This is a genomic window from Bradyrhizobium sp. USDA 4011 (assembly GCF_054063415.1).
In genome coordinates this window covers 5,319,965-5,433,341 of the sequence record NZ_JBSSGG010000001.1, presented here as the reverse complement: position 1 = coordinate 5,433,341, position 113,377 = coordinate 5,319,965, and the positions used below count along the sequence as shown (strand labels likewise).

The 113,377-nt window shown below is 63.0% G+C and carries 107 protein-coding genes, 1 tRNA gene, 1 other RNA gene and 4 pseudogenes (2 of these 113 cut by a window edge); 48 read left to right on the top strand and 65 right to left on the bottom strand.

The window, feature by feature from the left end; all coding sequences use genetic code 11:
* From ACVW1C_RS25465 to ACVW1C_RS25455, 3 genes are all read right to left on the bottom strand, one after another.
* Window positions 1-1,151, bottom strand: partial view of an RNA polymerase sigma factor gene (locus ACVW1C_RS25465; protein ID WP_456760748.1) — the 5' portion only. It extends 127 nt beyond the left edge of the window; 1,151 of the gene's 1,278 nt are visible here — the first part of the coding sequence; it begins with the start codon at window positions 1,149-1,151; its stop codon lies beyond the left edge, outside the window.
* Window positions 1,148-1,516, bottom strand: coding sequence for a YciI family protein (locus ACVW1C_RS25460; protein WP_456760747.1), 369 nt, complete (start codon window positions 1,514-1,516; stop codon window positions 1,148-1,150). Before ACVW1C_RS25460 ends, ACVW1C_RS25465 begins: the two co-directional genes overlap by 4 nt.
* Before the next feature lie 187 nt (window positions 1,517-1,703).
* On the bottom strand, window positions 1,704-1,991 hold the full coding sequence (locus ACVW1C_RS25455; RefSeq protein WP_456760746.1) for a hypothetical protein: 288 nt from the start codon (window positions 1,989-1,991) through the stop codon (window positions 1,704-1,706).
* Window positions 1,992-2,080: 89 nt separating this feature from the next.
* Between ACVW1C_RS25455 and ACVW1C_RS25450 the strand changes: the two genes are divergently transcribed.
* Window positions 2,081-3,046, top strand: a complete 966-nt coding sequence (locus ACVW1C_RS25450; RefSeq protein ID WP_456760745.1) for a 2-hydroxyacid dehydrogenase — start codon at window positions 2,081-2,083, stop codon at window positions 3,044-3,046.
* A 174-nt stretch (window positions 3,047-3,220) separates the two neighbouring features.
* Here the strand turns inward: ACVW1C_RS25450 and ACVW1C_RS25445 are convergent, their stop codons facing one another.
* The 4 genes from ACVW1C_RS25445 to ACVW1C_RS25430 all read right to left on the bottom strand — a co-directional run bounded on the left by ACVW1C_RS25445 (window position 3,221) and on the right by ACVW1C_RS25430 (window position 5,600).
* Entirely contained in the window at window positions 3,221-3,712 is a 492-nt protein-coding gene (locus ACVW1C_RS25445) for an SRPBCC domain-containing protein (RefSeq protein WP_456760744.1), read from the bottom strand.
* The gene (locus ACVW1C_RS25440) at window positions 3,693-4,097 is read right to left on the bottom strand and encodes an ArsR/SmtB family transcription factor (RefSeq protein ID WP_456760743.1); all 405 of its coding nucleotides are present in this window, start codon (window positions 4,095-4,097) and stop codon (window positions 3,693-3,695) included. Before ACVW1C_RS25440 ends, ACVW1C_RS25445 begins: the two co-directional genes overlap by 20 nt.
* Window positions 4,098-4,198: 101 nt before the next feature.
* Window positions 4,199-4,849: a dihydrofolate reductase family protein gene (locus ACVW1C_RS25435; RefSeq protein ID WP_456760742.1), complete on the bottom strand. Its 651-nt coding sequence runs from the start codon at window positions 4,847-4,849 to the stop codon at window positions 4,199-4,201.
* A gap of 91 nt (window positions 4,850-4,940) precedes the next feature.
* Window positions 4,941-5,600 (bottom strand): TetR/AcrR family transcriptional regulator, encoded by a 660-nt coding sequence (locus ACVW1C_RS25430; protein WP_456760741.1) that lies wholly within the window; start codon window positions 5,598-5,600, stop codon window positions 4,941-4,943.
* Window positions 5,601-5,698: 98 nt separating this feature from the next.
* Here ACVW1C_RS25430 and ACVW1C_RS25425 point away from each other — a divergent pair, with 98 nt between their 5' ends.
* Window positions 5,699-6,340 (top strand): glutathione binding-like protein, encoded by a 642-nt coding sequence (locus ACVW1C_RS25425; RefSeq protein ID WP_456760740.1) that lies wholly within the window; start codon window positions 5,699-5,701, stop codon window positions 6,338-6,340.
* A gap of 217 nt (window positions 6,341-6,557) precedes the next feature.
* Here the strand turns inward: ACVW1C_RS25425 and ACVW1C_RS25420 are convergent, their stop codons facing one another.
* The 8 genes from ACVW1C_RS25420 to ACVW1C_RS25385 form a co-directional block, all read right to left on the bottom strand.
* Entirely contained in the window at window positions 6,558-7,643 is a 1,086-nt protein-coding gene (locus ACVW1C_RS25420; protein WP_456756841.1) for an IS4 family transposase, read from the bottom strand.
* Between the two features lie 308 nt (window positions 7,644-7,951).
* Entirely contained in the window at window positions 7,952-8,419 is a 468-nt protein-coding gene (locus ACVW1C_RS25415; RefSeq protein WP_456760739.1) for a nuclear transport factor 2 family protein, read from the bottom strand.
* 86 nt (window positions 8,420-8,505) lie between these two features.
* The gene (ybgC, locus tag ACVW1C_RS25410) at window positions 8,506-8,955 is read right to left on the bottom strand and encodes a tol-pal system-associated acyl-CoA thioesterase (protein ID WP_021076499.1); all 450 of its coding nucleotides are present in this window, start codon (window positions 8,953-8,955) and stop codon (window positions 8,506-8,508) included.
* A 68-nt stretch (window positions 8,956-9,023) separates the two neighbouring features.
* The gene (locus ACVW1C_RS25405; protein WP_456760738.1) at window positions 9,024-9,941 is read right to left on the bottom strand and encodes a metallophosphoesterase; all 918 of its coding nucleotides are present in this window, start codon (window positions 9,939-9,941) and stop codon (window positions 9,024-9,026) included.
* Between the two features lie 191 nt (window positions 9,942-10,132).
* On the bottom strand, window positions 10,133-11,182 hold the full coding sequence (gene ruvB, locus ACVW1C_RS25400) for a Holliday junction branch migration DNA helicase RuvB (RefSeq protein ID WP_456760737.1): 1,050 nt from the start codon (window positions 11,180-11,182) through the stop codon (window positions 10,133-10,135).
* Entirely contained in the window at window positions 11,179-11,796 is a 618-nt protein-coding gene (ruvA, locus tag ACVW1C_RS25395; protein WP_456760736.1) for a Holliday junction branch migration protein RuvA, read from the bottom strand. Before ruvA ends, ruvB begins: the two co-directional genes overlap by 4 nt.
* A 301-nt stretch (window positions 11,797-12,097) precedes the next feature.
* Window positions 12,098-12,625, bottom strand: a complete 528-nt coding sequence (gene ruvC, locus ACVW1C_RS25390) for a crossover junction endodeoxyribonuclease RuvC (protein ID WP_456760735.1) — start codon at window positions 12,623-12,625, stop codon at window positions 12,098-12,100.
* Window positions 12,626-12,837: 212 nt separating this feature from the next.
* Window positions 12,838-13,584 (bottom strand): YebC/PmpR family DNA-binding transcriptional regulator, encoded by a 747-nt coding sequence (locus ACVW1C_RS25385; RefSeq protein WP_456760734.1) that lies wholly within the window; start codon window positions 13,582-13,584, stop codon window positions 12,838-12,840.
* A gap of 208 nt (window positions 13,585-13,792) precedes the next feature.
* Between ACVW1C_RS25385 and ACVW1C_RS25380 the strand changes: the two genes are divergently transcribed.
* Together ACVW1C_RS25380 and ACVW1C_RS25375 are read left to right on the top strand one after the other, a co-directional pair.
* The gene (locus ACVW1C_RS25380; RefSeq protein WP_456760733.1) at window positions 13,793-15,547 is read left to right on the top strand and encodes a methyl-accepting chemotaxis protein; all 1,755 of its coding nucleotides are present in this window, start codon (window positions 13,793-13,795) and stop codon (window positions 15,545-15,547) included.
* A 110-nt stretch (window positions 15,548-15,657) separates the two neighbouring features.
* Window positions 15,658-17,082 carry a methyl-accepting chemotaxis protein gene (locus ACVW1C_RS25375; RefSeq protein ID WP_456760732.1) on the top strand — a complete coding sequence of 475 codons (1,425 nt, stop codon included), beginning with the start codon at window positions 15,658-15,660 and terminating at the stop codon, window positions 17,080-17,082.
* Window positions 17,083-17,145: 63 nt separating this feature from the next.
* On the opposite strand, the gene ACVW1C_RS25370 is transcribed toward ACVW1C_RS25375, so the two are convergent.
* From ACVW1C_RS25370 to ACVW1C_RS25340, 7 genes are all read right to left on the bottom strand, one after another.
* Window positions 17,146-17,361: a hypothetical protein gene (locus ACVW1C_RS25370; protein WP_456760731.1), complete on the bottom strand. Its 216-nt coding sequence runs from the start codon at window positions 17,359-17,361 to the stop codon at window positions 17,146-17,148.
* 30 nt (window positions 17,362-17,391) lie between these two features.
* Window positions 17,392-18,918 carry an adenylate/guanylate cyclase domain-containing protein gene (locus ACVW1C_RS25365; protein WP_456760730.1) on the bottom strand — a complete coding sequence of 509 codons (1,527 nt, stop codon included), beginning with the start codon at window positions 18,916-18,918 and terminating at the stop codon, window positions 17,392-17,394.
* 90 nt (window positions 18,919-19,008) lie between these two features.
* The gene (locus tag ACVW1C_RS25360; protein ID WP_456760729.1) at window positions 19,009-19,836 is read right to left on the bottom strand and encodes a TIGR00282 family metallophosphoesterase; all 828 of its coding nucleotides are present in this window, start codon (window positions 19,834-19,836) and stop codon (window positions 19,009-19,011) included.
* Between the two features lie 2 nt (window positions 19,837-19,838).
* A complete protein-coding gene (locus ACVW1C_RS25355; protein WP_456760728.1) occupies window positions 19,839-20,417 on the bottom strand; it encodes a 5-formyltetrahydrofolate cyclo-ligase in 579 nt (192 codons plus the stop codon).
* A 203-nt stretch (window positions 20,418-20,620) separates the two neighbouring features.
* Window positions 20,621-20,781, bottom strand: a non-coding RNA gene (gene ssrS / locus ACVW1C_RS25350) — 6S RNA.
* A 290-nt stretch (window positions 20,782-21,071) separates the two neighbouring features.
* Complete coding sequence (locus tag ACVW1C_RS25345) at window positions 21,072-21,455, bottom strand: cell division protein ZapA (RefSeq protein WP_342724566.1); 384 nt, start codon at window positions 21,453-21,455, stop codon at window positions 21,072-21,074.
* On the bottom strand, window positions 21,452-21,772 hold the full coding sequence (locus ACVW1C_RS25340) for a DUF4164 domain-containing protein (RefSeq protein WP_456760727.1): 321 nt from the start codon (window positions 21,770-21,772) through the stop codon (window positions 21,452-21,454). Before ACVW1C_RS25340 ends, ACVW1C_RS25345 begins: the two co-directional genes overlap by 4 nt.
* Window positions 21,773-22,109: 337 nt before the next feature.
* Here ACVW1C_RS25340 and tkt point away from each other — a divergent pair, with 337 nt between their 5' ends.
* The 8 genes from tkt (at window position 22,110) to ACVW1C_RS25300 (ending at window position 31,879) form a co-directional block, all read left to right on the top strand.
* Window positions 22,110-24,101, top strand: coding sequence for a transketolase (gene tkt / locus ACVW1C_RS25335; protein WP_456760726.1), 1,992 nt, complete (start codon window positions 22,110-22,112; stop codon window positions 24,099-24,101).
* Window positions 24,102-24,252: 151 nt separating this feature from the next.
* Window positions 24,253-25,260, top strand: coding sequence for a type I glyceraldehyde-3-phosphate dehydrogenase (gene gap / locus ACVW1C_RS25330; RefSeq protein WP_456657823.1), 1,008 nt, complete (start codon window positions 24,253-24,255; stop codon window positions 25,258-25,260).
* A gap of 142 nt (window positions 25,261-25,402) precedes the next feature.
* Window positions 25,403-26,599, top strand: coding sequence for a phosphoglycerate kinase (locus ACVW1C_RS25325; protein WP_456760725.1), 1,197 nt, complete (start codon window positions 25,403-25,405; stop codon window positions 26,597-26,599).
* Window positions 26,600-26,737: 138 nt separating this feature from the next.
* A complete protein-coding gene (gene fba / locus ACVW1C_RS25320) occupies window positions 26,738-27,805 on the top strand; it encodes a class II fructose-bisphosphate aldolase (RefSeq protein WP_097673655.1) in 1,068 nt (355 codons plus the stop codon).
* A gap of 263 nt (window positions 27,806-28,068) precedes the next feature.
* Window positions 28,069-29,109: a class I fructose-bisphosphate aldolase gene (locus ACVW1C_RS25315; protein ID WP_456760724.1), complete on the top strand. Its 1,041-nt coding sequence runs from the start codon at window positions 28,069-28,071 to the stop codon at window positions 29,107-29,109.
* On the top strand, window positions 29,110-29,787 hold the full coding sequence (locus ACVW1C_RS25310; protein WP_456760723.1) for a thiamine phosphate synthase: 678 nt from the start codon (window positions 29,110-29,112) through the stop codon (window positions 29,785-29,787).
* A 7-nt stretch (window positions 29,788-29,794) separates the two neighbouring features.
* Window positions 29,795-30,865 (top strand): tetratricopeptide repeat protein, encoded by a 1,071-nt coding sequence (locus tag ACVW1C_RS25305; protein WP_456760722.1) that lies wholly within the window; start codon window positions 29,795-29,797, stop codon window positions 30,863-30,865.
* A 219-nt stretch (window positions 30,866-31,084) separates the two neighbouring features.
* On the top strand, window positions 31,085-31,879 hold the full coding sequence (locus ACVW1C_RS25300; protein WP_173638789.1) for an inositol monophosphatase family protein: 795 nt from the start codon (window positions 31,085-31,087) through the stop codon (window positions 31,877-31,879).
* Between the two features lie 14 nt (window positions 31,880-31,893).
* Here ACVW1C_RS25300 and ACVW1C_RS25295 read toward each other — a convergent pair whose 3' ends face one another.
* The 3 genes and pseudogenes from ACVW1C_RS25295 to ACVW1C_RS25285 all read right to left on the bottom strand — a co-directional run bounded on the left by ACVW1C_RS25295 (window position 31,894) and on the right by ACVW1C_RS25285 (window position 37,509).
* A complete protein-coding gene (locus tag ACVW1C_RS25295) occupies window positions 31,894-33,027 on the bottom strand; it encodes an AAA family ATPase (RefSeq protein ID WP_456760721.1) in 1,134 nt (377 codons plus the stop codon).
* 116 nt (window positions 33,028-33,143) lie between these two features.
* A pseudogene (locus ACVW1C_RS25290) lies at window positions 33,144-36,300 on the bottom strand (multidrug efflux RND transporter permease subunit).
* Between the two features lie 6 nt (window positions 36,301-36,306).
* Window positions 36,307-37,509 (bottom strand): efflux RND transporter periplasmic adaptor subunit, encoded by a 1,203-nt coding sequence (locus tag ACVW1C_RS25285; protein ID WP_456760720.1) that lies wholly within the window; start codon window positions 37,507-37,509, stop codon window positions 36,307-36,309.
* Window positions 37,510-38,052: 543 nt separating this feature from the next.
* Between ACVW1C_RS25285 and ACVW1C_RS25280 the strand changes: the two genes are divergently transcribed.
* The 3 genes from ACVW1C_RS25280 to ACVW1C_RS25270 are packed head-to-tail and all read left to right on the top strand — an operon-like array spanning window position 38,053 to window position 40,488.
* Window positions 38,053-39,048, top strand: coding sequence for a flagellar motor protein MotA (locus ACVW1C_RS25280; protein ID WP_456760719.1), 996 nt, complete (start codon window positions 38,053-38,055; stop codon window positions 39,046-39,048).
* Between the two features lie 15 nt (window positions 39,049-39,063).
* Window positions 39,064-39,435 carry a VOC family protein gene (locus tag ACVW1C_RS25275; RefSeq protein ID WP_456760718.1) on the top strand — a complete coding sequence of 124 codons (372 nt, stop codon included), beginning with the start codon at window positions 39,064-39,066 and terminating at the stop codon, window positions 39,433-39,435.
* 24 nt (window positions 39,436-39,459) lie between these two features.
* Window positions 39,460-40,488 (top strand): peptidoglycan -binding protein, encoded by a 1,029-nt coding sequence (locus tag ACVW1C_RS25270; protein WP_456760717.1) that lies wholly within the window; start codon window positions 39,460-39,462, stop codon window positions 40,486-40,488.
* Between the two features lie 363 nt (window positions 40,489-40,851).
* Here the strand turns inward: ACVW1C_RS25270 and ACVW1C_RS25265 are convergent, their stop codons facing one another.
* Window positions 40,852-41,937, bottom strand: a complete 1,086-nt coding sequence (locus tag ACVW1C_RS25265; RefSeq protein ID WP_456757913.1) for an IS4 family transposase — start codon at window positions 41,935-41,937, stop codon at window positions 40,852-40,854.
* Between the two features lie 449 nt (window positions 41,938-42,386).
* Here ACVW1C_RS25265 and ACVW1C_RS25260 point away from each other — a divergent pair, with 449 nt between their 5' ends.
* The gene (locus ACVW1C_RS25260; protein WP_456759367.1) at window positions 42,387-43,427 is read left to right on the top strand and encodes an IS110 family RNA-guided transposase; all 1,041 of its coding nucleotides are present in this window, start codon (window positions 42,387-42,389) and stop codon (window positions 43,425-43,427) included.
* Window positions 43,428-44,103: 676 nt separating this feature from the next.
* Entirely contained in the window at window positions 44,104-44,373 is a 270-nt protein-coding gene (locus ACVW1C_RS25255; RefSeq protein ID WP_456760716.1) for a hypothetical protein, read from the top strand.
* Between the two features lie 9 nt (window positions 44,374-44,382).
* Here the strand turns inward: ACVW1C_RS25255 and ACVW1C_RS25250 are convergent, their stop codons facing one another.
* On the bottom strand, window positions 44,383-44,703 hold the full coding sequence (locus ACVW1C_RS25250) for a PilZ domain-containing protein (RefSeq protein WP_092123608.1): 321 nt from the start codon (window positions 44,701-44,703) through the stop codon (window positions 44,383-44,385).
* Window positions 44,704-45,026: 323 nt separating this feature from the next.
* Here ACVW1C_RS25250 and ACVW1C_RS25245 point away from each other — a divergent pair, with 323 nt between their 5' ends.
* The 3 genes from ACVW1C_RS25245 (at window position 45,027) to ACVW1C_RS25235 (ending at window position 48,751) form a co-directional block, all read left to right on the top strand.
* Window positions 45,027-46,544: an AMP-binding protein gene (locus tag ACVW1C_RS25245; protein ID WP_456760715.1), complete on the top strand. Its 1,518-nt coding sequence runs from the start codon at window positions 45,027-45,029 to the stop codon at window positions 46,542-46,544.
* A 144-nt stretch (window positions 46,545-46,688) separates the two neighbouring features.
* Entirely contained in the window at window positions 46,689-47,660 is a 972-nt protein-coding gene (locus tag ACVW1C_RS25240; RefSeq protein WP_456760714.1) for a S1C family serine protease, read from the top strand.
* A 23-nt stretch (window positions 47,661-47,683) separates the two neighbouring features.
* Window positions 47,684-48,751, top strand: coding sequence for a carboxylesterase family protein (locus ACVW1C_RS25235; RefSeq protein WP_456760713.1), 1,068 nt, complete (start codon window positions 47,684-47,686; stop codon window positions 48,749-48,751).
* Between the two features lie 126 nt (window positions 48,752-48,877).
* Here ACVW1C_RS25235 and ACVW1C_RS25230 read toward each other — a convergent pair.
* Window positions 48,878-49,236, bottom strand: a pseudogene (locus ACVW1C_RS25230) (oxidoreductase); the annotation flags it as partial.
* Window positions 49,237-49,321: 85 nt separating this feature from the next.
* Between ACVW1C_RS25230 and ACVW1C_RS25225 the strand changes: the two are divergent.
* A complete protein-coding gene (locus ACVW1C_RS25225) occupies window positions 49,322-49,528 on the top strand; it encodes a hypothetical protein (protein ID WP_173638800.1) in 207 nt (68 codons plus the stop codon).
* 9 nt (window positions 49,529-49,537) lie between these two features.
* Here the strand turns inward: ACVW1C_RS25225 and ACVW1C_RS25220 are convergent, their stop codons facing one another.
* Window positions 49,538-49,840, bottom strand: a complete 303-nt coding sequence (locus ACVW1C_RS25220; protein WP_456760712.1) for an AzlD domain-containing protein — start codon at window positions 49,838-49,840, stop codon at window positions 49,538-49,540.
* Complete coding sequence (locus ACVW1C_RS25215) at window positions 49,833-50,510, bottom strand: AzlC family ABC transporter permease (RefSeq protein ID WP_173638802.1); 678 nt, start codon at window positions 50,508-50,510, stop codon at window positions 49,833-49,835. The genes ACVW1C_RS25220 and ACVW1C_RS25215 overlap by 8 nt, the downstream gene beginning before the upstream one ends.
* A gap of 74 nt (window positions 50,511-50,584) precedes the next feature.
* On the opposite strand from ACVW1C_RS25215, the gene ACVW1C_RS25210 reads away from it, so the two are divergent.
* Window positions 50,585-51,187: a CGNR zinc finger domain-containing protein gene (locus ACVW1C_RS25210; protein ID WP_456760711.1), complete on the top strand. Its 603-nt coding sequence runs from the start codon at window positions 50,585-50,587 to the stop codon at window positions 51,185-51,187.
* A 16-nt stretch (window positions 51,188-51,203) separates the two neighbouring features.
* Here ACVW1C_RS25210 and ACVW1C_RS25205 read toward each other — a convergent pair whose 3' ends face one another.
* The 6 genes from ACVW1C_RS25205 to ACVW1C_RS25180 form a co-directional block, all read right to left on the bottom strand.
* A complete protein-coding gene (locus ACVW1C_RS25205) occupies window positions 51,204-51,881 on the bottom strand; it encodes a DsbA family protein (RefSeq protein ID WP_456760710.1) in 678 nt (225 codons plus the stop codon).
* Between the two features lie 36 nt (window positions 51,882-51,917).
* Window positions 51,918-52,655, bottom strand: coding sequence for a sulfite exporter TauE/SafE family protein (locus tag ACVW1C_RS25200; RefSeq protein ID WP_229168957.1), 738 nt, complete (start codon window positions 52,653-52,655; stop codon window positions 51,918-51,920).
* A 136-nt stretch (window positions 52,656-52,791) separates the two neighbouring features.
* On the bottom strand, window positions 52,792-53,514 hold the full coding sequence (locus ACVW1C_RS25195) for an LrgB family protein (RefSeq protein ID WP_456760709.1): 723 nt from the start codon (window positions 53,512-53,514) through the stop codon (window positions 52,792-52,794).
* On the bottom strand, window positions 53,511-53,897 hold the full coding sequence (locus tag ACVW1C_RS25190) for a CidA/LrgA family protein (protein WP_456760708.1): 387 nt from the start codon (window positions 53,895-53,897) through the stop codon (window positions 53,511-53,513). Before ACVW1C_RS25190 ends, ACVW1C_RS25195 begins: the two co-directional genes overlap by 4 nt.
* A gap of 273 nt (window positions 53,898-54,170) precedes the next feature.
* Window positions 54,171-54,617 carry a PaaI family thioesterase gene (locus ACVW1C_RS25185; RefSeq protein WP_456760707.1) on the bottom strand — a complete coding sequence of 149 codons (447 nt, stop codon included), beginning with the start codon at window positions 54,615-54,617 and terminating at the stop codon, window positions 54,171-54,173.
* 5 nt (window positions 54,618-54,622) lie between these two features.
* Complete coding sequence (locus ACVW1C_RS25180) at window positions 54,623-55,057, bottom strand: acyl-CoA thioesterase (RefSeq protein ID WP_456760706.1); 435 nt, start codon at window positions 55,055-55,057, stop codon at window positions 54,623-54,625.
* Window positions 55,058-55,150: 93 nt separating this feature from the next.
* On the opposite strand from ACVW1C_RS25180, the gene ACVW1C_RS25175 reads away from it, so the two are divergent.
* Window positions 55,151-55,708, top strand: a complete 558-nt coding sequence (locus ACVW1C_RS25175) for a TetR/AcrR family transcriptional regulator (protein WP_456760705.1) — start codon at window positions 55,151-55,153, stop codon at window positions 55,706-55,708.
* A gap of 64 nt (window positions 55,709-55,772) precedes the next feature.
* Here ACVW1C_RS25175 and ACVW1C_RS25170 read toward each other — a convergent pair whose 3' ends face one another.
* Window positions 55,773-56,264, bottom strand: a complete 492-nt coding sequence (locus ACVW1C_RS25170) for a hypothetical protein (RefSeq protein WP_456760704.1) — start codon at window positions 56,262-56,264, stop codon at window positions 55,773-55,775.
* A 223-nt stretch (window positions 56,265-56,487) separates the two neighbouring features.
* Between ACVW1C_RS25170 and ACVW1C_RS25165 the strand changes: the two genes are divergently transcribed.
* Together ACVW1C_RS25165 and ACVW1C_RS25160 are read left to right on the top strand one after the other, a co-directional pair.
* Window positions 56,488-56,763, top strand: a complete 276-nt coding sequence (locus ACVW1C_RS25165) for a PsiF family protein (protein ID WP_456760703.1) — start codon at window positions 56,488-56,490, stop codon at window positions 56,761-56,763.
* Between the two features lie 135 nt (window positions 56,764-56,898).
* Window positions 56,899-57,984 carry an AbrB family transcriptional regulator gene (locus tag ACVW1C_RS25160; RefSeq protein WP_456760702.1) on the top strand — a complete coding sequence of 362 codons (1,086 nt, stop codon included), beginning with the start codon at window positions 56,899-56,901 and terminating at the stop codon, window positions 57,982-57,984.
* 16 nt (window positions 57,985-58,000) lie between these two features.
* Here ACVW1C_RS25160 and ACVW1C_RS25155 read toward each other — a convergent pair whose 3' ends face one another.
* The 4 genes from ACVW1C_RS25155 to ACVW1C_RS25140 form a co-directional block, all read right to left on the bottom strand.
* The gene (locus tag ACVW1C_RS25155) at window positions 58,001-58,381 is read right to left on the bottom strand and encodes a hypothetical protein (RefSeq protein WP_456760701.1); all 381 of its coding nucleotides are present in this window, start codon (window positions 58,379-58,381) and stop codon (window positions 58,001-58,003) included.
* Between the two features lie 99 nt (window positions 58,382-58,480).
* Window positions 58,481-58,765, bottom strand: a complete 285-nt coding sequence (locus tag ACVW1C_RS25150) for a DUF1488 family protein (protein ID WP_092123564.1) — start codon at window positions 58,763-58,765, stop codon at window positions 58,481-58,483.
* Window positions 58,766-58,802: 37 nt separating this feature from the next.
* The gene (locus tag ACVW1C_RS25145) at window positions 58,803-59,099 is read right to left on the bottom strand and encodes a hypothetical protein (protein WP_456760700.1); all 297 of its coding nucleotides are present in this window, start codon (window positions 59,097-59,099) and stop codon (window positions 58,803-58,805) included.
* Window positions 59,092-59,376, bottom strand: coding sequence for a hypothetical protein (locus ACVW1C_RS25140; protein WP_456760699.1), 285 nt, complete (start codon window positions 59,374-59,376; stop codon window positions 59,092-59,094). Before ACVW1C_RS25140 ends, ACVW1C_RS25145 begins: the two co-directional genes overlap by 8 nt.
* Here ACVW1C_RS25140 and ACVW1C_RS25135 point away from each other — a divergent pair.
* On the top strand, window positions 59,375-59,836 hold the full coding sequence (locus ACVW1C_RS25135; protein WP_456760698.1) for a hypothetical protein: 462 nt from the start codon (window positions 59,375-59,377) through the stop codon (window positions 59,834-59,836). The two genes, ACVW1C_RS25140 and ACVW1C_RS25135, sit on opposite strands and share 2 nt — an antisense overlap.
* 37 nt (window positions 59,837-59,873) lie before the next feature.
* On the opposite strand, the gene ACVW1C_RS25130 is transcribed toward ACVW1C_RS25135, so the two are convergent.
* Complete coding sequence (locus ACVW1C_RS25130; protein ID WP_456760697.1) at window positions 59,874-60,446, bottom strand: disulfide bond formation protein B; 573 nt, start codon at window positions 60,444-60,446, stop codon at window positions 59,874-59,876.
* A 159-nt stretch (window positions 60,447-60,605) separates the two neighbouring features.
* Between ACVW1C_RS25130 and ACVW1C_RS25125 the strand changes: the two genes are divergently transcribed.
* From ACVW1C_RS25125 to ACVW1C_RS25110, 4 genes are all read left to right on the top strand, one after another.
* A tRNA-Leu gene (locus ACVW1C_RS25125) sits at window positions 60,606-60,690 on the top strand.
* A gap of 211 nt (window positions 60,691-60,901) precedes the next feature.
* Entirely contained in the window at window positions 60,902-62,263 is a 1,362-nt protein-coding gene (locus ACVW1C_RS25120; RefSeq protein ID WP_456760696.1) for a tyrosine-type recombinase/integrase, read from the top strand.
* A 76-nt stretch (window positions 62,264-62,339) separates the two neighbouring features.
* Window positions 62,340-62,651: a hypothetical protein gene (locus ACVW1C_RS25115; protein ID WP_456760695.1), complete on the top strand. Its 312-nt coding sequence runs from the start codon at window positions 62,340-62,342 to the stop codon at window positions 62,649-62,651.
* Complete coding sequence (locus ACVW1C_RS25110; protein WP_456763170.1) at window positions 62,543-62,869, top strand: hypothetical protein; 327 nt, start codon at window positions 62,543-62,545, stop codon at window positions 62,867-62,869. Before ACVW1C_RS25115 ends, ACVW1C_RS25110 begins: the two co-directional genes overlap by 109 nt.
* Before the next feature lie 552 nt (window positions 62,870-63,421).
* Here ACVW1C_RS25110 and ACVW1C_RS25105 read toward each other — a convergent pair.
* Window positions 63,422-63,810 (bottom strand): annotated as a pseudogene (locus ACVW1C_RS25105) (FAD-dependent oxidoreductase); the annotation flags it as partial.
* Between ACVW1C_RS25105 and nhaA the strand changes: the two are divergent.
* A pseudogene (gene nhaA, locus ACVW1C_RS25100) lies at window positions 63,786-65,084 on the top strand (Na+/H+ antiporter NhaA). The pseudogenes ACVW1C_RS25105 and nhaA overlap by 25 nt on opposite strands.
* Before the next feature lie 705 nt (window positions 65,085-65,789).
* On the opposite strand, the gene ACVW1C_RS25095 reads toward nhaA, so the two are convergent.
* Entirely contained in the window at window positions 65,790-66,875 is a 1,086-nt protein-coding gene (locus tag ACVW1C_RS25095) for an IS5 family transposase (protein ID WP_456756887.1), read from the bottom strand.
* Window positions 66,876-67,667: 792 nt separating this feature from the next.
* On the opposite strand from ACVW1C_RS25095, the gene ACVW1C_RS25090 reads away from it, so the two are divergent.
* Window positions 67,668-67,907: an SDR family oxidoreductase gene (locus ACVW1C_RS25090; RefSeq protein ID WP_456763169.1), complete on the top strand. Its 240-nt coding sequence runs from the start codon at window positions 67,668-67,670 to the stop codon at window positions 67,905-67,907.
* A gap of 286 nt (window positions 67,908-68,193) precedes the next feature.
* Here ACVW1C_RS25090 and ACVW1C_RS25085 read toward each other — a convergent pair whose 3' ends face one another.
* The 4 genes from ACVW1C_RS25085 to ACVW1C_RS25070 all read right to left on the bottom strand — a co-directional run bounded on the left by ACVW1C_RS25085 (window position 68,194) and on the right by ACVW1C_RS25070 (window position 70,060).
* The gene (locus tag ACVW1C_RS25085) at window positions 68,194-68,352 is read right to left on the bottom strand and encodes an aldehyde dehydrogenase family protein (protein WP_456763168.1); all 159 of its coding nucleotides are present in this window, start codon (window positions 68,350-68,352) and stop codon (window positions 68,194-68,196) included.
* Between the two features lie 30 nt (window positions 68,353-68,382).
* A complete protein-coding gene (locus ACVW1C_RS25080) occupies window positions 68,383-68,592 on the bottom strand; it encodes a hypothetical protein (RefSeq protein WP_456760694.1) in 210 nt (69 codons plus the stop codon).
* Between the two features lie 138 nt (window positions 68,593-68,730).
* Window positions 68,731-68,946, bottom strand: a complete 216-nt coding sequence (locus ACVW1C_RS25075) for a (2Fe-2S)-binding protein (RefSeq protein WP_456763167.1) — start codon at window positions 68,944-68,946, stop codon at window positions 68,731-68,733.
* Window positions 68,947-69,166: 220 nt separating this feature from the next.
* Window positions 69,167-70,060 (bottom strand): sterol desaturase family protein, encoded by an 894-nt coding sequence (locus ACVW1C_RS25070; protein ID WP_456760693.1) that lies wholly within the window; start codon window positions 70,058-70,060, stop codon window positions 69,167-69,169.
* A 111-nt stretch (window positions 70,061-70,171) separates the two neighbouring features.
* On the opposite strand from ACVW1C_RS25070, the gene ACVW1C_RS25065 reads away from it, so the two are divergent.
* Window positions 70,172-71,077 carry a LysR family transcriptional regulator gene (locus tag ACVW1C_RS25065; protein ID WP_456760692.1) on the top strand — a complete coding sequence of 302 codons (906 nt, stop codon included), beginning with the start codon at window positions 70,172-70,174 and terminating at the stop codon, window positions 71,075-71,077.
* Between the two features lie 418 nt (window positions 71,078-71,495).
* Here ACVW1C_RS25065 and ACVW1C_RS25060 read toward each other — a convergent pair whose 3' ends face one another.
* Window positions 71,496-72,215, bottom strand: coding sequence for a bestrophin-like domain (locus ACVW1C_RS25060; protein WP_456760691.1), 720 nt, complete (start codon window positions 72,213-72,215; stop codon window positions 71,496-71,498).
* 587 nt (window positions 72,216-72,802) lie between these two features.
* On the opposite strand from ACVW1C_RS25060, the gene ACVW1C_RS25055 reads away from it, so the two are divergent.
* Entirely contained in the window at window positions 72,803-73,489 is a 687-nt protein-coding gene (locus tag ACVW1C_RS25055) for a hypothetical protein (protein ID WP_456760690.1), read from the top strand.
* Between the two features lie 83 nt (window positions 73,490-73,572).
* On the opposite strand, the gene ACVW1C_RS25050 is transcribed toward ACVW1C_RS25055, so the two are convergent.
* On the bottom strand, window positions 73,573-74,406 hold the full coding sequence (locus tag ACVW1C_RS25050) for a DUF1194 domain-containing protein (protein WP_456760689.1): 834 nt from the start codon (window positions 74,404-74,406) through the stop codon (window positions 73,573-73,575).
* Between the two features lie 897 nt (window positions 74,407-75,303).
* On the opposite strand from ACVW1C_RS25050, the gene ACVW1C_RS25045 reads away from it, so the two are divergent.
* Window positions 75,304-77,148, top strand: coding sequence for a caspase family protein (locus ACVW1C_RS25045; protein WP_456760688.1), 1,845 nt, complete (start codon window positions 75,304-75,306; stop codon window positions 77,146-77,148).
* Window positions 77,149-77,289: 141 nt separating this feature from the next.
* Here ACVW1C_RS25045 and ACVW1C_RS25040 read toward each other — a convergent pair whose 3' ends face one another.
* From ACVW1C_RS25040 to ACVW1C_RS25030, 3 genes are all read right to left on the bottom strand, one after another.
* Window positions 77,290-77,934, bottom strand: a complete 645-nt coding sequence (locus ACVW1C_RS25040; RefSeq protein WP_456760687.1) for a DUF4384 domain-containing protein — start codon at window positions 77,932-77,934, stop codon at window positions 77,290-77,292.
* Between the two features lie 13 nt (window positions 77,935-77,947).
* Entirely contained in the window at window positions 77,948-79,726 is a 1,779-nt protein-coding gene (locus tag ACVW1C_RS25035; protein ID WP_456760686.1) for a caspase family protein, read from the bottom strand.
* A 138-nt stretch (window positions 79,727-79,864) separates the two neighbouring features.
* Complete coding sequence (locus ACVW1C_RS25030; RefSeq protein ID WP_456760685.1) at window positions 79,865-81,586, bottom strand: hypothetical protein; 1,722 nt, start codon at window positions 81,584-81,586, stop codon at window positions 79,865-79,867.
* A 155-nt stretch (window positions 81,587-81,741) separates the two neighbouring features.
* Between ACVW1C_RS25030 and ACVW1C_RS25025 the strand changes: the two genes are divergently transcribed.
* Window positions 81,742-82,023, top strand: coding sequence for a hypothetical protein (locus ACVW1C_RS25025; RefSeq protein WP_456760684.1), 282 nt, complete (start codon window positions 81,742-81,744; stop codon window positions 82,021-82,023).
* 31 nt (window positions 82,024-82,054) lie between these two features.
* The gene (locus tag ACVW1C_RS25020; protein WP_456760683.1) at window positions 82,055-83,083 is read left to right on the top strand and encodes a DUF4424 domain-containing protein; all 1,029 of its coding nucleotides are present in this window, start codon (window positions 82,055-82,057) and stop codon (window positions 83,081-83,083) included.
* 8 nt (window positions 83,084-83,091) lie between these two features.
* Here ACVW1C_RS25020 and ACVW1C_RS25015 read toward each other — a convergent pair whose 3' ends face one another.
* The 9 genes from ACVW1C_RS25015 to ACVW1C_RS24975 form a co-directional block, all read right to left on the bottom strand.
* Window positions 83,092-84,900, bottom strand: a complete 1,809-nt coding sequence (locus ACVW1C_RS25015) for a protein kinase domain-containing protein (protein ID WP_456760682.1) — start codon at window positions 84,898-84,900, stop codon at window positions 83,092-83,094.
* Complete coding sequence (locus ACVW1C_RS25010) at window positions 84,900-85,673, bottom strand: PP2C family protein-serine/threonine phosphatase (protein ID WP_456760681.1); 774 nt, start codon at window positions 85,671-85,673, stop codon at window positions 84,900-84,902. The genes ACVW1C_RS25015 and ACVW1C_RS25010 overlap by 1 nt, the downstream gene beginning before the upstream one ends.
* A gap of 6 nt (window positions 85,674-85,679) precedes the next feature.
* The gene (gene tagF, locus ACVW1C_RS25005) at window positions 85,680-86,372 is read right to left on the bottom strand and encodes a type VI secretion system-associated protein TagF (protein ID WP_456763166.1); all 693 of its coding nucleotides are present in this window, start codon (window positions 86,370-86,372) and stop codon (window positions 85,680-85,682) included.
* Entirely contained in the window at window positions 86,369-89,905 is a 3,537-nt protein-coding gene (tssM, locus tag ACVW1C_RS25000; protein ID WP_456763165.1) for a type VI secretion system membrane subunit TssM, read from the bottom strand. Before tssM ends, tagF begins: the two co-directional genes overlap by 4 nt.
* Window positions 89,906-89,949: 44 nt before the next feature.
* Window positions 89,950-91,164, bottom strand: coding sequence for a type VI secretion system protein TssL, long form (tssL, locus tag ACVW1C_RS24995; protein ID WP_456760680.1), 1,215 nt, complete (start codon window positions 91,162-91,164; stop codon window positions 89,950-89,952).
* A 305-nt stretch (window positions 91,165-91,469) separates the two neighbouring features.
* On the bottom strand, window positions 91,470-92,807 hold the full coding sequence (tssK, locus tag ACVW1C_RS24990) for a type VI secretion system baseplate subunit TssK (protein WP_456760679.1): 1,338 nt from the start codon (window positions 92,805-92,807) through the stop codon (window positions 91,470-91,472).
* 48 nt (window positions 92,808-92,855) lie between these two features.
* Window positions 92,856-94,226 (bottom strand): type VI secretion system-associated FHA domain protein TagH, encoded by a 1,371-nt coding sequence (gene tagH / locus ACVW1C_RS24985; RefSeq protein ID WP_456760678.1) that lies wholly within the window; start codon window positions 94,224-94,226, stop codon window positions 92,856-92,858.
* 12 nt (window positions 94,227-94,238) lie between these two features.
* Window positions 94,239-94,802 (bottom strand): DUF6931 family protein, encoded by a 564-nt coding sequence (locus ACVW1C_RS24980; RefSeq protein WP_456760677.1) that lies wholly within the window; start codon window positions 94,800-94,802, stop codon window positions 94,239-94,241.
* A 4-nt stretch (window positions 94,803-94,806) separates the two neighbouring features.
* Entirely contained in the window at window positions 94,807-96,675 is a 1,869-nt protein-coding gene (locus ACVW1C_RS24975; RefSeq protein WP_456760676.1) for a type VI secretion system Vgr family protein, read from the bottom strand.
* Window positions 96,676-97,029: 354 nt separating this feature from the next.
* Here ACVW1C_RS24975 and ACVW1C_RS24970 point away from each other — a divergent pair, with 354 nt between their 5' ends.
* From ACVW1C_RS24970 to ACVW1C_RS24930, 9 genes are all read left to right on the top strand, one after another.
* A complete protein-coding gene (locus ACVW1C_RS24970) occupies window positions 97,030-98,343 on the top strand; it encodes a type VI secretion system protein TssA (RefSeq protein WP_456760675.1) in 1,314 nt (437 codons plus the stop codon).
* Window positions 98,344-98,469: 126 nt separating this feature from the next.
* A complete protein-coding gene (tssB, locus tag ACVW1C_RS24965; protein WP_456760674.1) occupies window positions 98,470-98,997 on the top strand; it encodes a type VI secretion system contractile sheath small subunit in 528 nt (175 codons plus the stop codon).
* Between the two features lie 17 nt (window positions 98,998-99,014).
* Window positions 99,015-100,517: a type VI secretion system contractile sheath large subunit gene (tssC, locus tag ACVW1C_RS24960; protein ID WP_456760673.1), complete on the top strand. Its 1,503-nt coding sequence runs from the start codon at window positions 99,015-99,017 to the stop codon at window positions 100,515-100,517.
* A gap of 52 nt (window positions 100,518-100,569) precedes the next feature.
* A complete protein-coding gene (locus ACVW1C_RS24955) occupies window positions 100,570-101,055 on the top strand; it encodes an Hcp family type VI secretion system effector (protein WP_163153143.1) in 486 nt (161 codons plus the stop codon).
* Window positions 101,056-101,122: 67 nt separating this feature from the next.
* Window positions 101,123-101,671 carry a type VI secretion system baseplate subunit TssE gene (gene tssE, locus ACVW1C_RS24950; protein ID WP_456760672.1) on the top strand — a complete coding sequence of 183 codons (549 nt, stop codon included), beginning with the start codon at window positions 101,123-101,125 and terminating at the stop codon, window positions 101,669-101,671.
* Window position 101,672: 1 nt separating this feature from the next.
* Window positions 101,673-103,640: a type VI secretion system baseplate subunit TssF gene (tssF, locus tag ACVW1C_RS24945; RefSeq protein ID WP_456760671.1), complete on the top strand. Its 1,968-nt coding sequence runs from the start codon at window positions 101,673-101,675 to the stop codon at window positions 103,638-103,640.
* Window positions 103,604-104,668: a type VI secretion system baseplate subunit TssG gene (tssG, locus tag ACVW1C_RS24940; RefSeq protein ID WP_456763164.1), complete on the top strand. Its 1,065-nt coding sequence runs from the start codon at window positions 103,604-103,606 to the stop codon at window positions 104,666-104,668. The genes tssF and tssG overlap by 37 nt, the downstream gene beginning before the upstream one ends.
* 99 nt (window positions 104,669-104,767) lie before the next feature.
* Window positions 104,768-107,404 carry a type VI secretion system ATPase TssH gene (gene tssH / locus ACVW1C_RS24935; RefSeq protein ID WP_456760670.1) on the top strand — a complete coding sequence of 879 codons (2,637 nt, stop codon included), beginning with the start codon at window positions 104,768-104,770 and terminating at the stop codon, window positions 107,402-107,404.
* A 5-nt stretch (window positions 107,405-107,409) separates the two neighbouring features.
* Window positions 107,410-108,996, top strand: coding sequence for a methyltransferase regulatory domain-containing protein (locus tag ACVW1C_RS24930; protein ID WP_456760669.1), 1,587 nt, complete (start codon window positions 107,410-107,412; stop codon window positions 108,994-108,996).
* 83 nt (window positions 108,997-109,079) lie between these two features.
* Here the strand turns inward: ACVW1C_RS24930 and ACVW1C_RS24925 are convergent, their stop codons facing one another.
* Entirely contained in the window at window positions 109,080-109,682 is a 603-nt protein-coding gene (locus ACVW1C_RS24925; protein WP_456760668.1) for a hypothetical protein, read from the bottom strand.
* 150 nt (window positions 109,683-109,832) lie between these two features.
* On the opposite strand from ACVW1C_RS24925, the gene ACVW1C_RS24920 reads away from it, so the two are divergent.
* Both ACVW1C_RS24920 and ACVW1C_RS24915 read left to right on the top strand, forming a co-directional pair.
* Entirely contained in the window at window positions 109,833-110,711 is an 879-nt protein-coding gene (locus ACVW1C_RS24920; protein WP_456760667.1) for a hypothetical protein, read from the top strand.
* A 39-nt stretch (window positions 110,712-110,750) separates the two neighbouring features.
* Window positions 110,751-112,133, top strand: coding sequence for a hypothetical protein (locus ACVW1C_RS24915; protein WP_456760666.1), 1,383 nt, complete (start codon window positions 110,751-110,753; stop codon window positions 112,131-112,133).
* 259 nt (window positions 112,134-112,392) lie between these two features.
* Here ACVW1C_RS24915 and ACVW1C_RS24910 read toward each other — a convergent pair whose 3' ends face one another.
* Together ACVW1C_RS24910 and ACVW1C_RS24905 are read right to left on the bottom strand one after the other, a co-directional pair.
* Window positions 112,393-113,328, bottom strand: coding sequence for a M91 family zinc metallopeptidase (locus tag ACVW1C_RS24910; protein WP_456760665.1), 936 nt, complete (start codon window positions 113,326-113,328; stop codon window positions 112,393-112,395).
* Window positions 113,329-113,332: 4 nt separating this feature from the next.
* Window positions 113,333-113,377: the end of a hypothetical protein gene (locus ACVW1C_RS24905; protein WP_456760664.1), read on the bottom strand. It continues 105 nt past the right edge of the window; 45 of the gene's 150 nt are visible here — the last part of the coding sequence; the start codon falls outside the window, past its right edge; it ends in the stop codon at window positions 113,333-113,335.

Here is a 113,377-nt window from a genome sequence, read left to right as displayed (position 1 = left end):
TCGTTGCGGCCGAGCTGCATCAGGAAGGCGCCGCGCACGCCGAAATAATGGAAGTAATTGGAAAGCCGCGGGGCCAACGGCTCGATCATCTCGAGCGCGGCTTCCGGCCCCTTCACCTTGGAGACCGCAACGGCGCGGTTGAGCGTGATCACCGGCGACGGCTGCATGATCTCGAGCGCGCCGTAGAGCAGGTCGATCTGGGTCCAGTCGGTATCCTCGGGCTTTTCCGCGCGGGCATGGAGCGCGGCGATCGCGGCCTGCACCTGATAGGGCCCGCTGCGGCGATGGCGCATCGCCTTGTCGATCAGCGCCAGCCCCTCGGCGATCAGCTTCTGGTTCCACAGGCTGCGGTCCTGGTCGTCGAGCAGGATCACCTGGCCGTCGGCGTCGAACCGCGCGGCGGCGCGGGCATGCTGCAACAGCAGCAGCGCGGTCAGCCCCATGATCTCCGGCTCGCTCTGGAACAGCCGCAGCAGCAGGCGGGCGAGCCTGATCGCCTCCTCGCACAGCGGCGAGCGGATTTGAGCGGTGTCGCCGCTCGCCGAATAGCCCTCGTTGAAGATCAAATAGATCATCGCGGCGACCGAGACGAGCCGCTCGCTCCGCTCGACCGCGCCCGGCGTCTCGAACGGCACATTGGCGTCGGCGACGCGCGTCTTGGCCCGCGTGATGCGCTGCTCCATCGCGGCTTCCGAGACCAGGAAGGCGCGCGCGATCTGCTTCACCGACAGGCCGGAGACGATGCGCAGCGCGAGCGCGATCTGCTGCGTCGCCGGCAGATCCTTGTGGCAACAGATGAACAAGAGCCGCAGGATATCGTCGCGGTAATGCGAGCCGTCGAGCCGCTCGGCGAGCTCCTCCTCGGCGTCGCCGAGGTCGGAGATCGCCTGGTCGTCGTCGGGCAACGCCTCCTGCTTCTTGCTGCGCCTGATGTCGTCGATGGCGACATTGCGGCCGACCATGATCAGCCACGCCGCGGGATCGCGCGGCGGGCCGTTCTGCGGCCAGCTCTTCAGCGCCCGCAGGCAGGCGTTCTGGAAAGCTTCCTCGGCGGTATCGAGATTGCGGAAGTAGCGCAGCAGTGCGCCAACCGCCTGGGGACGCGCCGACGTCAGCGCGGCATCGATCCAGGCGGTGTCGGTCATGCTCACGCCTTTGTGCTCCCCGGATTGAAGTAGCCGACCGGGCGGATCTCATAGGTGCCGCCGGGATTGGCCTCGCCGAGGTCGCGCGCGATGTCGAGCACTTCGTCGAGGTTCTTGCCTTCGACCAGATAGAAGCCGAGCAGCTGCTCCTTTGTTTCGGCGAACGGGCCGTCGAGCACCAGCGGCGGGTTTTCCTTGCGCAGCGTGGTCGCCGCGGTGGTCGGCAGCAGCCGCGCCACCGGGCCGAGCCGGCCCTGCTTGGCGAGCTTGTCCTGCACGACCGACAATTTCTGCATGACCGAGGCGTCGTGTTCCTTGCTCCAGGAACCGACCATGTCTTCGTCATGATAGCAGAGGATGGCGTACAGCATCGAAAAGGCATCTCCGTTCATTGCAAGAACGAATGATTATGCCTGCTGCCGACAGGCGGAGCGAAAGAAATTTAAGTTCCGGATGTCGGCGATGGATTTGGTCGACGCTTCATGGCGCGCCGCGACCGACTGCGTCTTGGGCCGTGGCGATGGCGTGTCACGCCGTCACCACGACGTTCATTTGCGACTACCAATAGACGCCGTAGCGGGCTGCGATCCGGCGCGCCTTGGCCTCATCGCTCTCCCGGCGGTTGGCGTGGCTCCTGTTCGTTGGCCGGGAGGCTTGCTGCCTCGGAGGCTCCGCCGGCTGCGCCTGCGACGGGGCCTGCTGGGCTTCGGCCGGAGCGGGCGCAACAGCCGGTTGCGCCTGAGCGGGCGTATCGGCGTTTGCGAGCACGAGGCCGCGGCTCTGGCCGGCATGGGCGGTGGTGGCTGCGGCTGCGATGAAAGCCGCGATCAGGATCAGCTTGCGCATGGAAGTTCTCCCCGGTTGATGGCAGGAGACTAGGGAGCGGGCCGGACCCGCTCTGTGATACATATCACATTGAAATTGGAGGTATCCGGATGGGTAAGGGCGCACTGGCGCTGCTGATCAATGGCGGCTCGGAAAACTGGTCGTCGGCGCGCTGGAAGGCGCGGTTCGACACCGTCTGCCCGGACCGCAGCGTGGTGCTGCTGCCGGACGGCGCGCTCGATCCCGCCGAGGTACATTATGCCGCGGTGTGGAAGCCGAAGCCGGGCGAGCTTGCGGCCTTCAAGAACCTGCGCGTCATCTTCAACCTCGGCGCCGGCGTCGACGCGCTGATGGCCGACCGCTCGCTGCCCGACGTGCCGCTGGTGCGGGTCGCGGTCGGCGATCTCACCGACCGCATGACCGAATATGTCGTGCTGCATGTGTTGATGCATCACCGCCAGGAGCTCTATCTGCGGGAGTCGCAACGATTGAGGCGCTGGGCGCCGAAATATCAGTGGGCGGCGGGCGCGATCACGGTCGGCATCATGGGACTCGGCACGCTCGGCGCGGCCTCAGCACACGCGCTGCGCGCGCTCGGCTTCCGCGTCGTCGGCTGGAGCCGCAGCGCGAAGCGGATCGACGGCATCGCCTGCCACCATGGCACTGAGGGGCTGGACGCGTTCCTGCGCGAGACCAACATCCTGGTCTGCCTGCTGCCGCTGACGCCCGACACGCGGCACGTGCTGAACCGCGACGTGTTTGCGAAACTGAACCGTAACAGCCCGCTCGGCGCACCCGTCATCATCAATGCCGGCCGTGGCGGCTTGCAGAACGAGGAAGACATCCTGCGCGCGCTCGACGACGGCACGCTGGGCGCCGCCTCGCTCGACGTCTACGAGACCGAGCCGCTGCCTCCCGCGAGCCCGTTCTGGAGCCATCCGAAGGTGGTGCTGACGCCGCACAACGCCGCCGATACCGACGCCGACGAGATCTCGAAATACGTCGCGCAGCAGATCGCGCGCTTCGAGCAAGGCGGCGCGCTGGAGAACCTGGTCGATCGCACGCGGGGGTATTGAGGCAGTGTCGTTCCTGCGAAAGCAGGGACCCACCGATGCATATTGAGGCGCGATAGTGGAACGACGAGTCTGTTTCACTACACCGGCCGCGGGGTATGGGTCCCTGCTTTCGCAGGGACGACCACGTTGATGGAGCAGCGCTTCGCTGGCGAAGCGCAACTCTCGGCGAGGGCTTCACCCCATCTCGGCGACCACCTCCGCGAGCCGGTCGTAGGCCGGCTCGACGACCTTCTCGATGCCGGAATTGAGGTGGCCATCGCGGGCCTCCTTCGTCGGATGCTTGATCGTGGTGGTCAGCGTGGTGGTGCCGCCTTCCTCGACGAAGGTCGAGGTGACGAGATATTCGTCGCTGGTGAAGCCCGGCATCGCAAAGGTCTCGCCGAATGTCAGCCGCTCCGGGCGCACCACTTCGCGATAGGTGCCGGTGAGGATGTGCTCGATGCCGTCGGACGACCGGAACACGAACCGATAGGCGCCACCGACGCGCAGGTCGATCTCGCACACCGGCATTGTGAGCTGCTCGCAGCCGAGCCAACGCACCAGATATTCCGGCTTGGTCATCGCATCGAACACGAAACGCCGCGGCGCATCGAATTGCCGCGTCATCGCGATCTCGAAATCCGACGGGGTCGTGACTTTCAGTTTCCTATCTGCGCGTGCGTCCACGTGGCTTCTCCTTGGTTACTCTCACTTTGCCATTGGTACGCGGCGGGGCCTTCGCGGCCTCCTCCGCCTTCATCTCCTCGAGCAGGCCGTCGAGGCGGTTGAAGCTCTCGTCCCAGAAGCGGCGGAAATTCCCGAGCCAGCCGTCGACTTGCTTGAACGAGGCGGGCGCGATGCGGCACGGCCGCCACTGCGCCTCGCGCCCGCGCGAGATCAATCCGGCATGCTCCAGCACCTTCAGGTGCTTGGAGATCGCCGGCAGGCTCATGTCGAACGGCTTTGCCAACTCCATCACCGAGGTCTCGCCCAGTGTGAGCCGCGCCAGGATGGCGCGCCGGGTCGGATCGGCCAGCGCCGCGAAGGTCGAACTGAGGGGATCGAGCGGCATGTACTTAGCTCATCGGTTAAATAACCTATGGGTTAAATACGACCAAACGGCGCTCGCGTCAACGGCCAAATTTTCTGGCCGCTGACGCAGGCGGGAGTCGTTCAGGATGTCTTCCGGGCGAAGGTGACGTGCGTCGCGTTCGGGCTCGCGACATGCGAGACGACGGCATAGCCGAGCGCAGGCAGATCGAGGCCCGCGAACAGGTTCTCGCCCGAGCCGAGCAGCACAGGCGACAACGCCAATTGCAGTTCGTCGAGCAAACGCGCTTGCAGGAACTGGCGCACCAGCGAAACGCCGCCGCCGACCCTGATGTCCTTGCCCTGCGCGACGTCGCGCGCGCGTTCGAGCGCTTCGGCAATACCTGATGTCACGAAGTGAAACGTCGTGCCGCCTTCCATCTCGATGTCGGGCCGCGCGTGATGGGTCAGCACGAACACCGGCGTGTGATACGGCGGATTGTCGCCCCACCAGCCTTTCCAGGCGTGATCCGGCCACGGCCCGCGGATCGGGCCGAACATGTTACGGCCCAGAATCCAGGCGCCGATATTTTCCATCGACTTGCGCGCGATCTCGTCATCGAGACCGGTGCTGCCGCCATCCTGGCCGAAGGTCTGGCGAAACGTCCGCGTCCCGAGGAACCAGGCAGGCAGCACCATGCCGCCTTCGCCGAAGGGATTTTCGAGGCTCTGACGCGGCGCGGCGCCAAATCCGTCGATCGAGACCGAGAATGCTGAAGTCCTGACTTTTCCCATGATATTCCGCTTCCGTGAGTTGAGGGACCTTACGGAAGACGGGCGGGAAAAACAGCGCCCGACATTTGATGCAGAAGAAATTTCGCCGCTTCTATTTGGCCGCGCACAGCACGTCGAGGGCGCCTTTCACGATCGCCTCGAGTTCCCCGCGCGGCACGCGGGCGCGGGCACGGATCGCGATGGTGTGGATGGTCGCTGAGGCGAGATGCGCCAGCGACGCCGGATCGGCGCCCTCAGGCAGCTCGCCGCGCTCCTTGGCATGGCGGAAGCAGATGCCGAACGCCTTGTCGAGCTCGGTCAGGCCCTCCACCACCATGGTGCGGATGCCCGGATCCGACACCGCCTCGGACGCAGCCGTCATCACCGTGAAGCAGCCGCGCGGGCCGGACTCGCCGGAGAGATAGATGTCGAGCGCGATCCGGTAGATGCGCTCAAGCCGCTCGCGCAGCGGCGCATCGGCGCGGAAGATGTCGACCATCGCCGCGCGCGCGTCATCGCGGTAGCGCTGGTAGCTCTTGATGTAGAGCTCGCGCTTGTCGCCGAACGCGCCATAGAGGCTCGGCCGGTTCATGCCGGTCGCAGCGCTGAGATCATCGAGCGAGGTCGCGGCAAAGCCGTCGCGGCGGAACAGATCGAGCGCTTTGCCGAGCGCGACCTCGGGCTCATAGGCGCGCGGCCGTCCGCGCCGCTTCGGCGCGACAGGGGCCTCGATTTTGGCAGCAGATGGCGGCTTCTTACTTTTTTGTACCATTTCGCACTTAAATCCTTGACCGCATCAATATTATCCAGGACAGTACAAAAATCAACAAGGCCGGGACATCCGCGCCAGACCGCCCCAAGGAGGCACCAATGGACCTTTATTTCTCGCCGCTCGCCTGCTCGATGGCGACCCGTGTCGCGCTCTATGAAGCCGGCCAGCCGGCGAACTATCTCGAGGTCGATCCGAAGACCAAGCAGGTGCGCAACGACGGCTCCGACTTCAACAAGGTCAACCCGCTCGGCCTGGTGCCGACGCTGCGCACCGACGACGGCGTGGTGCTGACAGAGAACGCGGCGATCCTGCAATATGTCGCCGACCAGTTCCCGCGTGCCGGCCTCGGCACCGCGTCGAACGCCGAGCGCTCAAAGCTGCATCAATGGCTGTGCTTCATCGGCACCGAGCTGCACAAGGGCCTGTTCCTGCCGCTGCTCGACAAGAAGGCGCCGCCGGACGCCAAGACCTACGCGCTGGAGAAATACGTCTCGCGGCTCGACTATGTCGAGGATCACCTCAAGGGCCGCGAATATTTGCTCGATCATTTCAGCGTCGCCGACGCCTATCTCGTCACGGTCATCAACTGGACCATGGCAACGCCGCCGATCGAGCTGGCGAAATGGCCGGCGCTGAAGGCCTATTACGAGCGCCTGCGAACCCGGCCGTCGGTCGCGAAAGCGGTCGCGGAAGAGTTCGAGCTCTACAAGGCCGAGATCGCGCGCCACAAGGCGGCGTAAGGCGGTTTCTTACCATGCGTCGTCCCGGCCTTCGCCCATAGGCGCTAAGATAGTTTGATCATTGCCTGATAGCGGCGCTTGCGTCTGGGGGGCTCGCGCAGATGTCGCCGGAGAGCACGGCTTGCTCTGCGCAGACAAGCGATCGTGGGTTGGGGAATGACGGCTTGGAGCAATGAGGCGATGAGCTGACGTAGCAGGCGCCATGCGGAAGGTCCGGTCAGGCGGCTTCGTCCAAGCGGGGAGAGTCCTCGAGTTCGTCGACCAGCGGCTCGAGCAGTAGAGTGATCAGCAGGTGAGCGAGGATATGGGGTTTAGCGGACCGCTGGTCAGTTCCGGGAGGTCCCTTCAAGCCAATCAAGCTCTTCAGCCGCTTGAAGCCGAGCTCAATCCGCCATCGCAACCGGTAGAGGGCAATGACGTCAGCAGCCGTGAAGTCCTCGCCCTTGAGCGAGGTCGCCAGGATTACCCAATCTGCGGCCTCAAGCGTTTGCCTGGAGAGTTGATGGCCTCCCTTCTGGGCTGTCCTGCGTGCCTTGCGTCGCGCCTCCGCGGCCGCATGCGCCGGCTTTTTGACCGCGACCAAGCGCACAGCAAGCGGTTGCGCACCGGACTTGCGCTCTATCCAGATCGGTCGATCGATCATGCCGCCTGCCAAGGCCTTGCGCAGCTCTGCGATGAGATCGACAAGGTTGCCGTTGCGATCCAGCCAACGCGCGCTCTTCCAGCCCGCGCGGATCACGAAGTCCGCGCCGGCATCGACCAGATGCGCCATGCGCTCTGGTTGCAGGTAGGCACGGTCGGCAAGACGGATCTCGCCGGCAGTCACGGGTATCCGATCCAGTGTCTCGCCTGCGCCCTCATCGGTCAGCTCGAAGTGCCCAAAGCGCTCTTGCGGAAGATCGAACGCACTGTGGATACGCCACACCGCGTTGTTTTGCCTGCCCTCGGTTCCGGCTTTGGGGACCGTCGTGGCGTCAACGATGCGGATCAGCCGACCGCGGCTTGCCTTCGGCGCACCACTCGCAAGTGCCTGACCTATCAGTTGCGCCAGCCAATCTCCGGACTGACGCAAGCGATACAACAGAGCCACGTTGGAGATGTCGACAAGGCCCACCGACGTCGCCCACGCCGCCGTCAGCCGCAGACCCCGCGTGCCCAGACAATACGCAAGGATCAGCCGCAGCAAATCAACCGCATTGGTGATCTCGCGCGGACGAACAAACGCCTTCGTCTCGCGCGCGCCAACCTCCAGAGCCTTAGCCCCACCAAGCCGAGCAACAACACGCGCCCAGTCTTCGTTCACAAGCGATTCGTGTCTCATCCCTTCTTGGAATCACATACAAATTCAACGCGCAAATCCTATTTTAGCGCCTATGGGCCTTCGCCGGGACGACAACTCAAGCGCGATGAGATTAGCTTGAGCTGGAACGGCGTCGAAAGTTCACCTCTCCCTTGGGAGAGGTCGATTTGCGCAGCAAATCGGGCGAGGGGTTACGGTCTATCGAGAGAGCAGGAGCTCTCACCCGGATTGGTTCGCAATCCGACCTCTCCCCGGCGGGGAGAGGTGAACCGAAAACGCGGCAGGCCGATTCAACCAAAACTCATCCCGCCTTAGAACGGACTATCCCCCAGGCCCGGAACGTCGGCCGGGCGCGGGCCCGGGGCGGGCCAGTGGAAGCGGCGGTCCTTCTCTGCGATCGCGATGTCGTTGATCGAGGCCTCGCGCCGGCGCATCAGGCCGTGCTCGTCGAACTCCCACTGCTCGTTGCCGTAGGAGCGAAACCAGTTTCCGCCGGCGTCGTGCCATTCGTACTGGAAGCGCACCGCGATGCGATTGCCGTCGAACGCCCAGAGATCCTTGATCAGGCGATACTCCCGCTCCTTTTCCCATTTGCGGGTCAGGAAGGCCACGATCGCCTCGCGGCCCTCAAACACCTCGGCACGATTGCGCCAGCGGCTGTCCTCGGTATAGGCGCCGGCAACCCGAACCGGGTCGCGCGAATTCCAGGCATCTTCCGCCATGCGCGCCTTCTGCGCGGCGGTCTCGCGGGTGAAAGGCGGCAGTGGCGGGCGTGACATCGGCGATCCCTCGCGGTTGTTTTGTCACGCGCAAATCTATCGTCGCCGGATGAAGAGTCGATGGGGCATTCCCTATCACCCGATAGCTAGGCCAGATCGGCCTTCATCAGTGCGCGGATGGACTTCGGAATCGGCTGTGCCCTGCCCTGACTGACGAAGGCGACGCGCACCTGCGCCTTCACAAGCACGTCATCGCCGCGCCTGACCTCCTGCGCGAGCATGATGGAGGCGCCCTTCACCGCGATCGGCCAGGTCACGACGTCGAGCATGTCGTCCATCCGCGCGGGCTTGAGGAAGTCCAGCGTCATCGAGCGCACGACAAAGGCGAAGCCGCCGGTCTCCTCCTGCGCCTCCTCGAACAGCGCGTTCTGTTCGGCGCCCATCAATCGGAGATGATTGGTGCGCCCGCGCTCCATGAAGCGCAGGTAATTGGCGTGGTAAACGATGCCGGAAAAATCGGTGTCTTCGTAATAGACACGGACCTGCATATGGTGTCGGCCATCGCGGATCGCGCCGTCGATATGGGGTAAGGTCAATTGCGGCCCCTCGATCGCTCTCGGAAAGACAATCGTTTTGCGCAAATTGCCCGATCACGCAAGCGCGATCAGGACACCACCGGCCCCTTTGCGCCGAGCGTGACCTGCACGATCTCGGGCGGCACGCCGAGGCGGAACGGCATGATGCTGCAGCCGAGGCCGCCGGAGACGACGACGTCGCATTTCAGCTTGAAATGGCCATAGGCGAGCCGCATGCCGTGCTTTACCGGCACCGCGGGCGACCAGCCGAGCAGCCGGATTTGGCCGCCATGGGTGTGACCGGACAGCTGCAGCGCGACGCGCGAGGGTACGCGGAGCGCGACGTCGGGCTCATGCGCGAGCAGGATCACCGGCGCATCGTCGGTGACTTTTGCAAGCGTCGCGTTGAGATCATCGACCCCGATGCGCCGGACCTCGCGATAGCGCCGCGCCGGCAGATAGGCGAGCTGATCGCCAAGACCGGCGAGCCAGAACGGACGGCCGTCCTTCACTAGCCGCACCGCGTCATTCTCGTAGACAGGGATGCCGGCGCGCTCCAGCGCACGGCGCGCAACCGGGGTGCCCTGCCCTAGGCGCTGCACAGCCTTGTCTTCCCAGTAATCGTGATTGCCGAGCACGGCATGCACGCCGAGCGGCGCCTTCAGGTCCTTGAGCACCGCGGCCCATTCGGAGGCCGGAATGAAGCGGGTGACGTGGCGCAGCCCCGCGACATAGTCGCCGAGCAGCACGATGATGTCCGGGTTAAGCGCGTTGGTCCGCTCGACGATCTCGGCGATGCGATCGAGCGACATCCATGGATCGCAGGCGTGAATGTCGGCGATCGCGGCGATCTTGAGCGGAAAGTCCGAAGGCCAATGCCTCGGCGACAGATCGTAGCGCGTCAGCGTGAGCCGGACCACCGGCTCGCTCAGGCCGTAGGCCCCCGTCGAGGCGGTGGCGGCGGTCATTCCGCCGAACCCGCGAAGAAAGTGACGACGTGAAATCATGGGCCTGTGATCGGTGATGCCTGGCACTTCCTGAAAACGCTCCAGGCGATCATAGGCCCTTGGATTGAAGCGAAATTGGGCCACGTTTATGCAGACAGCCTGCAGACGCTTCGCAATGGTTACTGCGAATGGTTACCTGCAGCGCGACGCGCCGCATCAACACGTCTTTTCACGTCTTCGAGAGCTTGGGCTCAGTCCTCGTCGCCATTGCCGCCGAACAGGCCGAACTGCGAGGGATCGCGGTTCGGCTCGGCAAGGCCGAGATGGCGGAAGGCATGCGAGGTCAGGAGCCGGCCGCGCGGGGTGCGCTGCAGATAGCCGCACTGGATCAGATAGGGCTCGATGATGTCCTCGATCGCATCGCGCGGCTCCGACAGCGCCGCCGCCATGGTCTCGACGCCGACCGGACCGCCGCCATAGTTCAAGGCGATGGTGGTGAGATAGCGCCGGTCCATCGCATCGAGCCCGGCGCTGTCGACCTCGAGCGCACTCAGCGCCCGGTCGGCGATGCCGCGGTCAATGGCTTCGGCATCCGCGGCGGAGGCAAAGTCGCGCACGCGGCGCAAGAGGCGGCCGGCGATGCGCGGCGTGCCGCGGGCGCGGCGCGCGATCTCGTTGGCGCCATCGGGGCTCATGCCGATGTTGAGCACGCGGGCACCACGGGTGACGATCTTCTCCAGCTCTTCCTCGGTATAGAAATTGAGCCGGATCGGAATGCCGAAGCGGTCGCGCAGCGGATTGGTGAGCAGGCCCGCGCGCGTCGTCGCACCGACCAGCGTGAATTTCGACAGCTCGATCTTCACCGAGCGCGCCGCGGGGCCTTCGCCGATGATCAGGTCGAGCTGGAAATCCTCCATCGCGGGATAGAGCACTTCCTCGACCGCCGGGCTCAGGCGATGGATCTCGTCGATGAACAGCACGTCGCGCTCTTCCAGATTGGTGAGCAGCGCCGCGAGGTCGCCGGCCTTCGCGATCACGGGACCGGAGGTGGCGCGGAAGCCGACACCGAGCTCGCGCGCGACGATCTGCGCCAGCGTGGTCTTGCCGAGGCCGGGGGGACCAACGAACAGCACGTGATCGAGCGCCTCGCCGCGCTTCTTCGCGGCCTCGATGAAGATCGACAGATTCTTGCGCGCCTGCGCCTGGCCGACGAACTCCGTCAGCGATTGCGGACGCAGCGCGGTATCGCCGACATCGTCGGAGCGGCGTTCGGGCGTGACCATGCGCGAGGGCGTATTCACTTCGACAATTCCTTCAGGCCCAGCCGGATCAGCTGCGCGGTCTCGGCCTTCTCGCCGGCGCTGCGGGAGGCGGCGGCGATGGCGGCGGCGGCCTGCGGCTGGCCGTAGCCGAGATTGACCAGCGCGGAGATCGCGTCGGTGACCGGGCGCGGCGCACGGTTGTTGTCGACCGCGCCGGACAGGTGCACCACCGCGGGATCGACATCGGCAAAGCCCGGCGCCTTGTCCTTCAATTCGCTGACGATGCGCTCGGCCACTTTGGGTCCGACCCCCGGCGTGCGCGCCACCGCCGCCTTGTCGCGCAGCGCGATGGCATTGGCGAGATCGGTCGGCGGCAACGTGCTGAGCACCGCGAGCGCGACCTTGGCGCCGACGCCCTGCACGGTCTGCAACAGGCGAAACCACTCGCGCTCGAGATCCGAGCGGAAGCCGAACAGCTTGATCTGGTCCTCGCGGACATAGGTCTCGATCGAAAGCACGGCCGCGCCGCCCGGCTGTGGCAGCGCCTGCAGCGTGCGGCTGGCGCAATGCACCTGATAGCCGACGCCGCCAACGTCGAGGATCACGTAATCCTCGCCGTAGGAATCGATCAGGCCCTTGAGCTTGCCGATCATCGTACGCCCCCGCGCTCGGTGCTCGTGTCCCGCACAATTGCTTTGGCCTCAGTGAGGGACGCATCGGCGGAAGGGTTCCCTCCCCCCTTGCGGGGGAGGGTTAGGGAGAGGGGTGCCGCTTGCTCGATTGCCAGACGCATAGTGCGAACAACGCTCGCACCGCGCTCAATTGTCTCGCGCGCTTTGGTGATGCCTCGGCGCGGCATCTCATGAGCCGTCACCCGGGGCTTACCCCTCTCCCCACCCCTCCCCCGCAAGGGGGGAGGGAGCCTAACGAGCGTGCTCCCCTCACTCGCGCCGATCATAGGCTCGCCACCCTGAGCCGCAGCGCTGTGCTCTGGCGGTGATGGGCGTGGGTGATCGCGACCGCGAGCGCGTCGGCGGCGTCGGCGGACGGCGGCTCGGCTTTCGGCAACAGGATCTTCAGCATCACCTGGATCTGGTTCTTCTCGGCATGTCCGGCGCCGACCACGGTCTTCTTGACCTGGTTCGGCGCGTATTCGGCGACCGAGATACCGAACATTGCGGGCGCCAGCATGGCGACGCCACGCGCCTGGCCGAGCTTCAGCGTGGCAACGCCGTCCTTGTTGACGAAGGTCTGCTCGACCGCGGCCTCCGCCGGCCTGTAGTCGCCGAGCACGGCGGCAAGCCCCTCATGGATCGCGAGCAGCCGGTTCGCCAGCGGCAGATCGTCCGGCGGCTCGACCGAACCGCAGCCGATATAGACCAGACGGTTGCCCTCGGTCTCGATCACGCCCCAGCCGGTGCGGCGGAGACCCGGATCGATACCGATGATGCGGACGGGAGAGCGAATCGGCTGCGATGTCATGGGGTAGTGATACCGCCTGCGCGGGGAGAACGAAACACAAACGGAGGTCCGTCCCCTGCTCCGCGCATCATCGCACCGTGCTCGCCATCCTGCCCTGCTCGTCATCCCCGCGAAGCGGGGATCCAGTACGCCGCGGCGTCTCGGATCAAACGCAGGTCTCTGGAATACTGGATCGCCCGGTCGAGCCGGGCGATGACAGCGAGTCAAGTGGATCAGCCGCCCATTTTCGCGAGCAGCGCGTCGGACACCTCGAAATTGGCGTACACGTTCTGCACGTCGTCGTGCTCGTTGAGCAGGTCCATCAGCTTCAGCAGCTTTTCGCCGGTCTCGTCGTCGACCGCGACCGTGTTCTGCGGCTTCCAGGTCAGCGCCGCCTTGCGCGGCTCGCCGAACTTCGCTTCCAGCGCCTTGGCCACTTCGCGGAAGGTCTCCTGCGAGGCGTAGACCTCGTGGCCGGATTCGCTGGAGACCACATCGTCGGCGCCGGCCTCGATCGCGGCATCCAGCATGGCGTCGTCGGAGGCGACCTTGGCGTCGTATTCGATGATGCCGGTGTGATCGAACATGAAGGCGACCGAGCCGGTCTCGCCGAGATTGCCGCCCGATTTGGTGAAGAAGGAGCGGATATCGGAGGCGGCGCGGTTGCGGTTGTCGGTCAGCGCCTCGACGATCACGGCGACGCCGCCGGGGCCATAGCCCTCGTAGCGGATCTCGTCATAGTGCTCGCCCTCACCGCCGATCGCCTTCTTGATGGCACGATCGATATTGTCCTTGGGCATGTTCTCGGCGCGGGCGGCGACCACGGCGGCGCGCAGCCGCGGGTTCATCGCAGGATCGGGGGTGCCGAGCTTGGCCGCCACGGTGATTTCGCGAGCCAATTTGCCGAAAAGCTTCGACTTCTGGGCATCCTGCCGGCCCTTGCGGTGCATGATGTTCTTGAATTGGGAATGGCCGGCCATGCGACGTCTCTTCGAGCGTAGGGTCTGAACAGGGGTGGAAAACGCGGCCTTATAGGCCCCTGGCGGTCAAAATCAAAGGTCGGCGGGGGCCCTCCGGCGGGGGAATACTACCGCATGCCGGAATATGAGGCACTTGTTAACCATGACTTCATGCCCGGATGCGAGGATCACCCCGTCCCGCCGCAGCTTTCCAAGAGCCCCCATCCCCATGGCGTTCGGTTTGTTTCGAAAGCAAGTGCCGGAGCCGGCGGCGCCGCAGGTTCCAACCGCGGCCGCCGCGGCTGACGTCTCGGCCGAGACTGATTCGGCCAAGGATTCGTCCGGGGAAATCCTGGAACTGCTGGAACTCGAGCTCGGCGCGATGATTCGCCAGCTTGAGCGCGCCGCAGGCTCGGTGGCCGACGGCGCCGAGGCGACGGCAGCCAAGCTCGCGACCATCCGCGCCCGCACCGACGCGCTGACCGGCCGCAGCAGCGATGCACAGAGCACCGCGACGACGTTCTCGGAGGCCGCCGACAGATTCACCCATTCCGCCGAAGGCATCGGCGCGCAAGTGCGCAGCGCCAGCCAGCTCGCCGACGACGCCGCGGCGGCTGCGCGCGAGGCCACCGCCAATGTCGATCGCCTGCGCGAATCCTCGGCGGCGATCGGCAATGTCGTCAATCTGATCGCGCAGATCGCGCGGCAGACCACGCTGCTGGCGCTCAACTCGACGATCGAGGCGGCGCGCGCCGGCGCCGCCGGCAAGGGCTTTGCGGTGGTCGCCACCGAGGTCAAGGCGCTGGCGGTGCAGACCCAGAGCGCAACCGAAGAGATCACGCGCAAGATCGAGGCGTTGCAGAAGGACGCCACCGGATCGGCGGACGCCGTCCACCGCATCTCGCAGGCGATCGAAAAGATCCGACCGGTGTTCGAGAACGTCAATGGCGCGGTCGCCGAGCAGAACCAGATCACCGGCGAGATGGGCCAGAACGCCGCCTCCGCCTCCCGCTTCATCGTCTCGGTCGGTACCAGCGCCGGCGAGATCGACTCGGCAACCCGCGAAGCGGCCGCCCACGGCGACAATGTCGCCAAGGCCGGCAAGGCGGTGACCGCCTTCGCCCAGAAGCTGAAGGCGCGCTGTGCCGTGCTGCTGCGCCAGGACGAGCGCGGCGATCCGCGCAAGAACCAGCGCCTGCCGTGCAGCCTCATGATCGAGATCACGACCGCGCGCGGCACGGTCACCGCGCCGGTCTACGAGATCGCGATGGACGGCATCCTGATCGGCGGGCCGGATGCCGAGAAGCTGCCGGCCCGTGAGACCCTGAGCGCCACCTTGCAGGATATCGGCGCCTGCCGGATCAGGATCGGCGACCGCTCCAAGGCAGGCAGCCAGGCGCGCTTCGAGGCGGCGACCGCCGCGCTGCGCGAGAAGATCGAAGACCGGATGTGGGCGATTCACGAGGAGAACGCCGAACTCGTCACCCGCGCGATGGAAGCGGGTCGAACGCTGAGCAAGCTCTTCGAGGACGGACTGGCCAGCGGCGCGATCACACTCGCCGAGATGTTCGACACCGACTATGTCGAGATATCAGGCACCAACCCGGTGCAGTATCGCACCAAAATGCTGGATTGGGCGGATCGCTCGCTGCCCGCTCTGCTCGAGGCGTTCCTCGCCAAGGACAAGCGCCTGGCGTTCTGCGCCACCGTCGACCGGAACGGCTATCTGCCGGTCCATAACAAGATCTATTCGCAGCCGCAGCGGCCGGGCGACGTGGCCTACAACACCGCCAATTGCCGCAATCGTCGTATCTTCAACGATCCCGCGGGTCTCGCCGCCGCGCAAAACCAGCGCGCTTATTTGGTTCAAAGCTATGCGCGCGACATGGGCAATGGCACCACCGTGATGATGCGCGAGATCGACGTGCCGATCCGCGTGCGCGGCCGGCACTGGGGCGCCTTCCGCACCGCCTACAAGCTTTGACCAAGTGCGAGTGCACGCTCAGGCAAGACCGGCGGAGCGAATCACGCTTTAGACTGGAATGGGGAATGCTGCAGCGGCGCCACGGGCTGCTGTAACGGAGGAAACGCGACATGTCGGCGGCGCAGCTTGCAGTGCTGGATACGGCATCGAACCGGACACTGGCCGAACGGCTCGTCGACCAGCTCGCCGACCGAATCGGCGGCCTCGGGGTGGAGCTTGCCGACATCGCCGGCAACGTCCAGGAGGTCGCGAGCCGCGTCACCAACCAGTCGGAGCGGTTCCATCATTTGCAGGAGACCGCCGAGATCATGGTCTCGGCCAATCACGACATCGCGGATGCGTCGCAGGCGGTGCAAACGACCGCAGCCGCCGCGGTCGGCCAGATCGCTGAATCGCGCAACGCGGTCGAGACGGCGGTCCGCCATATCGCAGAGCTCGTCGCAGCGGTCGGACGGATCGAGGCGCGGCTCGCGGCAGTCGGCTCCGCGCTGAGCCAGGTCGCCAAGGTCTCCGGTTCGATCGAGGCGATCGCCAAGCAGACCAATCTGCTGGCGCTCAACGCAACGATCGAGGCCGCGCGCGCCGGCAATGCCGGCCGCGGCTTTGCCGTGGTCGCAAGCGAGGTGAAGAACCTTGCCGAGGCGACACGCCAGGCGACGCATCAGATTTCCGACACCGTGCGCGACCTCGACGGCCAGATCGGCAGCCTGATCGGCGAGAGCAGCGACGCCTCGCTGCGCGCCAAAAGCGCAGGCGAAGGCGCCCGGCAGATCTCCGGCATCATCATGCGCGTGCAGGAAGGCTTCTCGTCGGTCGGCGCCGAGATCGACAGCGTGGCGCGCGCCGCGACCTCCAATCTCGGTCATTGCGACACCGTGATCGCCGAGCTGAACGAACTCGCCAAGGGCGTCGATCTCTCCTCGCGCGACCTCAAGCACGCCGACGGCCGCGTCGCAAAGCTGCTCGAGCTGTCCGAGAGCCTGATCGTGACCATCGCCGACAGCGGCGTCGAGACCAGCGATGCGCCGCTGATCCGCGTCGTGATCGACACCGCGAAACAGATCTCGGAGCTGTTCGAGCATGCGGTCGCGCGCGGCGAGATCACGCTCGCGCAATTGATGGACGAGAATTATCGCGAGATCGCGGGCACCAATCCGAAGCAATATCTGACCGACTATGTCAGCTTCACCGACCGCGTGCTGCCGGCGATCCAGGATCCGATCCAGAAGACCGATCCGTGCATCGTGTTCTGCGTCGCCTGGGCGCGCAGCGGCTATCTGCCGACCCACAATCCGAACTACCGGCTGCCGCAGGGACCGGACCCGGTCTGGAACAACGCCAATTGCCGCAACCGCCGGCTGTTCAACGACCGCGCGGTGAGCAAGGTCGCGGCCAACACCAAGCCGTTCCTGCTGCAGACCTATCGCCGCGACATGGGCGGCGGCAAATTCGTGCTGATGAAGGACCTGTCGTCGCCGATCTTCGTGAACGCCAGCCACTGGGGCGCGTTCCGGATGGGCTTCCGGCAGGGCTAGGCTCGTTGTTTGGACGCGTTTTCTTCACGCGCACCGGAATCCACTTCGCTCGAAACGCCCTGGCTATTCCGGCAATCCTGCGTCGCGCAATGCGGCGCCGATCTTGTCACGCAGCGCGGCATCCCGCACCGGAAACGCCTCGCTGATATGCGAGGTGCGGAAGCCCGGATGCACCCGCAACAAACGAGCGATCGCCTTTCTCGCCTCCCCCGCATCGCCCGCGCGGATCGCGTTGATGATGAAGGCGCCCAACGAATGGGCATTGGAGTTGAAGCGCAACGACCGTCTGGCAACCTTGCATCCCTCCTCTTAACGTTCGAGCCAGAAGTAGGCATGCGCCATGCCGATCCAGGCGCTGACGCGCAAGGGATCGAGCGGACTAAGCCGGATCATGTGGTCGAAACTCTCGATGGCGCGTTCGGTCTCGCCGCACATCAGCGAGACCCAGCCGCGCGAATACCAGGCGAATCCAAGATTGGGATTCAGTGTGATCGCCTCCTCGACCATCGACGAGCCGAGGTCGTAGTCATGCCCGAGATAGGTCAGCGCGTGGCCGGCCGTCGACTGCACGAACGCATCCTCCTCGCCGAGTCGCGACGCCAACCGTGCGTGCTTGACGGCCTCGAACCGCTCCGGGCCGTCGAGCGGCGAGCCGGTGGTGGCCTGCCGGGCCATCCAGGTCCACGCCAGCATCGCATGCGCCGCGGCGAACTGCGGATCGAGCTCGATCGCGTGCTTGAACAGCTTGTAGGCATCGGCGAGCGAGGCGCGCTGATGAATCAGCGCCATGCCGCGCAGGTAGAGGTCGTAGCTGTCCAGCTTGTCCGTCGGCTTCTGCCTGACACGCTCGAACTCGGCCTGTTCGAGCCTCGGCGCGATCAGGCCGACCACGTTTGAGGTGACCTTGTCCTGCAAGCCAAAGACATCCTCGAGGTCGCCGTCGAAACGGTCGGCCCAGATATGGTTGCCGGTCGCCGCCTCGATCAGCTGACCGGTGATGCGGACACGGCTGCCGGCCTTGCGGACGCTGCCTTCGAGCACATAGCGCACGCCGAGCTCCTGGCCGACCCGCTTGATATCGACGGATTTGCCCTTGTAGGCGAAGCTCGAATTGCGCGCGATGACGAACAGCGATTTGAACCGCGACAGCGCCGTGATGATCTCCTCGACCATGCCGTCGGCAAAATAATCCTGCTCGCGATCCCCGCTCATGTTGTCGAACGGCAGCACTGCAATCGACGGCCTGTCCGGCAGTGGAAGCGGCTGGACTGGCACCGTGGGCACTGCCGAGCGCTCCGGGGCAGATTCGCCGCCGACCCGAATCTGCCATACCCGCATCGGTTCGGCGATATTCTTCAGCGACTGTGAGCCCATGTCACCGAAATCGATATCGACCTTGCCTCGGATTTGCCGATGGGCATCGTCCGAAATGCAAATTCCGCCGGGGTCGGCCATTCCCTCGAGACGCGCCGCGATGTTGACGCCGTCGCCGAAGATATCGTCACTGTCGATGATGATGTCGCCGACGTGAATGCCGATGCGGAATTCGATTCTGCGATCGGGCGGCACCGCGACGTTTCGTTCGGTCATGACCCGCTGAATCTCAATGGCGCACCGCGCCGCGTCGACAGCGCTGGCGAACTCGACCAACATCCCGTCACCGGTGGTCTTGACGATGCGGCCTCGGCATGCCGCGATGGTCGGATCGACCAGCACCTGGCGGACACCCTTCAGGTCGCCAAGCGTCCGCTCCTCGTCGCGGCCCATCAGGCGGCTGTAACCGGCAACATCGGCCGCTACCAAGGCCACCAAACGACGTTCGACGCGCTCGGACACCGCAATCTCCGGAAGCAAAAATCACAGGGATCGAAAAATCACTGCCCATCAAAAATCACTGCGCATCAAAGCACGACAAGACGTCGCAGGCTAGCTGAGCCAAAACCCCGGCACCGCGGGCTCGAGTCGCCCGCCGGCGCGCACCGGCGCGACCTTCACCGCAAGCCCGGTCGCATCGTCGGTCTCGACCGCGACGCCGCTCAGCGTCGCAACGCCGCCGGCCGGCTCGAAGCGGCCGGAGGGAATGCCGGTGAGGAAACGCTGCAGCGGCTCCTCCTTCTGCATGCCGATCACCGAATCATAGTCGCCGGTCATGCCGGCATCGCTCATATAGGCGGTGCCGCCCGGCAGCACCTGATGATCGGCGGTCGGCACATGGGTATGGGTCCCGACCACGAGGCTGACGCGGCCGTCGCAGAAGAAACCGACGCCCTGCTTCTCGCTGGTGGCCTCGGCATGGAAATCGAGCACGATGGCGTCGGCGCCCTCGCGCAACGGGCAGGCCTCGAGCTCGCGCTCGATCGCGCTGAACGGATCGTTCGAGGACGGCTCCATGAAGACGCGGCCGATCGCGTTGAGGATCAGCGCGCGCTTGCCGCTCTTGGTGTCGACCAGCGTGGCGCCGCGGCCCGGCGAATGGCGCGGGAAATTCAGCGGCCGGATCAGGCGCGGCGCGCGCTCGATGAAGACCAGCGCCTCCTTCTGATTCCAGGCGTGGTTGCCGAGCGTGATCGCATCGGCGCCGGCATCGAGCAGCTCCTGATAGATCGCCTCGGTGATGCCGAAGCCGCCGGCGGCGTTCTCGCCATTGACGACGACGAGATCGAGCGACCAGTCCCTGATCATGCCGGGAAGATGGTCTGATATGGCGGTGCGGCCGGTCCTGCCGACCACGTCACCAACGAACAGAATACGCAAGGCTAGCCACTCCGGAAATCGAACGTCTTGCGCTCCGTTAGCACATAATCGAGCGGAACGTCGTGCGACAGCGCCGGAATGGCCTTGGTTTCCTGTGCAGCAAAGGCGACCCCCACCCCGATCACATGCTTGGCCTTGCGCAGATGTGCAAAGGTATAGTCGTAATAGCCGGCGCCGTAGCCGATGCGGTGGCCGAGCCTATCGAATGCCGCGAGCGGCACCAGCATGACGTCGGGATGCACCTCGGCGGCGGCCGGCGACGGCTCGGGAATGCCGAGCGGGCCGAGCATCAGACGGTCCTGCGGCGACCAGCTGCGGAAGGTCAGCGACTGGCCGCGCGCATTGATGCAGGGCAGCGCAAGCCGCGCCCCCTTTTCGGCAAGCTTCTTCATCAGCGGCGCCGGATCGAGTTCGCTGCGGATCGGCGCATAGCCCGAGACGATCATGCCTTGCGTGATCTCGAACGGCGCGCCGCGCTTGGCGAGCGCTTCGGCAGCGGCCGCGCGCTTCTCGTCGCTCAGCGCGTCGCGCTTGGCGAGGGCAAGCGCCCGAAGCTCGGCCTTCGATGGAGATGCGTGCATGATCCATCTTCCGCTGTCATCGTCCGCAAAACGCGAACGAGCCGGCACTCAGAAACGCTAGCATTCGTTTGACCAGGCCGCGGCGCACTGGACACCCCGCGAGGACCCTGCCAGCGGGCGAGCCGATGACGAGACCCATTGCGGTGAAACTGCACCACAATCAAACCGCCGCAGCGCGACGACAAGGCAACAGCAAAAATCAGTGCGAAGCCGCAGAGGCCGTTGGAGCGCTCGATCCCGGAGTTCCCTACGAAAGTAGGTGGGCACCATATGTCCGGGTCCACGGACCCGGCCAGGGACAGTTCCCTAAAGGATCGATAAGGCCCCGGGGATATATGGCTCCTGACGCACGACGCAGCTTCGCGAGGGCTAATCTAGCCATCGTTGATCCAATCCGCCAGCGGTAAGGAAGACGCAGTCCAAGCTCTCGTATGATCTTCCTCACCCTCCGCAGGGGCGCGCTGCCAAAACATCGAAAACAACCCCATGCAAAGGAGCCGGCGGCTTGCCGGCATTCGACACGGCAACTTGACATGTCGGGCAAATCAGCGGCACTATTCTAATATTCAGAAATTTTGCAGCCGCGCTCCGTCCCGCGCCATGGGAGGTGGCCGCAGCCATCTGCGATGGCCTGCCCACAAGACCAAAGCAAGATCACCCGATCGCGATGCCGCCGCCGATGGTGCGGTTGAGCACCTGCGTGGTGCGCTCGATCCGCTCGGCGGCGGCGTTGAGCGCGTTGGAGACCGCGGTCTGGGTGGCGCGGGCGCGGTCGGTGGCGGCGACGCGGGCATTGCGCAGCTGCTCGACCTCTTCCTCGAGGCTGCGGATCCGTGCGCCCGCATCGACCAGCTCGTCGCAGGCGGTGAGTGCCGCCATCACGGTGAGTCTGGCATCGCCGATCTCGCCGAACTTGCCGCGCAGCGATTCGACGCGCTGCTGGAGATTTTCCGCGAGCTTCAGGAGCCGCACCTCCTGGCCCTCCTCGCAGGCCATCCGGTATTGTCGGCCATTGATGGTGACGTTGATGTGGCTCATCTGCCTTCTCCGCCCTCGAGCACGGCGCGAATGGTGCCGATCGCCGCATCGAGCTTTTCCGCGATGTCGCGATTGACGCGCTCGAGCTTGCGCGTCTTCACCAGCGATCCGTCGAGCTCGTCGGCAAGCCTGGAGCGATCGGCGCCGAGCGCCTGGATCCGGCTTGCCAATTCGTTTTCGTCGCGGTCGGCTTCGCGGCGCCGCTCCACCGAACTCTCCAGCGCATCGAGCGCTGCCATCAGCCGCCTTGTCGCAGCATCGATATCGGCGAGCGGTGCCTCGGTATTGCCAGGGCCGTTGGCGAGACGATCACTCATGACACGCGGTGTGGACCCTTCAAATCGGCTAGCTGGAGGTAGCCTGGTGGAAACAGGCCTGCCGCACGGCAAAACTGGCGGTTCGGCAAGCGGTTAGCGGACGAAATTTACGTGGCAAGCGAGCCGAGCGCAACGGCGGCGCCAAACTATGCACCGTTCAATGAAATTGGGCCATTTTGAGCAACTTTTCCCCGTTTTGGGGCGTTTCAGCGCCTTGGACTTGCGGAATTGAGGTGCTAATCCACCCTCCAACCCGTAAGGCCATCCACGCGCGTATCGCGGCTCCCGCCCCGATGCGTCCAGCATTCAGCTCCTCATTCCAGGCGGACTTTTCATCATGACGCAGGTCGATCACACCCGTATGGCCAATGCGATCCGTGGCCTTGCCATGGACGCCGTCGAGAAGGCGAATTCCGGCCATCCCGGCCTGCCGATGGGCGCAGCCGACATCGCGACCGTCCTGTTCACCAAATTTCTGAAATTCGATGCCGCCGACACCGCATGGCCCGATCGCGACCGCTTCGTGCTGTCGGCCGGCCACGGCTCGATGCTGCTCTATGCCTTGCTGTACCTCACCGGCAACAAGGACATGACGCTCGACCAGCTCAAGCATTTCCGCCAGCTCGGATCGCTGACGCCGGGACACCCGGAGAATTTCCACACCAAGGGCATCGAGACCACCACCGGCCCGCTCGGCCAGGGCATTGCGACCGCTGTCGGCATGGCGCTCGCCGAGAAGATGCTCGCCGCAGAGTTCGGCAAGAAGATCGTCAACCACCACACCTATGTGCTCGCCTCCGACGGCGACCTGATGGAAGGCATCTCGCAGGAAGCGATCGCGCTGGCTGGTCACTGGCGCCTCAACAAGATGATCGTGCTGTACGACGACAACGGCATCTCGATCGACGGTCCGACCTCGATCTCCGATTCCGTCGACCAGGTGAAGCGCTTCAAGTCCGCGGGCTGGGCCGCCGAATTGATCGACGGCCATGATCCGCAGGCGATTGCCGCTGCGATCACCCGCGCTCAGAAATCCAGCAAGCCGTCGATGATCGCCTGCAAGACCACGATCGGCTTCGGCGCGCCGACCAGGGCCGGCACCGCGAAAGCGCATGGCGAGGCGCTCGGCGCCGCCGAGCTCAAGGGTGCCAAGGAGAAGCTCGGCATTTCGCTCGAGCCGTTCTCGGTGCCCGACGACGTGCTGAAGGCCTGGCGTGAGGCGGGTGCCCGCGGCGCCGCCGAGCACAAGGCCTGGAACGAGCAGTTCGCCCAGCTCGGCAACCGCAAGCGCGCCGAGTTCGAGCGCCGCCTGCGTCACGAGCGGCCGCAATCGCTCGCCAAGGGGCTGCGCGCCTTCAAGAAGGGCCTGTTGGAAAATCCACTCAACGTCGCCACCCGCAAATCGTCGGAAGCCGCGATCGAAGTGATCGCCGCCGCGATGCCGATGGAGTTCGTGGCCGGCTCCGCCGATCTCACCGGCTCCAACAACAACAAGGCGAAGTCGGCAGTGGCGTTCGCCGCCAAGACGCCGAAAGGCCGCTTCATCCATTACGGCATCCGCGAGCACGGCATGGCGGCGTGCCTCAACGGCATCTTCCTGCATGGCGGCTTCGCGCCGAACGGCGCCACCTTCCTGGTGTTCACCGACTATGCGCGCGGTGCGATCCGGCTGTCGGCGCTGATGGGCACCGGCGTGGTCTATGTGATGACCCATGATTCGATCGGCCTCGGCGAGGACGGTCCGACCCACCAGCCGGTCGAGCACCTTTCCGCGCTGCGCGCGATGCCCAACATGCGCGTGTTCCGTCCCTGCGACGCTGTCGAGACCGCCGAGTGCTGGGAACTGGCGCTCAACCGGATCGACGGGCCGACGGTGCTGGCGCTGACCCGCCAGAATCTGCCGCAGCTCCGCACCACGGCGCCGAACGACAACCCGTGCAGCCACGGCGCCTACGAGCTGGTCGCGGCGCAGGGTGACGCAAAAGTGTCATTGTTCGCCTCCGGTTCCGAGGTCCAGATCGCGGTCGAGGCGCAGAAGCAGCTCGCCGGGCGCGGCATCGCGACGCGGGTCGTCTCGGTCCCGTCGCTGGAATTGCTGCTGGCGCAGCCCGCCGAGCGGCAAAATGCCGTCATCGGCAACGCTCCGGTCAAGATCGCGATCGAGGCCGCGGTGCGTTGGGGCTGGGATGCCGTGATCGGCCGCGACGGCGAATTCGTCGGCATGCACGGTTTCGGCGCCAGCGCCCCCGCGAAGGACCTTTTCCCGCATTTCGGCATTACTGCGGAGGCCGTCGTTAACGCTGCCCTGAAGCGCCTGACGCTGGCCTGACACCCGCCGGTCGAAGGTTGAGCTTGCCGCGAAAAAGGATTACCAAAGCTCCATCTTTTCCGCTCGCGTCCGGCTGAACCGGGCGTTCCGCCGTAAAACCTCGTGGGACCACTCCCGCGGGGCCGGCAGTAGCTTTTAGAGGAGACACAGCATGGCAATCCGCGTCGCGATCAACGGGTTTGGGCGTATCGGCCGCAATGTGTTGCGCGCCATCGCCGAGTCCGGCCGCAAGGACATCGAGGTGGTCGGCATCAACGACCTCGGCCCGGTCGAGACCAACGCGCACCTGCTGCGCTTCGATTCCGTGCACGGCCGCTTTCCGGGCACCGTGACCGTCGACGGCGACTCGATCAGCGTCGGCGACAACAAGATCAAGGTCTCGGCCGAGCGCGATCCCTCCAAGCTGCCGTGGAAGGCCCTCGGCGTCGACATCGCACTGGAATGCACCGGCATCTTCACCGCCAAGGACAAGGCCTCGGCGCACCTCGCCGCCGGCGCCAAGCGCGTGCTGGTCTCGGCCCCGGCCGATGGCGCTGACGCCACCATCGTCTACGGTGTCAATCACGACACGCTGAACAAGGATCAACTCGTCGTCTCCAACGGCTCCTGCACCACCAACTGCCTCGCGCCGGTTGCCAAGGTGTTGAACGAGACGGTCGGCATCGAGACCGGCTTCATGACCACGATCCACGCCTATACCGGCGACCAGCCGACGCTCGACACCCTGCACAAGGATCTCTATCGCGGCCGCGCCGCGGCGATGTCGATGATCCCGACCTCGACCGGTGCCGCGAAGGCCATCGGCCTGGTGCTGCCGGAACTGAAGGGCAAGCTCGACGGCGTCTCGATCCGCGTGCCGACCCCGAACGTTTCGGTGATCGATCTGAAGATCGTCGCCAAGCGCTCCACCGACGCCAAGGAAATCAACGAGGCGATGAAGCGCGCCTCCGAGCAGCAGCTCAAGGGCATCCTCGGTTTCACCACCGCGCCGAACGTCTCGATCGACTTCAACCACGATCCGCACTCGGCCACCTTCCACATGGACCAGACCAAGGTGCAGAACGGCACGCTGGTGCGCGTGATGGCCTGGTACGACAATGAGTGGGGCTTCTCGAACCGCATGGCGGATACCGCCGTCGCGATCGGCAAGCTGATCTAAATTCGACTGTTCGTGATGCCCGGCCGAGCGCCGGGCATCTGCGTGTTTGCCCCCGCGTTCGCGACCTCAGCGGCCGCGACATCGGCAAGCGAAAGCGACGCCGTCCGCTGGACGGCTGTGTCCGGCCGCACAGGAACCGCCCATGACCAAATCGTTCCGCACCCTCGACGACGTCAACGTGAAGGGCAAGCGCGTGCTGCTGCGCGTCGACCTCAACGTTCCCATGGAAGGCGGCCGCGTCACCGACGCCACGCGGCTCGAGCGCGTTGCTCCCACCATCACCGAAATTTCCGACAAGGGCGGCAAGGTGATCCTGCTCGCGCATTTCGGCCGGCCCAAGGGACGCGATCCCAAGGACTCGCTGAAGCCGGTCGCCGAGGCGCTGTCGAAGGTGATCAAGCGCCCGGTCGCCTTCGCCGAGGATTGCATCGGCGAGCCCGCGGCCAACGCGGTTGCGGCCCTCAAGGACGGCGACATCCTCTGCCTCGAGAACACCCGCTTCCACAAGGAAGAGGAGAAGAACGACGCCGGCTTCGTCGCTGAACTGGCCAAGCTCGGCGACATCTGGGTCAACGACGCCTTCTCCGCCGCGCATCGCGCCCACGCCTCGACCGAAGGGCTCGGCCACAAGCTGCCGGCCTATGCCGGCCGCACCATGCAGGCCGAGCTCGACGCGCTCGGCAAGGCGCTGGAAGCACCGACCAAGCCCGTGATCGCGATCATCGGCGGCGCCAAGGTCTCGACCAAGATCGATCTGCTGGAAAACCTCGTGAACAAGGTCGACGCGCTGGTGATCGGCGGCGGCATGGCCAACACCTTCCTGCACGCGCAGGGCATCGCTGTCGGCAAGTCGCTGGCCGAAAAGGACCTCGCCGCGACCGCGCTGCGGATCATGGAGAAGGCCAATGCGGCGAATTGCGCGATCATCCTTCCCGTTGACGCCGTCGTCGCCAACCAGTTCGCCGCCAATGCGCCGTCGCACGCCTACGGCCTCGACGCGATCCCGGCCGACGGCATGATCCTCGACGTCGGTCCGCAATCGATCGCACGCATCCACGCCGCGATCGACGATGCCGCGACGCTGGTCTGGAACGGGCCGCTCGGCGCCTTCGAATTGACGCCGTTCGACCGCGGCACCGTGGTGTCGGCCAAGCATGCCGCCGAGCGCACCCGGGCCAAGAAGCTGATCTCGGTCGCCGGCGGCGGCGATACCGTTGCGGCGCTCAACCAGGCGGGCGTCGCCGGCGATTTTTCCTACGTCTCGACCGCGGGCGGCGCGTTTCTTGAATGGATGGAAGGCAAGCCGCTGCCGGGCGTCGAAGTGTTGAAAAACGGTTGATCCAGAGCATGATCCGGAAAAGTGTGAAGCGGTTTTCCGAAAAGATCATGCTCAAACAAGGAGCTAAAGCGCGATGACGATTCAACCTAATCTCATCGCGCCTCAAATCCGCGAACGCGCTTTACAGGGAGAAATGGAATGGCTCGCATAACATTGCGGCAACTGCTCGATCACGCGGCCGAGCATGATTACGGCGTACCTGCCTTCAACATCAACAACATGGAGCAGGCGCTGGCGATCATGGCCGCGGCCTCCGAGGTCGACGCGCCCGTCATCATCCAGGCCTCGCGCGGCGCGCGGTCCTACGCCAACGACGTCATGCTCAAGCACATGATGGACGCCGTCACCGAGATCTACCCGCAGATCCCGGTCTGCGTGCATCTCGACCACGGCAACGAGCCCGCCACCTGCATGACCGCGATCCAGGCCGGCTTCACCTCGGTCATGATGGACGGCTCGCTGAAGGCCGACGGCAAGACGCCGGGCGACTGGGACTACAATGTCGGCGTCACCAGGACCGTGACGGGCATGGCCCATCTCGGCGGCATCTCGGTGGAAGGCGAGCTCGGCGTGCTCGGCTCGCTCGAGACCGGCATGGGCGACAAGGAAGACGGCCACGGTGCCGAGGGCAAGCTGTCGCACGACCAGCTGCTGACCAATCCGGACGAGGCCGTGAAGTTCGTCAAGGAAACCAAGGTCGATGCGCTGGCGATCGCGATGGGCACCTCGCACGGCGCCTACAAATTCACCCGCAAGCCCGACGGCGACATCCTCGCCATGAACGTGATCGAGGAAATCCATCGCAAGCTGCCGAACACGCATCTCGTGATGCACGGCTCCTCGTCGGTGCCGCAGGAGCTGCAGGAGATCATCAACGCCAATGGCGGCAAGATGAAGCCGACCTGGGGCGTGCCGGTCGCCGAGATTCAGCGCGGCATCAAGAACGGCGTGCGCAAGATCAACATCGACACCGACAACCGGATGGCGATGACCGGCCAGATCCGCAAGGTGCTGAAGGACAATCCGGAAGAGTTCGATCCGCGCAAATACCTGAAGCCCGCGATGGAGGCGATGACCAAGCTGTGCAAGCAGCGCCTGCAGGAGTTCAACACCGCGGGCCAGGCCAGCAAGATCAAGAAGGTGCTGACCACGGCCGAAATGGCCAAGCGCTACGCGGCGGGCGCGCTCGACCCCAAGGTCGCGTAACGTATCCCTCCCTCTCCCCGCCCTTCGCGGGGAGAGGGTTGGGGTGAGAGGCTGCTTCCACGGGTGGTGAATGCGGTTAGACCTGTACCCCCTCACCCGGATTGCATCTAGCGATGCAATCCGACCTCTCCCGCAAGCGGGGCGAGGTGAACAGAGCAAGCCAAATTTACTTGCGATCCCGGCCGCGACGAACGTTTTCTAGGCATTTGCCCGAGAACCGCCTATTTTGGCTCGCAAAGGCAATGCGCTCTGGAGGACGCCTCATGAACCTCGCTGACCTCAACAAGATCGCCCTCGCCATGGTCACCCCGGGCAAGGGCATCCTCGCCGCCGACGAATCCTCCGGCACCATCAAGAGGCGGTTCGACGCCATCAAGGTCGATTCGACCGAAGACAATCGCCGCGACTATCGCGAGATGCTGTTCCGCTCGCAGGAGGCGATGAGCAAGTACATCTCCGGCGTTATCCTCTACGACGAGACGATCTGGCAGAATGCCAAGGACGGCACGCCGCTGATCAAGCTGATCGAGCAGGCAGGCAGCATCCCCGGCATCAAGGTCGACGAAGGCACCCAGGCGCTGCCGAACTGCCCCGGCGAGCTGGTCACCGTCGGCCTCGACAAGCTCGCCGAGCGGCTGAAGAAATATTACGACCGCGGGGCGCGCTTTGCGAAATGGCGCGCGGTGATCGACATCGGCTCGGGCGCTGGCGGCCGGGGCATTCCGACCATGACCGCGATCCGCGTCAACGCCCACGCGCTGGCGCGCTACGCCGCGCTGTGCCAGGCCGCGCAGATCGTCCCGATCGTCGAGCCCGAGGTGCTGATGGACGGCGATCACGACATCGACCGCTGCTATGAGGTGACGCAGCGCGTATTGAACCGCACCTTCCAGGAATTGCGGGTGCAGCGCGTCGCGCTGGAAGGCATGATCCTGAAGCCCAACATGGCGATCTCGGGCAAGAAATGCCCGAAGCAGGCGTCGGTGCAGGAAGTCGCCGAGAAGACCATCCGCCTGCTCAAGAGCTGCGTACCCGCCGCGGTGCCGGGCATCGCCTTCCTCTCCGGCGGACAGAGCGACGAGGAGGCGACCGCGCATCTCGACGCCATGAACAAGATCGGCCACCTGCCCTGGCGGCTCACCTTCTCCTATGGCCGTGCGCTGCAAGCGGCGCCGCAGAAGGCGTGGTCCGGCAAGCCCGACAATGTCCCGGCGGGCCAGCGCGCCTTCTCGCATCGCGCCCGCATGAACGGGCTGGCGAGCACCGGCAATTGGGAAGCCGGCCTCGAGAAACAGGCGGCATAGTTGGCCACCAAGCCCGTTCCGCCGCGGCCGGCGCCGCGCCTCTATCTGGCAACCCCGCCGGTCGACGAGCCCGCGCGGCTTGCGGCCGAGCTTGCCGACCTGCTTGCCGCGGCCGACGTCGCGGCCGTTCTGGTGCGGCTGCGCGAGACCGATCCGCGCAGCATGATCTCCACCGTCAAGGCGCTGGCGCCTGCGATCCAGAACGCGGGCGCGGCACTGCTGATCGACGGCCATCCCGACATCGTGGCGCGCGCCGGCGCCGACGGCGCGCATCTGACCGGCCTCGCCGCGATGGAAGAGGCGATGCCCTCGCTGAAGCCCGACCGCATCGCAGGCGTCGGCGGGCTCGCGACGCGCCACGATTCCATGGCCGCGGGCGAAGCGGGTGCCGATTATGTGCTGTTCGGCGAGCCCGACGCCAACGGACAGCGCCCCTCGCTTGAAGCGATCGCCGAGCGGCTGGAATGGTGGGACGAATTGTTCGAGCCGCCCTGCGTCGGCTTTGCGACCTCGCGCGAGGAGGCCGAGGCATTTGCCGCGGCCGGCGCGGATTTCGTGCTGGTCGGAGATTTCATCTGGTCCGATCCGCGCGGCGCCAGGACCGCACTCGCCGAGATCGGCGCAGCGATTGCACAGGCGCATGCCGGCACGTTGGGCCAGGCCAAGGCCGAGGGATGACGCCGGAATGAACCGCCTGCGTCCGATAGGTGTTGCGCTCGGCTGCATGATGCTGACGAGCGGCGCGATGGCGCAGCTCTCGATCACGCCGCCGGCACAGACGCCGCCCGCGAAGAAGGAGACGCCGAAAGAGAAGCCGAAGGTGCATGCGCCCGCCGCGAAGAAGCCCGCGCCGAAGCCCGCCGCCACACCAACGGCCACCCCGACGCCCTCGCCGACCCCGACGCCGGACGATCCCAATGTCGACCTCGTCTACGGCGCCTATCAGCGCGGCATGTACAAGACCGCCTTCGACCTCGCGATGGTGCGCGCCCAGAACAACAACGATGCCAAGGCAATGACGATGCTGGGCGAGCTCTATGCCAACGGGCTCGGCGTCAAGCGCGACTACGTCAAGGCAGACGACTGGTACAAGCGCGCATCCGATGCCGGCGACCGCGAGGCGATGTTCGCGCTCGCCATGATGCGAATCGCCGGCCGAGGCGGCACGGTGGACAAGGATTCCGCGGTCAAGCTGCTGGCTTCGTCGGCCAAGCTCGGCGAACCCAAGGCGGCCTATAATCTCGCTCTGCTCTATCTCGACGGCCAGACCCTGCCGCAGGACCTCAAGCGCTCCGCCGAGCTGTTGCGGATGGCCGCGGACGCCGGCAGCCCCGAGGCGCAATATGCGCTCGCGACCTTCTACAAGGAAGGCACCGGCGTGCCGAAGGACCTGGAGAAGGCGGCGCGGCTGCTGCAGGCCGCCTCGCTGGCCGACAACGTCGATGCCGAGGTCGAATATGCCATTGCGCTCTACAACGGCTCCGGTACGCCGCGGAACGTGCCGGCGGCAGTGGCGCTGCTGCGCAAGGCGGCCCGGCAGAACAGCGCGATCGCGCAAAACCGCCTCGCCCATGTACTGGCGACCGGCGCCGGCGCCCCGGTGGACAAGGTCGAAGCGCTGAAATGGCACACGGTTGCCAAGACCGCCGGCAAGGGCGACCCCGATCTCGACGACATCCTCGCCGATATGAGCCCGGAAGACCGCGCCAAGGGCGAGGCAGCCGCGCGAAAATGGATCGGAAACAACGTCAAATGACGCCTTGACGGGGCCGCCTCCAGAGGGCACCCAGTCCGGCAATCCAAGGCAGTGCCCCTCCCGCCCCGTCATCCTGAGGTGCGAGCGGAGCGAGCCTCGAAGGATGAACGGCCCGGCTGGTGGCCGTTCATCCTTCGAGACGCGCGGTCCGCGCTCCTCAGGATGACGGGACCACGTTTGGGCCGGTCCTCCAGCACAATCGCAAAGAAACCGTTCATCATGCTCTACTCCGCCCTCATCAATGTCATGGTCAAGGCCGCGCGCCGCGCCGGCCGCAGCCTCAAGCGCGACCTCGGCGAGATCGAACACCTCCAGGTGTCGCTGAAGGGGCCGGCGAACTTCGTCTCGCTCGCCGACAAGCGCGCCGAGGAGATGCTCTATACCGACCTCGAAAAGGCCCGGCCCGGCTACGGGTTCCTCGGCGAGGAAGGCGGCAAGCGCGAGGGCTCGGACAAGAGCCACACCTGGATCGTCGATCCCTTGGACGGCACCACCAACTTCCTGCACGGTATCCCGCAATTCGCGATCTCGATCGGGCTCCAGCGCGAAGACACGATCATCGCCGGCGTGATCTACAATCCCGCCAATGACGAGCTCTACATCGCCGAGCGCGGCAAGGGCGCGTTCCTCAACGACCAGCGGCTGCGCGTCGCCGGCCGCCGCCAGCTCAACGAATGCGTGGTCGCCTGCGGCCTGCCGCATATCGGCCGCGGCAATCACCAGTTGGCGCTGCAGGAGATGGCCGCGCTGCAGAACAAGGTCGCGGGCTTCCGCCGCTTCGGCGCCGCCTCGCTCGACCTCGCCTTCGTCGCCGCCGGCCGCCTCGACGGCTATTGGGAGCGCAATCTGCAGGCCTGGGACGTCGCAGCCGGCCTGCTGATGGTCCGCGAAGCCGGCGGCACCGTCTCCGGCATCCAGGGCAGTGACGACCCGCTGCAGACCGGCCACGTCGTCTGCGGCAACGAATTCGTGCACGGCGAGCTGATCAAGATCCTCAAGCCGCTCGGGCAATAGCGCGACGGCGCGATCTAATCGTCGTCGTCATCGTCATCGTCGTCTTCACCGCGAAATTCGCCGCCGAGCGTCAGACCCTCGATGGTGGTGGCACCCTTCGCCTTGACCACCCGGCGAAGCGGGACCGAACTCTCGCTTCGCAGCGCCTCCATCAGGTGCTCCGAATGGGTGACGATCCAGATGTCGGCGCGGCGCGACGCCTTGGCGATTAGCCTGGCCAACGGCGCCAGCAGCGATGGATGCAGGCTGGTCTCGGGCTCGTTCAGCGCGATGAACGGCGGCAGCCGATAGCCCATGAACACGGCGAGCAGGCAGATATATTTCAGCGTGCCGTCGGATAGTTCGTGTGCCTTGAACGGACGCGGCACGTCCGCTTGCCGCAGCTCAAACTCGCACCGCCCGTCTTCCGCCCATGCCCGGAGCTCGGCGCCCGGGAACGCGTCCTCGATCGCATCCTGCAGGTCGGCCGCATCTTGCCTGATCGCGCTGAGCGTTGCCAGGGCTGCAGCCAGATCGCCGCCGTCAGCGCTCAGCGACGGCGTCGTGATCGCGAGACACGGCTTTCGGATCGGCGACGCCGGATCGGTGCGGAAATCGTGATAGAAGCGCCAGCTCTGCAGCGCGTTTCGGATCAGGTCGATTTCGGGGCACGCTCTGCCTTCGAGGAAATCCGCGAGCGCGGTTTCCGACGGCAGCACCGCATCCTTGTGCTCGCTCCAGGCACCGCTCTCGCCGCGGACACTGACGTGCGAATTGGTCCGCTCCATCATCAGGACTTTCCGCTTGCCGTGGATCGCCTCGATGCGTTCGGACTTGATCATCGGCTCGCCGGGAAATGCCGCCTCGACCGGGCCCGGATGTCCGAGCTCGATCGCGTAGTTGACGTGATCGAATCTGACCTCCAACCGCAACCGCCCATCTTCACCCCGCCTGCGTATGCCGGACCAGCAGACCGAGTTCAATCCACCCTCGTCGGCGATCGTGCGCGTGATCCGGCCGGTCGCCGCGTCGCGCAGCAACGACAGGGACTTGTAGAGATTGGATTTGCCGACGCCGTTCTCGCCGACGAAGACCGACAGCGGTTGAATGGGCATGTGGAGCCGCCGAATGGAGCGATAATTCGAGATCGCAATGTCGGTCGGCCGCATCACATGCCCTCAATCCCCGGGTTGCCTGTACGCTCCCCGTTCAATCCAGAGATGCAATCTGGATTGGCCGGCCTGCGAAAGCAAGCCGCTGATCTGATCCGGACCGGTCGCGAACATCAATGACCGATCCGCGCCGGTGCCGGAGGGCCATACACCTCACCCTGCTCCGGCGCCTTCTCGCGATCACCGGCCAGCACGCGCTGCACGCTGACGAAGAACACCGGCACCAAGAGCAGCGCGAGGATCACGACGGCGATCATGCCGCCCATCACCGAGGTGCCGAGCGCCTGCTGGCTGGCACCGCCGGCACCGGTGGCGATCGCCATCGGCAGCACGCCGCAGACGAAGGCGAGACCGGTCATCAGGATCGGGCGGAAGCGCAGACTACATGCCTCGATGGTCGCCTCGACCAGCGGCTTGGCCTGCGCGCGCAGGTCCTTGGCGAACTCGATGATCAGGATCGCGTCCTTGGCGGCGAGGCCGATGATGGTGATCAGACCGACCGTGAAATAGACGTCGTTCGACAGCCCGCGCAGCGTCGCGGCCACCACCGCGCCGAGAATGCCGAGCGGAATCGTGAGCAGCACCGCGAGCGGAATGGTCCAGCTCTCGTAGAGCGCGGCGAGCAGCAGGGAACACCACCAGCACCGACAGCGCGAGCAGGAACGGCGCCTGCGAGCCCGACAGCTTCTCCTGCAGCGACTGGCCGGTCCACTCGTAGCCGAAGCCCCGCGGCAGCTTGTCGGCGAGCCGCTCCATCTCCGCGATCGCATCACCCGAGGTGAAGCCCGGCTTCGCCTCGCCGGAGATGCGCACCGCCGGATAGTAGTTGAAGCCCGCGATTTGAGTGGGCCCCTTCGTCCATTCGATGGTCGCGAAGGCCGAGAACGGCACCAGTTGGCCGCGGCTATTCTTGACGTTGTAATTGAGGATGTCGTCCGCGTTCATGCGGCTGGTCTTGTCGGCCTGCACGATGACGCGCTGCATGCGCCCGCGGTTCGGGAAGTCGTTGATGTAGTTCGAGCCGAGATTGGTCGAAATGGTATTGTTGATGTCCTCGAAGGTGAGGCCGAAGGCGCCCGCCTTCTCGCGGTCGATCATTAGATTGACCTGCGGCGCCGGCGGCAGGCCTTCGACATAGACCTTCTGCAACACGGGACTGGCATTGGCCTCGGCGATCAGGCGGTCGCTTGCTGCGATCAGCGCGGCATAGCCCTTCTGGCCGCGGTCCTGCAGGCGGAACGAGAAGCCCGAGGAGTTGCCGAGGTTGTCGATCGGCGGCGGCTGCAGCGCCGAGATCCTGGCATCACGGATCGACGCCAGGTCGCGGTTGATATCGGCAACGATCGCGGCAGCCGAATCCTTCGCGCCGCGCTCAGACCAGTCCTTCAGCGTGATGAAGGCCTGCGCGGTGTTCATGCCCTGGCCGAGGAAGCTGAAGCCGGTGAGGAACGTGACGTTCTCGATGCCGGCGCGATCCTTCAGGTACTTCTCGACCTGCTCGACCGCAGCTTCGGTGCGCGCATAGGACGACTCCGACGGCGTCTGCACGTCGGTCGTGATGAAGCCCTGGTCGTCGACCGGCAGGAAGCCGCCAGGCAGCCGCACGAAGCCGTAGGCGACGCCTGCGAACAACACGAGATAGATCAGCATCAAGCGGCCGGTACGCTTCAGCCCGGCCTGCACCGTGCGGACATAGCCGGCGCGGCTGGCATCGAGCATGCGATTGAAGGCGCCGAACACGCCCTTGCGGGCATGGCCGTGACCCTTCTCGACCGGCTTGAGCAACGTCGCGCACAGCGCCGGCGTCAGCGACAGCGCGAGCAGCGCCGAGAACGCGATCGCCGCCACCATGGTGACCGAGAACTGGCGGTAGATGATGCCGACCGAGCCGGGGAAGAACGCCATCGGCACGAACACCGCCATCAGCACCAGCGTGATGCCGATGATGGCGCCTGATATCTGCGACATCGCCTTCTTGGTGGCTTCCTTCGGCGGCAGGCCCTCTTCGGCCATGATGCGTTCGACGTTCTCAACCACGACGATGGCGTCGTCGACCAGGATGCCGACCGCCAGCACCATGCCGAACATGGTCAGCATGTTGATCGAGAAGCCCGCGATCATCAGCGTGGCGCAGGCGCCCAGCAGCGCCACCGGAACCACGATGGTCGGAATGATGGTGTAGCGGATGTTCTGTAGAAATAAGAACATCACGATGAACACCAGCACCACCGCCTCGACCAGCGTCATCAGGACCTTCTCGATCGAGGCCTTCACGACGGGCGTGATGTTGTAGGGAATTTCGTAGGAGATATTGGCCGGGAAGAAGCGCGACAGCTCCTTCATCTTGGCTTCGACCGCGCTCGCGGTCGCCAGCGCATTGCCCTTCGGCGACAGCAGCACCGAGAGGCCGGCCGTCGGCTTGCCGTCGAGGCGGGTGTTGAACTGATAGCTGAGGCCGCCGATCTCGATCCGCGCGACGTCACGCAGGCGGACCGTCGAGCCGTCGGCATTGGCGCGCAGGATGATGGCGCCGAACTCGTCGGGCGAGGAGAGCTGGCCCTTGACCAGCACCTGCGCGGAAATCTTCTGGGTGTCGGTGCTCGGCTCGGCGCCGATGCTGCCGGAGGCAACCTGGGCATTCTGCGCCGTGATCGCCCGGTTGACGTCGTCGGCGGACAGGCCATAGCCGACCAGCTTGGCCGGATCGATCCAGATGCGCAGCGAACGCTCGGTGGAATACAGCGTGGCGCGGCCGACGCCGGGGATGCGGCGCACCTCGCCCAGCACGTTGCGGATCATGAAGTCGCCGAGGCCCACTTCATCCAGCGAGCCGTCGGTCGAGTTCAGGGTGATGATCTGCAGCACCGCGGAGGAGGCTTCCTCGACCAGGATGCCCTGCTGGATCACCGCGCGCGGCAACCGCGCCTCGACGCGCTTGAGGCGGTTCTGCACCTCGACCGAGGCCTGGCTGGTGTCGGTGCCCGGCTTGAAGTTGGCGATGATCTCGACCTGGCCGAGCGAGTCGGAGGTCGATTCGAAGTTCAGGATGTTGGCGGCGCCGTTGAGCTCCTCCTCGATCAGCCGCGTCACGCTGTTGTAGAGGTTCTCCGGCGACGCGCCGGGATAGCTCGTCGAAATCGAGATCGAGGGCGGCGCGATGATCGGATACTGCGCGACCGCAAGCAACGGAATCGATATCGCGCCGATCAGACAGATGAACAGCGCGACGACCCAGGCGAAGACCGGCCTGTCGATGAAGAAGCTGGGCATGTCGGATCACCGCACCGCGTGCGCGGTCTGCTGCGAATCCGTTGCCGCAGCAGCGTCGATCTCATGCCAGGCCAGCGGCCGCACCTTGTCGCCGGCGGCGAATTTCTGGAAACCCTCGACGACGACCTTGTCCCCGGCCTTGAGGCCTTCGGTCACGAACCATTGGCCGCCCTGCAGCGAGCCGGTGCGCACCGGCTGCACCGCGACGTGATTGTCGGCCTTGACGACGAACACCTCGCTGCCGCCGCCGCCATTGCGCTGGATCGCCTGCTGCGGCACGGCGATCGCATCCGAGTCGATGCCCTGCTCGATCTGCACGCGGACATACATGCCCGGCAGCAGGATGCGGTGCGGATTCGGGAACTCGCCGCGCAGGGTCACCTGCCCGGTATAGGCGTCGACCTTGGCGTCGGAGAACAACAGCTTGCCGGGCAGCGGATAGATCGAGCCGTCGTCGAGCACAAGACGCACCTTCATCGCGTCGGCCTCGATGCGGTCGAGATCGCCGCTCTCGTAGGCGCGGCGCAGCTGGTTCATCTCGGTGACCGACTGCTGGAAGTCGGCATAGATCGGATCGAGCTGCTGGATGGTCGCAAGGCTCGCGGCGTCGTTCTGCACGACGAGCGCGCCTTCGCTGATCACAGCAGCACCGATGATGCCGTCGATCGGCGCACGGATCGTCGCATAGTCCAGATTGAGTTTCGCGCGCGCGACGTCGGCTTCGCGGCCCTGCACGTCGGCTTCGGCCTGCTTCAGGTTGGCGATCGCCTTCTCGTTCTCGGCCTCCGAGGTCGCGCGCTGGTTGGTGAGGGTGGCGATACGGCGGGCCTGCAGCGAGGTCTGCTCGAGCACGGCCTTGGCGCGCGCCAGCGCCGCCTCGGTCGACTGCAATTCGACCTCGAACGGGCGTGGATCGATCTGGTACAGCGGATCGCCGACCTTCACCTCGCTGCCCTGATGGAACATGCGGTTGACGACGATGCCGGAGACGCGCGGGCGCACCTCTGACACGCGGGTCGGCGCGATGCGGCCCGGCAGCTCGCGCACCATCGCGCGCGCCTGCTGCTTCACGGTGACGACACTGACGTCCCGCTCGGGTGCTTGTACGGCGGCGGTCGCGGAGTTCGGCTCGTCGCAGCTAGCAAGCAGTGGCGCCGTCACGGCCAGCATCAGAGCAATGCATGCCGATTGCGCGCGAAGTCCAGACATTGAGATGATCGCCCCTGAGAGGTTTGAACAAACGAACGGCGGTGTCACGGCGACAGCGCTCGCGTTGCTACGGTGAAAATAAAATCTCGTTGCTGCGACGCAATGCGTTTCTTGGCGGCTCATTGTCACAGAACGCTATCGCCCTGATTTCGCGGCATGTTTTATCGGGTCACTGCATTGTGAGCGGGTTCCATCGCAGGCTGTGGGAATGCGTTAAGGACTGCGTGAGCGGGAACAGGTCATTTGCCTGCGCAGGAATGCCGCACCTCGCGACATCAGGCGGCGATCCGGCCGAACCACCGCGCATCGCGCGCACCTCGTCCAACGATGCGTGCAACCCGGCCCCGTCTCGCGATCTGCGGGTGGGACCTCGGGCCCGCGCGAGCGTTGATCCGTAGACCGGCCGCGACGCTGCGCAAAGCGGCAACACTCCGCCCAATCTCAACCCAAGGTCTGCCATCCGCCTCTGGATTCGGCTTTCCTCACTGCACCGCTGTGCCATATTGCTGACAGATGCGGCCTTCGCGAACGGATGACCCGGCAATGCCCCCTTCCCGCTCCGAGATGGAGATCGAACTGAGCAAGCTGTCCTCGCCCAGGATCTTCCTGGTGCGGATGCTGGTGTTCCTGGTGCTCTGCGGCCTGGTCGGGGTCGTGCTGTACAAGCAGATCGTCACCGCCTTCTTCGCCAATCCCGGGCTGAACGCCCTGATCGGCGCCGTGCTGCTGATCGGCATCATCCTGGCGTTCCGCCAGGTGATCCGGCTGTATCCCGAGGTCGCCTGGGTCAACAATTTCCGCATTGCCGATCCCGGCCTTGCGATCGAGCGCCGCCCGACCCTGCTTGCCCCGATGGCCGCGATCCTCGGCGGCGAGCGCACCGGGCGGATGTCGATCTCGCAGCAGACCATGCGGCATCTGCTCGATTCGATCGCAACCCGCCTGGATGAAGCCCGCGACATCTCGCGCTACATGACCGGCCTGCTGGTGTTCCTCGGCCTGCTCGGCACCTTTTGGGGCCTGATCGAGACGGTCGGCTCGGTCGGCAAGGTGATCGACGGGCTCAAGGTCGGCGGCGACGCCGGCGCGCTGTTCGATACGCTGAAGGAGGGCCTCGCCGCCCCGCTCGGCGGCATGGGCATTTCGTTCTCGTCCTCGCTGTTCGGCCTCGCCGGCTCGCTGATCCTCGGCTTCCTCGACCTGCAATCGAGCCAGGCCCAGAACCGCTTCTACACCGACCTCGAGGACTGGCTCGCCACCACCGTGCGCGGCATTTCCGGCGAGGGCGTCGGCGCCGGCGGTGCCGACCTGCAGGGCGCCATCGACCGGCTGCGTGCCACCTTCGAGGAAGGTGGCGCCGGCGGCGGCCGCGGCACCACGGCCGCGATGGCCAATCTTGCCGAGGCGATCCAGGGTCTGGTTGCGCATATGCGCACCGAGCAGCAGATGATCCGCGAATGGGCCGACGGCCAGGGCGAGCAGAACCGCGAGATCAAGCGGCTGCTCGAGCGCCTCGCCCGCCAGCCCGAGAAGAGCTGAGCCACGGAGGCCAACGTGCTGGACCACGTGACCATCGGCATCAGCGATATCGAGCGGTCCAAGACCTTCTACGATGCGGCCTTGCGTCCTCTCGGCATCACCCGCCTGTATGCCGAGGGGGCCGAGTTTGCAGGCTATGGCGTGCGTCCAAAAGCCTTCTTCTGGATCGGCCGGCGCGCTACACCGCAGACCGGCGCCCACATTGCCTTCACGGCAAACGATCGTGTCACCGTCGATCGCTTCTATGACGACGCGATCAAGGGCGGCGGCAGGGACAACGGGCGCCCCGGAATTCGGCCGCACTATCATGCAAACTACTACGGCGCTTTCGTCCTCGATCCCGACGGTCACAATATCGAAGCCGTCTGCCACGCGCCGCAGGACTGACGGCAACAGATAAAGGGAAACCGAATGGCCCTCGCCCGCTCGCGCCGCAGCGAATCCGGCTTCAACTACTGGCCCGGCTTTGTCGACGCGCTGTCGACGCTGGTGCTGTCGATCGTGTTCCTGCTGTCGGTGTTCCTCGTCGTGCAGTTCTTCCTGTCGCAGGAGGTCACCGGCAAGGACAAGGCGCTGGAGCAGCTCAACGCCAAGATCGCCCAGCTCAACGAGCTGTTGTCGCTGGAGAAGCTCTCCAAGCTGACGCTCGACGACCAGGTGTCGCAGCTGCGCGCCGGGCTCGCCTCGGCCGAGAGCGAGCGTGACCGCATGAAGGGGCTCTATGAGGGGCTCGCCAATTCCGGCAATGACGCGCAGGGCCGCGCCAACGAACTCAACAAGGCGCTGGAGTCCGAGAAGAGCGTGTCGTCGCGCGCGCTGGCGCAGATCGAGGTGCTGAACCAGCAGATCAGCGCGCTGCGCCGCCAGCTCGCGGCGCTCGAGGAAGCGCTCGACGCCTCCGAGAAGCGCGATAAGGAATCGCAGAGCCGGATCGCCGATCTCGGCTCGCGCCTGAACGTCGCGCTGGCGCAAAGGGTGCAGGAATTGTCGAAATACCGCTCGGAATTCTTCGGCCGGCTGCGCGCCATCCTCGGCAACCGTCCTGACATCCGCATCGTCGGCGACCGCTTCGTGTTCCAGTCCGAAGTGTTCTTCGATACCGGCCAGGCAACGCTGCTGCCTGAAGGCAAGACCGAGCTCGACACCGTGGCGAACGCGCTGATCGATCTCGACAAGCAAATCCCCCCCGAAATCGCCTGGGTGCTGCGGGTCGACGGCCACACCGACGTGCGGCCGATCAACAGCCCGCTGTTCAAATCGAACTGGGAGCTGTCCTCCGCGCGCGCGATCTCGGTGGTGCAGTATCTGGTCTCGCTCGGCGTGCCGGCGCAGCGCCTGGTCGCGGCCGGCTTCGCCGAATTCCAGCCGCTCGACACCGCGCAGACCGAAGATGCCTACAAGCGCAACCGCCGCATCGAGCTGAAGCTGACGGAACGCTAGGTGGCACACGCCTTCGCGCTCCGCTTTCGCCAGGACGACACTGATGTGTTGCACCGCCTACTTCCACAATCGTCGTCCCTGCGAAAGCAGGGACCCAACCACAGGGTCGGGTTGTCGAAGCGAGCTGTGGCCCCAGCGTCGCGCAACAATTGCCATTTGTGGTTGGGTCCCGGGTCAAGCCCCATAGGCGCTAAGATAGTTTGATCATTGCCTGATAGCGGCGCTTGCGTCTGGGGGGCTCGCGCAGATGTCGCCGGAGAGCACGGCTTGCTCTGCGCAGACAAGCGATCGTGGGTTGGGGAATGACGGCTTGGAGCAATGAGGCGATGAGCTGACGTAGCAGGCGCCATGCGGAAGGTCCGGTCAGGCGGCTTCGTCCAAGCGGGGAGAGTCCTCGAGTTCGTCGACCAACGGCTCGAGCAGTAGAGTGATCAGCAGGTGAGCGAGGATATGGGGTTTAGCGGACCGCTGGTCAGTTCCGGGAGGTCCCTTCAAGCCAATCAAGCTCTTCAGCCGCTTGAAGCCGAGCTCAATCCGCCATCGCAACCGGTAGAGGGCAATGACGTCAGCAGCCGTGAAGTCCTCGCCCTTGAGCGAGGTCGCCAGGATTACCCAATCTGCGGCCTCAAGCGTTTGCCTGGAGAGTTGATGGCCTCCCTTCTGGGCTGTCCTGCGTGCCTTGCGTCGCGCCTCCGCGGCCGCATGCGCCGGCTTTTTGACCGCAACCAAGCGCACAGCAAGCGGTTGCGCACCGGACTTGCGCTCTATCCAGATCGGTCGATCGATCATGCCGCCTGCCAAGGCCTTGCGCAGCTCTGCGATGAGATCGACAAGGTTGCCGTTGCGATCCAGCCAACGCGCGCTCTTCCAGCCCGCGCGGATCACGAAGTCCGCGCCGGCATCGACCAGATGCGCCTTGCGCTCTGGTTGCAGGTAGGCACGGTCGGCAAGACGGATCTCGCCGGCAGTCACGGGTATCCGATCCAGTGTCTCGCCTGCGCCCTCATCGGTCAGCTCGAAGTGCCCAAAGCGCTCTTGCGGAAGATCGAACGCACTGTGGATACGCCACACTGCGTTGTTTTGCCTGCCCTCGGTTCCGGCTTTGGGGACCGTCGTGGCGTCAACGATGCGGATCAGCCGACCGCGGCTTGCCTTCGGCGCACCACTCGCAAGTGCCTGACCTATCAGTTGCGCCAGCCAATCTCCGGACTGACGCAAGCGATACAACAGAGCCACGTTGGAGATGTCGACAAGGCCCACCGACGTCGCCCACGCCGCCGTCAGCCGCAAACCCCGCGTGCCCAGACAATACGCAAGGATCAGCCGCAGCAAATCAACCGCATTGGTGATCTCGCGCGGACGAACAAACGCCTTCGTCTCGCGCGCGCCAACCTCCAGAGCCTCAGCCCCACCAAGCCGAGCAACAACACGCGCCCAGTCTTCGTTCACAAGCGATTCGTGTCTCATCCCTTCTTGGAATCACATACAAATTCAACGCGCAAATCCTATTTTAGCGCCTATGGGGTCAAGCCCGGGACGACATTGAGTGTGCGGCACGGCCTGCATCCGCTCTCGTCGTCCCTGCGAAAGCAGGGACCCATCACCACAGGGGTGTGTTGTTGAAGAGGGCTGTGGCCCCGGCGTCGCGCAGCAATTGCCATTTGTGGTTATGGGTCCCGGGTCAAGCCCGGGACGACATCGAATGTGTGGCACGGCCTACTTCCACAATCGTCGTCCCTGCGAAAGCAGGGACCCAACCACCGTTGCCTGTCGCTGCACGGGCTGGGGCCGCAGCTCGGCCGAGCAGCGATGATTGGTGGTTGATGGTGTGGACGGCCCCCTACGGCATCAGTGTGCCAGAATGAGGTTGTTACAAATCTCAGACATGGGAGCCGTCCGTGAACCAGATTATCCGCATTGGGATGGATACGTCGAAGCATATTTTTGTGCTGCATGGGGTTGATGCGTCCGAGCAGCCGGTCTTACGCAAGAAGCTTTCGCGCAAACTCGTGCTGGAGTTCTTCGCCAAATTGCCGCCGACGGTGATCGGGATGGAGGCCTGCGGGGCGTCGCAATATTGGGCGCGAGAGCTTTCCAGGCTGGGCCATGAGGTGAAGCTGATGGCACCGCAATTGGTGAAGCCCTACGTGATGCGGAACAAGAATGACGGGCGAGACGCAGAAGGCCTGTGTGAGGCGATGAGCCGGCCGAGCATGCGCTTTGTGCCGGTGAAAAGCGCCGAGCAGCAGGCTGCGCTGATGCTGATGGGGGTCCGCGACGGACTGATCGCCCGGCGCACCCAATTGACCAACACGATCCGCGGCCATGCGGCGGAGTATGGCCTGATCGCGCCCAAGGGGCTGGAGGCGATCGAACCGCTGCTGGCGCGGATCGCGCAGGACGAGACGCTTCCCGCTCTGGCGCGCGAGCTGTTTGCCATGCTGGGCCGGGAGTGCGTCAGGCTCGAGGACGAGTTGGAGGCGGTTGAGGCCAAGCTGATGGCCTGGCACCGCGGCGATGCCACGGGCCGGCGCCTGGCGCAGATTCCGTCGATCGGTCCGATCATTGCAACGATGCTGGTGATGAAGACACCTGATCCGGCCGCGTTCCGCTCAGGTCGTCACTTTGCGGCTTGGCTCGGCCTCACGCCCAAGGACCACTCCACCGCAGGCAAGACCAGGCTTGGCAAGATCACGCGGGCGGGCGATGAGGACCTGCGCCGTCTGCTGGTCGTCGGGGCCACGGCGGTGATCCAGCAGGCCAGGCGCGGACGCGGTCATCACTCGCGCTGGCTACTGGCGCTGATCAAGCGCAAGCCGCCGAAGCTTGCGGCCGTAGCGCTTGCCAACAAGGTGGCGCGCATCGCCTGGAAGCTGATGGTGACGGGTGAGAGTTATGACGCCGCACGGCTGAATGCCGCTACGACGGGTACCGCTTAACAGATTGGCCGGCCGGCGGGCTCGCTCGTCAGCCGACCCGGAGCTGCAAGAGCAGATGGAGCGATCGATCGAGCAACGATGCGAGACAATCCGTGGGACCCATCGGCCGTCAACAGGTCGCGTGGTTGTTTGGAACTCGCATCGCGCAAACCATCTTGGCCAGCGATTCATTCGATTGCACTCAACAGGCCGGACATATGGATGCAAGCGATCCGATCAATCCCAGAAAGCTCTTGTGCCACGGGGGCCGTCCACATATGGGTCCCGGGTCAAGCCCGGGACGACACTGAGTGTGTGGCACGGCCTACTTCCACAATCGTCGTCCCTGCGAAAGCAGGGACCCATAACCACAGGGTCGGGTTGTTGAAGCGGGCTGTGGCCCTGGCGTCGCGCAACAATTGCCATTAGTGGTTGTGGGTCCCGGGTCAAGCCCGGGACGACACTGCACCGCCTACTTCCACAATCGTCGTCTCTGCGAAAGTGCGCTATCGGGGATAACAGAGCGAACGCGGCGCCGTGATCACGCCCGCATCCACCACACGGATATTTGCTTTGCGGTTTGGCGGAAGCCTCTGGGAACGGGACCAGCACCGCTTACGTTATTGCAGACGCAATCGTGCGGGCTTGGCGAAGGTCTCGCCACCGCTCGAACCTCACCGCACATCCGGACCAGCCCATGTTCAGAAACACATTCGCCATCATCGTCGTCGCCGGCCTGACGCTCGCCCCGGCTCAGCTTTTCGCGCAGAGCACGGGGGGCACGCCGTTGCCACCGAGGCCGGGCGACCGCGCTGCTTCGTCGAACGGCGTTGGCGGCACTGCGCTCCCGGCCCAGAGTGGCCAGCGCTATGCACCGTCCTCCGGCGGCAACTTCAGTGCGGCGCCGGCCGCTCCCGGCGGTTCGGTGAGCACGACCGGCAATGCCAATAGCGCGCAGGGACGCTGAGGCGCGGCGCTAGATGGCGCCGGCGGGCTCCGCGGCCGGTTCGTCCGGCTCGGCGTCGGCGGTCACGAATTTGAGCCCGTAGGTCTTGCCGCGACGCCAGACCACTTCGCAAGGGTAGCGCTTGGCATGATCGGCAAGCAGCGTCAGCGCAAGGCGATCCTTCACATCGAACTCGACCTCGGTCGTGATCTTGGCGCCGCCGGGCGAGATGTCGACCACGGCGCAGGCATTCTCGGTCACGCCGTCATCGACCGTGATCCACGCCGCACGGTTGTTGAGCTGGCGCCGCGGCTCGCGACTGACCTTGATCCGTGCTCCATTGCTCGCCATCGTCTCGTCCTTGAAGACATTGGTCCTTGAAATGACATTGGAGACCGCGCACGCTGATCGACGCGCCCGGCACACAATTGCACGAGCCACAATGCCGCCCTCCCGTAAAGTCCGGCTTAGCGCGATCGCTTGAACTTTACCGGAATCTTGCCCCGGCTTTTACCAAACGAGGATTCTGCAATTCCGTCAGCGGGATACCGGCCACCTCGGCAGTCGTCGGCTTGACACGAGGACCGCATAGTTGGTGAAGTGGCAGCCGTGGCCTTGGCCACATCCCTGCAACAAGAGCGCTTCAAGCCGCCTCTGTCTTCCGGAAACGCCCCATGCTGATCCCCCTCGCCGACGTGCCGCGCTGGTATGCCGAACGCAAGCCCGCAGACGCGATCGCCGTCAGTCACGGCGCGGACACGCTGACCTGGCTTGAGCTCGAACGCCGCGCCAATGCACGGGCGCGCGCCTTTGCCGCCAAGGGCGTCAAGCCGGGCGACTTCGTCGCGATCGGGCTGCCCAACAGCAATGCATTCTTCGAGACCACTTTCGCGGTGTGGAAATGCGGCGCGACGCCGACCTCGCTGTCATGGCGGCTGCCGCGCGGCGAGGCCGCCGCGGTGCTCGAGATCCTGAAACCATCGCTGGTGGTCGGCGGCGAGGCCGACTGGAATGCGCCGAATTCGCTGCCGGTGGATTTCGTGCCGGAAGGATTTTTCGAAGAGCCGCTCGATGCACCGGTCGCGCGCTACTGGAAGGCGATGACGAGCGGCGGCTCGACCGGGCGGCCGAAGGTGATCCTCGACCACAACCCCGCTGTGATCGAAACCACGGCACCGCTGCTGCTCGGCATGCCACATGAGGCCTCGGTGCTCAACCCGGGCCCGCTCTATCACAACGCGCCGTTCATCCTGTCGCACTCCGCGCTGTTCGGCGGCGGACGGCTGACCGGCATGGTGAAGTTCGACGCCGAGGAGACGCTGCGGCTGATCGCGCGCGAGCGCGTGCAATGGGTCAACTTCGTGCCGACCATGATGCACCGGATCTGGGCGCTGCCCGAAGAGGTGCGCAACCGCTACGACGTCTCCAGCCTGCAGATCGTGTTTCACATGGCTGCTCCGATGCCGCCCTGGCTGAAGGAGAAGTGGATCGAATGGCTCGGGCCGGAGCGGGTCTGGGAGCTCTACGGCGGCACCGAGCGGCAGGGCGCCTGCGTGATCTCGGGCACAGAGTGGATGGCGCACAAGGGCTCGGTCGGCAAGATCGGCGAGACCGCGCGCTTGCGCATCATCGGCGAGGACGGCAACGACGTCGCGCCCGGCGAGACCGGCGAGATCTACTTCCTGCCCAATGACGGCGCCGGCTCCACCTACCACTATCTCGGCGCATCACCGAAGCGCCGGCCTGACGGTTGGGAATCGCTCGGCGATATCGGCCGGCTCGACGAGGAAGGCTATCTCTATCTCGGCGACCGGCTCGCCGACATGGTGCTGCGCGGCGGTGCCAACATCTATCCGGCCGAGGTCGAGGCCGCGGTGAGCGAGCATCCCGAGGTGCGCTCCTGCGTCGTGGTCGGATTGCCCGATCCGGAATTCGGCCAGCGCGTGCATGCGATCCTCGAACTCGCCGAGACTGCCGATGCGCAGAAGATCGCCGACGGCATGGGCGACTTCCTGAAGGACCGGCTCAGCCGCTACAAGCATCCGGAAAGTTTCGAGCGCGTCGGTACGGCGCCGCGCGATGATTCCGGAAAGGTTCGCCGCACCATGCTGCGCGACGAGCGCGCCGCCTGGATCAAGCAGGACCGCGCTTTCCGCATCATGCCGGCGCGCGCGGCAGCAAAAAGCGATTAGGTTCGGTTCATCTTGCGAGGGGCAGCTCTGCACGCCAGATGAGCTGTGCAGGCCGCCGCGCAAGGTATATCATTCCAGCTTCCCTGCCGGCAGAACCTCGGACTACCATGAGGTTCCAGCGCCCTGCACGCCAGGAGATCCTTGATGCCCTCCACCACCGAATGGAAAGTGCCGGCGGCCTTTCAGCCCCGCCCCGAAGATTACCGCTTCGACCTCGATCGTGCGCTGACGAGCGTGATCGGGCTGCATTCGATCATTCCGCCTGACGCCTTCAGCGCCGAGACCCTCGGCACCGAGCGCGCCGGCAACGGCGTCTTGATCGACGACGGGCTGGTGCTGACGATCGGCTATCTGATCACCGAAGCCGCCACGGTGTGGCTGCATCTCGGCGACGGCCGCGCGGTCGAGGGCCACGCACTCGGCTTCGATTTCGAATCCGGCTTCGGCCTGGTGCAGGCGCTGGGACGGCTCGACATCAAGCCGCTGCCGATCGGCTCGTCGGCGGCGACGCAGGTCGGCGACAATGTCGTGCTCGGCGGCGCCGGCGGCCGCACGCGCTCGGTCGCGAGCCAGATCGCGGCGAAGCAGGAGTTCGCCGGCTACTGGGAATATCTGCTCGACGAGGCGATCTTCACCTATCCGTCGCATCCGAACTGGGGCGGCACCGGACTGATCAACAATGCCGGCGAGCTGATCGGCATCGGCTCGCTGCAGCTCGAACGCGAACGCTCGGGCCGCGCCGAGCATGTCAACATGATCGTTCCGATCGACCTGCTCAAGCCGGTGCTGAGCGACCTGCGCAAGTTCGGCCGTGTCGACAAGCCGGCGCGGCCGTGGCTCGGCATGTACACGACCGAGATCGACAACCGCCTCGTGGTGGTTGGCGTCGCCAGCAAGGGACCGGCGGCGCGCGCCGAGCTGAAGACCGGCGACGTGATCCTCGCGGTCGACGGCGACAAGGTGACGAGCCAGACCGGCTTCTACCGCAAGCTCTGGTCGCTCGGCGCAGCCGGCGTCGACGTGCCGCTGACCATCTACCATGAGGGCGTCACCTTCGACGTGACGCTGACCTCGATCGACCGCATGAAGCTGTTGAAGGCGCCGCGGCTGCATTAAGAGAAAGAAAAGAGGCAGCAACGATGAGCGAGGCCGTGGTTGACGACATCGTGGCCTTGCTGCCGCCGCTGTTGCAGACGCTGGAATCGCTGTCCTTTGTCGCGCGCAACCTCAATCCGCCGGACTTCGACCGCGTGATGCAGATCGCGGGCGAGCCCGAGGAGGCCCTGCAGGCGGTGCGGCCCCGGCTTGCCGATTGGCCGGAGAAATTCGCGCACATCAAGACCGCGCTGGAAGCGGCGATCGAACCGGCGCTCGCCGGCTATGCCGGCCTGCGCGCGGTGCAGAATGGCGAGGGCGATCTGGTCAGCGTATTTCGCGCGCTGCGCTATCTGCCGCGCGCACAGGAGGCGCTCTATCCGCTGACCGAGCTGCCGCCGGTCAGCGGCTTCTTCATCGCGCCCGACTTGCGCGAGGACGCCGACCTGCAGGCCAAGCTCGCGGCCACGCCGAATTCCGACACCGGCATCTTCCACGAGCGCAACGAACCGGGCAGCCGCGGCGGCTTCTCGATGTATGTGCCGGAATATTACACGCCGGATCGCAGCTGGCCGCTGGTGATGGCGCTGCACGGCGGCAACGGCAACGGCCGCGGGTTCCTGTGGAGCTGGCTGCGCGATGCGCGCAGCCGCGGCGCCATCCTGGTGGCGCCGACCGCAACCGGGCAGACCTGGGCACTGATGGGCGACGACGCCGACACGCCGAACCTCAACCGCATCATCGACCAGGTGCGGGCGCGCTGGCGCATCGACGAAAGGCGCATGCTGCTGACCGGCATGAGCGACGGCGGCACGTTCAGCTATGTGAGCGGGCTCGACGGCGCCTCGCGCTTCACGCATCTGGCGCCGGTTGCCGCGACCTTCCATCCGCTGATGGCCGAAATGGCCGATGCAGGGCGGCTGCGCGGCTTGCCGATCTTCATCACCCATGGCCGGCTCGACTGGATGTTCCCGGTGCAGACCGCGCGGCAGACCCAGGGCTTGCTGTCGGCCGCCGGCGCCAGGGTGATCTATCGCGAGATCGACGATCTCAGCCACACCTATCCGCGCGAGATCAATGCGGAGATTTTTCGGTGGCTGAGTGGGGAATAAGAAGAACCCGCTCATGCGTCATTGCAAGGAGCGAAGCGACGAAGCAATCCATGCCTCCACGTGTGGCACGATGGATTGCTTCGCTTCGCTCGCAATGACGCGGATAGAGCGTGCCTGGCCGTTCACCCGCGGCTTGAGCAGGTCTGCGAGCCCGACCCGGTGCAGCATCTCGTTGCGGACGCGGTCGATCACGCCGAAGGCGGCCTCGGCACGTCCTGGGTCGGATCGATACGGACGCGGAACGGCCGCTTGCCGAACGGGTGTCAACGACTTTGACGATCGCGACGAACGGCGCCTCGGCATCTTCGGGCGCGATCGCCGAAAACGCCTTCATGATCTGCTCGCCGAAGCCGGCGTAGGGACCGGCTTCATATCCGGCGGCGCGTGCCTGATCGGCGGGACGGCCGGAATGCGCGAAATGGTTGGTGCCGCCGGTGAAGGCGCCGGGCGATGATCGAGGTCTCGATGCCCCTTAGCTCGCGGGATGAGGTGTTCGCGCGCAGTCGATCGATCGGCGGAACTACAGCGAACCCCACGACGTTATCCCGCCGACACCGGAGGGATTATGCGATGCGGACGTTTTTCGGCATGATTTTGGGCGCGCTGCTGCTGGTTTGCGGCGTCTATGTCTACGATTCGATGCAGACCTCGAGCGTGGCCAATGGGCAGGTTGCGCAGGACACCCGCACGATCGTGAATTGGGACGTCGCCGCGCGTGACTGGAATCTGCTGAAGGCGCGGGCGCACGAGGAATGGACAAGGGTCGCCGCGAAGTAGCTGCCGGCGTCACGGCGCGATCGCGGATGTCGCGATCGCCGCACCGAAGCCCGCGCTCAGCGCGGCCCACTCCCTCGCCGTGACAGCCATCGTCACGAGCGCGACCAGGGTTCCTACGAGACCCGCCAGTCCGCCGGACAGGCAACCACTAACAATGAATGCGATGAACAGATTGCCGGGCGCGAGCCGGAGAAACCGGGCGGCGATGCCGTCGTCGCGCATCGACGCGGCGAGAACGTATCCACCGGCGCGCATGGCATAGCATGTCAGCCCGAGGATGAAGATCACGCCGAGAATGTCCAGGTCACGCATCGGTCCGCTCCATCATGCTGACGAGCGTGCCGCATCCGCCCCCGATCAGCATGGACCAACTGGGATCCACGAATCGGCTGACCAGGAGCGCGAAAACCGCCGAGACCAGCCACGGCCACGGAGATGTCGCGTTCTTCCACTGGCTCGGAAGCAGGGTCGCAATGAACATCGTCGGCAGCAGTGCGGCGGCGAGCCTCAGCGGTCCATTCGTTGCGAGCGGGGCGGCATAGGCAAGCGCGGTGCCGCCGACCCAGCCGATCGCCATCGGGATGCTCGACCCGAGCAGATAGCCGGCGTCGGGTCCGTTGCGGTCCGCATCCGAACTCGTCATCAGCCACGACGCATCCGCGAGCAGAAACAGGCTGAGCAGGATCTTCCGGGGGGCTAGTCCGCCAAACAACTGGCGCAGATGGGCGCCCATCAGTAAATATCGTGAATTGGTGGCGATGCAGGCAACGACCATGGCGGCAACCGGCAGTGGGCTCGCCCACATGCTCAGCGTGATCGCCTGGGCGGTGGCGGAGTAGACGAGCAGGCTGAACAGAATCGCTTGCGGCGCCCCCAGCCCAAGCCCCTTGTAGGTCAGGCCCATCACGAGGCCAGCGGCGCCGTTGCTGAGCAGGAACGGCAAGGCCGCGACCAGGCCCCGCCTGAATCCGGCGGCGGTCATCGTTGGGACGCGTCGAGGCGACTGGGCACTTGTAATGGTCATGACCATTAGATTAGACTAGGTGAGAGGCCGTGATGTCAAGGGATCCCGCGCGGGCGGCGACACAGTTCTTTGGTGGAAGGGTCTGCCTCGATTTCGCGAACACACTCGACTGGCGGACGTCGAGCGATCCGCAGGAGCTGATCCCGGATTACGCTGCGCTATTGTCCTGGAGCGAACGCCGCGGGACCTTGCCGCTCGCGGCGATCAGGAAGCTGAAGGCGCATTCGGCGAGCAGCGTTGCCGTGGCCGTGATGCAGAAGGCGCATGATTTGCGTCGCGACATCTGGGCGATTTCCGACGCGCTCCGCGGTGGCCGCAGCGTGGACCTCAGTCTCGTCAATCGGATGCTATCGGCGGCTCCGCGGCAGCCCCACCTTGTGCGGCAGGATCGAGGCTATCGCCATGCGCTGGCCGGCACCGAGGTGACGGAGCCATTGTGGCCGGTGCTGTGGTCGCTGACGGCCCTGCTGGCGTCCGATGACGCGAGCCGCATCGGATGCTGCGAGGCAGACGGCTGCGGCTGGTTCTTCGTCGACGAGAGCCCGAACCGGACTCGCAGATGGTGCTCGAGCGAAGTGTGCGGCAATCGCGAGCGCGCGCGGCGCGCCTATGCCAAGCGGAAAGGCTCCGCGTGAGCGAACGCCAAGAAGTTTAGTTCTGCTCGGTCTTGCGGCCCATATTGGCCTTGCGCGCGTCCGCGATCACCTGCTCGAACTGATCGATGCTGAGCACGCCCGGCACGCGATACTTGCCGACGATGAACGACGGCGTGCCGTTGAAGCCGAATGCCTGCGCCTGCTCGTTGTTACGCGCCAAAATCGCGTCGATCGCCTTGGCATTGGTGTCGAGATCCGTCTTCAGGCGGTCCATGTCGAGGCCGGCGCCCGACAGCAGCTCGGCAATGCGCGGCTCGGTGATGCGCGAATTGACCGAGATCATCGCCTCATGCGCCGCTTCGAACTTGTCCTGGTACTTCGCCGCCAGCGCCATCCGCGCCGCGACCTTCGACACCGGCCCGAGGATCGGCCAATCCTTCAGCACCAGGCGAACCTTGCCGTCGTCCTGCACCACCTGGCGCAGCTCCGGCGCGAGCTTGCGGCAATACGGGCAATTGTAGTCGAACCATTCGACGATCGTGATGTCGCCCTTGGGATTGCCGATCACCGGAATATCCGGATCGCGCAGCACCTGTTCCTCGGTCAGGACATTGTCGTCCTCGGCGCGCGCGCCGCCCGCGGCCAGCAGCGCAATGCCGGTACCGATGAGGCCGAGCGCACCGCGCCGGGTGGCGCCGGCGTTGTCGAGGGGTGATTTCGTCAGATGGTTCATAGCTCGCTTCCGGAAGGGCTCCTCGCCCTTCTACGTTCAGGACACATTGATGTTACGCAGCAGCATATAGATCGCCACGACGATAATCACAGTCGCAAACACGATATTGAGGGCGCCGCGGCGTTCCGACAGGTGCCGGGCGCTCCGTGTGCCCAGCAGGCCGCCCGCGATTCCGCCGGCGACGAATAGCCCCGCCAGGCCCCACGACACCAGCCCGGACCACGCATAGCTCAAGGCCGTGGTCACGCCGAAGGCGGTAACCGCCACCAGCGACGAACTGACCGCGTTCATGATCGGCATCCCAGTCGCCAGCATCAAGGCCGGCACGATCAGGAAGCCGCCGCCGATGCCGAAGAAGCCGGACATGGTTCCCGTCACAAGCCCGAGACCTACGATCGCGGGCGTGTTGGCCATCGAGATCTTGACGTCGGTCAGCCCGACCCGCGCGCGGGTCTTCAGCATCAGGCCCGCGATCACCAGCATCACGATCGAGAACAGCGCGAGCAGCTTCTGCCCGTCCAGCATCTTGCCGAGAATCGAGCCGCCGAAAGCGCCGAACATGCCTGACAGCGCGAACACCAGTGCGCAGGACCAGATCACGGTTCCGCCGCGGGCGTGGTTGGAGAGGTTGATCGCGGCGTTGGCGGCGACCGCGATCGCCGAGGTGCCGATCGCGACATGCGGCTGGGGGACCCCGACCACATAAACCATCAGCGGCACGGCAAGGATCGACCCGCCGCCGCCGACCAGGCCCAGCGAAAAGCCGACCAGCATGCCCGATGCCAGCCCAAGCACGCTCTCAGTTGCGGAGAAGACCAAGGGGAACAGACTCGCGTTTGCAGCCGCAACCCTAGAAGGATTTGCTCCGCAGCGCCATAGCAATAGCACAAAACTGCCCTGCAGCCGAATGTCAGCGCAGCAGATATGTCACGGCCAGCGGCACCAGCAGCGAGGTGACCAGCGCGTTCAGGCTCATCGCGATCCCGGCAAAAACGCCTGCGACCTCGTCGACCTGGAACGCGCGCGCGGTGCCGATGCCGTGGGCGGCGATGCCGGCGGCAAAGCCGCGGCCACGGAAGTCGGTGACGCCGGTGAAGTTCATCAAGGGCGTGACGATGATCGCCCCCATGATGCCGGTGAGGATCACGGAGACCGCCGTCAGCGAGGGATCGGCATGCAGGGATTCGCTGATGCCCATCGCAACGCCGGCCGTCACCGATTTCGGCGCCAGCGACAGGATGATGTCACGCGGCAGGCCGAAAGCCCGCGCCAATAGCACCACCGAGACGATCGCGGTGAGCGAGCCGACCGCCAGCGCGACCAGCATCGGCAGGACCGCGGCCGCAACCCGCCTGCGGTTCTCGTAAAGCGGCACCGCGAGTGCGACCGTCGCCGGCCCGAGCAGGAAGTGCACGAACTGCACGCCGGCAAAATAGGTGGTGTAGGAGGTCCCGGTCAGCAGCAGGAACGCACCGATGATCCACAGCGAATGCAGCACGGGATTGGCGAGCGGGTGCCGCCGGGTCTTCAGCGACACCGCATCGGTCACCGCATAGGTCAGCAGCGTCACCGTGAGCCAGAGCAGCGGCGACTGCGAGAGATAGACCCAGAGCGAGAACGGATTGTCGCTCACGGGTTCTCCTCCTCGCGCGAAAGAAGGCTGCTCGCCGCGACGAAGGTCGCGACCGTCGCCAGCAGCGTGACGATGACCGAAACCGCGAGGATCGCCAGGATCGCGATGCCGTGCTCGGCGAGCAGATCGAGCTTCTGCACCACGCCGACGCCGGCCGGAATGAACAGCAGCGAGAGATTGGCAAGCATGCCGCGGCTTGCGCTCTCGACCCCGTCATTGCCGAGCGGCCCGCGCGCGAGCACCGGAAACCGGTCGCGCGCCAACAGCAGCACCAGCAGCAGCACGAGCCCGACCACCGGTCCCGGCACCGGCACGGCCAGCGCCCGCACGGCGACCTCGCCGACCAGCTGACAGAGCAGGATCAGACTAAGGCTGGCGATCATGACACGGCGCTCACGCGAAGCATCCGCGTATCAGGTCGGCGCGGTGAAAGGTTGTCAATGCGCTCGATCCGTTCAGATGCGCAAATGCTGGGCACGCCGATCTCTCAGGTCCGTCGCGACTCTCAGACCCGGCATCCTGAGGAGCGCGTAGCGCGTCTCGAAGGATCGACGGCCACCGGCCGGGCCGAGCATGCTTCGAGACGCCGCTACGCGGCTCCTCCAGCGACAAAGGCGAAGCCTTGGCGCGAGCATGACGGGGATAGATTAGCGCGGCTACCCTTCCCGCCGTGCCAGCGCCATCAGCGTCCCGCTCATGGTCGCGACCAGCGTCTCGATGCCGTCCTGCACGGCATAGGCGCGGCCGTCGCAGACCGTCAGCGTGCGGCCGGGCTTGACCACGACGCCGCGGAACACGAATCGCTCGCCGCGGGCCGGCGCCAGGAGATTGGTCTTGAACTCCACGGTGAGGATGTCGGAGCCTTCGGGCATCAGCGTGAAGGCGGCGATCCCGCAGGCATTGTCGAGCCCCGCGGTGATGATTCCGGCATGCACGAATCCGCTCTGCTGGCAGAACTCCGGCGCGTAGGGCATCGCGAGATCGACCTCACCCGGCTCCATGCGCGCGATCGAGATACCAAGCGTCTGCATTGCGCGCTGGCGCGCGAATGTGGCGGTGGCAACCGCGCGGAAGTCGGGATTCTTCGGCTCGAAACGGGGCATGGCGGTCACGCAGTCACGGGTTCTGACGGCACGAGGTGCGGCATCGCCGCGTAGCGGATCGCCGGCGCGAACGGCGCCGATTTGCGCGCGGCACGATCGATGTGCACGGCGGCGATCTCGCAGGTCGCGGCGATGTCGCCGGTCTCCGCGTTGCGCATCTCATGCAGGATGCGGACCGACTTGTCGCGGAACTCGACCAGCCGGCTCTTGACCTCGACAAGGTCGCCGGCGAGCAGTTCGCGCTGATAGGAGATGTTCTGCTGCACGGCGGCCATGCAGCGGCCGGACTCGCGCAGATAGCTCGGTGTCAGCCCAAGCCGCGCGAACATGTTCCAGCTCGCCTCGTCGAACTTGCCGACATACCACATGACGTTCATGTGGCCGATGTGGTCGCAATGCCAGGGATAGACCGTGCCGCGATAGGTCGCCTCGCCCTCCATGCTTCCCTCCTTTGCGTTCTGATACGGTAGCGTATCAGGGGCCAAGCAGGCTAGCAATACGGCTCCGTATCGGGACCGCTCCGCGGAGATCACATGACTGAAAGCAAGGGCGACGTCTGGGTCGCGGCCGGCTTTGCCGAGCTCGCGCATACCGGCGTCGACGGCGTGCGGGTCGAGGTGCTGGCGAAGAATCTGGGCGTCACTAAGGGCGGCTTCTACCGCCGCTTCAGGGATCGCGCCGCGCTGCTCGAGGCCATGCTGACGCGCTGGCGCGACGGCCGCATCGCCGCGATCGAGAAGCAGACCGCGCTCGACGGCGCCAGTGCGCGCGAGCGGCTGAAGGCGATCATCACGCTCTATTCGGAGCGCATGAACACCGAGGCGATGGCGGTGGAGCTCGCGATCCGGCAATGGGCGCGCACCGACGAAGCCGCGGCCACCGCCGCCGCGAGCGTCGATGCCGCGCGGCTGAAGAATGTCGGCCAGCTCTATCGCGCCACAGGGCTCTCGGCCGAGGAAGCCGATGCGCAGGCGTTCCTGTTCTACTGCTTCATCTTCGGGCAGAGCCTCTTGTTTCTCGAACGCGGCCCGCGCAAGCGCGCGCAACTGCTGGCGCAATCGGCAGACAAGCTGCTCACGGAAAGCCAATAGCGCTTCAGCCGAAAGAAAAGCGGCCGGCTTGCGCCGGCCGCCCGTCAGACGCGCTTCAGCCGGCTCAGGCGCCCTTCAGGCGCTTGTTGCACTCGCTGTAATAGCCGCCGCCCTTCTGGATCCACTTCAGGCCGCCATTGCCGCCCGTGGTCTTGTTGGCATTGTACTGGTCCACGCAGGTGTGCATGCGCTGCTTGCCTTCGGACTCCTTGGCGTATTTGGGATCGACCGCGTTCGGAAACACGGCGGGCCCTGCCGGTGCGGCCGGTGCCGCGGCGGGAGCGGCTTCCCGCTTGGCCTCCTTCGGCGCGGCCGGAGCGGGCGCTGCGGCAGCGGGCGGCGGAGCGGCGGGCGCCGCGGCCGGGGTCGCGTCGGCGCCGCATTGCGCCTTGCGGAAATCATTCCACTTCTGGCCGTTGAGGGTGCCGGCCGTCTTGGCCGCCTGGTACTTGGCGCTGCATTCCTGCGTGGTCAGGGCCTGCGCCGGCGCGCTCGCCGCAAAGGCTGCAAAGCCCGACACCGCAATCACACACAACAATCTGGTCTGAATGGTCATCCCTGGTCTCCCGTCATCCCTGGTCTCCCGTCATCCCTGGTTTCCCGTGAGGTTTCCCCTGGGGGCATTGGCGTAAGACCATCATCCTAGCGCAACCCCGACTTGCGACAACGTGCGGACGCCCTTGGCCGTTAAAATATTGTGGCGGCGGGACCACCGCATATTCATCCACGGTTCATCATCGCCGCGCAACGTTTCGGCTCCTTCCCTCACGAGGTGCCCCATGAAGAAGATTTCCACGCTGGCGACCGCAACTGCCCTTGCCTCCCTGCTGCTGATGGGCGGAGCCTTCGCACAAACCGCCGCGCCCGCCGCCAAGGACGCCGCTCCGAAGGCCGACACCAAGATGGCCAAGGAAGCCAAGCCGCGCAGCGCCGCATCGCTTGATTGCTCGAAGCAGGCCGACGAGAAGGGCCTGAAGGGCAAGGAGCGCAAGAAGTTTCGAAAGGCCTGCATCAAGGAAGCCGGCGACAAGTCGGCTGCGCCGGCCGCGAAGTAACGCGTTAGACAAATCCAACATGCCTCACCCTCCCCGCCGGGGAGGGTGAAAATCTGTGCGCCGGGCGAGCCGGGACGCAATGCTGCAATCGCGAGATGCAATTGTCCCGTGGTTGCGAATTTGCCATAAGGCAGCGTGACCCTGATCCGCGCTTCGATGGCGACCGCCATTCCCGACCGCAGCAAAGTTCTGAACGGGCTCGAGACACTCGTCATCGGCGCCGCCGGCGGCTTGCTGTTTTTATGGGCGGGATTGCCGGGCGGGCTGATCTCGGGTGCGATGTGCGCGGTTGCGATCGCAGCATTGGCCGGACGGCCGCTCGCGGTGCCGCCGGTGCTGACGCAATCGGTGCTGCTGCTGCTCGGCATCTCGCTGGGCTCGCTGATGTCGCAGCAATTGCTGCAGCATATGAGCTCCTATCCGCTCACCATCGCCCTGCTGGCGCTGGCGACATTCTGCTCGACCTTCGGCTCGAGCATCTATCTGCAGCGCATGCATGGCTGGGACCAGACCTCGGCCTTCCTTGCCGGCAGCCCCGGCGCGCTCTCGCAGATCACGATCCTCGCCGCGGAAAAAGGCGCAGACGTCGCGGCGATCGCCGTGGTGCAGACCATGCGCGTCATCATCCTGACCGCGGCGCTGCCGCTGGTGCTGGCGTTGACCGGGGTGACGCACGCGGCGCCGCCGCCATTGCCGACGACGGTCGCCTCGCCGTTCGGCCTTGTCGCCCTGATCGCCGGGTCGATCGGCGTCTCGCTGCTGCTGCGCTGGATCAAATTCCCCGCCAGCTGGATGTTCGGCGCGATGCTCGCCTCCAGCCTGCTGCATGGCTCGGGCCTGGTCGATGGCGGCCTGCCGCCCTGGCTGCGCAACGTCGCACTGGTCGGCATCGGTGCGCTGATCGGCACCCGGTTTGCGCGGATGAAGACCTCGACCCTGCTGAGCCACGTCAATGCCGGGCTCGGCTCATTCGCGATCGCGATCGCAATCTCGGCCGTGTTCGTCGCGGTGATCGCCTTCACCACCCATGTGCGGCTCGCCGACGTCGTGGTCGCCTTCGCGCCCGGCGCAATGGACGCGATGCTGGCGCTGGCGCTGACGCTGCACATCGACCCGATCTTCGTCGGCGCGCATCACCTGTCGCGCTTCCTGTTCGTCACCATCTCGACGCCGGGCATCATCCATCTGTTCGGACGGCCGCAGGACGACGTCGACGACTAGGCGATCACTCTCCGGCTCACGCTTCGGACGCTGATCGGGCCGGCTGATCGCGAAACGATCGCGCCAACGCGGTCAGTTCGCCGGGATCGAACCATAGCTCCTCGTCCCGGTCCATTTGCAGTTTCGCGACGGCTGCAGCGTGCCACAAGGGGCCGGTGATCCGGGCATAGACCGAATCGGGCTGTGCTTCGCTCCATTCCTCGAGCCGCTCTCTGGCGACTGCGCGCCATAGCGCGGTCAGCCGGCTGCTCGCGCCATGGATTTCGGAGATCGTATATCTCGGGCGCTGCTCGCTCATCAGCGTGGCGAGGAGATTGCGTCGGCTCTTGAGGCGCAACAACGTCTCATTGGCCAACAGCAACAACTCGACGGGGACGCGGTGCACGATGATCAGCATGGGCTCGTCTGTCGCGCATGATCGGGGACGGTGACGGCGGGATAGCCTCCACCTTGAAACACCTGACACGCGCGTCAGGGCCTTCGCACAGGGAATTCTCTACCTTGGCTTCCGGAAATCGATGCTGCGCAGGATGATCCGGGGCGGCGCCCCCTCGAATTCCTTCGCCTGGTACTTGCCATCGGCGCAGGCCTCGATGCGCTCGCGCAGCCGCATGAACTGGGTCTCGCGGTGGCCCGCGCGCCCGAGCGCCCCGCCTTCCAATTCATCCATGGCGGAGGTCGAGATCGCGCAATGGATCTCCTTCTCGTCGTCATGCATCGAAAACAGCACGACCATCCTGTCGTATTCGTAGCTGATGAAGCGACCCTGGGTAAGCGTCATGTGACCAGCTCCTTCAAAGCCGCGAAGTGGTTCTGGTTCATCGCGGCTCGGTGAGGCGGACAAAATCCTCGAGAATTGCCGTGACCAGATCGCGATGCCTTGTATCCTCCGGCGGCAGGCTCGCGGCGTACAGATTCAGAACGTAGCGCGCCTTGGCGGCCACCTCCGGCCACGACGTCGCAGGTACCGCCAGCAGTCCGGTTTCGAGCGAGGCCTGCCGTTCGCGCAGATCCCTCGCATGGGTCTCGATTTCCGCCAGCGCACGGCGAATATCGGTGGCTTTCTGGGCTGCCATGCCGCGGTGGCGATCGAGGTCGAGCGGTTCGTCAGACATTGGATGCGCTCGCGTTGGAGGCGCTCGCGCCGATACGCTGGGCGTCCGCCAGATCGACCGAGCCGATCGACACCATCTCCGTCGTCAATCCGCGCGAGCCTTGTGCCGGGACGATGATCATCGTGGCGACACGGCGGAACACCGCGAACGAGAGCCCTTCGATCGCCTCTTCGTCGGTGATGACCTCATAGGCGCCTGCGGGCAATTCACGATCGATGCCTCTGATCCGGAATGGATGCTGGAAGGTGACGACTTCACGTCGGGAGCGCATGGTCATGGGCCAGCCTTTTGCAAAACGCCTTGCGCCGGTGCGCGACCCCATCGATAGCATGCGCCGCTTCGGCGGCAATAGCCAATGCTTTCTTGTTGCTTTTCCTGGTGTTCCTGGCTTTCTCGCCGAACGAGGGGCAAAGACTGCTCCTCATACCATCCTGCGTGTTGTTGCCGCAGCGCGCCGCAAGCCGCTTTGGCGCTCGCTATTCGGGTGCGATCGGCCTACGGTCGATCACGATCACTTCCGGCAAAGCAAATCCACGTCGACGTTCGGGACTGCTCGGGAGGCAGGCTCTGACCGAGTCGATGATCTCGAGAAACAGAGGGAGACCGACATGTCCAAAGGCGAGCGACACGGCAACCGCGAGGTCAAGAAGCCCAAGAAGGAGAAGATCAAGGTCATCGCCGCGGCTCCCAGCCTGAAGGGCGGACAGCCGAGCTTCACGCCGGGGAAGAAGAAATAGATCGATTGAGACAAGGCCTGCAAATCAGGCCACTCAGTCAGATCTTGGCTGCCTTCGCCACGCCCGAGCCGGCGACCGCGGCCATCAGCAGCGAGATCAGCACGTTGTAGCCGGCAAGCGAGATGCCGAGGAAGCGCCACTGCACCTCGTCGCAGCGGACCACCTTGACCTTGTCGAGCTGATCCAGCAGCGAGCCCGCCTTGCCGAAATCCACCATCGGGCCGGTGCAGTCGGTCGGGCCCTGCCAGAACCCCCATTCGACCCCGGCGTGGTAGGCACCAAGCCCGGCATTGGCGAGCGCGGCGAGGCCGAGGATCGCAAGCCCCGCAAGCAGCACCGGGCGCGGCGCGCCGCGCGCGGCTGCGAGCGCCACCACGGCGCCGAGCGGGACCGCGAGGTAATAGGCATAGCGCTGCTCGAGGCAGAGCGGACAGGGCATGATCTCCAGCACCAGCTGGAAGAACCAGGCGCCGGCCAGCGTCGCTGCCGCAATCACGGCAATCGCCAGGGCCGAGGTCAGGGCCGGATTGCCGGTGGCGGAAGCATCCGACGGATGGGCGGTGGCGAGCGTCACGGCAGTTCTCCTGCGAGCATCGTCCGGCCGGGTCATGGCCTCTGCTCCATGCTCAATCGGGGTCGTATCGCGCCAAAATACCGCTGTCGAGGCACGGGACAATCACATCCGCGCGGGTTGACCGTGACGGGCCGCCCGCTATAGTCCGCCGCGCTTCGCGACCCTGGCCCCGTTTCGGCCTGGACCACCGCGAATGCCCCTGTGGCGGAACTGGTAGACGCGCTCGACTCAAAATCGAGTTCCGCAAGGAGTGCTGGTTCGATTCCGGCCAGGGGCACCAACTAGGCTGTTCAAGCCCGTTCCGAAGCGTCCGCAATCGTCCGCGCAGTGCCCGGAAACCCTTGAAAAATAGGCACTTCCGCGTACATTCTTGTTCGTCACTGTTTGTTCTCCTCCGATCCCAGCCGCCCGATTTGCTGGTATTTTTGCTGGTATCGGGAGGACAAACGTTCACGGCGACTTTCGCTTTTCCGAATGAAGGAATTGAGCAGATGGCCGGCGGCGCGTGCGCCAATCCCAAGCAGATCAAGACCGACGTCGACTGCCGCGCCGCCCGACCGAACTTCGTCAAGGGCGCGTGGAGTCCCGCCAAGATTTCCGACGTGACCGGCGGCTGGCTCTATCTCTTCGTCACGCCGGACGTGAGCAGGCCTGGCAACGCTGCCTCGAAGCTCTGGCGGATGGACTACCGCTTCCATGGCCGCCAGAAAACCTACTCCATCGGCCCCTACGGAAACGGCAAGGATGGGACGTTCTCGCTCGCAGACGCGCGGCGCGAGCGCGACAAAGCCAAAGATCTGCTCAAGGAAGGCAAAGACCCAAGCATCGAGAAGCAGCTCGACAAGCACCGGCAGACGGCCGCCCGCTCGTTCGGGCAATGGGCCGACGACTGGCTCGCAAAGAAGAAAATCGAAAAAGTCAAACGCGGCAGGATCGTCGCGGTGCGCGACCCCAAGACCATCGAGGTGCTTGAGCTGCGTGTCGGCTACGTCAAAGCTCGCTTCGGCAAGTTATCTAGGCTGGACATCAAGCGTCCGGACGTTCTCGCGTTCATGCGTTCATACGAAACCGAGGGAAAGCTGGAAACGCGCGACCGCGTGCGCAGCATCGGTGAGCAAATCTGCGACTATGCCGATGTCGAAGGCGACGGCTACAATCCATTCCGCAACCTGAAGGGGCAGATGATCGCCAACATTTCGACGCCGCGTCCAGGCGTTACCGAACCACGTGACGTGACGCGCGTCTTCAAGCTCATCAACGCACCGTGGACGAGAGCGAGGTTTGGTGACGTTGTTGGCCTCGCCTTGCGCTTCGATGCGCTGACCATTCCCCGACCCGGCATGGTCAATGAAATGGAGTGGAGCGAGGTCGATTGGGACGCCGAACGCTGGACTGTTCCAGCCGCGAAGATGAAGACCGGCTGGGACCACGTCGTGCCTTTGTCACGGCAGGCACTTGCAATCCTGCGCAGCGTCCAGAAGCTGACCGGCCATCGCCGCTACGTGTTTTCCTGCTCGAAGGATGCGCCGCTGTCAAACAACACGCTCAATAAGCGCTTGCGGCTGCTTGGCATTGACACCAAGACTGATCATTGTGCCCATGGATTCCGGACCACCTTCTCGACCTTGTCTCACCACGAAGAGATCAAGGACGCCAAGGCATGGGATGGCGATGTGGTCGAGCTGCAGCTCGCGCATCTCGATAGCTCTACTGTGGAGGGTCTATACAAGAACCATGGACCGCTCGCGCTGATCGGCTCGCGCACGAAGCTTATGCAGCATTGGGCTGATCGGATAGACCACTGGCTTGATGCCAAGAAGGTAACGCCGATGAAGCGCGGTGCGCAGGGCTGAGCCATTTCAAGCGCTGGGGGTTGGCGGGAGACGGTGTCGATCACCATATCCCGTTGCGCGAGCCCTGCCAATTCTCATGGTTTTCAATGACCGCGACACAATTGACCAAGTCCCCGACGAGGCCGACCATGAAGCCGAAATTCATGGCGTCATACGAAAAGCGCTTCCCTGGCTGCCTGCGGCGGCGATCCGGCACCAAACCAAGCTTTCGTTCAAGTTTGGGCACACCGCGATTGAAGTCGATGGCGAGAAGGATTTCCAGGCCGAGGGCGGACAGATATTCTGGTCCGCTGGAATGAAACTCCCCTTGCGGTCCTGGAGCTCAAGCGCAAAGGCAGCGCGCTCACCGAGGCCGATGTCGAGCAGGGGCTGTCCTATGCAAGTGTGATTCGCCCCCGTTTTCCGCTCGTAGTTGTCACCAATGGGGACGAGACGCGGATACTGGAATTAGCGGGAAGGACCTGCCGAGAGGAACGGTCTCCGAGGAGGAGTTCCGTGCGTCACCGCCGGGGCCAAGGCTGCGGAGCAGGACGTAAAGAACGCCGTAAGCACCCTCATGGGATCGAACCCGAACGTCTGGATGCAAGCGGTGCGAGGCGCATCTGATGCGTATGTCGACGAGCTGAGCGGCGCCTGGGATGACCCGATGCGACCGTTCGTCAAAGACTTTCTATTTCCTCGCAAGGCTCGGCAGTCGTCGAGGCAGCATTGGCTGGTGATCGAGGGCGCGCCGCTGGTCGGCAAAAGCAGCCTGCTTCGTGAGAGATGGTGCGGCGTACGGCGGACTCCAAAGACATGGCTGTCCTTTTCGTCGCGGCCGATGAAGGCGGCGGAATTTTCCAGGCCATCGCCGATCTCCTTAGTTCGGCGCTGGCTTGGCCGGTGACGGTTGAGGAAGCTCGCGCATGACTGATGAGGGTGTCCCGTGCTTAAGGATCCACTCTGGTTCTTGGCGTTGATGGGGTCGGGCCCGAGCATGACCGATTGCGGCGGGATCTCGAGGATCTCAGTTCGTCGAAATTTGGTCAGCAACTTCGGCTTATCGTGACCGCCGACGATGCGGTGGCAAAGAAGCTGACGGAGCATGCAAAAGGCCGGCAAAGCTCGGCCGTCGGCCTCCGCATCGATGGCACCCTGACATTGGAAGCTTTAGACGACGATCATCAGAAAGGTCGGCGCCCGCCCGTAGGACTTGATGCCGGCAGATAGAAACCCGGATCGTCCTGGGCGAGCTCGTGCGCTCCATACGGGCGGACCGTCGCGCAGGAGTGTTCGTTCAGATCAATCAACGGCGCCGGCGCCACGGGCGCCTCGATGGCAGGATCCAAGCGCAACCGGATCTCGCTCAGGAACGAGAGGTCCGGACGAAAGCCGGTCGCGACGATCAGTTCATCGGCTACGACGTTGCGGCCGCAGCAAGACGACCCAGCCGCGATCCTCAGACGGCTGCCGTCCACGGCTACGTGAGTCGTTCGAAACGCCGGTTCGACCCGGATCTTCCCCGCTGCGACCAACGCCGCGAATGCGGATCCCAATTCTCCCGCTGCGATTGGCAGAACAAGCTGCGAACACACTTCGTCGATTTCTGCATGTCGAGGCAGTAAACGGCTTCGCGCTTCTGGTTGCAGCGGCCGCGGCACTGATCTGGGCGAACTCGACCGCGGCCCATAGCCACCACCTCTTTTGGAATCTCCCCTTCGCCGTTGGCCTTGGCGAGCACGTCTTTTCCCGGTCACTGCACTTCTGGGTGAATGACGCGTTGATGACCGTCTTTTTCCTTGTTGTAGGCATGGAGATTCGGCGGGAGCTTCATGAAGGCGCGTTGAGCCGCCTTGGCCAGGCCGTTCTGCCGCTGGTTGCTGCGGCCGGTGGCGTACTCGCTCCAGCGCTCATCTATCTGAGCCTTAACAATGACGCGGCTCGGGGGCACGGCTGGACCGTGCCGACAGCGACGGACATTGCCTTTGCCGTGGGCGTCCTAGCCCTGCTTGGACGAAAAATCCCGGTCAATGTGCGAGTGTTCCTGCTCGCTCTAGCGATCATAGACGACATCATTGCAGTTCTGATCATCGCCGTCTTCTACACCGAAAGTCTGCAGCTGGCCGGCTTCGTTATCGCAGCCTTCTCGGGGTCTTCGGGTTCCAGCGTATTGGGATCGGTGCGGCACTGCTTTATGTGGTGCCAGGTTTGTTGGTTTGGGTCGGATTCTTCGTCGCCGGAATCCATCCAACACTTGCTGGAGCGGCGCTCGGGCTGATGACTCCGGCTCGCCCCATAGCGCTGCGGGGACCTCCGCTGGAAGTGGCGTCGCGAGCCCTCGGACAATTGAAAACCGGCGATGCGATGAAAGCGGCGGATCCGCATTTGTTGCAACAGCCGTTGCGCGACCTTCGCGCCGCTCACCGCGAGATTGTCGCGAGTGCAGATGGCACTCCATCCGTGGGTAGCTTACGGAGTGATGCCAATCTTTGCGCTGGCGAATGCAGGGGTCAGCATAGCGGATACGGATCTCCCTGCTTCGGGCCTGCTGGTGAAGATGGGCACCGCACTTGCTCTGGTAATTGGGAAGCCGCTCGGCGTCATCACTTGGATCGCGGTACGATCGGGACTCTGCCGCCTTGCTCCTGGAGTTTCTTGGGGCGGCGTCTTTCTTGTCGGACTGCTGGCAGGCATCGGCTTCACCATGTCGATCTTCATCTCGATGTTGGCGTTCTCGAATGAAGGTTTATTGAGGCCGGCCAAAATGGGCGTACTGTTGGGCTCGGTCCTAGCCGCTACGCTTGGCCTTGGCTGGGGCGCCTTCTACGTGAGACGTCAGTAAAGGTGGTTGAATGTCCTTCAAAGCTCCGCACGTATCATTCGCATCATGCCCTCCAGGTTTTGCCCTCCGGCATCACTCAGGTAATGATCGTCGAAACCGGCTTGCACCTAAGCATCCCTCATACAATAGATCTGCCGTCGAAACACTGATTGCGGATGCGCAAAAGTACGCTGGCGACAATATTGAAGGTCCTGCCGCTATTCGGCTTGTTCCGACTCAAAACGGGGAAATATGACAGCCAATGGCTAGCGCCTGTGTGTCGCGAGCAGTTATCGATTGAAAGACGACAAACTCCTTCTTCTTTCAGTAGCAGTCAGCCTTCTTGCCTTGAGTTACTCGATATACCTTCCCTACTTCATTTTCGGTTGAGGTGGATCAAGGCCGCGCCAGAGTCTGATACGCGGACTTCCGCTGATGGCCGGTTCTGTGTCGAGCCAGCGATCTGGAGCCAGGTCTGGGCTGGGCGGATCGTCGAATTGATCGCTTCAGGATGGAGCCACTTCTCGGAGTCCATCCTTATCCTCCGTGGCATCGCGTGTACCACCAAGGATTGCCACTTCGCGCAGTGATATTGTGGCCCTAGCAGTCTGCTGAAAAACCTTGAAATGGAGAGCTTTCTTGTTGTTGCGGCCGTTGTTGGGTCGGCGCGGTGGAGTTGGTTATAGTTTTCCAGGCTGGTGTTGGGTGTACCCTGACGCGGGGTGGCTAGGCGGCAAGCAGTTTGGGAATGCGGATCAGGTTATAGGCGATCAGATTGAGCAGGAAATCGGCGGCGACGCGGCCGATGCCACGATGTTTGGTCTTGCGCATGGTGCCGTGCTGCTTGCCCCATCCGAAGATGCACTCGACCATCGCCCGGCGTGATTGCGACATGCCATATCCCGGATGCCGCGTGGTTCGTTCGTCGATGGCGCTGTTGCGGGTCTTGCCGGTTTTGGTGACGGCCTGGTTCTGCGTCACATGCGGCGTCACGCCGATGGCGCGAAGATTGGCGACATGATCGACGGTATCGTACGCCTTGTCCTCACCGGCGGTGATACGGCGGCCTGCGGCTTTGCGTCTCGCCCTCAGCATGGTCTCCGAAGCCCGGCGTTCGGCGGTGCCATCGGCATGTGTGACCCTGCCGGCCACCGCCAGCCCATGCCGATTCTCCATGGTGACGTGGCCCATATAGCAAAGCTTGGCCTCCCGTCCGGCCGCCTTGCGATAAAGCCTGCTGTCCGGATCGCTGGTGCTCGCATGGGTGTCGTTCTTGCGCTTCTGGCCGTGGAAGTTGGCGCCGTCCTCATCGTCGCCGCTGCCGTCCTTGGGGCGAAAGCTCTTCTGTGAAGCCCAGGCTTCGATCAGCGTTCCATCCACCGAGAAGTGCTCGTCCGACAGCAGCGGTTTGACCTGCGGATGGTTCAGAAGCCTGGTCATGAACTTCGTGAACACATCGCCGTTCTGCAGCCGCTCCCGGTTCTTGGTGAAGGTGGTCGGGTCCCACACCGGATCGTCCGGCGACAGTCCCACGAACCAGCGGTACAAAAGATTGTAGTCCAGTTGCTCCATCAACTGGCGTTCCGAGCGGATGCCGTAGAACACCTGCAGCAGCAAGGCGCTCAACAATTGCTCTGGAGGGATCGAAGGGCGTCCCTCGCTGGCGTAGAGCCTCCCAAGGCTGCGGTTCAAATCACTCAAAACGTCCCGGACAAGTTCCCGAACCTGCCGCAGCGGATGGTTCGCTGGCACACGCTTATCCGGCGCAATGTACGAAAACAGGCCGCCCTGATCCGTAAACCTGCCGCGCATCATCATCTCCACCGAATCGAGATGATAAAGTGAATCATCAAGCCCCCTCCGTGGCGAGGGGTTCTTCAGCAGACTGCTAGTTCATTTTGCGCAGCTTTTCGATCAGCGCCCGTTGGTCGTCGATACACTCTTGCACGATTTGCCGCATCTCCTCATCGGACGAGAGTTTGGGAGGCGGGGACGTTTTCTTACCAGGTTCTTTGTCTGTCATGTCGCTGCTGTAGGCAGGAGCTGCAACCTTCGCTATCGGGCTGCCGTCCCCATTGCGGACCGTCACTGCACGACCGGTGCTCGCTGCAAGCTTTTCGGCAGATTTGATCGTCGCCTAAGTTTCAGCCAAGTCGAGGATGATCTGACAATAATCCTTACCCGGATCGGTAGACTGAGTTTTTTCAACCATCAGGGACCATAATCCTAGTCTGGTTGCCACCTCAACTTGATCGGCAAGGATGGAGAGGTGGCTAGCGATCCGGTGGAAGACTTAACGCTTCTGCGGGTCGGCCGCCGAAACGCCCCGCCGATTTCGCCATAGTTTCTACATTCGGCAGAGGGTTCAGAGCCGCGTGTATAAAGATTGGTGTGCCTAAGGGGTCTGCGTTTACGCAACGTTCAGCAACGATGCACTTCGATCTATGGAAATGGAAAAGGCTACCCAATTTATGGGAGCAGTGTTGGCGCGGACATCGCGCACGGGTCCCCCAACGACTGCGTTAACTAGTACGGACTTTCTTGGCTAGCGGGGTCTTCATCGCCACGCCCTGATGACAATGGTTGCTGACGCCTTCCTGCAGCATCGTCGCCTCGCACACGCGTTCGCGTCAATGCGGTTGCGCCCGGCTACATCGAAACCGCGATCAACGCCGCGGGCCGCACCGACCTCGCGCATTACCGGCGGATCGCCGACCGCACCGGGTTCAAGCGCTGGGCCAGCCGGAGGATGTTGCCGGCGCCGTCGTTTTTCTCTCCATGCCGGCGTCGCGATATGCGACCGGCACCGTCATTGCGGTGGACGGCGGGTTTCTCGCCGGATAAAACCCGCACAATGCGAACTCGCTCGTCGGACTTGTTGCCGCTGCCGACCTGACAGGCTGTCCGTCACAGCAACTGATAAGCTTTCGTATGAAACCTTATCAGTTCTGGGGGAGCTTAGGATTGCCTCCGGTTTTGTAGCGACCCTTGCGGGAGGGAGGGAACCTAGAATGAAACTTACTCAGAGTGCGCCGCCACGATAGCCGCCCGCTTCACCCGTTGCCGCCGGCCCGGGCGATCATCGGAAAATACTTTGAGGATATGCGCGTGAGAACTTTTGCGAGCGATTTTAAGTTCTCGGACATTTTGACCATCGCTCGATTGCCAGCGGCCAGAATCGCTGCGCGGGGCAGAAGCTGAGGTTAAGCGGGAAATTCCAGGGAACGATGACCCCGACGACGCCGAGCGGCTGCGGGATGACACGATTTCGTGCGAGCGGATAGGTCATGAAGTCGACGTGTCTTCGCTGCGGCTTCATTCACTTCTTCAAATGTTTGACTGCGTCGCCGACGGTCTCCAGGACAACGAAATATTCGGCGAACAGGGTTTCGAATTCAGACCGGTTGCCGTAGTCGGCGTTGATCGCTGCCACCAGCTCTTCCTTATTGTCCTTTAGAAGACGCATCAGCGACTTCAAGTCAGCAATGCGTTGAGCATAGGATGGCTCCGGCGCCGCCAAATAAGCCACTGTTTGTCAAAGCAGGACTGGAATTCAGTTGGAATTCGATCGAATTGACAGGCACGTTCATGCTTTCTCGTGGTTGTCGCGTGTCCTCCAAGCTAAATTAAAGGAATCGCGCGTGATCGTGAATGTACCAACTCCAGGTTATTGCATGCTTGCGTTCGCATGAGCGCAGCCGGGCCTTTCATCCACGATCCGCTTGATGGCGTGAGCGCAGCGGCCGCACTGGGCGCTGCATCCGAGGCAAGCATACACCTCGCTCATACGGGGCCGTCGCGCCTTCTTTACGACCACTGATCGCACCTGATGGTCGCTGAACACATTGCAAGAACAGACGATGATCGCGTTCCCCCTAACCAATACCAAACGATACGGATGAAAGCCGGCACAACCGCCGTGCTCCGCCTAGCCGCGAGCACGATGGTTTCCATTCCGGTCATCTCTGCGTGGCAAAGAGGCCGCTCGCGGACTAGATGCTTACGCATTTCAGTTCCTTCCGAGGCATCGCGAACGTCTGCTGTTGCCCCTCAATTGCGCTACCCACACGGGCGGGAGCAAACCAGCAGTCTGGCGCGGTCGCTCAAGCAGCCTTCTCTTTAGCTTCGGTCTGTAGGGCTTCGGTGAAGCCATAGCCGCCGGAGCGCAGCGCCGAATGCTCGCGCTTGGAGTGGATTAGTGGGTAGAACATCTGCGTCGTCCAGCGCTCCGGGCCAAAAAGAATGTCGTCCTGCAGGCCGATCTTGGCCGGATATTTGCGCGTGATATGCGCCGTGCCGAACAGCACATCCCAGAAGAACAGCAGGTTGCCGAAGTTGCCCTTGTAGTGGCCGATGCCATCTTCGTTGGTAAGAGCGTGGTGCGCCCAGTGCGTGGCCGGTGTGGAGATGGTGCGCTCCAGCACCCACATCAGCGGATGCAGGGCGCGTATGCGGTACAGCGGCGCGTCCCACGCCCAGGCGCAGTGCGCACCCAGGATGACCGCCAGCTTGATCACTAAGTACGCCGCGTAGACCGGGCCGAAACCAAGGTATACCGCCACGCCGCCGATCCACAGGCCCGGCATCATTAGGTAATAGAAGAAATTGTTGCGGTAGGTAATGCGCACGCTCATGTAGGCCGCGCTGTGGTGCGCGCGGTGCAGCGGCCACAGCAGCGGCGTGTGCGAGGCGCGGTGCCAAAGGTACTGCGTGAGGTCATCGCCGATCAGCAGCAAGCCGGTCATGGCCCACCACGGTAGGTTGGACCAGGCGCTGTGCTGCGCGGGCATGAGCCAGTTGCACAAGGCGTTGCTGCCCAGCAGTGCGATCGGCTGGGTGATGGCTAACAGACTGACGAACATCAGCACCTCGAGCCAAGCGTCGTTGGCTGTCGCGGTGCCGCGCACGGCGGCCTGGTAGCGCCGGGTAATGAGCTCCATGGCCGCAAAGCCTAGGATGCAGGCGCCGATCAGGAGGTATTGCAGTTGCGAGCTCATGTGGGGCGTCTCCGCTCTCATGTTCTGGATTGTGAGAATAGTCTTAGTAGTTGGCGCCGTAATGCGTCCAATGCATAATTAGCATTGTTTTAATGCATGGAGAGCAATGCCATGGACCTGCGCCGCCTCAGCCACGTCGTCGCCCTTGCGGACACTCTGCACTTCGCCCGCGCCGCCGAAGCAGCCCACCTCAGCCAGCCGGCCTTCAGCCGCAGCATTCAAGCCATTGAGAGCGACCTGGGTATTCGCCTGTTCGACCGCGAAGTTGGTGACGTGCGTCCCACCCCGGCCGGCAAATTCGTCATCGAGCGAGCGCGCAAGCTCCTGTTCGAAGCACGTTGCCTGCAGCGCGACATAGATCTTTACCGCGACGGCCAGCTCGGCGACACGCCCTTCGGTGTCGGACCGCTGCTGACGATCACCCTAATGCCACGCGCGCTTGTGGCGCTGCGCCGCGAGTATCCGCAGGTGGCGCTGCGCATGGAGGTCGGCAACTGGTTGCAGTTGCTGGAGAGCCTGCGTTCCGAGAACATTGAGTTCTTCGCCGCCGATGTGCGCGACATGCCTAGGGACGCCGCGCTGGATATCCAGCTGATCGGAGGGCAACCGGCCCACCTCTACGTGCGAGCAGGCCATCCGCTAGCCGGCCGCGAGCACACGCTGCAGGAAATCTGGGCGTACGGTCTCGCGGTGCCTAAGCTACTGAGCCCCTCAAAGGTGGAACTAGCCGCCCTGCTGGGCCTGCCTGAGGGCCAGGAGGCCACCATTGCGCTCGAGTGCGACAACTATGGCATGCTCAAGACGGTCGCGCTCACCACAGATACCGTTCTGGGTGCGACGACCGCGGCGGTATGGGAGGAGCTAGAATCCGGGAGGCTCGTCCGACTTATCGTGCACGGCTGGCAATCGCCGACGTCGACCACGGGCATTGTGCGTTTGCGAGGGAGAACCTCGTCGCCGGCAGCTAAAGCAGCCATCTCAGCGATTGTGCGCGCCGCGGGCGAGATCAACGTGTAGGCGCTTTACAGCACTGGCGCATGGTTCGGCGCAGATGTTTTTGCAATGTCGGGACCGATGTCAGGACGGAGCGGTAGCCGGTGAGAAACGAGAGGCTGGAGCTCTCATTGAAAATTTAAGACCGCTCATGGCCGGCTGCGCCTGCGAATGATCGACCGCCGTATGGAAGTCCGAATCGAGCAAGCACCACAAACTGATCAGTCCCATCCGATCTGTGTTTATTGGCTGGCCATCTGGCCAGCCGTATCCTTTCGATCTCCATGAAATTTCGGTGCGATGTATTTTTTACAAATACGCGTAGGTTTCGTCGCGCGCTCCCCGTCGTTGCTGCGCCTCAGAGGGACCCGACACCGATGGGATGCAATACCGCGCGGACCATCGTCTACTGCGTATGCCCAAGGGCCACACTTTTAAGGTTTTACGGACCGACATGAATGAGACCGTGACGTGGGGCGTCGATATCGGCGATCAAAAAGATGGAGCTTGCGACCACGAGGGGAAGGACGAGAGCCAGTGGCATAGATGTTCGCGCACGATAGCCCAACAACACTGTGCAGCACAAAGCGATTGCTGCCATTAAGAGCCATGCCGCGATAGGAATTCGGTTCCACTCTGATGCCTGAGCGTCGCCCTGAGCCTTCAACAGATCATTCATGCCGGCGACTATGAGGGCGACCACAGGCGTTGGCTGCGCCGCCGCAGCTTCGCGGATGGGTACCCAGAGATCGCCCTCCAGTTGGCTGGTGCGCTGAGCTATCTGCGCCCGTCGCGAAATGTCCCTGATGTCATAGAACAATATGCGCTGATCAAGATATTCTCTCAGCAGCTTGCGTACTTTCTCGGCCTCTACTGGCTGCAGTAATTCGGCGCGCGCTATTTCAGTACGGGTCGCGCTGGCCTCCGCTTCTTCAAGCCTTTTGCGCTCATCGTAGCGGTTCGTGGCCATGGCGAAGCTGAAGCCTATGATCAGCGCCAAGAGTGTCAGTGTGGCCGCTAGAATGATGTCCAAATCGTCTTTATGATCTGCCGTGACAGTTGGGTATCGCTTGTGCAAGGAGGCACCCGCTATCGTGGCAATCGACAGGAGAACAAAAGTAAGGACGAACACAAAAAAAAGGATAATGCGCCAGCTTTCCATGGTGTGCCCTCGACTGCGAGCTGATTGGCCTTTGTCATCGTGAAACGCTTACGCTGTCTCAGCGCAAGACAACCAGATCAGCCGCAAATCGGATCGCCTTTGACCGTTATGCAACCGTGCTCCTTACACAATTTCGCGTTGTCGGAATGGCTACGCTGCGAGCCGGTAGCAGGATTTACCCGGCCGATACCCACCAAATCTCGGCCGCGCGCAAAAATACTGGACTCCGATTGGCCGCCTAAACCCGCATCGTGGCAGCAGTCGGGATGAAGTTCCGGAGTCCGCCGGCAATGCCCGTCTCATTGGTCATGCTCGCAGGAAACTGCATTGACCTCCGACTAGACGAGCTGCCATTTCCGGGCGATCGTTTTGGCGGGGATGAAGTCCCGGTCTCGGGAGCATCATCGGGCGCCTGTGCTCGATTTGGAGCTAATACCGGCTGAGTATGTTCATGCCTGCGGCAATCTGACACACCGCTACAAGGCCAACCGTTGTCAATCGAGCATCGACGAATCTTTCAGCGCGCCTCGTCTGACCCCCGCTGCAAGAGGTCGCTAAGCCGCCGCAGCAGTAAATGGAGGGTCTCCATGTCCGACGCCCATACCCGCGACCCCTCGTGGAAAACCGACCTGATCTGGCACTATTTCCACAGCGTCACGACCGCGGCAAAGGCGCCCGCCGCTTATCGCAAGTTCTACAGCAATCAAGATCCCGGCGACGAATTGGACAACCGCCATCGCGTTTATGAAATGTTGGTGGACGAGCCGGTTAACACCCGTCCCATTCTGCTGGCGACCGCGGACGAGTCGATGGAAAACTACAAGAAGAGCAAGCTGCCATGGAACCAGAACAATGGCGGCTTCCTGAAGGCAGTGAGCAATGAATATTGGTGCGGTTCGATCCTCAAGATCGTATTCGTCCGCTACATGGGCTGGAAAATGGTCGAACCGACGGCGCGCGACCAGGTGAGCGCGGGTCGCGATCCCGGCAAAGCGGTGGATTGGACAATCAAGAACCTCGAAAACAAGGTGCCGGTACGAGCCTCACTCGGCGGTGCCCACTATGTCGGCATCGTCGGCCACCGCACCGCAGGAGCCGACAACAAGGTCACAGAGTTTCTCTGCCTCGACCCTTGGGCCTATGGCATCGACGGCGGCAACATGGACATGAAATATGCCGGTACAGAGACCGCGTTTCTCGGGATTAGCAAACGCGACGGTGCGATATGGACTTATAGCAACAAAGCCGTCGCCTTCGTTGAACGGCCATCCTAGGGGCGGTGGGTTGCCATCATTCTCACGCGCCCCCGCTCAGACCCGCTCGCGAATGCGGAACGGGCTAAGAAATTCATAGAGATCTAGCGCCCCCAACGGTCTTGCCAAATCTTCTCTCCAATCCAGCAGGGTACGCGCGGCTCATTCTCTATAACTGGAACGACCAACCGCTCGGGCGCGCGACCCGCTACCTCAAAGACTAACTTGGTTCGAATTGCCTCTTTCATCTCGTCGCGCAACTTGATGGAGACCACAAACGAACCTGGCCCTCCAATCACGCAGTCCTCATAGTACCAATCGAGATTATTGATATCCATGGCGTTAGTCGACGGCTCCTTGATCATGATCGGGAGGCCATTGATGGCAATGCCTTTCTCGATTGCGGCATCACGTGCAATGGTAACAGGAATGCCATTGTTATTGGGACCGTCACCAGAAATGTCGATCACGCGTCGCGACCCCAAAAACCGATTCTCGTCGAACAGCGGAACGGCGAAATTGATCGCGCCAGAGATCGATGTACGTGAACCTCTGTGCAATGGGGCTTTCATGATTTCATCGGCCACTGCTCCAGCGGATTCCTGCCCATCAATCACACGCCAAGGAATAATGATTTTCTGGTCGCTCGACGCCGACCACTCGAAGTATGTGACAGCTATCTTGTTAGTCGGTCCTTGCTTGAGGGCCTGAAGAAATTCCTTTGAGGAGATCGCCTCGGCATACCCTTCGCGCTGAACGGCCAATTCGTCTACATCCATCGAGTAAGAAACGTCAACAGCGATAACAAGCTCAAGATCCACCGATACGGAAGCTTCCCTGTCGTCGCTTCGTTGAGAGCCGAGGTTTCTCGGTCCGGCCGCGCCCGCCGAGATGGCTCCGACGACGAGCATAGCTCCGATTGACATAGTCCAGCGCATCGTAACCTCCAGTACGGACCAAAGGTGACACGGATAGCGGAGCCATTCAAATCCGCCGGGAGGGAAACCCGACCTCTAAGAAATATGCGTCCGCCCTTGTCTGTCCGGTGTATCGTTCTCAACGATCGAATAATTCAAAAGAAACATACAATTCCCCAGCTGCTCCAGAGCCAATCCTTGATCAGCGCTGGCGCGTCCTTTGGCGAAATCATCACCCATTATTGGGCAAAGCTTTCTGGCTCAGGATTCTTTGAAGACATCAGCTTCCGCCGGTCCAGAGATTGACAACCGACTGCCGCGATAGATATGGAGCGAGTTTTCAAGAACATCCCGGAGCCCGAGGACATCCAGCACGCGCTGATCATTGTTGCGGGCTCGGCCGAGCAGGAACAGAGACGTCCGCTGGCGACAAAACGGTCGGCAAACCAAACGAACCGTCTCGTCACCACACCGATGAGCAGCGCCACCCTCAAACTGAGCGGCCGTCTATGCCGGACGAGAGCACATGGATAGATGACGAGATCGGCGTTGGTCGGCTTTCGTCTATGAATTGATGCGCCTTATATTGGTGCGCTATCAACGGGATGGAACTTCGCTTGGCGAGCCGGATCAGGCGCCAGCACGGCCAGCCCCCGGCCAGAAGCAGAAACCATAGCTATTTCAGTATCTTCTTTTCATCCCGGAATCGGGCCGGCTAGCCGTTAGCTTTACACTCTTCCGTGTGCCGTTGAACGTCCTGGCCACCCTGAACGACAACATTGAGAATGGATTGGACCTAAGATTGGTACTTGTAGGGAGAAGGCCTTCCGACGCTCGCAGAGCTTGACACGGACGAGTTTGTCTGGGGCCAACTTCGAAAGAGCTACCATTGTTTCGGGCAGATTCTGGACGGTGGCCATGAGCTTGTACACACACTTCAGAGTTTTTGTTCTTCTTGCGGCTTCAGCCCTTCTCGCTTCGCAGCCTGCGTGGGCAACGAAGCGCGTGGCTTTGGTAGTCGGAAATTCGAGCTATCAAAATGCGCCCTTACTTCCGAATCCTGCCAATGATGCCACCGCTATCGCCGCGACCCTGAAGAACGCCGGGTTCGATTTGGTGGAGTCTCGTCTGAACCTGACCTCAAGCGATATGCGGCGGGCACTGAGGGATTTCGCGGATCAAGCTCGCGATGCAGACATCGCCGTCGTCTACTATGCAGGTCACGGAATCGAGATCGACGGGACGAATTATCTGATTCCGACCGATGCCAGGCTTGAACGCGACACTGATATCTATGACGAGGCCTTCTCGCTCGATCGCGTCCTACTAGCAATTGAACCCGCGAAGCAGCTGCGCGTCGTGATCGTTGACGCCTGTCGCAACAATCCATTCGCCGACACGATGAAACGAACCGTCGCTTCGCGCGCGATAAGCCGCGGGCTCGCCCGGGTAGAACCCGCGGTATCCAATACGCTGATCGCATTTGCGGCCAAAGCCGGACTGACCGCGCTCGACGGCAACAGCAAGAACAGTCCATACGCGACAGCGTTGGTCAAGTATATCGCAAAGCCGGGACTCGACTTGCGTCGGGCTTTTGGCTTCGTTCGCGATGATGTTTTGCAGGCTACCGGCAATCGACAGGAGCCATACGTTTATGGCTCGCTGGGCGGCGAAGACGTCGCGCTCGTACCAAAGGCAGAGGAGCCGGTGCCGCCGCTGGCTAACGCCTCGTCGGAGATTCGTCGTGACTACGAATTGGCCCTTCAACTCGGCAACAAGGCCGCTATGAGCGCGTTCCTCGCCCAGCATCCCGACGGATATTACGCAAATCTTGCCAAGCTTCAGCTCAATCAAATCGACGCCGAAGACGCGCGCGTTATCGCGACCAAGAAAGCGCAGGAAGCGGAGCAGCAGAAAGCTCGGCTTGCGTCCGAAGGTGCCCAGCGAGCCGAACAGGAAAAAGCGACCGCAGATTTCAAGGCCGCGGAGGATGCCCGTATCGCGGCCGAAAGATCAAAGCAGATTGCGCAGGAACAAGCGACCGAGGCCGAACGGAAGCGGACTGCATCGCAATCCTCAACGGTCGCCATGCTTTCGCCGAATGGACCCGTAATCGACGGCGCCAAGGCGGCCAATCTTGCGATCGCCGCCCCATCCCAGAATAGCGAGGGAGCGAAGGTTGCCGCCTTGAACACGGCACCGCCACAGGAGGATCTTGCCAAATCAGTCCAGAGCGAATTGAGCCGGGTCGGCTGTTTCACAGGGTCCATCGACGGTGAGTGGAACGCAGCCTCGCGTCGTTCCCTAGCCCTGTTCAACCGCCACGCCGGTACCAAGCTTGACGTCAAGGTTGCGAGCCTCGATGCGCTCGATGCGATCAAGATCAAGCCGGCCCGGGTCTGCCCCCTGATCTGCGAGCACGGTTACAGGGCGGACGGCGATCAATGCCGCAAGATCACCTGCGCCGAAGGCTCGTTCCTCAATGAAGACAACGAATGCGAGAAGCGCCGCGGAAAAAAGCCGGTGGCGAAGCGCAACATGGATGAGCGTCCCTCGCGCGCGGATCGTCCGGTACGCGATATCGCCGAGCCGCAAGCCGATGTCCCCCAAAGAAGGCAGGCGACTGCCAGGCCCGCAGGTGGCAGCGGCCAGATCGTGTGTGATGCTTATCTATGCCGCCCGGTCCGACGCGGGTGCCATCTCGATTACCGCGGCGGCGGAGGTCCCGGCGGCGGTACCGGTAATGTTGAGGTCTGCAACTAGGACGGGATGCATGGCGGCACGTTCGAGATCGTATGCGGGCCGCTCGGTAAAGCCGCAGAGCCAGGCATAAATCCCAGCGGCAGCCTCGGCCAAATTAATACGGCTCGGTCTGAGCAAACCGTAGCAACGCGATCGGCTACCTTACTTGATGGAGTATGATTTGATGTCGAACGACCAATTGTTCGGCAACAGTCTTCGACCGCCGCTGTCCGGTATCCGCAGCTGACTGGTCCAATCTGACAGATATCTCAACGTATCAGCCGGCCCTTCAAGCTGCCGCTGAATGTCTGGCAAATCGAGCAATTGCACAGGTCGCTCGCTGAGGATCGCAACGATCACAGCTGATCCGGCCGGCGGAGCGACAACATATTCAAATCCATGTTGTTGTGCCGCCGGGGTCGGAACGATGAATTGGACACCAGGCTTCACAAGATTCATGTCGCGTTCGACCGACTGCGCCAATAGCTCGGCGGTCGGAAAGATCTGTGACATCCGGCCATCCGCATCAATATCCACCAGCATAAGATAGCCGGGCTTCCTGGACGTTACGCGGAATGACACCTTGCCGCCAATATTCACAGTTGAACCCGGCAGGATTTCAAGCGACACGCTGGCAGCATTTGCTAGGCCGCGCGCGGCCTGCACGTGCCGGAGCAAGGGAATGTTTGTCGCAGCAGATGGAAGTGCCGATGGCGGCGGCGCGGCGCACGCGACCCCGCTTCCCCCCAGCAACAATACGAGCGCGGGCCAGGATTGCTTCCGAAAAACGAGTTTCGCTGGCGACATGCCCGCGGCTTCGTCAAGGGACGCTGAAAAAGCCGATTGACGCGATCCGCGCGTCCGCCGGCAGATAGCGCTCCAGACTTTTGATCATCTGCCCCGAGGCGCGGCGCCGGTTGAGCTGCATCAGGACCCTCTCCAGATCTACCATCCGCTGCTGCGAAGTCACCGCAACGATCTGCTCGGCACCGAACGGCTCGCCCACCCGCAGAGGCAGCCGCAGATTTGCCGATCGCGCCAGCGCGGCATCAGAACCCACCGGATAGAGCATTTGGATAGTTCCATCACCGGACACGTTGAATAGCAGCACCGCTCGTGAATCGACGTCGGACAATTCGACCTCTACGGTCTGGCCGTTGCGCTGCTGTCGATCATCCGGCCAAATGCGCATCACCTGCGGCGACTGTGTCGCCATGCGCTTAAGCTCCCGAATGGCTGCAGTTCGGTTGACCACTGTCGTCAAGCCGGCAACGTCAACACCATAGGCGATCACATCGCCCCAGGCGATGACGTCATGCGACACAGGGTCCCAGATCAAGTCGGGATTATCGGTGGGTTGAACGGCCTCCACACTGGCATCCTGCGGCTTGACGCTGGCGAAATAGTTCACCTTGCCGTCAAGCGCCGCCAAACGGATCGGCGTGGTGAGGCGGAAGGGCGGCAGTGCGGCACTCGGCGCGGCCGCGCCTGCCGCGGCGACGCCGGTTGGAGCGGTTTGTGAAGTGGCCGTAGCGGCCGGCGGCGCCGGGGGTTGTTTCGCGACGGGCGCGACGGCAGCAGCCTGACCGGAGGCAGCTCTCGCGGCCGTCCCCTGGATCAGCACCACGCCGCGCGTCAGTTCGAAGGCGACGTCGGTTTCCGGCCGCTGTGTCGGCGACGATACCGTCACGATGTTTTGGCGTTGGTCGGACAACTGATAGACCACCTGCCGAACATTGCTGAAAAGCTCCTTCAGAGTCACTTTACCATCATGATTGATGTCCGCGTTGCCCTCCACTGCCCGCGCGACAGCATAACTCAGGGCGCCGCGCAGGCCATCGATCCCGGGGATCCGCACTTCCGGGGCCTTGGTGTTTCGATCGACGGCGGCAATGAATGCAGTGTGGTCGAGATCGAGTTCGGACTTTGGGTCGTCGCTGCTCGACACCGGCTTCAGTTCATCAACCAACAGCGTGTAGCGCGGCACCTGTCGAAAGCTCATCTCTGCCGCACGCGGATCGATATCGCGCACCATTCCACCGCCGTGGCAGGTATCCGCAACGAAGATCACTTTCGCGCTACGCAATTCGAACTGGCGGATGAAATGGTTGAATTCGCTTCCGAGAATGCGCTCGACCGATCCGGCCGGCGTCGTGGCGAATTCGGGCAGCAGGAACACGTTCTCCATTCCGTCCGGTTCAGAGCCCTTGACGCGCTCCGGCTCCTGCGAGCCGTGACCTGCGATTGAGAGGAAGATGAGATCGTTGCTTTTTGTCCGCTCCACCAGTGAGCTGATCTCACGCAGGACGCTTGCCCGATCCGCCTGCGCATTGGTCAGCTCGACCACATCGCTGACGCCCATGGTCCTCAGGGTGGACACGATGTCATTGGCGTCGGCGACCGCGCCCTTCAATTTGCGGACATGCTGGTAGTCGTCGATGCCGATGACGAGCGCCCGGAGAGCCGCGCCGTCGGGATTGCTTATCGACAGTTCACCCGCGGCATGCGCGCGCTGGGGTGGCAGGCCGATCAACGCAGCAAGCAGGATGGCTGCACACAGCCAACCGGCCCTTTGATCAAAGCCCTTGAGCCTTCGCATTGTGGTCCACCTCGATATCAAGCAGGTCCACCCTGGAACCGCACCGGCATGGTAGAGCGGCAGGATGCCGCTGATCTCCAAAACCAGCACACAGGCGGTGACTCCGTGTTCATCTGTAGCCTCAGGGAGACCACAGGTTCAGCGCCGCTTGTTCGCCGTTTTGCGGCCCGTCGGCGCCTCGGTCTCCTGATAGGCGTTCGCGGAAACAGTGGTCTGATCATCTGCGAACGCGCGAAAGCGGACCGGAACGTAACCGCGTGCGAGCAGGCTTGCGAGCGGATAGACGTTGCGGCAGACCCTGCCGTTGCAGCCGCCCGTCGAGGATTCCATGACCTCCACCTTGCGATCCGGCGTGAACCGCAGGAACAACATCACGTGGGAACCCGGCTTGTTCAGGGCGTCACCGGGCTTGAGGTCCCAGGGGTTGGTCACGGGTGCGGCGATCGCGGGGATGGCGGCGGTCGTGTAGTGGACGGAAAGTCCCCATGTGGCGCTGACGAACGCTGAGCAGTCGACGCCAGCCACATCCGGTCGTGGCTCGTTGCGGGTGCAGACATTGCCAGCAAGCGTCCCGCTTTCGATCCGCTGCCGGAAATTCGCGAGCGAACCATGGCAACCCCAGCAATAGGGCACGCCCCGCACTTCCTGGTTTACCTTGCCCTGCAGATACCACGGCCGGCGAATCCGGCTGAAACCGGAGCATTGGCTGTCGGGATCGCTGCCGTAGTTCGCCGGTGTCAGCTTCCACTGAATGCCCTCAAAGGCGAAGGCCGTCTCGATCGCCTGCTGGCGATTGGACGGCCGCACGGCGGCGGTCGCGTTGAACTTGAAATCCGGCTGCGCCGCCGGCTTGGCCGCCGTGCGCGACGGCCTGACGTCAATGACGGACACTTTCCCCAGTGGCCGGAAGCCGACACCAACCACCTCAACACCTTCCGGCTTGGTGCGCAGAAAATAGACATCGCCGTCGCCCGAGATGGTGACGAACCGGCGGGTCAAAGGCGTGTTCTCCAGCGGTAACTCGTAGATACCCTCAAGGCGTCCGTTCGCGGCATAGCGTGCCACGAATGTGGTGGCATTCTTGCCCGATGGAGGAATGTCCTCGGCCAGCACATAGAAGCGGTCACTGTTGTCGATCTCGAGAAACTCCACGGTGCCGAGCTGGTTGCGGACGCGCAGGCCGAGCTGACCTATGGTCTCGTTGGAGACCATGGTCTGGATTTCCACCCGAACGCTGTTATTCCCCTTGTCGGGAATGATATCGGCGATCACCGATCCCTTGCTGCGCGAGGCGATATACTGCCGGTCGGGCTGCCGCGTCGTCCTCACGATAGCCGCACGCGTATTCTGATCGAGCAAGTCGGTCGGGCTGCTCAACGCCTGCGAGCCCATCTGTGCGAAGGCCGAAATGGCGACCTGGTCGTCCGTTCCGCGGGACGAGACTTCCTCCAGCTGAATCACGTCTCCGCCCAGCCCGCGGGTGGACTGTCCTGGTGCTGCCTTCAGCATCCTCACGCCTCCGTCCCAAACCATGATGTCGTCATTACGAACGACGAGGTCGGTGGGCTGGACATCGCTTGGCATCTTCAGGATGTCAGGAGCCGCGTTCGGCTGTTTAGGGTCGAACTGCAGAATGCGGCCGTTGATCTGATCAAGCACAAACAGGTTTCCCTGTCCGTCCGCGGTGAGCGCTTGCGGGCCTGCGAGTTCAACGTCTTGGACGGCCGGAACGATCCCGACCATGGATGCAGCCGAACCACTGGCAAAGCTTCGCACGACGGCATCGTCGGCCCTTGCCCCGCTAGTAACGATGATCGCGCCGACGATGGAGAGCCAGATCCAGCTAGATCGACGAACCATATCCGCCTCAATGTAACCGAACCGAATGCAGCGTCAGTCCGACTAATCCAAGACTGCGCGAGCGCAGCATCAATTAGTGGCGAGCAACGGCGGTCCCGTTCAACTCTTCACTGGACGGTGATAGTCCGAACTCCTTCACTTTGCAGTGCACAATCATGGCCAGAAACAGATTTGAGCAAGTCAACGAAATCCAGCCCGACGCGATCACTCTAGTCTTGAGACGCGACGACGGGGGCGCCTCCGGGTCAATTGTGTTGCCAGCCGCCGCAACCGGGGGACGCTTGAGCGGCGACCAGGTCAGCTCCCAACTACCTGCCCAGGATGCCTTTCGCGGCGCGATCCGTCTCGCCAATGACATGAAGCTCGCGATCGTGGTTTGCGACCCGGATGGCGTCTGGAAGCCGGAATGGGGAGATCTTTACCAGGCGATCGATTGATCCCACGCTGCGGCGCCACATGGAGGCCGGCATGGCAAATGGAGCGTTAAGCGGGCCGTCATTGAGATCGCAAGCCCTGATGATCGCCCTGTTGGCAGCAACCGGTTGGCCCGCGCAGGCGAACGACTCCGCGGCGGAATTGTCCATCGGCGGGCTGCAATTCGTTCGCACGAAGGATGTGGCCATGGCGAGCGAGGAGCTTCGTATCGGGTTGGACAGGGTCAGCGTTCGCTACCAATTCGTCAACCAGACGAGCAAGCCGGTTGCACTCACTGTCGCCTTTCCGCTGCCCGACATCGATTTGTCCGAAGCCGAGAACATCGCTTTTCCATCGAGCAATCCGGTCAACTTCGTCGAGTTCGAGACCAAGATCGACGGCAACGCGGTGCCGCTGACCATCGACCAGCGCGCCATGGTCGGCAGCAAGGATGTGACCGCCCTCCTCCGTCAATTTAAGCTGCCTTTGCTGCCGCTCGGCGATCGTGATATCCGGATCGCCGACCTGCCCGTGGCAACCCGAACCAAGCTGATCGATGGCGGCCTTCTTATGCCTGCCGGCATGAACGACAACGGTCGCCAGCAATACATGCCTGGCTGGATAACCAAGACTTCGGCCGTTCGCGAGCAAGTGTTTCCTGCGGCGCGTACCGTCATAGTCGAACATCAGTATCGCCCCAGCGTCGGTTCCAGCCCTGACACGGTCCTGCGCTCGGGTCTGCGTCGCAGCGCGGCGCTAGGTCCGGAAGTCGAACGGTACAGGAAGGAGTATTGCGTCACGGATGCGTTCCTTGCCGAATTGGACAAACGCGCGGGCAACAGCCAAGAAAATGCGGCCAAGCTGCAGGAGCGGCGCATTTCCTACGTGCTCAAGACGGGTGCGAACTGGGCGGGTCCAATCCGGTCCTTCACGTTGACGATCGATCCGGGCGGCGACGACCGTCTGGTCAGTCTTTGTCCGGGGCGGCTTATGCCGTCATCTGCCAACAACTCGCGCCAATTCACGGCAAGCGACTTTAAGCCGGATGCGGACCTGAAGATCCTGATCATCGGCAAGTTCTGAAGAGCCGCTCAATTCGTGAGCATCACATAGCGTGCGGCCGCAGTGACGGTCAGATTGCCGCGCTGAGCTTCGCTCATCGCCTGCAGAAAGAACGTGTCGGCCGCCATCGGTCGCGGCTGGCGCAGCGAGTCGAGAACACGCGGAGCCGCAACGACCAACAGGAGCTGCGGACCGGTTGTGCGCGCCATCGGCAGGCTAAAAGAAAGCGAGTCGATGCCTGGCTTCAGGAGATAGGACAGGCTTTGCACGTCGCCGCGATCCGAGACCATGAGCAGTTCCACCACGCGGTTCGCAAAATTTTCGATGGTCCCGTTGAGGGTTTCGCCGGCCTTCAGTTCCGTCGCTGACAGGTTGATGCGCGGCGCACGCGCTTGATCGCTTCCAACCTGACTCAAGAATTTGACGGCCGGACATTGTGCCGGATTCACCTGCCTGACGCCGACCGAAGCCTCAAATCCCTGCTCCTTTCGAAACGCCTTGTCGAAGGTATCGAACGGGGCGGTCGAGGCCCCAAAGCCTTCAATGACGGCCGCGCTTGAGCTCACTGCAACAGGCAGGATGAAGAAGCAGTCGCCGCCTGCATATTGGGCGACATATCTGCGGATGCGCTCGGCTCGAGCCGGCCCATCGGGCGACGAAGACGGCGTCACCGTCGGCTGAGACGGCAGTTTCACCGGATCCTGACGTGCTGGCTGTGGCAGAGCAGGCTCGATCCTCGGCGGGGCGGGCGTCGCGGCGAGTTTCGGAGGTGGCGGCAAGGCCGCTACGCCCGATGTCGACCAGACAAATTTATAGAAGCTGTACCCACCGCCCCCCAGCAGAAGCAGCAGCGCCGCGACGCTGGCGCCGAGCCATCCGCCGCGAGAGTTCCGCGGGGTCGATGGCGCCCGCTCCTGCCGCGGAGACGTCCCGGCTTCCGGCTTCCCCAATGGATCGAAGCCGTAGAGTGGCGCGGCGGACGGCTGAACCGAACCCGTCGGCGCCCAGTTGGCGACCTCCGCCATGGTAGGGCGCAAGGCCGGGTCTGGCTGCAGCATCCTCTCGAGCAGGGGCCTGATACGCAGATCCACTGCGCCGAGATCGGGCGCACGCCGACGTTTCTCGACCAGTTGAAACTGGCTTCCACCCATATCGAGCTTCTGTCCGGTCAAGGCATGGAACAGCACGAGACCAAAGCTGTAGACATCGGACTTCGCGGTGACATCATTGCCGTACAAGCCAACCTGTTCCGGCGAAGCGTAATTATCCTTGCCGGCGAAGCCGGAGCCAATAATGGTCTTGTCACCCATCTGGGTGGACCGAGCGATACCAAAGTCAATGATCTTCGCTCGCCTGACATCGTCGAGCGGCACGATGATGTTGTCGGGTGAGACGTCGCGATGGACAATGCCGTGTTCGTGAGCTGCCTGCAGACCCGATGCGACACGCTGCATCAACTTGATCAGCGCTTCGAAGGTCAGCGGCCCATCGTCGAGCATGTTCGACAGCGACCGCCCATTCACGAATTCCATCGCGAGATACGGGCGCTGCAGCACGGGTTCGACCGTGAACAGGAAGTAGCGAACGATCGCTTCATGCGGAAGGTTGTGAAGTGCTGCCGCCTCTCGGCGGAACAGCGCAAGTGCCGCCTCGTTGTCGACCATGTCGGGCAACAACATCTTGACGGCAACTGGCGATCCGGTCTGGATCTCGCGGCATTGGTAGACTTCCCCCATGCCGCCTGCCCCGATCATCGCTTCGATCTCGTAAATGCCGTTGAGCCGGGTGCCGGCCGGCACACCGCGGTAGGACGATCGAAAAGGATCGTTCGCGGTCATCATCGCGGCTCCCGATCGAACGGCGTCCTCGTGGGCTCTGAGGATCGTGGCGCGAGCAGCCGCACGATCACGATCGTCACGTTGTCGAGCCCGCCGCGATCGAGCGCAAGCGCAAGCATGTCGTCGCAGGCTGTCTGCGCAAGGCGAGTGGCCGCGTGCTGCTGAATCTCGTCATCCTGCACGTGTCGGGTCAAGCCGTCGCTGCAAATCACGAAGACGTCTTCCGGTTCGGCCGGACCGGTCACCACCTCGAACTCAGGGTCGGCGACAACGCCGACAGCCCGGGTGATGGCATTGTTCGGCCAATCCTGGACCTCTTCGCGCGATAGAGCACCGCCGGCGATCAGTTCCTCCAACTCGCTATGATCATGCGACACCTGTGTAATGCCACGATGGTTGATCAGGTACACCCGGCTGTCTCCCGCCCAAATGCAGGCATAATGGCCGTCGCGTACCAGCAAGACCGCCGTTGTGGTCCCGACAGTGGCACCCTGCCTTGCTTGGCTGAGTGCCAAAATCTGCTGGTTGGCGCTAAACAGACGCGCCTCGCACTGCGCCAACAGGTCCGACGCGGAGGCAGGCGCGGCGATCGCATCAAGCGACTGTACCACGATGAGGCTGGCAAGATCGCCCGCCTCATGACCGCCCATGCCGTCAGCGACGGCCCATAGGCCGATGTCGGTTCTTACCAGGCAAGAATCCTCGTTCCGCGCCCGCACCCGTCCGGCATGAGTGACGCTACCGACATCGAACAGGGATGGGACGTGTACCATCGCTCGTCATCCCGTCCTGGCTACCGCACGGCCAACGTTGCCGGTCAGCAGCGTGGAGTAGTGAAACGGATCCGGCAATCCGCGGCAACACAGTGCGATCGGCGGGAACCCTTCGCCTCCGGCGGTCCACCAGAAACTAGCCGCGGCATAGATTTGAGGGTTCGCGCCGCAGAGCATGCCGAACGACTCGGCAAACCCATCGACCGGTCCCAACGTCGCGTCGGTCAGCGACACGATTGACGGTCCAGCAGTCCCCGACATCCGCAGACGCGGAAGCGCGAGACGATCCAGCGCATTAGAGATCTGTTCGAACGTCGCAGCCCGATCCAGGGTCGACAGCAGGAATGTCTCCACTTGCCCAAACCACTCGTCCTGCGGATCGATGCTCGGCGGCGGTAACGCGGCGTCATCATCCAACACCGCATGCAACGTCAACGGATAGTATCGCCCCACCCCGTCAAGCGACGGCATGATCGCTCCCGCGACGGTGGTGCCGCAGATTGCGGCTCCAAGCCAGAATCGCCAAACCGGCGCCGTCAGAAATGCTCCCTGCCAGGCAGCGCCGAGTTGATGGCGGCTCGCGGAGATGGCAGCCTGCACCCACGGCTCCCAGACTTCCAGGAAGCTGCGCGGCGTCGCGATCGCGATGAAATCACGCTTGGCACCGATCTTGCCGAATAAGCCGCATCGCATGGTCATATTCCGGTCGGGCATCGAAATTCGCGAAGCACTGACAAGTTTAGCGGATTGCGTAACGATCCGGTCGAAATCTGATAGTTGAGCTCACGTCCGGCAACAATGAACGTGGCGCTGGCGGTTTCCGCCTTGGCGACCAGCGAGCCAGCCTCCAGCATGCGGAACAATGACCAGGGGCCGATGCGCTCAAGCACCGACGGCGAGCCGGTCTCGTTGCTGACCGAAATTGCCGTCCGCGGCGATGGGCCCGGCCAGAGCACGGTCGTCGGTGAATTGCTCTGCGGCGGCGACGGCGCAGCGGGTTGCGGCGCGCCAAACATAGAGGGAGCTGCGGCTGGTCCTGGCAGAGTGGGGCTGGTGATCGTCGTGCCGCCGATCTCAGTCTTGACCGTGATGCCCGGTCCGGCCGCGGGCGGCGGCCGGATCGCAAAGGACACCGCCGGCACACCGCCGCCAGTCTGGAAAAAGGCATCGCGGATATAGGCGGCATTCTGAAACTGCTTCAATGTGTCGGGCGAGAACGATCGGCCGACAGGACTCTCCTTTCGCCAAACCCAGTCCGAACGCGACGTATCTGCATAGGGCGCCAGAAATTGAGTGAAGAACTTGTCCATGATTCCGTTCGGGCTGAACAGCTTGGCGAAGTCAGCCAGCGGCACTTCCTGACCGCTGCTCCGTACAAACGGATAGCGGTTGGTCACCGTCTGCTGGCAGACTGGCGTGACTTGATCGCGCAACGACTGCAGGATCTGACCAGCCGTGGAGGCGGCGATACTGCCTTCGAACTCCGCGGCCGCTGCCCGCAGCATATCGGAAAATGGTGGCGGCATGCGCGAGGCGTTGTTGCGCAGCGCTGCAACCTGGGTCTGAAGCCCCGCAGTTGCCTGCGCCGTCAGTTGCGGATTCTCGACCATCAACGTCAGATTCTGCGCGATGTCGTTGAGATTTGCGATCGTCGAGTCGATCGGCCGACGGGTGCTCTCCCCCTCGAGCACTGCATGGTAGGGTTTGAACTGCGACTCGATCGCCGCACCCGGCGTGCCATCCGGGGCATTGTTGAACAGCGCAGGCGTGGTCACCGCCGGCGTGCCGGCACTTGCCGGCTTCGGGCGTTCCTTGGTCAGCGTCGTCTCATCACGCACCGATTCCAGGATTTGCCGCATCGGCGAGGTCGGCGCCGAAAGCGCCCTCAGCACCTCGTATTTCGGCTTGTCCGCGAGCAATTTCTTCAGACGCAGACTGCCAAGCGCAGCACGCCACGCCGTTACAAAATCATTGGAGTAGATGCTGAGCAGATCGCCAGCCAGGTTGTCATACTGCTGGTCAATGGCCGACTGCTGGCCAGCGTCACCCAACACCCACCGCTCCCGCTTCATCCGCTCCGACAAACCGGGCAGTCGAGCGATGAACTTCTGCTGGAATCCGTTGTAAGTGAAGAACTCGGGCACCCGCACATTGTCCAAGGGCTGCCCGGTCGTGGTTTCGAACACAACTGCTACGTCCGGACCGCCTCGGCGGCCGACGACCCAGTCGCCGGCGGTCGATCCGCGAGCCTCCGACTTCAAGAACTCGTAGGCACGTTGCGACACGCTGAGGCGCGCCAGCGAATTCTGGGCCTGCTTGATCAGCCGGCCGTCAAGCCCAACCAGCGGCGGCTGCTCGGTTTCGAGGTCGAACATTGCAACAAGATTCTCATCGAGCAGACGCCGTCCTTCCGCATTGGTCGCGCCGGGATAAAGGTTGTCCGCCCAGTCGCGCTGCATCCACGAGCGGATCAATTCCCGGTCCGGGGATTGCAGGCCACCAAGCATCAAGTAGACCTTCAGCGCCTCATAGACGAAGGCAGGCTCATTGATACGCGCATTAAGCTGCTCTTCCAAACGGTACAGCAAGCGAGGCCTGAACATGCGCTCGAGCGCAGTGTGATAGGCTTCCTTCGCGGGCGACAGCAGGCGCGCGTGCTGACTGAGCCCGTAGCGCGCCGAGAGCGCTACCGGCTCATTCCGTGATGCGTAGCCGGCGGGCGCGTTCCGCAGTCGATAGAGCAGCGGCAGCACCTTGTCGAGATCGTGATCGGCGATCAGCGTTTGCTTGATGAGCGGCGCCCCGGCGGCCGCATACTCCCTGTCCGCCTGCAAGCTCTGCTCGATCAGGTCGGAGTTGCGCTTGTAGCTTGTCAGCCAAGCACCGATCAATCCGATCGCCACCAAACCTACCACCGACAACGCTGCGGTCTTGAGGATCAGGGCACGGCGCACCGCAGCACGGTCGGTCGAAACCCAGTCGGCCTCACCGATGATGACCTTCGAAATCAAATCGGCAAGGAAATAGCTCTTGCCGGTTCCGGAGTATGATCCGGCACCGACTTCCTCCGCGCCAAACGTACGCGCCAGCGATCCGATCAATTGATCGATCGGCGTACCCTGCTGAGTGCCGGAGGTGAAATAGAACCCACGCAGGTTGGCGTTCACGTGATACCGCGTCGGCTCAAAAATCTGATTAAGGAAATCGTGGATTTGCGGCTTGAGCCGCGCCATCTGCGCCGGGAAGCCGAACAGCTGCACCCGGTGCTGCGGCGTCGGCTCGTCCTGGAGACGGTCGAGAGTTTCCTCGCTCAGGCGCTCCAGCAGGCGATCGAATTCGCCCGGGACCTGCCCCACCAGATTCTGGGTCTTGTCGGCGGTCTGGAAGGTGGCGCCCCAGACCTGGCGCCGGCCGGCCTCGCCGAGATAGGCGAAATATTCGGTGAAACCGGCAACGAGATCGGCCTTGGTGAACAGCGCGTAGACCGGGAAGCTCACCTTCAGTCTTTGATGCAGTTCGAGCAGCCGCATCCTGATGGCATCGGCATGAAGCGCGAGCTCCTGCTTCGGCAGCGTCAGCACGTCCTCCAGGCTGATTGCGACGAGAACGCCGTTGATCGGCTGGCGCGGCCGATTTTTTTTCAGGATGTCCAGAAAGGACAGCCAGCTTTCCTTGTCGGCCTTGCTGCTTGAGTCTTGGGTTGTGTAGCGACCGGCGGTATCGATCAGCACCGCTTCCTCGGTGAACCACCAATCACAGTAGCGCGTGCCGCCGACCCCGGCGATCGCCGCCGGCGTTGCCCCTCGCGCGAGCGGAAACTTGAGCCCCGAATTCACCAACGCCGTGGTTTTTCCCGCACCGGGCGGACCGATGATGACGTACCAGGGCAGATCGTAGAGATAACCGGACTTGTTACCGCTCGCGGTCTTGAGCGTTGCGAGCGCGTCCTTCATGCGCTCCTTGAGCACCGGCTCGTCGCTGACGGCTTGATCCGCACCGCTGACGCCGTCAGCGATTTCCTTCGCGTTCTTGCGTCGCCTGAAGAAATGAAGACCGGTGACACCTGCCGCTGCGGCGCCGAGCAGCAGGATCGCGATCTGGCGAATGATGTGATTTTCCAATGGATGCCAATCGCCGAAAGCAATGAAGGGACCGGCAAGGTAGATCACCGCCCCAAGCGAGCTGAGCCCGACTCCATAGAGAACGATGCGTAGAATGTCCTTGGCGAGCATATTTACCGGCACCTGTCGCTTACGCGTGAACTTGTGGCGTCCGCCTATTCGCTACGTTCGATGAAGATTTCGACCCGACGGTTCTTGGCGCGCCCCTCGGGTGTCGAATTGCTGGCAATCGGTGAATCCGATCCCTTGCCGTCGACGTCGATGCGCGAACCATCCGCGAGGCCGGGTTTCAGCGCGGCGGCAACCGCCTTGGCGCGCTCGACCGACAATTCGAAATTCGAGGGAAAACGCACGGTGCGGATCGGCGAGCTGTCGGTGTGGCCAACCACTCGGATGCGGCCGGGCTCCTTGTCGAGCGTCGCTGCAACGCGAGCGGCGATCGGCTTGAAGCCATCCAGGATGGTTGCCTGGCCCGACGCAAACAATGCGAGATCGCAGACCCTGATCACGATGAAGCTCGCCGTCTGATCCGCCGTCATGGCGCAGGCCGTCTTCTCCTGCGCGAGCGCGTTGCGAATGCGCTGCAGCTGGGTAATACGATCTGGGGGGGGCGGCGGAGGTGGAGGTGGCGGCGGCGCAACGACGCGGCGCTTGAGCTCGATTGGATCGGCGGGATGCAATGCCAGCGCTGCTTCCGCGGCATTCTCTGCGCGGCCAGCCAGGAATGTCCGCAGCACAAAATAGGATCCCGTCAGCAGCGCGGCGACCACGGCCGCCACCAGCCAAACGGGAATACGCAAGTGCTTCCGCCGACCGGCCAAGGCCTGTCCGCGCCAGTGCGGCGACAAATCGTTGGTCGGCTTAGGCCGAACCCGGCGCAGCGTTTCATAGAGGTTACGCTGGATCACCTGGAGGTTCGCAAGCCCGCCCGGCGACGTCCTTTGAATGCCCTGGAACCCGAGCGCAAGACAGGCGTGCTGCAGTTCGAGCACTGGATAGTTGACCAGCGGATCAGTCTTCAAATGGTCGAGAATCTCGAAAAAGCGTACGCCGCCCACACGTTCGCCGAAGAACCGGCTGAGCATCGAGTACTGCGCCCAGACGTGTCGATCGTCGGTCGGAATGTGTTGCACAATATCATCGGCGGTAGCGCACAGGATGTACTTCGCGGTATTGGCCTGGTGCTCGGAAATGCCGGCCGAGCGGATATCCTTCTCGAAGAACTTAATGGCGTCGGCGACCTGCTCCATCAGGCTCGCGAATGACGCCCTCATCAGCGCTACTCGCAGCCGGCCAAGCAACTGCAGTAAGGGGCCGCCGGCGCGCATCACCGGATTGGCGTTTGGCGCGACCAGATCGTCGACGCGCAAGGGCGGTCCGGGCGGCAAGATCGGTTGCTGCGCCGTAGCCTGCGGCGGTGTCGAAATCCATTCCTCCGACGGCTGGCTGGTCGGCGGGGCGGCGTAGCTTGCGCCCTGTGGTAAGGGAGAAAATGACGGCGACGAAGGAGCACCAGGCCCAGCCACGGGCGATGGCGAGTACGCTGGACGGCTCGCAGGTCCCTCGCCCGCTGGAGATTGAGGAGCCGGAGCCGGCGGCATCTTCCCGCCGGGGTTCGGACGGATGATGGTCCGCTCACCCCGACCGAAAGGATTAACCGGCTTGTCCCTGTCGGTCATGGCCGCTCTTCCAGGATGGCCCAAAGGTACAACTCAAGCTCCGGCCAGTCGCCGGAAAAGTGCATCCCGATCGAGGCCGCAGTACTGAACTCGTGCCACAGCGGCGACTTGCGATCGAGGTAGAAATAAACGTGGTCTGTAATGGCCCGGATGTGCGGTGGCGGCGTCGGCAAATGCACCAAGGTCAAACCCGGCAGGTTTGCGTGCACGATCTCAGTCATCTTCGTGTTGGGTCCGACCTTGAACAGGTGCGGGAAATCATTCTGGATCTCGACGAGAGGCCGCCGCGCGGCAACCTCCAGCACCAAGGTAGCATTTCGGAACAAAGCGCGATCGCGGATCGGCGATACAAATGCGTTCTGGGCTCGTTCGATGATCTCCAGACGGATCGCTCGCCTGCCCAGCCGGGCGCTCAGGAAATCCTGTATGTCGCGCACCAGGGGCGTGAAGACGTATTCGAGATTGTCGTGATCGTATGCCGGGTAGTCCCGCGCGCGTCGTTCGGTCGTCGCGAAAGTCGCAAGCTCACCGGCGAACCTCAGCAGTTCTTCGTACAGCCGCTCGGGATGTACGCTGCCGGACCGCTTGAAATGAGTCAGCACGGGAATAGTCCGGTTCAGAACCTGCAGCACCAGGTAATCGACGCTCTGCAAACCGCCGCCTGACGAAGGATCGACCGCGTAGCGTGCAAGCTCGTCGAGTTTGGTCTCAACCCAGCCAATAATTCGATTGAGCCAACCATCGACGACCGCATGTGCGGCGCAAACCAGCATCGGCGGCACAAACTTGTCGTCGAACAGGATGTTCTTGTCGCGTACTTCGAGGATGCGGGCGATGCCGAGGGCCATGTATCCCGGCTTGCTGGTCTTGCGTAGCTCGAACGACAGCCGCGGATAGACGATATCGATCTCTTCTTCGATGCGCAGCGCCGAGGTTGAATCGATAAACGTTTCGGAAGTCCGAACGTAACGACTTGCGCTGTCAGTACGATCCTCATCCACCTCCCGCGTATTGGGCGCCGCGACCGGCATCATCAGCCAGACGATCTGGCCTGCGGCCGAATCTGGCACTTCGATGGCTTCCGGGATCGGACTGTCAGCAGGGATATCGAACGGCGTTCCATCGGGCATGACGCCGGTCGCACTGCGCACGGCGAATTTGCTCTGTTGAGTAAGATCGTTATCGATCTCGAGCTGGGCAAAGCCCCATGGGTACGGTGTTGTGTAACGAACGCGCTTTTCCAGCAGATGCTCGAGATAGCGATCGTCCTGCTGCAGATGATGCGGCCGCAGAAACAGACCTTCCGACCAGAATACTTTGCTGTACCAGGACATTCCTGCATCCACTTGGCAATGATCGGCGACGGCATCGTCACCAACAGTTCACTTTGACCCCGACTTGTCTGCGCGGTCGTAATATTCAGAGAAATGCAGCATGAAGGTATCGATCGGCGCGCTTTCGTCACGACCGAGATGCGCCTTCCAGCGCGTCAAGAATTCATCCCACAACTTACTCTTATTCGAGCCGAAAAAGGATCTTGCGCCGCGCTGAAGCTCAAGCTCACGCGCCATCAGCGTTGGATCGATACTGGCGATCAGCCCGCTGACGGCATGCTGCATTGCAGCATAGGTCTTCAATTGGTGGGATTTGAGATCCTTGAAGCCCTGCGCGAAGGCATGCGGCGCGTCGAGGTAACTGCGCGTCGGCGGTCCGAACAGGATACGCATCGCGTCTTCCGCGGTCGGCGAGAATTTAAGCGGATTGTTCTCGATGGCCTGGATGGTGGTTTGACTGGTGCTGCGCGTCAACTGCTTGGCCTGGGTCCGTGCCTGCAGCAGAGCCATCAAGTTTTCCACGGTCATGCGCAGTATGACGCCCAGCTGCTCCGCGAGTTCGGCCTCGGTCTTGTCGGCAAAGAAACTCTCCGGCAGCCCGGCAGCGCGTGCCACCAAGCGCGCAAATACGGGATTGCCGATCGGCGCGGCCGTAGCCGGTGCGGGCTCGGCCACCCGCGGCCGCGGCGCTCCCGCATGCCCTGCCGGTGGCAGCGCCGGCGGTGGCGGGACAGCCGCTTCATCGTCGGTCCAGACCGAGGGTCGGCGCGGCGTCGGCATCGCGTGCAGCACGTCGACCGGCGGGTTTGGAGTGGCGACTGGACCGGCTGCCCAGCTCATGTCGTCGTGCAGAGGCGTCTCCCGTTGAGGCATCTGCGGCCGGACGGGGTCGACGCCCGCCGGCGGAACGCTCGCCGCCCAATCAAGGAATTCCGCATTGACGGGCCGCGCTGCTTCGCGCGGCCTTCTCAACTGCTGGGGGTCGATTGGCGGCGGCACGTCGCGATCGGGAACCCACAGTTCCTGATAATCGGCGTGCTGCTGCGCGAGAGGAGCTTGCTGCTGCGCGCCATGGCTCGGGGTGCCCTCGGCATGCTCGTCCAGGTCCAGAGAAACGCCAATGACATAATGGCCGATGACGAGCCGATCGCCATTGCGTAGCCGATGCGCTCCCCGCATGCGCTGGTCGGCACCGTTGAGAAAGGTGCCGTTGGTCGAGACGTCGTGCAACCAGTAGCCACCGTCGCGATAATGGACCTCGCAATGCTTCCCCGAAATCATCCGAGACGGATCGGGCAATGTCCAATCGAGATGACGATCGCGGCCTATATCGACCGAGCGCCGGCCGGTGACCGTAAATGACACAGGTCCGCCATCGGGGAGGTTGGGCTCGTTCTCGATGTTGAAGCGAAGCACCATCACATCGTCTCGTCAGCGCAGAGGGCGCGGTTCGCCGCGTGCCAATTGAATACCATCCTCCAGGCAGGCCGTCATTATCCGGTCCCTGGACTCACGCGTAAGCCGGCAAAGCCCGATCAAAAGAGCCGCGCGAACCGCCCGCGCCGTCTGATCTGGCTTGGCTTCGACCGGGGCAAATTCCGCAGGGACGACGCTCCCGCCAGACCAGCCCGCCGCCAGCGCCAGCCAAGTCGCCGGCTGCTCGGGATCGTTGGCATTGCCGACCGCCAACGCCTTGTTACGCGATTGCTCGTCTGGCTGCCGGACCCAGGTCTCGGCAAAGTTGAGTGACCTGTCTTCGTTGCCGTCGAAATTATCGAACATCTGCCGCAACGAGCGACATCCCCAGGCGACGGCCACGCGCCTGGGGAGCAGGTACGCGCAAAAGGATACAGCCTGGTGCCAGTTGCCTGCATCAGCGGCCTCCTGCAGGAAATCCAACGACAACTTGTCCCGGGCGGCATTGCCGACGTCGTAGCGCGCCAGCGGATAGGCTTCAAACAGATCGCGGACTGTGCTGAACCGAACTTGACCCATGGCGTCAGCCGACAATGGTTGGTGTGCCGTGGGCAACCAACGGGCCGCCGGCCGCGAGCGCCATGGCGGCCTGCGCGGTCATGGTGATGGTCGGTGCGTTGATGACGATTCCGGCGGGGGACATGATGATCTGGCTGGGACCAACTTGGAGGGTGATGTTGACATTGGCCGTGAGGGTGATGCTCAGCCCCGCATTGACGGACTGATCCATCGCCAGCTTGATGTGCTGACCACCTAATTCGATATCAAGCTTGTCATTGCCGTTCTTGAGCGTGGTCTTGCGGGTATCGCCGCCGAACGCTGCTTCACCGATGGTCCTGGTCTCGGTGTCACGGACCGTCACGTCGTAGTCCTTTTCGGCGTGCAGGGTGATCTTCTCGGATCCTTTCTTGTCCTCAAAGTTCCATTCGTTGTAACCGCCCCCTCCCTTGGTCGAGTCGGACTTCAATCCCGCGATCGTCTTCTTGGACGGCAAATCGTAGGGCAGCTTGTATTCATCATTATACACCGTGCCGATCACCAAGGGCCGGTCGGGGTCTCCTTCCAGGAATTCCACGACGACTTCCTGCCCGACGCGCGGGATGATCTGACCGCCCCAGCGCTTGCCGGACCAGACCTGGGCCACGCGCAACCGGCACGACCGCTTCTTCTTTCGATCCCAGAAGAAGCGAACATAGATTTCGCCCAACGACTCGACGTCGATCTCCTCGCTCGAATTGTCGTCCTTGGTGACGACCTTGGCCGTCTGGATACCATTGATCCTCGGCTTCGGCGTCATCATGGGAGATCGAAACGGCCGATCGCTTGGCAGAAATTCATAGCTGCCGAAGTAGACGTGCTGTCCGCCGTCGCCGGGCCCCCCAGTGCGGTAGGATTCGATGGAAAACGAGTGAGCTGCTCGTACGACGAGATATTCAACGTTCTGCGAGTCTTTCGAGTGCTTCTCGAGCTTGGTTAGTCCGCCGGGGAACAGGTTGACTGCGTCGCCGTTGCCGCGACGGCGCCGATCCATCGCCTGCTCGGCCTGGAGCTGGATCTTGGCGTATCGCTCGCCGTCGGATTTCTCCTTGAACTTGCCGGGATAGTCGTAGAACTCCATCTCGGATCGCGTGTAGTGCTCGGAGCCCTTGGCGTCGCTGATCATCTGCGCGTTGGGTTTCTGGTAGTTGTAGTCGTTGAGCTCGAACTTGCCGGTGCGAAACCGACGCTCGGAAACCCATTCATAAATATGCTGCTCCTCGCGGCGGTCGGATCCGGTCAGCGGGACATAGGGGATCTTTGCGAGACCGTTGATTGGGCTGTGCGAAGACTTGGAGTCAGCCAGCACCAGCGTATGCTTGCCACCCTCATGCTTGAAGAAGTAGTAGATGCCGTGCTGCTCCATCAGCCGGCATACGAAATCCAGATCGGTCTCGCGATACTGAACGCAGTACTCGAGCTTTGGACAGGAGCCCTCTTCAGTAAGCTTGGACTCATAATCCGTGAAGCCGCGCTCGTTGAAAACCTCCTTGATGATGTCGGGCGCCTTCTTGTCCTGAAAAATCCTGCAATCGGTGGTGCGCGACAGCAGCCATAACCAGGGTCTCAGCACGATCCGGTAGCTGAAATAGTCGTTCTTGACCCCGAGCCACTGCGCTTCCGTGAGAATGCCGCTGAACTCGCGCTCCTTCCCGTGCAATTTGATGGTGAGCGTGCACTGCTGGCCGATCGCGCGATCAAAGTCGAGATCGGCGTCCTCGCTGAGGCCCTCGATACGATATTCGAACAGTTCACTCAGACCTTCAGAGGCCTCGAACCTGACAAAAACCAGAACGTCCTTGCCAAGGGGGGTCTTGAGCTCGCAAAGGCGGGTATCCTGGGTAAGCTGGCCCATGTGGGCGTTAAACTCCTTCGCTGGCCGAACGGTCCGCGCAACCGGCGCATCAGGTCGTCAAGCACGAAACAACTGAAATCCGAGCCAGCCATCGGCAGGATGACCGACAAATCCGCCCGGTGTCGCCCTCTCTTGACGCGCCAAAGCACGCGCCCGATTGAACTATCCTGGCACTCATGTAGTCGGCTCCAAGAGCTTGTTGGTTCACGCGAAACGGTCGTGGCCGCCGGGAATGAACCAAGGTCATCGTTGATCTGACCTAACAGACAATCGGATCATGATCCTCGCCTGGTCCGCCACTTGTGACGGACTTGGCAAAAGGGGGCCAGGGCCTCGCACACGGACCATCTTCGCATGCTCGATGTCACATCTCTGACCCAACCCATAGCCCCAGACGATCCCTGCGGGCCTGACCTGGACGCGGCCGGGGATGTCCAGTACCTGAACTTCTTCGCAGGTGCGGAATCGCTGCTTCCGATGTCGTATTTCGAGGTCGTCAACGCCAACGGAGAGCGCGGACGCTTCGACCCAAAGGCCATCGACATTGCCGGCCAGTTCGCCGCTGCGCAGCCGCTCATGGCACGCACCCGCGATCTGCGCCTGACCACGCTGCTCGCCAAGTTCTCTATCCTGAACCGCGATCTCGACGGCTTTCTCAGCTGCCTGAAGGCGACCACCCTGCTGCTTCGTGAACAATGGGAAGCGGTTCACCCGAGGGGCGAGGACGGCGACTATGCTTTTCGGGCCGTCACCGTCGAGGCGATTGACGTGTTTCCGACGGTGATCAACCCGCTCCAATTCCTTCCCCTGATCGAAAATCGCAGGCACGGCAGCCTCAACTACCGTGCCTATCAGATTGCCAAGGGCGAAATTCCCGCCGCCGACGCCGACGTCGACATGCCCGATCTCGCAACCATCGAGCGCATTGTCGCCGAGACCGATCTCGAAACCCTCAAAGCGGTGAGCGCTCGCTGTTCCGCGGTCGCGGCCGAGATTGCCGACATCAAATCGGTTTGGCGCGAAAAGTTGAACTCGGGGCAACCCATCAGCCTCGACAGGCTTGCGGGTGTCGCGAACGGCATGGCCAACTGGCTCGCGGCACTCGTGACCGCTCGCGATCCAGCCGCACTTGCCCCATCCCGGGACGAAACTGCTCAAAACGACCAGCAGCTTCCCATTGAAACGGCCGGCGCCGTGACCTCACCGGGACAGGCATCCGCTGCGCTGGCGGCGGCTGCCGACTATTTCGCGCGAAAGGAACCGTCGAGCCCGGCGCTCTTGCTGGTGCGGCAGGCGCAGGGCATGGTCGGCAAATCGTTTATCGAGGTGATGCGGATGCTGATGCCCGCCCACGTCGAAAGTGCCGCCATCAATATTGGTCGCGACAAAGTTTTCGACCTGCCGATCGAGCGCATGGCGGAATTCGCCACATCGCTCCCATCCACGGCCGAAAGTAGCGCTCAAGATGCTGTTATTTCAGCAGAAAACAGAGCGCAGGCGTTGGATTTACTGACCAGGGTTGCGGCTTTCTTCCGCGCCGCGGAGCCATCCAGCCCGATCCCGTTCCTGGTCGATCGCGCGCGCGAACTCGCACAACGAGATTTCCTCAGCCTGCTAAGTGACGTCCTGCCTGAGGGCGCTCTGAAGGCGATCGACAAATCGAATTGAACCCGCCTTCGATTCGACGGGACTAAGAGAGCAGAAGGAAGCTCCGCTGACGAAGGACCGAGGCACTTCCCCAGCCTGCGTCGCGCAAGTCGGCTTCCGCACAGATTTTGTGAAGAGGGCAACCCAATGGCAACCGACAGCGGTCAAAAATTCATTCGCCGAAACCGCGCACCGCGCGTGCACATCACTTACGAAGATCCGTACGATGCCGAGCGGCTGATCGAACTGCCGTTTGTCATGGGCGTCCTCTCCGATCTTTCGGGCAACAACCCCGGCGTCGAGAAGGCGAAGGTCGAGGAGCGCAAGTTCCTCGAGTTCGACATGGACAATTTCGACAACCGCATGGCGGCGATCCAGCCCGGCGTGACGACACGTGTCGCCAATCGTCTCAACGATGGGTCTGACGAAAAGATCTCCGTCAACCTGCGCTTCAATAAAATGTCGGACTTCACGCCGGTGGCGGTCGCCCGTCAAGTGCCGGCGACAGCCAAGCTGCTCGAAGCGCGCGAACAGCTCGCCAACCTGCTGCGCTACATGGATGGCAAGGTGGGCGCCGAGGACCAGCTGAAGAAACTCCTTGCTGATCCTCAACTGATGGCCGCGCTGCGCGAGCGCGCGACCAGCCAGTCGTCCGAATCCGACACCAACAGCTAAGGGAAGGAATGGGGACCATGGTAAAAGAAGCTACCCATAAAGAGACCACCACCCAGGTCGGGACCGTCGAGGCTGACGAGTTTGCTGCCTTGCTGAAGCAAAGCTTCAAACCGCGCACCGAACGTGCCGCAACCGAAGTCGAAAACGCGGTGTCCACGCTCGTTCAAGAGGCGCTCAAGGACACCAGCGTCATCAAGTCGGACGTGCTGGACACCATCGAGGAAATGATCGCGCGGATCGATCAGAGGCTGACCGCGCAGATGAACGAGATCCTGCACGCACCCGAATTCCAGGCGATCGAGAGCGCCTGGCGCGGCCTGCACTACCTCGTCTTCAATTCCGAGACCGACGCGAACCTCAAGATCCGAGTGATGAACGTCTCTAAGTCCGAGCTGTATCGGAACCTGCGGCTCTATCCCGATGCACGCTGGGATCAGAGCCCGCTGTTTAAGCAGATCTACGAGTACGAATTTGGCCAGCTGGGCGGCGAGCCATTCGGCTGCCTGATCGGCGACTATTACTTCAGCCACCTGCCCACCGACGTACAGTTGCTCCGCGATCTCAGCAAGATCGCGGGCGCCGCCCATGCCCCCTTCTTCAGCGGGGCCGAGCCTACGCTGATGGGAATGGACTCGTGGACCGAACTGTCCAACCCTCGTGACATCGGCAAGGTGTTCGACACGCCGGAATATGCCGCATGGAAGGGACTGCGCGACCAGGACGACTCGCGCTATCTCGGCCTTTGCATGCCGCGTGCGCTGGGCCGCCTCCCCTACGGCGCCAAATCGGAGCCCGTGGAAGAATTCGCCTTCGAAGAGGAGACGGACGGACACACCGGTGACAAATACGGCTGGATTAACGCCGCCTATGCGATGGCAGTCAACATCAACCGCGCCTTCAAGGAGTTCGGCTGGTGCACGCGCATCCGCGGTGTGCAGTCGGGCGGCGAGGTCATCAACCTGCCGACGCACACATTCCCGACCGATGACGGTGGCGTCGACCTGAAATGCCCCACCGAGATCGCCATCAGCGATCGCCGCGAGCACGAGCTTGCAAAGGCGGGCCTTATCCCGCTGATCCATCGCAAGAACACCGACAAGGCCGCCTTCATCGGTGCCCAGTCGCTCTACAAGCCGAAGAAATACTTCGGCGAGAAGGGTGTGGACGCAACCGCATCCGACAACCTGTCGTCACGTCTGCCTTACATGTTCGCAGTGTCCCGCTTTGCGCACTACCTGAAATGCATGGTTCGCGACAAGATCGGGTCCATGAAGGAAAAGGATGAGCTGACGGTCTGGCTGCAGACCTGGATCAACGAGTACGTTGATGCCAATCCGGCCTTATCGTCAGAGGCGCAGAAGGCGCGCAAGCCGCTGGCCGCTGCGAAAGTCGAGGTCATAGCAAACGAGGAGAACCCGGGATACTACAACGCGCGCTTCTTTCTCCGTCCACACTTTCAGCTGGAAGCGATGGACGTCGGCCTCAGCCTTGTTTCGCGCCTGCCAGGCCCGAGCTCCTGACGCCGCGTTATCGCAACCGTCACTCATCCAGGTTTTTTGAAAGGGCTATAGTATGGCTGTCGATATCTTTTTGAAACTCGATCCGATCAAGGGCGAGTCGCTTGACGACAAACACAAGGACGAGATCGACATTTTGAGCTGGTCGTTTGGCGAGAGCCAAAGCGGCACCTTCCACAGCGGGTCAGGCGGTGGCGCCGGCAAGGTCAACGTTCAGGATCTCCACTTCACGCACTTCGTCGATAAGGCGACGCCTGAACTCTTCAAGGTCTGCGCCAACGGCAAGCACATCGACACCGCGATCCTGACTGTCCGCAAGGCCGGTGAAAATCCGCTGGAGTATCTCAAGATCGAGATGAAGCACGTCCTGGTCTCCAGCGTGTCGACCGGCGGATCGCATGGCGAAGATCGTCTCACCGAAAATGTGAGCTTGAACTTCGCGAAGGTGAAGATGACCTACAAGACCCAGACGGAAAAGGGCGGCGCCGGCGCATCGCCGACCTTCGGCTGGGACGTTCCGGCCAACAAGGAATGGGCCTGATCGTAGCTTCCTGTCTGGCGCCGGCTGCCGAGAATGGCAATCGGCGTCGGCGGTACGGAGATCGTCAATGACTGTTACGCCAAAGAAGGACCGGCTCTCTCCGCCATTGATGCTGGCCTTTCGTGCGGCTCATGACGCGCGTGATGCGCGCAAGCCACTCGAACTGCGCGATCAGTTCGGTGAGCGGGTCATAGCGGGACGGCGCAGCGCTGGTCGTTTCCCGATCTCGGAGACGCTGCTAAGGCGGGAGGTTTCGCATGATATTGAAACACTCCTTAATACCATCGCGCTCGAATCGACGCTCGACCTGACCGGTCGTGGCTGCGTCCGCACCTCGATTTTGAACTATGGTTTCCCCGACATCGCAAACCGTTCGGTCGACGAGGTCACGGACGAAGAGCTCAGCGACGCCCTGCGCATGTCGCTTACGACGTATGAGCCGCGACTCGATCGCAAGTCCATCCGGGTGCGGCGCGACACCTCCGTAGGCCCCGAACAGCTCAAGCTGCGCTTTGTCGTGCAGTCCGACCTGAAGTGCGAGCCGCTCAACGTGCCCGTGGAATTCGTCGCGGACGTCGACCTCGACAGCGGCGACATCCAGATCAATCGACTATAGCATGAACCGCGAGTTCCTCGATTTTTACAACCGTGAACTGTCTCTGCTGTACGAGCATGCGGAAGACTTTGCCAAGGAATATCCTGGTATCGCCGAGCGCCTCGGGGGGCTGATCCGCGATCGCTCAGATCCGATGATTTCGGGCTTGCTCGAAGGCGCCGCATTCCTTGCTGCTCGCGTTCAGCTTAAGCTCAAGCACGAATTTCCGGAGTTCACGGCAAACTTGCTCGAACAGCTGGTTCCGAACTATCTCGCGCCAACTCCGTCTGCCATGCTAGTCAAGGCACAGCCAACCTATGCCGATCCGGCATTGCGCGACGGCAGGAAAATCGCCCGGGGCGCCTACTTCGATGCGAGCTATCGCGAAAGGGAACGGAGCCTCGCCTGCCGATTCCGGTTGTGCCGCGATATAGTGCTTTGGCCCTTCGACGTCACCGGCGCCGAATATTTTGCCACTGCGGGCGCGTTGCAGGCCCTCGGGATTCCGGTCGGCGGAGAGGTCATTGCGGGGCTCAGGCTTTCCCTGACCCACCGGACCGCAGCGCGGCTCGACGAAGAGCCGGCAGACGCGGCTGCTCGCAACAAGCCGGAAACCTGGTTCGCGGGCTGCCGCACCAGCGAATTGCCCATCTATCTGACCGGCGCCGAATCCGACGCTATCGCGCTCTACGAACAGCTGACTTCGAACTGCATCAATGTCTACTTTCGCTATCTCGACGATTTCGGCGATCCGGTCGTCATCCGGGCCCCGAACGACTGTGTGCAACAAGTCGGCTTCGGCGAGAACGAATCCCTGTTTCCTAACGATAACCGGGTCTTTCGCGGCTCGGAGTTGTTGCGGGAGTATTTCGTGTTTCCGCGCAAGTTCCTTGGCATCAATCTGACGGGACTTCGCGCTGTGATGCCGCGGTTGCGCGGCAAGTCAATCGATATCGTCTTCGCGTTCGATGAGCACAACTCACGGCTTGCGGCCTCCGTCCGAGCAGAGACTTTCAGTCTCTACACTGCCCCGGCAATCAACCTGTTCGAGAAAACCACCGATCGCATCCCGGTCAAATCGAATACGCACGAATACCACGTGGTGCCCGACCGAAGCCGCTATCTCGAATACGAGCCGCACCAGGTGCTGGAGGTTTACGCGCACTTTCCCGCAGAAAAAGACAAGCGGCACGTGCGTCCGCTGTACTCCGCCGCAGTCGACCGCACGGCCGCATCGGTCGAGGGACTTTATTTTACAGTTCGTCGGCTACCACGGCGCCGCACCGTCGAGGAAAAGACATATGGCACGGCCTCCGACTACACCGGGACGGACATGTTCCTTTCGCTGCTCGAGCCCCGCGACCTGAGCGGCGACGGATCCGCGGCCGAACTGAGCGTCCGGGCGTTGTGCTCCAACCGGCATCTCACGGAACATCTGCCGGTCGGCCAAGGCGGAGCCGACTTTCGCCTGCTGGATGACACCTCGCTCGAGCTGATGTGCATAGTAGGGCCCACCAGGCCACGCGAGCCGGTGGTGGCGCAGTTGCGCAGTCGCAGCGAAATCGCCAATAGCGGTGTTGTCAGTTGGCGCCTGATCAACATGCTGAGTTTGAACTATCTCGGCCTCGTAGAACGCAGCGGCGGCAAGAACGCCGGAGCACTGCGGGAGATGCTGTCATTGTTCGCCGACCAGTTCGACGACGCTACGGAACGAAAGATTCGCGGCGTGCGCAGCGTCGAGAGCAGGCCCGTGGTGCGGCGGGTGCGTGAGCGTACCGGCAGTGGCGCAGCGCGCGGCCTAGAGATCACCGTCACACTCGACGAGAAGGCATTCGAAGGCAGTGGCGTGTTCCTGCTCGGGGCTGTGCTAGAACGCTTCTTCGCCGACTATTCGGGCTTCAACACCTTCACCCAAACGGTCATATCGACTTCGGAACGCGGCGAGATCATGCGCTGGCCGGCCCGCATGGGCACAAGGAGGCCGCTGTAATGCTGATCGACCAGATGAAGGCCGAGCCCTGGCGGTTCGATTTCTTCCAGACGCTCCGCCGGCTAGAGCGATCCAACCCGGATCGGCCGCGGATCGGCGACAGTGCCGCGCGGCGCGACGAATTTGTTGACCTCGGTCAATCTCCCTATCTGGAATTTCCCGCGTCCAATCTGAGCTCAGTCGACGACCGCGATGGCAGGCTCAGAATCCTGGCCAAATTCCTCGGTCTGCTCGGACCCCAAGGCGCACTGCCTCTGGCCACCACAGACGAGAGCGTCGGCTGGCAGTTGATGCGAGACGACGCCTTTCCGCGCTTTCTCGACCTTCTCAATGGACGCTTTCTGCAATTGTTCTTTCGTGCCTGGGCGGACGCACGGCCGATCGCGCAGCATGACAGGCCATCGGATGACCGCTTTATCGCCTATGTCGGCTCCTTTGCCGGCCTTGGCTCTGATATCTTTGCGAATCGAGACACGATACCAGACATGGCGAAGCTCAGCTTCGCTGGACTGGTCTCACCAAGGGCGAAATCCGCGTCACGACTGGCCCGGCTACTGCAGGGGCTGTTCGACGTCAGGGTCGAGATCGACGAATTTGTCGGCACCTGGCTCCCGTTCGAGGCGAGCCATTGCAGCCGCCTCGGCGCGGCGCACGCCAGGCTCGGCCACGACGCGCTTCTGGGCTCGCGGGTGTTCAGTGTCGAAGACAAGATCAGGGTTCGCGTTTTCGTGAAGGATTTCGCTCAATACGAGCTGTTCCTGCCCACTGAAGTGCCTAACCTGTCCGAGCCCCTGGCTGACGCCGTGTACTTCTATATCGGCGACGAACTCGAGTGGGAGGTGGAACTCGCCATTCCGGCGGGAGCAGTCGTCCCGATGAAGCTTGGACAGAGCGGACGCCTTGGGTGGACCAGCTGGGTTTCGCCGAACTGGGCCTCGACCGAGGAATATCGCCGCGATGCTCGCTTTCACCTTGCCGAGCGTCTCAGAGCCCGGCGAAGCGCCGCGACAGATGCCCCGCCGGTTTGAACCAATGCACCGGTCCAATTGTCCTAACATCATGGAATTCGCGCTAGTTTCCACGATGGCGGGACATCGCCCCGGGGGAACTGAGCAGGAGGCCCCACCGTGACCGACATCAGCCTCGAGGCCGTGACTGGAAAGCTGAATCGCGCTGGCTACGATGCCTTCATACAGGCCCTGCGCCACGCCAAAAGCGCCAGCAACCGCAACATCGAGCTTGCGCACTGGTTGTTTCACATCCTGCAACAGGAGCGGACCGACCTCAGCCTATCGGTGGATCACTACAAGCTCGACCGCGCGCGGCTGCTGTCGGACCTCGCAGGCGTCATAAACGGCTTCCGCAAGAACGAAACCGACATGCCGGGGGTCGCCAATTCGGTCATCGATATTCTCGACCGTGGCTGGCACTACGCCACGCTGTTCTTCGGCGAGACACAGATCCGCACCGGCCATCTCCTGGTCGCCGGACTGAAATCGAATGAGATCCGTCGTGCGCTCAACAACATCTCGCCGGAATTCGCCAAGATAAACGTAGACGCATTGGCCGCGGAGCACCGCGCCGTATGGGCAGGCTCTGAGGAAGAGACCATGCGTCCGATGGACGGCTCCGGATTGGCCGGTGCCGGCACTGACGGCGCGGACCGGGCAAGTCCCAAGGGAACAACACCGCTCGACCGGTTCTCCCAAGATCTCACCGCCAAGGCCAAGTCGGGCCAGATGGACCCCATCCTCGGTCGAGACGACGAGATCCGCCAATTGATCGACGTATTGATGCGCCGGCGGCAAAACAATCCAATTCTCACAGGCGAAGCTGGCGTCGGCAAGACCGCCGTGGTCGAGGGATTTGCGCAGCGCATTGCCGCTGGCGAAGTGCCGCCGCCACTGCGCAACGTCAGGCTCTGCGCGCTCGACATCGGCCTGATGCAGGCCGGCGCCTCGATGAAGGGCGAGTTCGAGCAGCGCCTGCGCTCGGTGATCGACGAGGTACAGAATTCCCCCACACCCATCATTCTGTTCATCGACGAAGCTCACACGCTGATCGGCGCTGGTGGCGCGGCCGGCACTGGTGACGCGGCCAATCTGCTTAAACCTCCCCTCGCCCGCGGCACGCTGCGCACGATCGCCGCCACCACCTGGGCGGAGTATCGCCAGTACATCGAGAAGGACCCCGCACTCACACGACGCTTCCAGCCGATCCAGGTCGACGAACCGGATGTCGAGACCTGCTGCATCATGCTGCGCGGCATCCTCGGCCCGATGGAGAAGCACCATGGCGTTCGCATTTCGGACGCCGCGATCGTGACCGCGGTCAACCTGTCGCATCGTTACATTCCATCTCGACAGCTGCCGGACAAGGCGGTCAGCCTGTTGGACACAGCCTCGGCGAGGGTAGCCATCAGCCAGAGCGCGACGCCGGCCCTGATCGAGGACGCTCGCGTCGCTATCGCGGCTCGCGAGGCCGAACGATCAGTGCTGGTCAGCGATGGTGACCTCGGGGACGAGAACAGCGAGCGTATTGCCGAGGTCGACGGCGACATAGCTGCGCTGAAGGACAAGCTGACCGGCCTTGAGGCCGACTGGGCCAGGGAACAGGAGCTCGTCAAGGACATTCGCAGCATTCGCGAGATCCTCTCCGAGAACGGAGACGAAGATCGAGCAGCGAAACGCCTGGAGTTGCGCGGCAAGTTCGAGACACTGGAGGGCATCAATCCGGAAAAGCGGATGATCTATGCTCATGTCGACCAGCAGTCGGTCGCCTCTGTGGTGTCTGACTGGACCGGCATTCCGACCGGCAGAATGATGCGTGACGAAATCGAGACGGTCCTGAAGCTACCAGAAATTCTCAATCGCCGCGTGGTCGGCCAATCGCACGGGCTGACGATGATTGCGAAAAGAATCGAGACCAGCCGCGCCAAGTTGGACAACCCGTCCAAGCCGATTGGCGTTTTCATGCTGGCCGGACCGTCCGGCGTGGGTAAGACAGAAACCGCTCTCGCGCTTGCCGAAACCCTTTATGGCGGCGAGCAGAACATGATCACGATCAACATGTCGGAGTTCCAGGAGGCGCACACGGTCTCGACGTTGAAAGGCGCGCCTCCGGGCTATGTCGGTTATGGTGAAGGCGGTCGGCTCACCGAAGCGGTCCGCCGCAAGCCCTACAGCGTGATCCTGCTCGACGAGGTGGAGAAGGCCCATCCCGACGTCCACGAGATATTCTTCCAGGTGTTCGACAAGGGGGTCATGGAGGACGGCAACGGCCGGCGAATCGACTTCAAGAACACACTGATCATTCTGACCACGAACGTCGGCACTGATTTGATCATGGGATTGGCGCGCGATCCCAAGTATCGCAACGAGCCGGAAGAGCTCGCCAGACTGCTACGGCCAGAGTTACTGAAGGTATTCCCTGCCGCGTTGCTTGGTCGCATTGTCTCGATCCCCTATTTTCCGCTTTCAGACGAGATGCTTGCTGGAATCGTCAGATTGCAGCTCGACCGGATCGGACAGCGCCTCCGCGACAATCACAAGGCCGCCTTCGGCTATGACGATGCGGTCGTCGAGCACATCGTATCCCGTTGCAACGATCCGGACTCCGGCGGGCGGATGATCGATAACATCATCACCAACACGTTGTTGCCCGAACTGTCGCGTGAATTCCTCAGGAAGTCTCTCGCCAAGGAAGAAGTCAAGCAGACGCGCGTCTCGATCGTGAACGACAAGTTTGCCTACTCGTGGAACTGACTGCGATGAACATCCAGACCGAGCACCGCCAGCCGGCCACCGGTGCCACACCATACGATGAGGTGTATTATCCCGGGCATGTCTACGGGCTCACTCACCCGAACCATCTGGCAACGATTGCGACCGTCTACGGCATGCGGCCGGCTCCAGTCGGGCACTGCCGGGTCCTGGAGCTCGGCTGCGGCGTTGGCGGCAATCTGTTGCCGATGGCATTCCAATATCCGGACAGCGAATTCATCGGGATTGACCTGAGCGGTGTGACGATCGAGCGTGGGCGGCGAAACATCGCCGCATTGGGCCTGAGCAACATCGAGCTTCTGCATTGCGACATCATGGATGTCGACGCTGCCTTCGGACAGTTCGACTACATCATCGCCCATGGCGTGTATTCATGGGTACCGCCGATCGTGCGTGAGAAGATGATGGCTATCTTCAAGCAGAATTTGGCACCACAGGGGCTCTGTTACGTCAGCTATAACGCGCACCCGTTCTCGCATCTTCGCGACATGGTCCGCGACATGATGCGCTACCACACCCGGAGCATCACCGGGATGAAAGAGAAAGTTGGACAAGCTCGCGCCATCGTGAAGTTTCTCAGCGAAGGATCGAAGTCCAGCTCAGTGCACGGTGCGGTCATGCGCGATCAGTGCAACCGCGTCCTCAATGCTCCGGACGAATTGCTTTTTCACGACGATCTCGATCAGGGCGCGACAGCCTTCCTTTTGCACGAAGTCGTCGAAGATGCCGACCGACACGGCCTACAATATCTGAGCGACGCCGATTTCTCGCGACGCAATCTTGCCGGTTATACCGAAGAGGTCCGCGCCACGCTGCAGCGCTTTCCCGAAAGCGAGTTCATGGCGCGCGATCAGTATCAGGACTTCATTGACGGCAACGGCTTTCGGCGTACGTTGCTCTGCCACGAGGACATCTCTCTTGACCGCCGGGTCGATCTCGACTTCGTCACCAGGTTCTATCTGCTAAGCACCTCCAGCCCACGTCGACCCGACGCCTGCTTGACCGACGATTCCGAGATGGAGTTTGAAAATCAGGACGGGAGCCGAATCACGGTGACCGATCCGCTCCTGAAGGCTGCACATCTTTGTCTTGGCCGGGCCTGGCCGCGCGCACTCTCGTTCACCGAGCTGCTACATCGCGCCCGAGCGCTGCTGGCGGGCCGGCAAACAGGCGACGACCAACGAAAATTGACGGAAGCGCTCTATATCCTGGCTCGCAGCGGAGAGGTCTCCTTTCTGAAATCACCGCCCTTTCTCGTGACAGAAGTCACGGATCGGCCCCATGCGAGCCTGCTCGCCCGCAAACAGGCGCAGACCGGCCAGCTGGTCACCAATCTGCTCCACCAGACGGTGCAATTGGACGACGACAGGACGCGGCACTTCCTGCAGTTACTCGACGGCTCTCGGACGATCGAGCAAATTACGGCCGAAATGACTGAACTCTTCGGACCAACCATCCAGGTCAAACAAGTGGATGAGGCCGGGCAGGCCGCCCAGCCGTTGCTGCTCTCGACCCGAGACAGCGTTGACCGTTCGCTGGCGACGGTTGGAAAGCTGGGTTTGCTGGTGGCCTGACGCTCAACGACGTCTACCTCGGTAAGGAACTCGCGGCAGCGAGCAGGGCCGCTGGTTTGTTGAGCGGACGCGGTCCCGTCCCATCAGCCGTCGTGGGTGTATTGTTGGCCGAGGAGCCATCCGGTGAGAATGCCGCCAGGTCCGCTAGCATAGACCGAATTAAGGCCCACACCGGCGCGCAGCATCCGCCATTCATGTTCGCCGACCCACGGAATGCCGGGATCACCCTTCTGATATTGCGACAGCAGCGTTCGGGCGACCTCGGCGGCATTGGCGTAGATCGGGCCGTTCGCCCAGCGGGGGCGCGGTAGACCTGTCATGCGGCAATAAAGCGCAGTACAGACATAGGCGGACGCCTCCTCCGCATTGGCGTCAAGGCCGGTGCGCAGCAGATCGTAAGCCGCATGCAAGGCCTCATGGACGATATAGGCTTCGTCCATCCGCCCCGTTGCCGACACCACCTCCAGCGTATTCGCCGCGACGACGGTACCGTCCGCTCGCGTTCGCGCGACATCGTTATATTGCGCCGCAACACCTACCGCGAGGTCCGTCGGAACCCTGACGTGGATCTGTCCCAACCGGATCGCGCGTGCGACGTGATGGAAAGTTTGCGGTGCAATCGTCACGTGGCTACCACGGATCGGAAACCGGAAGCGCATGCGCGCGACCGCCGGGCCGTTCAGCACATCTAGCACCCTGCTCCGAAGCGACATCGGATCGTCCTTGTCACTGCTCCACGAATAGTGGTCGGCCTCTCCGGTCGGGAGGTTCAGTTGAACCCGACCGCGTTCGGGCCAGACCAATCGGAGACAGGCTTTGGCTCTGAGGACGGCCCCGTGACGACCACCGACCCGACCACGACCGACACTTACCGGAAGATCGCCGCGCGGCTAACCATGCTTCGGCCACAGATCGATCTGTCGAAATATTTCGCGGGGCCGAATCCCAATGTCCGCCTCTACGACGAAAAGGCCTATATCCGACGTCAATTGGAGAAGTACGGCGTAGCGGCCGCGACGAACACGCTCGACGGCGTCACGTTCCTGCCGAAGGATTGGGAAGACCTGATCAAGGTGCTTCGGATTGCCAAGACGTCGGATGGATTCGACGCCTTCGCCGAAGGGAAAAGCCCGGAGAAACCGTCGCACTGGGCGCTCGATCTGTCGATGGCAGCCACGATCGGCAAGGGATTTAGGGAGATCTGGCGCCCAAAGCTATCCGACCGGCCGCTCTCGACGCGAGACCTTCCGGGCCGGCACGGCTTCGGCCTTGGACGCGGCCGAGGGCAATGGAGCGACGACTATAGTGCGCAGTTCGGCAAGGACCCGCAGCCGCAAGACATCACGTCGCTACATTTCGCGGTAGCGCCCGACCGCGTCAACGTTCACATCGACGAGACGGGCTTCGTGTTCGAGGGAGCGGACGGCGCCCTCACGGTCGGACCGAATTTCGGCCATCACGCCGTCAATGAGCTGTTCTGGAAGAGCAACCCCCACTTGCCGCGCTGGGCAATCGATCACATCGACCTGATTCTGCCGAACAGCGCCAATGACTTTTCGCGATTTGGCATATCGGTCGACCTATATCAGCGCAAGGATCTGCGCGTCACCGTCACCGGGTCCTGCGGAATTTTCGGGGGCTTCGAGTGCTCGGGAACGTTGAGCGTCAGTGGGACGCACGATTTGCTCGGCTCCAAGCCGAGAGGCTCGCGCTGACGCGGACCGTAGTTCCGCGGTCCGTATCTGGGAGGCGATATGCCACAGTTGAAAGACAAGGTCGGTCGGTTTGCGACAACGGGTCGCAGCTGCCAGAACTGGAAGCAAGACCAGGAGTTGGTCATCTCGCTGCTCAACAAGATCGCCATTTCCGACGGGGGTGCGGAGAACACGCTCAAGCCGCAATTGGTCGTGACAGGTCATGCCAGCGACAGCCTCTACACCTCCATCCTGTATTTCCAGCAAAAGAACTTCCCGGGCACGCCTGACGGCTACATTCGACCTGGCGGGCCAACTTTCAGCAGGCTCGTTGACCTCTCGACGAAGGCGGCTGCAAAGCCTCCCTCTCCAAAAGGCCAATGGGATGGAATCACGACCCCATCCGTCGATGCCGCGCTTCGCAAGGGGTTGATCGACGATTCAAAGCTAGATTACGCGGAAGTGGTTGACATCATCAGGGCGACCGTCGCTGACGGCACGGTCACTGCATTCGAGCTGGACGACCTGATGACCATTGCGAGCACCTCCAGAACGCTGTCGCCGACTTCAAAAAAGCTCATCACGCTCTTCGTCGGTGACGAAAAGAAGAAGTGGCTCGGGGTGGGACCGTACGACCTCAATTCGGATCAAAAGAAGCTCGCCGCAGAGATGGTCTGCGATTTCCTTAAAAACACGAGGACTACGTTCTTTCCGAAGCTCGACCCGCACCGCGTCGGGATAGGCATTCTCAGGCGCATTGCGAAGCCGAGCCTCATCGATCAGGATCAGGCAAGCCTGTGCGGACCTTCTGCGCTGATGTTCAGCTACGCGTCCGACAAGCCTGGGCAGTATGCGCGGTTCGCCATCGACCTGTATCAGAAGGGGCAAGCGAGCCTCGGCCGGCTGCTGATCAAGCCGGGAAAGGACGTGAAGAACTACAGGCCGCCCTACTCGCTGGACCACGTCGATTGGCTGACATGCGCCTCCATCCGCGACTCCGAAAATTGGTTCCTCGATTTTGACGACACGGGCAGAATAAGCGATGTCGCTGGAATCACCGTGCCGAGCGAAATGGAGCAATGGTTCCGCAAGGCTGGATACCAGGACGTGCGCGAGGAGACCAATCTGAAATTCAGCAAGGGCATCGACAACGTCATGGAAGCCAACGCCCTGCTCGCCGGCGGATACCGCGTATGCCTTTTCATAAGCGCCAACATGATCGAATATGACGACCAGTCTGACGAAGGCTCTGTGCTCACTCGGCACTGGGTCGTCTTGCGCGATAAGATTCAAGTGTCGAACGGAAACGTGACAACAACGATCTTCACTTGGGGCAAGGGAGACTACGCGATCCCGCATCCCAGCAAAGGCGGGGCTCTGAAGCCCCTGCCCCTTGCGGATTTTCTGATGAATTATTACGGCTACGTTGCTGCCAAGGCGTAAGCGGCGCTCGCTGGTGTTCGTCATCTACCGAGAACGATTCCCTCAATCGTCCCAACCTCTACAGGTCACATCGGATTCGCCGCGTAGCGCGGCGTCAGGCCTGCGGATCGGCAGCCTTGGTCGACAGCTTCCGGCCCGCGTGACGAGCCGATGGCCCGTTCATGTTGGAATCAGTCTTGCCGGGATCACTCGGCCATGAACTCGCCGTCAACGTTGTGGCCTAGAGAGCGGTGACATTGCGGCTTCAATAGGAACTTTTTCACGGTCGACCAACCATCGGCCTGCGCGGCCGCAGCCGTCCTTTGATCCGGACCTGGTCGTACCAGTAAATCCAATTGTACTTCCTTACCAACCCTCCCATGGGTGGGAGATGGGCGAGCCTCCAGTACAGGTCGGGCTGGCTGAGCCTGAACCGCTCGATTATCTGCACGGGCGATGGAGATGTGTTCTGCGGATTGTCAAGGAAGACGGCCGCTTCCCATAACGCATCATCGGGCGCAGGATCTTTGCCTTTATACGGGCCTTCGGTCGGCCCATAAAACGCTCTGAAAAGCGGAGGCCCGCCTTTATCGGATACGTATATGTTCGTCAAAATGACTGCGAGATACTCTTCAGAATCCTGGTACCAATGGTCTGCTGGGGCAAAGTTCATCACGCCGCCTATCATTCGTGAGGCGTGAACGAGTTCGTGGTACAGCACCTCGTCGGTTGCCATCGCGGGAGCATGGCCATGGTGAGCCTTCTTGAATTTCTTTCGAAGAAGCTCTGCTTTCTCGGGCGAAAATAAGACATCACAATTTGCGCCTCCGCCTTTCCCGACGACTTTGAACAGTTCCTTTTTCTTTGGATCGGAACTTAGGCGGGCACCACGGGCAATAATATATTTCTGTTGATCAAGGTCGTCGGCCACCGTCAGTGCGTTGGCGTCACTCAGGTTATATGGGCGAATTCTCGCGAACGATGGTTTGCTAGTGCCGAATTCGTCAAGCAAGGCCCGGCCAGTCGGGTGGCTTTGTATTTGTTTCAGGAGACCGACAATCTGACGCCTGTAGCTGTTCTTGGCCGCCAAGTATTTCTGCTTCAGCGAATCGAATTTGCCGGCATGGGCGTCGGCACTCTCATGGTTCACCACCATCCACGATCCCATGCTTCGGAAGGCTATGAGAATGCCGTTCGGCAGTCCTTCATCAACCACGGGATCACCTAGATCCCATTGCAATATGGAAAGCATCGAGAGGCGATGC

Coding starts and splice junctions, on each gene's coding strand:
- ACVW1C_RS25460 (WP_456760747.1), bottom strand. CDS start 1,516: ATGCTGTACGCCATCCTCTGCTATCATGACGAAGACATGGTCGGTTCC.
- ACVW1C_RS25455 (WP_456760746.1), bottom strand. CDS start 1,991: ATGCGCAAGCTGATCCTGATCGCGGCTTTCATCGCAGCCGCAGCCACC.
- ACVW1C_RS25450 (WP_456760745.1), top strand. CDS start 2,081: ATGGGTAAGGGCGCACTGGCGCTGCTGATCAATGGCGGCTCGGAAAAC.
- ACVW1C_RS25440 (WP_456760743.1), bottom strand. CDS start 4,097: ATGCCGCTCGATCCCCTCAGTTCGACCTTCGCGGCGCTGGCCGATCCG.
- ACVW1C_RS25435 (WP_456760742.1), bottom strand. CDS start 4,849: ATGGGAAAAGTCAGGACTTCAGCATTCTCGGTCTCGATCGACGGATTT.
- ACVW1C_RS25430 (WP_456760741.1), bottom strand. CDS start 5,600: ATGGTACAAAAAAGTAAGAAGCCGCCATCTGCTGCCAAAATCGAGGCC.
- ACVW1C_RS25425 (WP_456760740.1), top strand. CDS start 5,699: ATGGACCTTTATTTCTCGCCGCTCGCCTGCTCGATGGCGACCCGTGTC.
- ACVW1C_RS25415 (WP_456760739.1), bottom strand. CDS start 8,419: ATGTCACGCCCGCCACTGCCGCCTTTCACCCGCGAGACCGCCGCGCAG.
- ACVW1C_RS25405 (WP_456760738.1), bottom strand. CDS start 9,941: ATGATTTCACGTCGTCACTTTCTTCGCGGGTTCGGCGGAATGACCGCC.
- ruvA (WP_456760736.1), bottom strand. CDS start 11,796: ATGATCGGCAAGCTCAAGGGCCTGATCGATTCCTACGGCGAGGATTAC.
- ruvC (WP_456760735.1), bottom strand. CDS start 12,625: ATGACATCGCAGCCGATTCGCTCTCCCGTCCGCATCATCGGTATCGAT.
- ACVW1C_RS25385 (WP_456760734.1), bottom strand. CDS start 13,584: ATGGCCGGCCATTCCCAATTCAAGAACATCATGCACCGCAAGGGCCGG.
- ACVW1C_RS25380 (WP_456760733.1), top strand. CDS start 13,793: ATGGCGTTCGGTTTGTTTCGAAAGCAAGTGCCGGAGCCGGCGGCGCCG.
- ACVW1C_RS25375 (WP_456760732.1), top strand. CDS start 15,658: ATGTCGGCGGCGCAGCTTGCAGTGCTGGATACGGCATCGAACCGGACA.
- ACVW1C_RS25355 (WP_456760728.1), bottom strand. CDS start 20,417: ATGCACGCATCTCCATCGAAGGCCGAGCTTCGGGCGCTTGCCCTCGCC.
- ACVW1C_RS25345 (WP_342724566.1), bottom strand. CDS start 21,455: ATGAGCCACATCAACGTCACCATCAATGGCCGACAATACCGGATGGCC.
- ACVW1C_RS25340 (WP_456760727.1), bottom strand. CDS start 21,772: ATGAGTGATCGTCTCGCCAACGGCCCTGGCAATACCGAGGCACCGCTC.
- tkt (WP_456760726.1), top strand. CDS start 22,110: ATGACGCAGGTCGATCACACCCGTATGGCCAATGCGATCCGTGGCCTT.
- gap (WP_456657823.1), top strand. CDS start 24,253: ATGGCAATCCGCGTCGCGATCAACGGGTTTGGGCGTATCGGCCGCAAT.
- ACVW1C_RS25325 (WP_456760725.1), top strand. CDS start 25,403: ATGACCAAATCGTTCCGCACCCTCGACGACGTCAACGTGAAGGGCAAG.
- fba (WP_097673655.1), top strand. CDS start 26,738: ATGGCTCGCATAACATTGCGGCAACTGCTCGATCACGCGGCCGAGCAT.
- ACVW1C_RS25315 (WP_456760724.1), top strand. CDS start 28,069: ATGAACCTCGCTGACCTCAACAAGATCGCCCTCGCCATGGTCACCCCG.
- ACVW1C_RS25305 (WP_456760722.1), top strand. CDS start 29,795: ATGAACCGCCTGCGTCCGATAGGTGTTGCGCTCGGCTGCATGATGCTG.
- ACVW1C_RS25300 (WP_173638789.1), top strand. CDS start 31,085: ATGCTCTACTCCGCCCTCATCAATGTCATGGTCAAGGCCGCGCGCCGC.
- ACVW1C_RS25295 (WP_456760721.1), bottom strand. CDS start 33,027: ATGCGGCCGACCGACATTGCGATCTCGAATTATCGCTCCATTCGGCGG.
- ACVW1C_RS25285 (WP_456760720.1), bottom strand. CDS start 37,509: ATGTCTGGACTTCGCGCGCAATCGGCATGCATTGCTCTGATGCTGGCC.
- ACVW1C_RS25280 (WP_456760719.1), top strand. CDS start 38,053: ATGCCCCCTTCCCGCTCCGAGATGGAGATCGAACTGAGCAAGCTGTCC.
- ACVW1C_RS25270 (WP_456760717.1), top strand. CDS start 39,460: ATGGCCCTCGCCCGCTCGCGCCGCAGCGAATCCGGCTTCAACTACTGG.
- ACVW1C_RS25255 (WP_456760716.1), top strand. CDS start 44,104: ATGTTCAGAAACACATTCGCCATCATCGTCGTCGCCGGCCTGACGCTC.
- ACVW1C_RS25250 (WP_092123608.1), bottom strand. CDS start 44,703: ATGGCGAGCAATGGAGCACGGATCAAGGTCAGTCGCGAGCCGCGGCGC.
- ACVW1C_RS25245 (WP_456760715.1), top strand. CDS start 45,027: ATGCTGATCCCCCTCGCCGACGTGCCGCGCTGGTATGCCGAACGCAAG.
- ACVW1C_RS25240 (WP_456760714.1), top strand. CDS start 46,689: ATGCCCTCCACCACCGAATGGAAAGTGCCGGCGGCCTTTCAGCCCCGC.
- ACVW1C_RS25235 (WP_456760713.1), top strand. CDS start 47,684: ATGAGCGAGGCCGTGGTTGACGACATCGTGGCCTTGCTGCCGCCGCTG.
- ACVW1C_RS25225 (WP_173638800.1), top strand. CDS start 49,322: ATGCGGACGTTTTTCGGCATGATTTTGGGCGCGCTGCTGCTGGTTTGC.
- ACVW1C_RS25220 (WP_456760712.1), bottom strand. CDS start 49,840: ATGCGTGACCTGGACATTCTCGGCGTGATCTTCATCCTCGGGCTGACA.
- ACVW1C_RS25215 (WP_173638802.1), bottom strand. CDS start 50,510: ATGACCGCCGCCGGATTCAGGCGGGGCCTGGTCGCGGCCTTGCCGTTC.
- ACVW1C_RS25210 (WP_456760711.1), top strand. CDS start 50,585: ATGTCAAGGGATCCCGCGCGGGCGGCGACACAGTTCTTTGGTGGAAGG.
- ACVW1C_RS25205 (WP_456760710.1), bottom strand. CDS start 51,881: ATGAACCATCTGACGAAATCACCCCTCGACAACGCCGGCGCCACCCGG.
- ACVW1C_RS25200 (WP_229168957.1), bottom strand. CDS start 52,655: ATGCTGGTCGGCTTTTCGCTGGGCCTGGTCGGCGGCGGCGGGTCGATC.
- ACVW1C_RS25190 (WP_456760708.1), bottom strand. CDS start 53,897: ATGATCGCCAGCCTTAGTCTGATCCTGCTCTGTCAGCTGGTCGGCGAG.
- ACVW1C_RS25185 (WP_456760707.1), bottom strand. CDS start 54,617: ATGCCCCGTTTCGAGCCGAAGAATCCCGACTTCCGCGCGGTTGCCACC.
- ACVW1C_RS25180 (WP_456760706.1), bottom strand. CDS start 55,057: ATGGAGGGCGAGGCGACCTATCGCGGCACGGTCTATCCCTGGCATTGC.
- ACVW1C_RS25175 (WP_456760705.1), top strand. CDS start 55,151: ATGACTGAAAGCAAGGGCGACGTCTGGGTCGCGGCCGGCTTTGCCGAG.
- ACVW1C_RS25170 (WP_456760704.1), bottom strand. CDS start 56,264: ATGACCATTCAGACCAGATTGTTGTGTGTGATTGCGGTGTCGGGCTTT.
- ACVW1C_RS25165 (WP_456760703.1), top strand. CDS start 56,488: ATGAAGAAGATTTCCACGCTGGCGACCGCAACTGCCCTTGCCTCCCTG.
- ACVW1C_RS25155 (WP_456760701.1), bottom strand. CDS start 58,381: ATGCTGATCATCGTGCACCGCGTCCCCGTCGAGTTGTTGCTGTTGGCC.
- ACVW1C_RS25150 (WP_092123564.1), bottom strand. CDS start 58,765: ATGACGCTTACCCAGGGTCGCTTCATCAGCTACGAATACGACAGGATG.
- ACVW1C_RS25145 (WP_456760700.1), bottom strand. CDS start 59,099: ATGTCTGACGAACCGCTCGACCTCGATCGCCACCGCGGCATGGCAGCC.
- ACVW1C_RS25135 (WP_456760698.1), top strand. CDS start 59,375: ATGGGCCAGCCTTTTGCAAAACGCCTTGCGCCGGTGCGCGACCCCATC.
- ACVW1C_RS25140 (WP_456760699.1), bottom strand. CDS start 59,376: ATGACCATGCGCTCCCGACGTGAAGTCGTCACCTTCCAGCATCCATTC.
- ACVW1C_RS25130 (WP_456760697.1), bottom strand. CDS start 60,446: ATGACCCGGCCGGACGATGCTCGCAGGAGAACTGCCGTGACGCTCGCC.
- ACVW1C_RS25120 (WP_456760696.1), top strand. CDS start 60,902: ATGGCCGGCGGCGCGTGCGCCAATCCCAAGCAGATCAAGACCGACGTC.
- ACVW1C_RS25115 (WP_456760695.1), top strand. CDS start 62,340: ATGGTTTTCAATGACCGCGACACAATTGACCAAGTCCCCGACGAGGCC.
- ACVW1C_RS25095 (WP_456756887.1), bottom strand. CDS start 66,875: ATGCGCGGCAGGTTTACGGATCAGGGCGGCCTGTTTTCGTACATTGCG.
- ACVW1C_RS25085 (WP_456763168.1), bottom strand. CDS start 68,352: ATGACCTATCCGCTCGCACGAAATCGTGTCATCCCGCAGCCGCTCGGC.
- ACVW1C_RS25070 (WP_456760693.1), bottom strand. CDS start 70,060: ATGAGCTCGCAACTGCAATACCTCCTGATCGGCGCCTGCATCCTAGGC.
- ACVW1C_RS25065 (WP_456760692.1), top strand. CDS start 70,172: ATGGACCTGCGCCGCCTCAGCCACGTCGTCGCCCTTGCGGACACTCTG.
- ACVW1C_RS25060 (WP_456760691.1), bottom strand. CDS start 72,215: ATGGAAAGCTGGCGCATTATCCTTTTTTTTGTGTTCGTCCTTACTTTT.
- ACVW1C_RS25055 (WP_456760690.1), top strand. CDS start 72,803: ATGTCCGACGCCCATACCCGCGACCCCTCGTGGAAAACCGACCTGATC.
- ACVW1C_RS25050 (WP_456760689.1), bottom strand. CDS start 74,406: ATGCGCTGGACTATGTCAATCGGAGCTATGCTCGTCGTCGGAGCCATC.
- ACVW1C_RS25045 (WP_456760688.1), top strand. CDS start 75,304: ATGAGCTTGTACACACACTTCAGAGTTTTTGTTCTTCTTGCGGCTTCA.
- ACVW1C_RS25040 (WP_456760687.1), bottom strand. CDS start 77,934: ATGTCGCCAGCGAAACTCGTTTTTCGGAAGCAATCCTGGCCCGCGCTC.
- ACVW1C_RS25035 (WP_456760686.1), bottom strand. CDS start 79,726: ATGCGAAGGCTCAAGGGCTTTGATCAAAGGGCCGGTTGGCTGTGTGCA.
- ACVW1C_RS25030 (WP_456760685.1), bottom strand. CDS start 81,586: ATGGTTCGTCGATCTAGCTGGATCTGGCTCTCCATCGTCGGCGCGATC.
- ACVW1C_RS25025 (WP_456760684.1), top strand. CDS start 81,742: ATGGCCAGAAACAGATTTGAGCAAGTCAACGAAATCCAGCCCGACGCG.
- ACVW1C_RS25020 (WP_456760683.1), top strand. CDS start 82,055: ATGGCAAATGGAGCGTTAAGCGGGCCGTCATTGAGATCGCAAGCCCTG.
- ACVW1C_RS25015 (WP_456760682.1), bottom strand. CDS start 84,900: ATGACCGCGAACGATCCTTTTCGATCGTCCTACCGCGGTGTGCCGGCC.
- ACVW1C_RS25010 (WP_456760681.1), bottom strand. CDS start 85,673: ATGGTACACGTCCCATCCCTGTTCGATGTCGGTAGCGTCACTCATGCC.
- tagF (WP_456763166.1), bottom strand. CDS start 86,372: ATGACCATGCGATGCGGCTTATTCGGCAAGATCGGTGCCAAGCGTGAT.
- tssM (WP_456763165.1), bottom strand. CDS start 89,905: ATGCTCGCCAAGGACATTCTACGCATCGTTCTCTATGGAGTCGGGCTC.
- tssK (WP_456760679.1), bottom strand. CDS start 92,807: ATGTCCTGGTACAGCAAAGTATTCTGGTCGGAAGGTCTGTTTCTGCGG.
- tagH (WP_456760678.1), bottom strand. CDS start 94,226: ATGGTGCTTCGCTTCAACATCGAGAACGAGCCCAACCTCCCCGATGGC.
- ACVW1C_RS24980 (WP_456760677.1), bottom strand. CDS start 94,802: ATGGGTCAAGTTCGGTTCAGCACAGTCCGCGATCTGTTTGAAGCCTAT.
- ACVW1C_RS24975 (WP_456760676.1), bottom strand. CDS start 96,675: ATGGGCCAGCTTACCCAGGATACCCGCCTTTGCGAGCTCAAGACCCCC.
- ACVW1C_RS24970 (WP_456760675.1), top strand. CDS start 97,030: ATGCTCGATGTCACATCTCTGACCCAACCCATAGCCCCAGACGATCCC.
- tssB (WP_456760674.1), top strand. CDS start 98,470: ATGGCAACCGACAGCGGTCAAAAATTCATTCGCCGAAACCGCGCACCG.
- tssC (WP_456760673.1), top strand. CDS start 99,015: ATGGTAAAAGAAGCTACCCATAAAGAGACCACCACCCAGGTCGGGACC.
- ACVW1C_RS24955 (WP_163153143.1), top strand. CDS start 100,570: ATGGCTGTCGATATCTTTTTGAAACTCGATCCGATCAAGGGCGAGTCG.
- tssE (WP_456760672.1), top strand. CDS start 101,123: ATGACTGTTACGCCAAAGAAGGACCGGCTCTCTCCGCCATTGATGCTG.
- tssF (WP_456760671.1), top strand. CDS start 101,673: ATGAACCGCGAGTTCCTCGATTTTTACAACCGTGAACTGTCTCTGCTG.
- ACVW1C_RS24930 (WP_456760669.1), top strand. CDS start 107,410: ATGAACATCCAGACCGAGCACCGCCAGCCGGCCACCGGTGCCACACCA.
- ACVW1C_RS24915 (WP_456760666.1), top strand. CDS start 110,751: ATGCCACAGTTGAAAGACAAGGTCGGTCGGTTTGCGACAACGGGTCGC.